Genomic DNA, 115,343 nt, shown 5'->3' with positions numbered 1-115,343 from the left:
TACACCCTGGCACTGTTCTAAGCTACCGCGCGCCTGCCGGAACCCTGGACAGGCGCGCCACACTCAGGGCTTGATCTGCTTGAGCTCTTCCAGCAAGCCAAGCAATTGCTGCAACTTCTCCTCGCCCATCTGCTGCTGAATCCGTCGATAGTTAGCCTCTACCTCGTCAATCATGGACACGAAGCACTGCTGACCCTTTGCCGTCAGATTGATCATGACCCGGCGCTGGTCGTGGACAAGTTTGCGGCGGCTGACGATGCCGTCACGCTCCAGGCGCCCCAACACCCCGGTCATGCTCGGCTTGAGGATGCAGGCCAGCTCCGCCAACTGATAATTTTCCATCTCGCCCTGCTGACGCAGGATGCGGATAACCCGCCATTGCTGCTCGGTGAAACCGTGCTGGTTGAGCAATGGCCGAAAGAACGCCATGGCTGCTTCGCGGGCCTGTAGCAGGGCGAGCGTAAGAGAGGGGCTGGTAGCGGGCATGAGGGGTATAGGGCTCCGACGTGTTATGAATTATTCAACGGCGCTGACACCAGACTGCCCAACAGATGGAGCAGCGTCAATTGAATAGCGGTCTGGCGCTACCGGCTCATCAGGTACTTGGCCACAGCATGGTAGGCCGGCAACGACGTCGCATCGTTGGCCGTGTTGGCGGCGACGGGATGGCTGGCAAACCGTGCGATCACCACCTCGGCCGTTGGGTCGACATACAACGCCTGACCGTAGACACCCCGGGCCATGAATGCACCATGCTCGTTATGGGTGTTCCACCACATGTCGTGGTAGCTCCAGCCGGTCAGTGTGGTGTAACCGGCCTTGGCAAAGGCCTCCTTGCTGGCACCGCGGCGAATGTCGTCGACAGCCGCTTTGGGTACGACCTGCTGCCCGTTGTACTGCCCTTCGTTGCGGATCATTTCACCGAACCGGGCCAAATCACGCAGCCCCGCATTGAGACCACCCCCCGCAAACGGCGTACCGGTAGAGTCCACCGTCATGTAGGCATCCTGCTCCGCCCCCAGCTTGCTCCAGATACGCTCTGAGAGTAGCTGCGCAACGGTTTTGCCACTCACCCGCGCCAACACCCAGCCCAAGGCGTCGGTATTGGCTGTGCGGTAATGAAACGCCTCACCGTGAACCCCTTCTGGCTGCACGGTTTGCAGGAATTCGTAGTACGAACGCGGGCCGGTGTAGTCTTTAGGCTTAGGCAGAGGGCTACCGGCGGCGGCATGTGCCCAGACTTCAGCCTTCGGATCGGCGTAGTTCTCGCTGAAGCGTATGCCCGTGGTCATGTCCATCAACTGACGCACAGTCGCACTGCCAAACGCCGATTTGCCCAGCTCCGGCACGTACTCAACCACCTTGCGTTCAGGATCAAGCGTGCCCTCGGCCACCATCATCGCCGCCAACGTGCCGATGAACGTCTTGGTCACCGACATCCCCGCATGCTGCCCTTCTGGCTTCAATACGCCGAAATAGCGCTCGTACACGACACGCCCTTTGTGCAGCACGACGATGCCATCGGTGTAGTTCGCCAACAACGAATCGCGCCAGGTCATCGGACGGTCGCCGCCCATCGGGACAAAACTCACCTCATCAATACCCGGCTGCAGCGCACGCTCAAGCGTGTTGGGTGCGCCTATGCCACGCGACACGTTAGTCGTCGGCATCAACTCCCTGAAGTGCGCGACGCTCCAGCGCATCTGCGGATACTGAAAGTAACTGCCATCCTCGAAGCGAATAATGCGTTCGGGCGGTGGTGGCGACCCGACCATCCAGCCCATTCTGGCCGGGTCACTTTCCAGTGCGTCGGGGACAGGCGGACTGCTGAATGCGGCACTCGGCATCATCCATGCCAGCACTGCACACACAAGGGGAACAGGGACAACGCGTTGCATCCGACCAAGCTTCATAGCTCAACTCCCTTTTGGCTTATCGCCACCATACCGATAACCACGTAAAGCCGTTCGCTTTAACGTGCAATCATACGGCGCGACTTCGATATCAAAACACGGCCGTTTGGATTAGGGATGCAGGCGCGCCTCGATGGCGTCAGTGCGGGTGTCAGGCACATGAGTTAACAGGGGGCAGTCAGAGCCCCTTGTGGGAGAGCGCTTGCTCGCGAAGGGCCGCAAAGCGGCCCAGAACCAGCGATCAACGATTCCAGTTGGCCTCGTTGTTCTGCAGTGCCGTGGCGATGGTCTGCAGGTTGTTGTCCGGCAGGGTGTCCGGCAGCGGGTCGCTACCTGAGCTGACATACAACTGGGCGTAGGCATTGCGCAGCTCGGCGTAGGACAGGTCGCGCTTGAGCTGGGTCTGCAGGTTGTTCAGTTCACCCTGGATCAGCTCCAGTTCCCCGATGTTCTGCGTCTGGTAACGGTTGCGCAGCTGTTCGGCGATCTGGCCATCGAGGCTGGCCAGTTCTTCGCTGGTATGGAACTGACGCACGGCTTCGTTGAAGTTGGCGTTGGCCACGTACAACTGTGCCAGCACCGCCATGGACATCGCCTGGCGACGGGCTGCGGCAACATCCTGGCCGGCCTCGGCCACCTTGATCGCCGTCGGTGCCGAGAGCACGTTGAACAGGTTCCAGGTGATCTTCACCCCGTAGTCGGCCCAGCTCTGGTTGGTCAGGAAGGAGTTGCTGTCGTAATGACCGCCAGCGGAGAACTCCAGGCCCGGCAGCATGCGCAGCATGGCCTTGCGGGTTTCCGCGGCGCTGATACGCGCCTGGTAGTCCTGCTCGCGCAGTTCCGGACGGCTGGCCAGGGCCTGCTGTTCGAGCGTCTGCAGGTCACCTTTGAACTGCGGCACCACGTAGCCTTCTTCCGGCGCCAGGGTGAAGTGGGTATTGAGCGGCAGGTTGATCAGCGCCGCCAGCTCGGTCTTGGCCAGTGACAGTGCGCGGCGCTGCTCTTCCAGCTGACGGGTGGCTTCGATCAGGGCGCGCTGGTAGCTCAGGGTCTGCACCGGATCACCGACGCGCTGGGCAGCCATATGCTGGCTGTTTTCGCGGGCCTGGTGGATGCGGCTCATCAGGCCGTCGATCTGGGTCAGCAGGCGCTGCGCCGCCACCGCACGCCAATACGCTGAACGTACGTCCTGGGTGATGGTGTGGATCACTTTGCGCCGGCGCTCTTCGAGGATCAGGCGCTGGTCGGCCTGCTGTTTGGCGCTGACGTAGCTGACACCGAAGTCGAGCACGTTCCAGACCATGGTCAGGTCCGCCACTTCGCGGTCACGGTCCTGAGAGGTCGAGGGTTCCAACGACTGGGTACCGGTCTGGACACTCTGGCTGCTCGACGCACTGGTGTTGTTGCGGCCTGCATAACCGGCCGCAAGGGCCATGCGTGGAAGCATATCAAAGCGGGCCAGGTCGACCTGGCGCCTGGACAGGGCTTCTTCCATCACTTTCAGGCGGGCTTCAAGGTTGTACTTCACCGCCCGAGCCATGGCTTGGTGCAACGTCAACGGACCGTTGATCGGCTCCTGATCCTTGAACATGGACACCAGGTCAGTGCGTGCACGTTCCTCGCTGGCGCTGCGCTCGATCGGCTGGCTGGTCACGGCGCAACCGCTGATGGCCAGCGCCAGCAAGCTGGCACCGAACAGTTTCTGGCTTTTCTTCATCCTTGGGCCGCCCCCTGGTACGGCTCTATTTTGTAAGTGTGTGCTGTACTTCATGCCCGCTTCCCGATCTGTGTCGGCTGAGCCAGGGCCATGGCCAACTCGCGCACGTGGCGCTGGTCGGCTTCGTTGATTTGATGCAGTTGCTGGCCGAAGGTCGGTGCCCCGAACACGCCGCGCAGCCCCTGATTGAGGTCGCTCTGTTTCCACTGGCTGCCGTTGAACACGTTCATCTCACTGACACCCGGTACATCGCGACTGAAGATGCCGGCGAAGGTGCTGCTACCGAACACGCTGCCCTCCCCGCCACCAAAGCCGCCCTGGCTGCCGCCGATGCCGCCGTCGCTGCTGCCGAAGACCTGCGCGATGAAGCTCGGCGCGCTGCTGCCGTTACCGAGGAAGATGGTGCCCAGCGGCTGCAGGCTGCCGCCCACGGTGCGGACATCGAACAAACCTGGAGCGACCAGTGGCGACACCGCGTCAGTGGCCACGAAGCCCGGCACCTGAGGCTGCACCAGCGCCGTTTGTGGCGTGTTGAGGGTGTCCGGTGGGTTGAGCCGAAAATTCAGATCACCCGCACCCTGCGACTGGACGGTCTGTGGCTGGAGCGTCTGCGGCTGGCCAACCAGCGACACCGTAAGGTCGTTGCCGACCTGGTCTTGGATGCCGCTGTTCAGCGCATTCAGGCTCAAGGCCAGTGTGCCCGCTCCACTCATGCTGCCGACGGTGATGCGATAGGTTTGGGCGTCGATTTGCTGGACCGACTGCACCGTGCCGCTGGCACTGCCGGTACTGATTACGCTGAAGTCGTTCAGGTCGACACCACTGACGGCCTCGTCGAAGGTCAAGGTGAAGTTCAGCGTGCGGTCGGTCGGTTGTACCGGGCCGTCGACAACGATGCTGGAAGGACGTGGTGCCTTGGCATCGACGAGGATTCCACGGGTGTCACCGACGTTGTTCAGACCGGCATTGGCGTCGTTGCCGCTGGCATCGCGGATGCTGCCGCCATTGAGGTCGATGGACTGCGCCACGGCGAAGGTGGTGTTACCGGACATACCGCTGGTGACGTTCAAGCGGAACACCAGGCCATTGCCGCCAGAACCCGACAGGTATTCGGCGTAGACCACGCGTCCGTTGTCCAGGGTGATGGCCAGGCGCGGGTTACCATTACCGTTGTCCACCAGCACCGCTTCATCGGTGCGTACGGTGAAGTCCAGGGTCTGGCCGGCGACATAGGTGCCGTTGGACGGGACATCGACGCCGGTGACACTCGGAGCCACACGGTCGATGGCGTACGTCGCTCCGGTCAGGCCGCCGGTAACCGAATTGTTCGCGGCATCGACGATGCCGGTTCCGCTGCCATTGAGGTTCAGCCCCAGGTTGCCGACACCGCTCAGGTTACCCACCACGACAGTCCAGGTACGACCGTCGATGCGAGTGGCGCTGGTGATCGTACCGTTGGCAGTGCCGCTGAGAGCCAGCACGAAATCGCCGGTGTCCACACCGCTGACATCTTCATCGAAGGTGATGGTGAAGCTGACCGAACCGCTATTGGTCGGCGAAGGATCGACAGTAACGATACCGGTGGGCGACGGTGCCACTGTATCCACCAACACGCCCGCTGTGCTGCCTACGCTGTTCAGCGTCAGGTTCATGTTGTTACCGGCAAGGTCAGTGAGCGGCTCGCCGCGCAGATCGATGGTATTGACCGCGATGCCGTTGTTGTCATTGTCGCCGGCCTGCACCACGTACTGGAACACCAGCGCCGAACTGCCGCTGCCGGAAACATAAGTGGCGTAGCGGGTCACGCCGCCCACATCCAGCGTCAGGCGGGGCGCCAGCGCGCCGGTCTGCAGCGCTTCGCTGGCGTTGACGGTGAACGTCAGCACATCGCCGGCCTTGTAGCTGCCATTGGCAGGCGTGGTGACGCTGACCACGGTCGGCGCCACCCCGTCGATATTGACATTGGCGGTGCTGGCGATGTTGTTCAGGGTGACCACGGTGTCATTGCCGGCGGTGTCGCGCAGCGTGCCGCCGTTGAGCTGTATCGCACCGCCCAGGGTGACGCCATTGCTGTCCAGCTGGCCGCTGGCAGCGGTCAGGCGGAACACCAGAGCACTGCCGCCGGAGCCGGACACATAGTCCGCGTAGACGGTGCCACCGGTATCCAGGGTCACGGCGATGCGCGGCACGCCACCGGTGGTGTCGACCACCATGTTCTCGCTGAAATTGACCGTGAAATCGAGGTTCTGCCCGGTGATGTACGTGCCGTCCGACGGCACGCTGACGCTCGCCACCACCGGTACCACAGCATCGACCACGATATTGCTGCGACCACCGAGGGAGTCCGCGCCGCCCACGGTTGGCAAGGTCAAAATGGCCAGGTCGCTGGTGGCGTTGGCCAATACTGCGCCGTTGAGCTGCAGTGCCGCCGTGCTCTGGAAGTCCAGGTCGGCGCTGACGTCACCGGCCTGCACGGTGTACTTGAAGACCAGGGTGTTGCTGCCCGAGCCGCTCTGGTAGACCGCGTTGCGATCGATCAGCCCGGTTTCCAGCAACAGGCTCGGGACACCGCCCGTGAGATCGACGTTGACCGCCTGATCGAAGACCACGTTGACCAGGACCTCGTCACCGATCTTCACGGTCCGGTCCAGGCCCTGTGCGGAAACGCTGGTGACCTTGGGATTGAGCGGAATCACGCTGATGGCGATGGTGTCGATATCACTCTTGGCTCCGCCGGAGCCGCTATTGCCCAGGTCGTTGCTCTGAATGGTCAGGTTGGCGTTGCCGAGGAAGCCGGTATTCGACTTGAAGGTCAGGGTTTGCAGCACGGCATTGATATTGGCCTGGGTGCCCTGGAGGCGAATAACGGTATTGTCGGTGCCGCTGCCGATCACCAGGGTCACACCGCTGGTGTTGCCCAGGGACATGGTGCCGTTGACCGAGCTTAGGGTCACGATCATGAGGCTGCTGCCGGCATCCACGTCGCTGATCGAGATGGCGTTGCCATTGGCATCGTTGAAGGCCAACGGAATGCCCTGCTGCGCAGTCTGCGACGCGGGGACACTATTGACCGGCGCATCGTTCACCGCCGTGACGTTGAGGGTCACGGTCTTGGTGTCGGTTTGCGGGCCGCCGCCGGTGTTGCCGTTGTCGTTGATGCTCACCGTCAGGGCCACGCTGCCGGTGGCGTCCTGGGCGGTCTTGTAGGTCAGGTTGCTGGCGGCGATGAAGACGTTGATATTGGCCAAGGCGCCGGAAAGCGTCAGTACGCCGGTGCCGGAGCCAGTGACGATGACACCACCGCCATCGGTAGCCAGCAAGGTGCCGCTGGGGACCGAAAAGCCCACAGTGACGCTGGCGCTGCCGGCATCGACATCGCTGAAGCTGATGCCACTGAGCACGCTGGCGACATCCTCGGTGACGGTGATGCTCCCCGGTACGGTAACCACCGGTGCATCGTTCACCGGGTTGACCCTGAGGGTCATGGTCTTGGTGTCGGCACTGATGCTGCCGGTGTCGACTGCAATCGTCAGCGTGACATCGGCCGTGGCATTGGCCGCAGTGGTGTAGGTCAGCCGGTTGCTGGCGATGAAGCTGTTGATGGCGGTCAGGGTGCCCGTCAGGGTCAGCGCGCTGGAAGTGCCGCCCACGGTCACGCCAGCAGCACTGGTGGCCGCGAGGCTGCCGGAGCCGACACTCAGCGTCACGGTGCCACTGGTGGAATCCGAGTCGCTGATGCTGATCAGGTTGATCACCGAGGCGACGTCCTCGACCACCACGGTGTTCGCCGGTGCAGTGATCACCGGCGAGTCGTCCACGGCGGTGACGGTGATGTTACGGCTGAACCCCGAAGAGTCCAGGTTGCCGTCGTTGACCTGGAATTGCACGGTGCGGGTCGAGGTCGAGGGCGCATCCGACAGGTTGGTGTAGGTCACCGCCCGCAGCGCCGCCTGGAACTGCGCCAGGCTCGCCTGGTTGCCAGCAGAGGTCAGGGTCAGGGTGCCGGTAGTGGCGTCCCACGACGCGGTGACATTACCCATGGTCGCCGGATTGGAAATGAGCTCCAGATAATCCTGGCCGTTGCTGTAGTTGCCCGAGACACGCACGGTGGCAGAGGCGATGACCGGGCCGTCCGCATCGGTAATGGTCAGGCCGCTATCAATGACCACCGGGATCGACGTGGTGTTGTTGCCCTCAGTCCAGGCCACGTTGCCACCCGTGCCGTTGAGGGTCGGTGCATCGTTAACCGCAGTGACCACCACGCTGGCGGTGTCGGTCGCGGTGGAGAAGGCCGAGGTGCCACCGGACGCGCTGGTGCTCAACTTGACGCCCTGGAGGCCGGCGGTGCCGCCGGTCTGATCCCAGGCCTTGTAGGTAATGGTCGCGGTTTCGCCATGGATGCCGTCCGGGACGAAGCGGACCCTGTCGCTCGGACGCAGGATCAGCGCGCTGGTGCTGGAGACGGTACCGATAGTGTTCCAGGTGGTACCCGCGTCGATGCTGTACTGCCAGGTACCATAGGTGGAGGTCAGGCCAGTAATGGCGATGCCCTTGACCGCACCGGTATCGACATCGGTGGTGCCACCGGTTAGGGAACCGACCAGATCGCCGAAGTTGGCGGTGGACGAATCGGTCAGCGGCGACAGGGTCGGCGATACCGGGGTCATGACCGGTGCGTCGTTGACCGAGCTCACCACCAAGGTGGCCTGGGCGGTGCCGGTGGAAAACGCGGTGCTGCCACCGTTGGTGGTGGTGTCGCCCAGGCTACGGCTGCCGGCGGTAGACGCGGTGCCGGTGGAGCGGTCCCACGCGCGGAAGGTGAAGTTGACGCTCTCGCCATTGGCGCCATCGGGGATGTAGCGCACCTGGGTGGTGGCGCTCAGCAGCAAGGCACTGCTGCTGGACACCGTACCGAAGTCGGTCCAGTTGCTGCCGTCGGTGGAGTACTGCCAGGTGCCGCGACCGGAGGTGGCGGTCACCGCGATGCCGGCCAACGCGCCCGGATCCACGTCGGTGTAGCTGACGTTGCCCAGCACGCTGCTGACCAGATGGCCGCTGGTGGCGGTGTCTTCGTTGATCCCGGTCATCACATAGGGGCCGCCGCTGAGGGTCGGCGCATCGTTGACCGCGACCAGGGTCACGGTGCTGGAAACACTGACCGTGCGGGCATCGACCCCGCCGTTGGCAGTGCCGCCGCTGTCGCGCACGGTCTCGACGGTCACTACGCGCGGCGAGCCGGAAGGCCCCTGGCTGTCGTTACGGTAGGCCATGCTGTTGAGGATACTCTGCGCGGTGGCTGCGCTAATCCCGGCGTGGGTCACGGTGACGGTGGCGGTGCTGCCGCTGACCGATACCTGAACGGTGGTGCCATTCCCACTGGTGGTCACGTTGGTGGCATCGGTCAATGTCACGTCTGTGCCATCGATGACCAGCTTCTCGAAGCTGCCGTTGCTCAGGTTGGTGATGGAGAAGACCATCTGGTTGATCGACTGCCCGGGTTCGACGGTATTGACCGAGGCGCCACTGAACAGCAGCACGGCGGAGCCGCCCTCCGTGTAGGTCGGGGCACTACCGGTGACGCTGACGACCGGCGCATCGTTGACCGCGGTGACGTTGACCTGCACAGACGCCACGCTGCTGGTACCGCCTGCGCCGTCGTTGACGGTGATCTGCACGGTGCGGGCCGCGGTGTTGGGGTTATCGAGGTCGGTATTGCGGTAGGACAGGTTGCGCAGCAGCCCGCTCACCGCTGCCGGGGTCGCGGCGCTGTTGAGGCTGATCACCAGAGGGTTGCCCAGAGTGCCACCCGCGTAGGTTCCAATCACTACGCCGCCATAGAGGACATCGTTGCCACTGGTGCTGATGCTGCCGGCGCCATTACCGTCGGTATTGATCCACAGCACGTCCTGGCTGGCCTGGCCGTTGCTGATGGTCACGGTGACGTTGCCACCATTGAAGTTGAGGCTGTCGGCGTCGGTGACACTGGCATTGCTGCCAGCGTCGAGCAGTGTACCGGGGGTGCCTTCGGTGAAGGTCACGCTGTCGCCGTTGAGGTTGCTGATCACCGGTGCCTGGACGCTCGACGTGTTGAAATTAAGCGCGGTGTTGTTAGCGATGCCCTCGTAGGCCTTGCCATCGGTGGAGACGAACGCCTTCGGCGAAATGCGCACCGCATAGGCGGCGCCCTGGTCGAGGTTGCTCGCCGGATTGATGGTCCAGGTAGTGCCGGAGCCGCTGACTTCCACGCTGGAAGCGGCGATGGTGGTGACCTGGCCGTCGCTGAGGCGCACCAGCTGGATAGAGCCGGAACCCGGGTTGACGCTGCGGTCGAAGGTCAGCACGATGTTGGCGCCCGGCGATACGTTCAGCGTGTCGTCCGCCGGCGTGGCACTGATCAGTTTCGGCGAGCTGCCGCTCTGCCAGTAGACACTGCCGGCGACATTGAGCGAGCTGGCGAACATGTCCAGGTCGCCATCGCCGTCGAAGTCGCCGACGCGATAGTTCTGGCTGCTCATGTTGACCATGTTCAACCCTTTGATCGGAGAATCCGCGTCCTCTTTATCGAGCAGGGTGAAGGTCGGGTTGCCAGTGCCGTCGGTACCGTCGTTGCGATAGAACTGCCAGTCGTTGGGGAAGCCGCTGAACTGGAAGAGGATATCGGCATCGCCGTCGCCATCGAAGTCGGCGACCACGTAGCGGGTCTGCGGCAGCGGGCTGTTGATGCCGACCAGGCTGCCGGTGGTGAACACCCCGTTGTCGTTGCGGAAATAGGTCATCGAAGTGTTGGCGTACAGGTGGATCAGGTCCACGTCGCCATCGCCGTCGACGTCGGCGATCCGGTACTGGTACAGGATGAAGTCAGGCAGGGCGACGTTCCTGAATGGTGAACTCGCATCGGTGATGGCGATGTCGGTCATGTTGCCGTTGCCGTCGTTCATCATTACCCGCCAAGGGGCGTTGGGGCTGCTGGTGGTCTGGTACAGCAGGTCGGCGGCGCCATCGCCATTGAAGTCGCCGACGATGGTGCGGTTGCCGTACAGCGGACCACCGCTGATGACCTCGGGGGAGAACACGCCATTGTTGTTGCGGAACAGGGTCAGTTGCGGTCCGCTGATGGCAGCGACCAGCAGGTCGGTGTCGCCGTCACCATCGAAGTCGGCGGCATGGTAGTTGACGCCATTGGTAGCCGCGCTCGGCAAGCTCATGCCGGAGAACGGCGAACCCGCCTGGTCGGCCAGGAACGTAAGGAAGGTACCGTCGGCCTGGCCCGCCGCGAAGCGCCACACGTTGGTGTTGTCCTGGTAGAGGATGTCGTCGCGACCGTCGTTGTTGAAATCCCCCACGACCATGCGCATCAGGGAAGCGGCGGTAGGGCCCAAGACCGGCGAGGAGGGCTCCTGACCGCCAGTGAAGGTAACCGCCATCAGGCTGTCGTAGGTGGTGAGATTCAGCGCACTGGTCTCGATGCTGCCGCTGCTGCGCTCCAGGGTCCAGTTGCCGCCCAGCGCCGCAGCGCCGGTATCATCCACCGAGGCGGCAACGTCGGCACCGGTGATCGACGCCAATTGATTGAGGAACGCCTGCCCCTTCTCGCCCTGCCCCACATCGCAGCCGTAGAGCATCAGGTCGCCGTCGGCCTTGAGCGCGGCGCCGATGCTTTCCAGGGCAGCGCGGTGCTCGGCGAGGTTGTTGCTGGCCAGCCAGACATTGCCCATCTGCACCGTGCCGTCCGCGCCGTGGGACAGCAGGTGGATGGCGTCCAGGCCCTCGCGGCCCTTGAGGTAGTCGGCCATCTGCTGCAGGCCGTCCTTGTTCGGGTCGAGGACCACGATTTCGGTATTGGCCGGCAGCCCCTCAAGCAGTTTCCCGGCATTGCTGACCTGGCTGTCGACGAACACCACTTCGTGGCGTTGCCCGCTCTGCCCGGTATCGGCCGCCGCAGCCTGCGCCGGGCTGGCCTCGTTGCTGGAGGTGCTGTCCTTGGCCGCGTCGACGGTAGTCTGGGCCGCGGCATCCTGGGCGACTACGCCCACGGACGCATCGAACATGATCCGCGGTTCCAGGGCCATCAACAACGGAGCCTGGCTGGCGTCGATGGACTGCGACTGGACAGGTTTGCGCGAGAAGCGTTCGATGAATTTCATGCTGCACCTCCTGGAGTGCTACCGCGTCGCCAACTCCGGCGCCGCGGACAAAAAAGTGGCGGTGCCCTGGGGCACCGCCGGTTGTCGCCGTTAGTTGCGGCTCGGGAAAATACCCTGCAACGCGATGATGAAGTTGACCGACAGGTACGGGTTGAGCAGCGAGTACGGGGTGCTCTGGCCGCTGATGGAGGTCTGCCCGGTACCGGCAGCGGTCACCGCTGGCGCCGTCAGGTTGACCTTCGGAGCCGGCTGGCCATTGGGTAGCACACCACTGTGGTACAGGTTGAAGGTACCGCCCTGGCCGTCGTCCGGGATCGCCAGGTAACCGTTGGCCAGCGGCGTCGAACTGGTGGCCGGAGCATTGACGGCCTGAAGGGCCGCCGCGCCATTGACCGTCAGCGAGACGGTGTGGGCATGCTGGGCCAGGGTCGAGGCCAGCTCGGTCATGGCGATCGCACCGCCTTGCTGCCCCATGGCGTAGGCCGGCAGACCGGCGCCCTGGCCGAAACCGACCGGGATACGGCTGCGGAAATCCGGCAAGGCAAAGGTGTTTACACCATCACCGCCATACGTCGTGCCCAGCACCGCGAACAGCGCAGTGTTCTGGCTCAGCGGCAGCAACTGCCCCTGGCACATTGCCCATCCATAGGGGTTGAAGTTGAACCCCACCATCCTGATTTCACCCAAAAACGGATCAGCCATCAGACTCTTCCTTACGTTGACTAGCGTGGTTTGGATTTCGGCAAATCAGGGAGCATCGCCTGCCTCGCGACGGCGATGGATAACGGCTTCGAGTACATGACGACCATCCGGCTCGGGTGCCATCGGCGTCATCAGCAATGTCCAGGGCTGCTCGCGCCCCGGACCGAAAAGGTTGAACACCTCTTGCGGCAGGCTCACCCCATGGGGCAATGCCAGCAACAGCGAATAGCATTCGTGGTCCTGGTTCATCGCCACGCCTTCGCGGACCTGCAGCAGGTTGACCTTCAGGCCCTGCTCGGGGGTGAGTTGCAGCACAAAACCGTCGGGATCGGCGTCGCGCAATTCCTGCAGGCCGGGGATGGCGGCAAAGGTCTGGTCGCTCATGACACTTTCCTGGAATCAAGGCGGGCGTCGCGGCGCAGTTTCAGATAAACGCCGGAGTCGCCGCAGACATAAAAGCCCAGTCGGCCATACAGCCGCTGTGCGGGGTTATAGGATTCGACGAAGAGTTCCACGTGCAGGCCCTGTTCATCGGCCCGGCGCAATTGCGCCTCGATCAAGGCGGAGCCAATGCCCTGACCTTGGAATTCGGGAAGCAGGGTTATATCGATCAGATTAAGGGTGGTCGGCCCCCAGAACAGGTAAAGACGGCCGATAGCCTGCCCATCAAGTTCGATGATCAATAATTCCCCATCGGAATAATGGGCTTGATAGTAAGCATGCTGAGCATGGAACTGCTGGCTGAGAAAAGACGCGATGTGCTCGGCGGGCCAGCCACTGCGGGACATCTCCTCGGCGCGTGAACCGGCATAAAGGCGCTCGATAAACGCCATATCGTCTGAATGCAGGGCACGGAGGGACACGGCTTCTTTCGGCATCGATACTGACTTCCCTGTCTGGATACGGCGGCGAGAAACGTTGCGAACTAACCGTTAGTGTGACGTGGGTCACGCTTCCTTGCATGGCTAATTGACAGCAGATTAACGCAATCTGCCCTACCATCGCACTACTAAAATCCACTTTCTCTCACACCGATTGCCGCCATACGTCGCCATGCCGCGGACAAGAGCGATTCGCGCTTTCCATCCAGCACCACGAGGCCACGCAAAGGGTGCGAAAGTTGCTCGGGTGCACCGTTTTCCAGCACGAATTGGGCACCATATTGCGCCTGCAATGGCTGCGCCCTCTTCTCTTCGTCACGCCGAATCGCAATAGGGCCGTGATGGTCCGAGACCAGCGCCTCCTGATCGATGTAGGCCACGCCATTGGCGTCCACCGAATCCAGGGTTACCGGCAGGGAATCGCGCAAGACATCGTCGGCGACGAAATGCCCGGCGGTACCCGGCGCTACCCGCCACAGATCGGCCTCGGCCAGGTACCCGCGCAGCCGCAAGCCACCCTCGGCGACCTGCGCCAGCGGCAGTTCTGTACTGACCCAGCGCCCGGAAGTCAGGTTGTTGGCCAGGTCGCGCACCGTTCCCGCATGGGGCGCGCGCAGCACCAGACGTTCACGCTGCGCGGCCAGACCACGGTACTCGGCCACGGCTTCAGCCAGGCGCTGCTCAAGGATGCCACTGTCGGCCGCGGTTTCGCTGCGACCGGACTGGCGGCGCAACTGCAATTGGAGAATCTCGATCTCGCGCCTGCAAATCGCCATGCGTGCGTCCAGGTCAGGTGACGCCAGAGTCACCAGCACCTGGTTGGCCTCGACCCGCTGGCCGTCCGCGACCAGCACCTGGTGAACCTGCGCCGCAGCCGGCGCATGCAGGGCACTGAAACGCGAGGCCTCGAGCATCGCCGGGACTTCCACACCACTACGCCATGGCAGCACCAGCACGGCCAGCAACAGCGCCAGGCCGGCGCCCAGGAACAGCACCTTGCGCGGCTGAGCCTTGTCCCGGTGCTGCCACCAATGCTGCCATTCGCGCCAGACCGGCAGGCCGATGAACCACACCAGTTCGACCAGCATCAGGAAGATGCCGAGCACCTTGAAGAACAGGTGATACACCGCCAGGGCGATACCGAAGAACAACGCTGCGCGCCAGATCCACGAGGCATAGCTCCAGCACAGCAGGCGCCGGCGCAGCGTCGGCGACCAGTGCTCGGGCATCGGCTCGCCATAACCGAACAGCTTCTCCCGCAGGTGCCAGCGGCCCAGAGCGAAGCCACGGCCTTGCAGGTTATCCACGCCCCACAGGTCGCTGAGCAGGAAGTAGCCGTCGAAGCGCATCAACGGGTTGACGTTGATCGCCAGGGTGGTGATCCAGGTCGCGCTGGCCAGCATGAAGGCCGCCGTGCGCCCTGCCCCGTCCGGCAACAGCGACCAGGCCAGCAGGGCGATGCAGGCCAGAATCAGCTCGGCGAGCACGCCGCCGGCACCGATCAGCAGGCGGGTACGCCGGTCCTGCACCCGCCAGGCGTCGCTGACATCCGTATAGAGCATCGGCAGCAGGACCATGAAGGCCACGCCCATGCTCGGCACCCGGCAGCCGGCGCGCTTGGCCATGTAGGCATGGCCGAACTCATGGCAGAGCTTGGCGAAGCCGAGGGCAATGGCGAAGGCCGCCATGCCGCCGAGGCTCAGCAGATGGGGGAAGGTCGCAAGAAAGCGCGCCCAGTCGCGCATCACCAGGAACAGACCGAGCAGCAGCACGCTGGGCAGGCCGTAGCGCAGCAGGTTGCGGCCGTTGCGCTCCAGCCAGGGCCAGGTGCGGTTGAGGAATGCGTCCGGACGCCACAGCGGAATGCGGAAAAACAGGTACTTGTGCAGGATCTGGGTCCAGATGCCCTGGCGCTGAGCGGCGGCCTTGGGCGCATAGCTGGCGCGCTGTTCCTCGTCCACGGCGCTGACCAGGTCATGACCCCGCAGGAATCGCAGCAGCTCTTCGACGTCTTGTCCGGTCAACGGCATGCCCGGGTCGGCATTGGCCGCGTTCAGCACCCGTTGCGGATCGCCCTGCGCCCAGTGGCGCAGCAGGCGCATGGCCGGCGCACCGAGCTTGAAATACTTGCCGCGCAACGGGTCGGCCAGGGTCCATTGCGGTGCCCCGTCGAGCCCCGGCGCACCCGCCGAAAGCTGCAGGTCGGCGCGCAGTGCTGGCAGCATCACAGGCCCACCGCCTGGCGCAGGGCCGCCAACGGCCGGCGCAGCACGTACAACGCCAGCGGTGCGCGGTCACCGAAGACCTTGGCCGTGCCGCGCAAGCCGATCCGGGGCGGCGCGGCATCGAAGGCTGCGTCGAGCCGGTAGGCCAGTTGTCCAGCTGCTGTGCTCTGGGCCTGGTAGGCGGCACGTTCCAGGGTTGCGCCGTGGCGGTTCAGCGGATCGCTGTCGAGAAACAGCGCCACTTCGGCGCCCTGTTCGAGGCCAATGGCGTCGGCCACCGGCAGTTCGATACGCAGTTCGGCCTGGGCCGGGTCGGCGATTTCAAGCAGGCGTTCGCCGGTGCGCACCGGCTTGCCGACCCAGCGCTGGGCATCGGCGAATACCGCGAGGCCGTCGCGCTCGGCACGGACTTCGCTGCGCGCCAGCAGCTCACGGGCGTAATCACGCTCTGCACGTTTTTGTTCGACGCGCGCGGCCAGCAGATCGAGCCGGGCACTGGAATCGGTATCGGAAAACGCCCGCTGGGTATTGGCCTTGAGTTCGGCCTCGGCAACCCCGAGGGTGCGCTCGGCAACATCGGCCTGGGCCTTGAGGCTGGTGGCGTCGAAGCGCACCAGCACGTCCCCGGTTTTCACTGGCTGGTTGGGCTTGACGAGGAATTCGGCGACCACGCCATCCAGCGGCGCGGCCACGACCTGACCATTACGCGGCACCACTTCGGCCGGCGCCAGCACCGACTGGCGTACCGGCACCAAGAGCACCAGCAACACGGCAGCGGCAATGGCCCAGCGTGTCCGCGCCGGCCAGCGCAGGCGCCACGGTTTGCCCGGTTGCAGAGCACGCCAGGCGTGGCTGTAGCAATCGCCCAACTGCGCCAGCAGGGCTTGTTCGGCGTCATTCCAGAGAGTGTCGCGGGCCAGCCAGAGACCGCCGAACACCTCGCCCTCGCGGTTTTTCAGCGGCAGCCAGAAGGCATGCGGCGCCGACAGTGCCTGCCAATCGTCGCGGCTGGCCTGGTCGAGGTCTTCTGGAGGCACAACGCCGGGCAAGGCAAAGCGCTCACCCGCGGCAAGGCGCGAGGCAATGCGCTCTATGAACACCACGAACGGGGCGTTCGGCTCGACCGCGCTGATACCGGTGAGCGCACGGACCTTGCCCGTAATCAGCAAGGCCGCATGACGGAAGCCGAACAGCGCCTGGCTGTCGTTGACCATACTGAACGACAACACCTCTACGGAAGCGGCAGACCGCGCCTGACGCTCCAGCTTCAGGTAATGCGCCAGCAGTTGTTCAAGAGCGCCGGGGACGGGAGCGTTCATTGTGGCTCCGCGAAATGCGCCGTGCCGCTCATACCGGCCAGCAGGCCCTGGGTATTCGCCGGGACACTGCCGATCAGCAGCAGCGTCTGGCTGCCCTCGTCGATCCGCGCACCGAGACGCTTGACCACCGCATTGATCGGCGTACCGGTTTCATCGGGAACAAAACTGAACGCCTGGTCGGGTTTGAGCTTGCCGAGCCAGCGCGACGGCACCAACAGATGAATTTCCAGCGAGCGGTTGTCGACGATTTCCAGCAGCGGCGTACCGCTAGCGACGCTTTCGTGGGCCTGGACGCGGCGCACCACGACCTGCCCATCGAACGGCGCCTTCACCTGGCAGCGCTGGACCTGCACCTGATACACCTGCGATTCGGCTTGGGCCTGGGCCTGGCGCGCCTCGGCCAAGGCCACTTCAAAGCGGCCAACCGAGTTGAGCGCCGCCAGTTGCTGCTTGTTGCGCAACTCTTCACGGGCGGCGCGGACCGCGGCACCAGAGGCATTCGCCTGCGCCTGGTAGGCACTGCAGTCGAAGCGCACAAGTACATCACCCTTGCTGAACGACTGGCCTTCAGCGAAGGGGATGTCGGTGACGCGGCCGGCTAGCTCGCTGGCCAACACGGCCTGGAAACGAGCCCGCAGCACGCCCCGGACCTCGCTGGCAGTGGACGTGGCGTCATTGAGCAACGGATCACTTTCGGTCGCAGCCAGCGCCACGCCACTGATCAGGGTAAATAACGCGCACCACGCAACCTGCTTCATCTCGCTACGTCCTTGTAAGATGTTGAATATTTCAGTTTGAGTATCGGCTGAGTTGCGCCGAACCCGACACCGCTGGTCAGCAGCGGTGATTTCCGGCCCAATTGGCAGCACGGGGCAACAGGAACAGTGTCTGGGCCAGGGAAAATACGAGAAGCACGTCACAAAACCGGCATTCACCAGAGTGGCCGGATGCTATCAACCTTTTCTCAAACGAGGAAGTAAGCCGACCATCGGCTCACGAAAATCAGCCCAGAACCCCGCATTCTCTGTAGCAGCAGGCTTGCCTGCGATAGCATCGGCGCGGTCTCAGCTCGTGCGCGGCGCCTGCATCGTTGGCAAGCCAACATCCCACAGGGTCGGCGCAGAGCCCTGCGAGGCAAACGCCGGGCGCTGTCTTTGGCTTAAGCCTCGTCGCAGCCCTCGATCAACGCATCAACAACCGCCTTTGCGCTGCTCAAGGTATGCCGAAGCAGCCAGGCGGCATTGCCCTGTAGCGGCACCTCTCCCATCGCCGCGTCATACAGCACGCCCTGCATCGTACCGAGCAATTCCGACACACTCTCCAGCGCATCGGGCATGGCGACACCGGGCACGACGGCGAACAACTTGCCCTGCTTCGCTGCGTCGCCAGTGCCATGAAACAACGCACCTGAGGCCGTAGTAATGACGAGCCTCTGCCGCTCGCCGGGCGTCATTGGGCACCGCCTTGCATGGCAGGCGGGCAAGCGTTGGGCATAGTGGTGCAGGGATGGGTTTTAGCTGGATTTGGAGTGGACACAGGTAAGGCTCCTTCTGCGGTAGAGGAGCTGCCACGATCCTTCCTACGGGATTGGGTGGCAGCTGTGCACGGGGTAGGAATACCGGGGCAAAAGGGACCCGGCCAGGCCGAAGCCTGCCCGCACACAGCCGCCATAGCACTGCGCTGCCGACGAAAACGCCTGCAGTCAGGTATGTGGACTGTTGCACCTTTTGCTCATCGGGTTCCTACGCCCGGCCACGGGATTGACCGTGACTTTCGCTGACTCGTCAGCGACGGGCGAACCATACCGAGCCTGACCGCAGGCTGCAACCCGGTTTACAGCACGGGTTCTGCACACCTCGCCATGACCGCACATGCTGCACAAGGGATGGTGCAGCGTGACAAAGAGCATTCAGGTCGCTACAGAAAAATACTACAAAGCATTAAGCAATAAACCTACAGCAGACTGTGAAATTCCTGACGCGAAGTGCGGAAACTGACGAATGCCGAGGTGAGTACACTGTGTAAAAATCGGAAACTTTCATACAAGCCAGAACCCCCAGCACTTGCTAGTAGTACCTCCAGACAACTCAATCACTCAACGACACACTAAAAACCAACCAACAATAAGACCAACACCGACTTGGGATATCACTTGAAAAACCACAACCTCCTATTGCTAATCACAGCAACGCTGCTCACAGGCTGCTCAACAGCACCAGATGAGCCCGACCTGAGCAGCACACTCCCCACTCTATCGCTACAAACATTACTCCCTACCGCAGCACCTAACGATTACTGCAACAGCACGATGGATAGCGACATCCTCTATGGAACCGGCCAATTCTTATACGACGCCAAAATATATGCACTAGCCGAAAGCTGCCTTATTATGGCCGCACCCAAACACAAAAGAGCACTTTGCTATTTATCTAGCATGGCCGAGCAAGACCAATCAAAACCCGAAAACGAAAGAAATACTAAAGCTTTCAACTACATGGCTTACTCCGCATCAAAAAATGATTCATGCGCAGCGTACGGCATGTACCAGACCTATCTATACGGCCAACGCGGCCAAGAGCGTGATGAAACACTAGCACTGCGATGGCTAGAACGTTCGGCCAAGCTTGGAGACCCCGAGGCACAAAGAACACTAGCCTTTCGTTACGAAGAAAAAGGTGATTTGGCCGCGAGTTACGCCTGGACAAAAATATTCAACAACAATGCAGACACTACAGACTTTCTAAAAAGCCTTATGACCCCCAAACAAATTTCAGCGGGCGAAAAACTATACAGCACACTCGAAAAAACGGTCACCAGCAAAAAATCTGTACTTGAACAAGGCCTGAAAAACGAAGCAATGATATTTTCGGCAGATATTTACAGAGCAGCTCCAAGCACATTCAATGGCGTGAACACTGAAGAACGCCAAAACTTTGTAAAAACAACAATCGCCACCGCGCGCGAACATGCAAAATTAAAATCACGGGGCAGCGTCGTCAACTACATTATCGTCGCCTGGCACGCCAAGCAAAAACTTCCAGCCACGAAAATTCTGGACAACGAAGAGGTAGTTAAAAAACTAAACAACATCGATCAAGGCATCGACGACACAGTATCTCAAGTACTGGATATTTTAGAAAAAGCCTAGCCACATGCTTACACACTGTGTGCTTTGTTATAAATGCAAGGCACACAGCGTAACGCGCCAACAACCGCCTTGGCGCTATTCAACGCATGCCGACGCAGCCAGGCAGCCAGGCCTAGCAGCTCAGAGCTTCCTGCTCAGACCGTCCTTGCGCAGCCGAAACCACCCTTTTCCTGATAAACTCCACGACAGCCGCAATCGCCCCAATCGTACCTCTGCAGACGCTCCCAATGCCCTCGAACACCGCCAAAACCATTACACCAGAGCCTTCTCGGCGCTTTTCTGTTGCGCCGATGATGGACTGGACTGACCGCCACTGCCGTTTCTTCCTCCGGCTGCTGTCCCAAAACGCCCTGCTCTACACCGAGATGGTCACCACCGGTGCATTGCTGCACGGTGATGCGGAACGTTTTCTGCGCCATGACGAGGCCGAGTACCCGCTGGCATTGCAACTCGGCGGCAGTGTTCCGGCTGACCTGGCGGCCTGTGCACGTCTGGCTCAGGGCGCGGGCTATGACGAGGTGAACCTGAACGTCGGCTGCCCGAGCGACCGGGTGCAGAACAATATGATCGGCGCCTGCCTGATGGGCCATCCGGCGTTGGTCGCCGATTGCGTGAAGGCGATGATCGATGCCGTGGATATTCCGGTGACGGTCAAACACCGGATTGGCATCAATGGCCGCGACAGTTATGCCGAGCTGTGCGATTTCGTCGGCCAGGTACGTGAGGCCGGCTGCCGCAGTTTCACGGTACATGCCCGCATCGCGATTCTCGAAGGCCTGTCGCCCAAGGAGAACCGCGAGATACCCCCCCTGCGCTATGACGTGGCTGCGCAATTGAAGCAGGACTTCCCAGACCTGGAGCTTATCCTCAACGGCGGCATCAAGACGCTGGAGGAGTGCAAGGCGCACTTGCAGACCTTCGACGGGGTGATGCTGGGCCGCGAGGCGTATCACAACCCTTACCTGTTGGCCGAAGTTGATCAACAGCTGTTCGGCAGTACGGCTGCAGTGATTTCGCGCAGTGAAGCGCTGGCCAAGCTGCGCCCGTACATCGCGGCACACCTTGCGTCGGGCGGGGCGATGCACCATGTCACCCGGCATGTTCTCGGCCTCGGCCAGGGCTTCCCGGGGGCGCGCAAGTTTCGTCAGTTGCTGTCGGTGGACATTCACAAGACGCAAGATCCACTGGGCTTGCTCGATCAGGCCAGCCAACTTTTGCAAGGACGTTAAGCCCGGAACCTGTGCGCGCTTTACGACTCGAAAGGTTATCGACCTCCTGCCTGCCAGCACGGCCCTTGAGCGGCTGGCGGGCCTCGGGTAATGTCGTATGAATCGCACAGGACAGAGCACGCTCATGACTTCCAAGCTGGACCAACTCAAGCAGTTCACTACCGTGGTTGCCGACACCGGCGATATTGATGCAATCAGCCGCCTCAAGCCCGTCGATGCCACCACCAACCCATCGCTGCTGCTCAAGGCCGCGGCGATGCCCGGTTACGCTGAACTGCTCGACCAGGCAGTGCGTAACAGCAAAGGGGACCTGGGGCTGGCCTGCGATGCCTTCGCGGTGGCCGTCGGCAGCGGTATCCTGAAAGTCATTCCGGGGCGTATTTCCACCGAAGTGGATGCACGCCTGTCATTCGATGAGCCAGCCCTGCTGAGCAAGGCGCGCCAACTGATCGAACTGTACGACAAGGCCGGCGTTGGCCGTGACCGCGTGCTGATCAAGCTGGCGTCGACCTGGGAAGGTATTCGCGCTGCCGAGAAGCTTGAGCGCGAAGGCATCCAGACCAACCTGACCCTGCTGTTCTCGTTCGCCCAGGCTGTGGCCTGTGCCGATGCCGGAGTGTTCCTGATCTCGCCATTCGTGGGCCGGATCTATGACTGGTACAAGAAGTCGACCGGCAAGGAATATGCTGGCGCGGAGGACCCGGGCGTGCAGTCGGTCACGCGCATTTACAACTACTACAAGGCCAACGGCTATGACACCGTGGTCATGGGCGCCAGCTTCCGCAACATCGGCCAGATCGAGCAACTGGCTGGTTGCGACCGCCTGACCATCAGCCCTGAGCTGCTGCAGCAACTGACCGACGACCAAGGCGCTCTGGTGCGCAAACTCAGCCCGGGCCAGGCTGGTGAGCCGCGCCAGCACCTGAGCGAGAGCCAGTACCGCTGGGCCATGAACGAAGATGCCATGGGTACCGAAAAGCTGGCCGAAGGTATCCGTCAGTTCGCCCGCGACCAGGAAAAGCTCGAAGCCCTGCTGGCTGCAAAAGCCTGAGGCAATGCCCCGTCGAAGCAGGCTCGCCTGCTTCGACACCTTCCCCGCGCATGCCTCCCCCCCTGAGCTGACCTGAGTTGACCTGAGTTTCCGATGCCCGAAAACCCTACCTTGCCGCTGGTACTGGCCGGCCCGCTGCTACGCCGCCTGGAACCTTCACGGTTGGTGATGTGGCTGGTCGCCTCACAGCCGCTACAGCCTGATCTGTTGCTGTACTACACGGGCACCATCCCGGTTGAGCTGCCCCTGGAGGGTCAACGCTGCCGCATTGTGCCGATTGGCCAGCATGCCTTTGTGCACTTGATCGACGTGAAGCTGGACACCCCGTTACCCGTCGATGAAACGATCGGCTATGACCTGATCATTCACAGCGCCAGCGAGCCGCAGCGTATCGCCGACTGGGCACCGCACCTGCTGTATGACGGCAAGCAACGGCCTGATTTCGTCGTGCGCGCACAACTGGATAACGTGCTGCATGGCTCTTGCCGCAAACCACACTTCGACGCAGCAGACGGCCTGCTCTGCGCCGACAGGCTGCTGGCCGCAACGCACAGTGCGCAGGCACGCCCGGCACTGCTGATGATGAGCGGCGATCAGATCTATGCCGACGATGTTGCCGGGCCCATGCTGCGTGCGATCCATGCCTTGATCACCCGCCTGGGCTTGTTCGAGGAGCGCCTGGAGGGCGCAGTGGTCGAGGACAGTACGGCACTGTATGAGCACCCCGCCAGTTACTACCATCGCGCCGACCTGCTGCCGGAAATCAAGAGCAACGAAACCCTGCGCGAGCGTTTTTTCGGCGGTGCCAGCAAACCTATTTTCACGAGCAGCAACGCCGACAATCACTTGGTCACCTTCGCCGAAGTCATGGCCATGTACCTGCTGGTGTGGTCACCCGTCTGCTGGACGCTGATCGACCCGCAACCGCCAGCACTGACACCTGAGCGCCAACAGCGCTACGACGATGAGCAGGCCCGGATCCGTGAGTTCGTCGCAGGCCTTGGCCAGGTTGCCCGCGTGCTGGCGCACCTGCCGAGCCTGATGATCTTCGACGACCATGACATCACCGACGACTGGAACCTGTCGGCGCAGTGGGAGGAAAGTGCCTATGGCCACCCCTTCTCCCGGCGCATCATCGGCAATGCGCTGATCGGCTATCTGCTGTGCCAGGGCTGGGGCAACAACCCGGATGCGTTCAATCAGATAATGGAAGGCTATCAGGGCCTGGCCAACAGCGCCGACAGCGACCGTTACCTGGCCAGCCCACAACAGGACGCACTGATCGGTGAGTTGCTGCGCTTCCAGAATTGGCACTATGCACTGCCCAGCACCCCTGCCCTGGTGGTACTCGACACCCGTACCCGCCGCTGGCGCAGCGAGCGCAACCTCAAGCGCCCATCAGGACTGCTTGACTGGGAAGCCCTGAGCGAACTGCAACAGGTCCTGCTCGACCACCCCTCGGTGATTATCGTCTCGCCGGCACCGATCTTCGGGGTCAAACTGATCGAGACGGTTCAGCGGGTGTTCAGTTGGTTGGGCTATCCACTGCTGGTGGATGCCGAGAACTGGATGGCTCATCGGGGTGCGGCGCAGGTGATCCTGAATATTTTCCGCCACTCGCGCACACCCGGGCATTACGTGATCCTGTCAGGCGATGTGCACTACTCATTTGTCTACGAAGTGCTGATTCGCCAGCGCCAGCGCAGCCCGCATCTCTGGCAGATCACCAGCAGCGGTATCAAAAACCAATTCCCACGACGCCTGCTGGAGATCTTCGATCGCCTCAATCGCTGGCTGTATTCGCCACGCTCACCCCTGAACTGGCTGACCAAGCGTCGACGCATGGAAGTCATTCCTCGCACGCCAGCCCACAGCAAGGCCGGCGAGCGACTGTGGAACAGCGCGGGCCTGGGTCAAGTGTTCTTCAATGCGCAGGGGCAACCGGAGCGGATTTTCCAGCTCAATGCCGACGGCTCGCCGCCCACCGAGTTTCCTCGCGGGCAACGCCATTAGTCAGGGAAGTTACCAGGGTGCGCAGAAACGCGCCCCTGGGCACGATCAGGTGCGCTCGAGGGCGTTGACCAGGTCGTGAAAGGCTTCGCGGTTGGAGTCGTTCAGGCCCATGAGGATCTTGTGCGCCTCAAGCACCTTGGCCCGTACCACGTCCTCGCTCTGATCCTGAGACGGCAGGTCGGTGAGGCATTCCGGGCACGGGATCGGCCGGTCGACGATGTTGAACACCTGATCGAAACCCATCGACTGCAACAGCCGGGTGATGTCGGCGTGGGTAGTGACCACGGTCGGCAACAGCCCAACCTTCTGCCGCGAGAGAATCGACAGCTTGGCCAGCAGGCCCAGCGTGGTGCTGTCGATGCTTTGGGTTTCGGTCAAATCGATCACGATCGCCGAGAAATTCAGCGCGGTGAAGATTTTTTCAATAGTCGCATCCAACGCCGAACACAGGGTAAGGCGTACTTCACCGACGAACTTCAGGACGAAGGTGCCATTCTGCTCGGCGAACTGGATTCTACCAGTACTCATTGAAGGTTCCTGCTCAACACCAATAGGGCGATATCATCCGGCATCTCCCCAAGCGTAGCCAATCCGAATCGTTGCCGCAGCCCATCCAGGCTGCCGCCTGCTGCCTTGACGATTTCCGGCAAGGCAGCTTCTTTATCTTTGAGTGTACTGCCAGGCAAAAGATCCAGAATGCCATCAGACAGCAGCGTAAGGCTGAATGCCGGTGGCAACTCCATGACCAGATCCTGGTAAGTGGCTTCCTCGAACAACCCCACTGGTAGCCCACGGCCTTCCAGGTAACGGCTTTGGCCAGGGGTATACAAGACTGGCAATGGCAAGTGCCCGCCAATGCTGTACGTCAAAAGACCGGTGTCTTCATCGATCACGCCACCTACCATAGTGACATGTTTACCCAGCTTGCAGTTGATCAAGCCTCGGTTGATGTGCCCTAGCACTTCCGATGGCTTGAAGTCACGCAGGGTGCCACTGCGCTTGAACTCGAACAACAGGCGCGTGGTCATGAACTTGAGCAGCACCGTGACGAAGGCGGACGACGCCCCATGGCCGGAAACATCCGCCAGGTAAAAGGCAATCCGACGCTCATCGACACGGAAGTAATCGGCAAAATCGCCCGAAAGGTAGAGCGACGGAATGATCTGGTGCTCGAATGAAAAGTCGCCAGCCACCCAAGGGCTTTCCGGCAGCATGTTCATCTGTACCTGACGACCCGCGGTCTGGTCTTCCTGCAACAAGTGCAGGCTGGCTTCCAGTTCACGGTTGGCCGCTTCAAGCTTCTCCCGGTAGCGCTGGTTTTCCAGTACCAACTGCGCACGGTCCAGCGCTCGACGCACCGAGTGCTCAAGTACTGCAAGGTCTTCCAGGGGCTTGATCAGGTAATCGGCAGCACCCAGTCGCAGCGCTTCGACGGCGTCATTCATGACCCCGGCGCCAGACACCACAATGACCGGCAGATCAGGCGTGCGCTCAGTGACCTGGCGAATCAACTCCAGGCCACCCATCTGCGGCATGCGCAGGTCGCAAATCACGAGATCGGGCTGGTTCTGCTCGAAGACTTGAAGGCCCTGCTGGCCATTACTCGCTTGCAGGACATTGAAACCGCTGTCTTCGAGGTAGGCGGCGAGACTGGCACGTACTACGTCGTCATCGTCGATTATCAGCAGCGTTGCACTGGTTTTCTGCATGTGGGCAAACGGCGCCAGAAATAGGTTGGGGTAGGCGGCTCGGTCGGGCCGGAGCGCACTTACTGGATTCACTTCTAGCCTCTCTTCTATGAGTTGTAGGACAAGATGACCTGCCCATCAAATTTCAGAGGTGCCCTGTAAGGCGCAGACGGTACTCCCATCTGCCGGGTGTTTCAAGCTCACGCCGATGGTCGCTGATGCTCTTTACAGCGCAAAGAGCCGGGAGTTATAAAAACGCCTTTGACCGCAACCCAATGGAAGGATGCAGGCATGAGTCGAATCCATGCAGACTACAGTGAAAAGCGCGATTTCATTCGAATGAGAGTGGACAAGGATGTCAGCATTATCCACGCCGATCAGGTCATTGCCGCTGTGTGTCTGGATCTTTCCAGCAGCGGCCTGCAGGTACAGGCACCTCGCTCGTTCAAGGTCGGTGACGCGCTTGAGGTGCGTATCGACTCTGACCACCCTGCCCTCAAGGGGCTGGAGGCCAGCACCCGGGTCGTGTGGATTGCCGACCAGGCCGAAGGCCAGCAGAAACTGGGCCTGCGCATCATCGAAATGCACTGAGCAACACCCATGAAACACGTCGGTGCCTGCTACTGAGCCCTGACCATACCCTCGCAGGCAAGCCAGCCCCCCACGGGAGCGGGTCTTGCCAGCGAAACCAGCGCCTGGGCCAGCTTCTCGCGGTTCTGTGGATCAGAAGTCGTCTTCGACCTGCCCATCCTTGACCTTGAACTCACGGTTTTGCAGGTAGGCGTTGCGGATGAAGGTGTACTTGTCGCCACGAATCATCTTCTCGGCCGACAACAGACTGGCACGGGTGTCCACTACATCGACGCCAATGCTGGAGTTACGGGTCGGGATATGGTCCATGTAACGGTAGGGGGCGGTGTAGGTGTCCGGGTACTTGGAAATGGCATCACGGACGTTGCTTGGGCCGAGGAACGGCAGCACGACGTAGGGCCCGCTGCTCACACCCCAGTAACCCAGGGTCTGGCCGAAGTCTTCGTCGTTACGCTCCAGGCCCATCTTGGTACCCACATCGAAGAAGCCGGCAATACCAAAGGTGGTGTTGACGATAAGCCGTGCTGTGTCCACGCCGGCAGCACGAGGCTTGAGCTGCAGGACATCGTTGGCCAGGTTGCCGACATCGCCGATGTTGCGAAACATGTTGTGGATGCCGTCTTCCAGGAACTGCGGAGTAACGGCCTGGTAGCCTTGCGCCAGAGGCTTGAGCGCATAGGTGTCGATCGTATCGTTGAAGCGGAAGATGGGACGGTTAATGCTCTCCCATGGGTCTTCCTCGGTTGCTGCCTGAGCCGCCAGAGGCCCCAGCAGTAGCCCGGCACAGACGCAGACACGGGTCATCCGATCAATCAAGCCTGTACCAATCCTGTGCATACACTCACTCCTCGACAATCACAAAGCGCCATAGCGCCTTAAACTCAAAAATGAGACCAGTATAAAGGGTCTACCTTAGATTAGTCAGCGCGACATGACAGGCATCCACAAAATGCAATCACTGCACCGTTTGATTGTCATCTGGCTGTCACCCACTGAGCGTAGCGTGCAAGGTTATTTCAGGGACGATGCCATGCCCCAATCACCTGCTTTAACCGCACTGTTGTTCGGTCTACGCGGCTGTCTGGTTGACTTTGGCGCGCGTAACAACAGCGTGGACCCTTCGCCGCAACTGACGCCAGGCGCGCACCAGGCATTGGAGCGTCTGCACAAACAGGCCGTGCCCTGCGGCTGGATCGACGAAACGCCCAGTACAGCGACCGAGCAATTGAGTCGCTCCCTGCCCGATTGGCTACGACCCTACACCAGCACCTACAGCACACCGTGGCCGGCACCGGACGCCTGCTGGCAAACGTTGATGGCGCTGAAGGTCAACCAGCTGGACGGCTGCGTACTGGTCAGCGGGGAGCCCAGGTTGCTGCAGTCAGGGCTCAACGCCGGCCTCTGGACCATCGGACTGGCCGCATGCGGCTCACTGTGCGGTTTGAGCAGCAGCCAGTGGCACGCCTTGGGCCCGCAAGAGCAGGCGCAAAAACGCGGCAAAGCGACACTGCAGCTCTATGCCCTGGGTGTGCATTCGGTCATCGACCATCTGGAAGCACTCGACGAGTGCCTGACCGATATAGGACAACGCCGACTCAAGGGTGAAAAACCCTGACACCCTACCGTTGATCCGGGTCATGCAAAGCAACGCCGGGTGGATTACCCTGTCAGACATGGCATGGACCTTCGCTGCCCGCGGTGGTTCATGGCTGTGCCTATTCATAAAGGGAGAACATCATGCCTGCCCGCGAACTGCAACAGCAAATCGATACCCTGCGCGAGCAACTGGAGCAAAATCCACCGCTCTCATTGGAAGAGCGTGAGAACCTGCAACAACTGATGCAGCAAATCGAAGCCGAGCTCAAACTGGAGGCCGCCTCCCCTGATAACAACCTGGTAGACGGCGTGAACCTGGCGGTCGAACGCTTCGAAGTCGACCACCCCGGCCTGACAGCCACCTTGCGCAACATCGTTCAGAGCCTGCAAAGCATGGGCATCTGAGTGCCGAAGCCAGCACCTGCAACCCCGCAGGCGCTGGCGCTTACTGGCGCACCAAGCGTGAATTGCCCAGGCTGACCGCTTCGGTACTGCGGTAGGGGTTGATGTCCAGCCCGCCACGGCGCACGTAACGTGCATACACCGTCAGCGTCTCAGGGTTGAGCAGGCGCTTGAGGTCGAGGTAGATCCGCTCTACACACTGCTCGTGGAAGTCTGCATGCTGACGGAAGCTGATCAGGTAGGCGAGCAGGCTGGCAGGATCCAGCACCGGGCCACGGTAATGCACGGTTACGCTGCCCCAGTCCGGCTGACCGGTGACCGGGCAGTTGGATTTGAGCAAATGGCTGTGCAGGGTTTCCTCGACCTGCCGCCCGGTATCGCAGCGCAGCAGTTCTGGCTGAGGATGCTCATACTGGCTGATGCTGACGTCCAGGTCATCGATGCAGACACCTGGCAGCGCCGCAACACCCTCCCCTTCGACCTCAGACAAGGTCCGAACGCGCACACCGACCGGCTTGCCGGCGGCTGCCGAAAGGTCTTTTTCCAGGCAAGCCTGCAGCGCCTGCACCGAGGCGAACACCGTCTGGTTCAGTGAGTTGAGGTAGAGCTTGAACGACTTCGACTCGATGATGTTCGGCGAATCAGCTGGAATCGCAAATTCACCGATGGCCACTACCGGCTTGCCTGAGGGCAGTAACCAAGACAGCTCGAAGCAGTTCCAGTAGTCGACACCCTGCCAAGGCAAGGTGTCGGCGCCGACCCCCAACTCAGCCCACTTCGCCGCACGCGGGATCGGGAACAACAGGGACGGGGTATAGGTTGCAATGTATTCGCTGGACTTGCCCAGCGGGGAATGTTCGGCGGCGGGGTGCATGGCTCAAACCTGAAGGACGAAATACGCCTAGTTTATCGGGTTTGTGCCATGCGTTGGGCAATCACCTGTCACTGCGCGATGGTTAGCTTGCCCACCATGCCAGCCTGGTAATGGCCCGGAACGTTGCAGGCAAACTCGATCGGGGTCGACTGGGTGAAGGTCCAGGTCAGCTCCGCAGTCTTGCCGGGTGCGACCATCACCACATTGGCGTCGTCATGCGACATGCCACCCCCGTGCATCATCCCGTCATGATTCATCCCCATGTGGCTCATGTTGCCATGGTCCATTTTTGCGTGGTCCATACCACCCGGCATGGCGAGCATTTCCTGTTGATGCCGCGCATGCATGGCCGCATCGCCGAGGTTGAACTCGTGCGGCAACTGGCCCTTGTTGGTCAGCACGAAACGTACAGTCTCGCCAGCTTTGACCTGCAGCGCACGCGGGGCAAAGTACATGTCGCCAAGCTCCACCTCAACGGTACGGGTCGCCTGGCCTGCGGTGGCGGGATGACCAAAGGCAAACGGTTGTGCCGGCGAAGCAAACAAGGGCAGGCTGAACAGCGCCAGGGCGCCAGCAAGGATAAAACGTGACATGGTCGGTTTACTCCGGGGTTGTCTCGATATGGCAGCCACTGTAACGAGGTGCCGCTGGCAACCAGCTGACGATAAGATTACAACTTTGTCAGCTTTGCCTTTTGCCATTCACACCACGGTATAACGCCCTGCCCACCTTTAACACGAGCGCCCCATGAAACTGCTGATCGTCGAAGACCAGGCCAAGACCGGCCAATACCTGTGCCAGGGCTTGAGTGAAGCCGGGTTCAGCGCAGAGCTGGCCACCGATGGCAATACGGGCCAGCACCTGGCGCTGACGGGCGATTACGCGCTGTTGATCCTCGATGTCATGCTGCCGGGCCGCGATGGCTGGCAGATCCTGCAGGCGGTGCGCGCTGCCGGGCTGGATACCCCGGTGCTGTTCCTGACAGCGCGCGATGCCGTGGAAGACCGCGTGCATGGCCTGGAACTGGGTGCCGACGACTATCTGGTCAAGCCGTTCGCCTTCTCCGAACTGCTGGCGCGGGTGCGCACGCTGCTGCGTCGCGGCGGCAGCCCAACACAAGAAACCCTGCTGGGCGTGGCAGACCTGAGCCTCGACCTGATCCGCCGCCGGGTGGAGCGCGCCGGGCAACGCATCGACCTGACCGCCAAGGAGTTCTCCCTGCTTGAACTGCTGCTGCGTCGCCAAGGCGAAGTACTGCCAAAATCACTGATCGCGTCGCAGGTGTGGGACATGAACTTTGAAAGTGACACCAACGTGATCGAGGTCGCTATCCGCCGCCTGCGCCTCAAAGTCGACGATGCACACGACAACAAGCTTATCCATACCGTGCGCGGCATGGGCTACGTCCTCGAAGAGCGGACAGCCTGATGCGCCGTCTTTCGCTCGGCAACCGCCTGGCGCTGCTGTTTGCGGCTTGCACGGCGGTGGTTTCGCTGTTGGCTGGCGTGCTGTTCAGCCGCGCCAGCGAATCCCATTTCATCGAACTGGACCAGCAATTGCTCAGCGGGCGCCTATCGCTGATGCGCCAGCTACTTGAGGGCGTGCATGACCGTACAAGCCTGAACACACGGCTGCCTGCGCTACAGGCGGAACTCAGCCATCAGGCCGACCTGGCCGTGCGCATCCGCGGCAACGACGGGCGCCTGTGGTTCGATAGCCAGCCCGGCCTGCCGGACTCACCGATGACTCCTGGCCTGAACACCCTGACGAGCGACGGCGCCGATTATCGCAGCCTGAGCGAAGCCCTCGGCGGCGAAGGCACGCCCAACCTGACACTGTTCCTCGACATCACCCATCACCAGCACTTCCTGCAACGCATGCAACGGCTGATCTGGCTGACCGTTGGCCTCTCGGCACTGGCCACCGCCCTGCTCGGCGCCTGGGCCGCACGCAGCGGGCTGCGCCCCCTACGGCAGATGGGTGAGGTGGCTGCCGGGGTCTCGGCACGTTCGCTGACCACCCGCCTGCCAGTGGCACAGATGCCGGTTGAACTTGCAGACCTGGCGAACACCGTCAACGCCATGCTTGAGCGGCTGGATGACGCTTTCCAGCGCCTCTCGGCATTCTCTTCCGACATCGCCCATGAGCTGCGTACGCCGCTGTCCAACCTGCTGACCCACACGCAGGTCACCCTGACCCGGCCGCGCAGCCTGGAGGAGTACCGCGAGGCCCTGCACGGCAACCTTGAAGAACTGCAATGGATGGCTCAGCTGGTCAACGACATGCTCTACCTGGCCAAAGCCGATAACGGCCTGCTAATGCCTAGCCGCCAGCCGCTGGCACTGGAAGACGAGGTTGGCGCACTGCTGGAGTACTACGCACCATTGGCCGAGGACGCTCAGGTACGTTTGAGCCATGCTGGCCAGGCGCAACTGGAAGGCGATCGCCACATGTTGCGTCGGGCACTGTCCAACCTGCTGGACAATGCCTTGCGGTTCACCCCGGCTGGCGGCGAGATCCGCCTGAAAATTGAACGACAGGATAGTGGCGTGAGACTGGAAGTGGCCAACAGCGGCGAGCCGATTGACCCAGCGCTCATACCGCGCCTGTTCGACCGTTTCTACCGCGCCGACCCGGCCCGCCACGAAGGAAACAGTGAGCATGCGGGACTGGGCCTGGCGATCACCCAGTCCATCATCAAGGCGCACGGCGGAACGATTCATGGCGAATCGGCGCAGGGCTGGACGCGTTTCGTGATTGAGCTGCCGACCGCATAGGCAAGCCTGCCGCCACAGGGCCACAGTTCAGCGTGTGGCAGGGCTTGCCCGCGACAGGCTTACTCGTAACGCAGGGCGTACGCCGGCTCTACCTGCGAGGCGCGCCACGCAGGATACAGCGTCGCCAGGAAGCTCATCACCAGCCCGGCACTGCAGATCAACGCCACGTCGCCCCACTGCAGCTCCGACGGCAAGGTACTGACGAAGTACACGTCGGAGGTGAAGATATGTTGCCCGCTGACACGCTCAAGCCACCCAACCAACTGGCTGACATTGATCGCGGCGATCACCCCGAGCACACCCCCGATCAACGTGCCGACAATACCGATCAATGTTCCCTGCACCATGAAGGCGCCCATGATCTGCGCGGGCGTGGCGCCAATGGTGCGCAGAATCGCGATGTCCGCGCCCTTGTCGTTCACCACCATGATCAAGGTTGCAATGATGTTGAACGCGGCGACCGCAATAATCATCATCAACAGCAGGCCGATCATGGTCTTTTCCATTTTCATGGCACTGAACAGACTGCCCTGGGTATGGGTCCAGTCATCGGCGCGGAACTGGTCGCCCAACTGACCGACAATCGCCGTCGACACCTGAGGTGCGCTGTACAGGTCCTGCACCTTGATGCGCACACCCTGCACCTGGTTCGGCGCCCAATGTTGCATCTGCGCTGCGTCAGCCATGTGGATCAGGCCCATGGAGCCATCGAGCTCAGCGCCGACCTTGAACACGCCCACTACGTTCAAACGCTGCATGCGCGGGGTAATACCGCCTGGCGCGGTGCTGACTTCCGGCACGATCAAGGTGAGCTTGTCGCCGACATTCAAATGGAAGCGCCGCGCGGTAATCTCACCGATCACCACGCCGAACTCATCCGGCTTCAGGTCATCCAGTCGCCCCTGAACGATGTGATTGGCAACGATCGACACCTTGGCTTCCTGTGCCGGGTCGATGCCGCTGATCTGGATCGGCTGCATCAGGCCCTTGTAGGACAACATGCCTTCAAGCTCTGTCAGCGGCGCAGCCGCAATCACCTGCGGGTTCTTCAGTGCGGTAGCGGCCACGGCTTGCCAGTCATCCACCGGCTTGACGCCGAGCAGGGCAGCGTGGGGCACCATGCCGAGAATCCGGGCGCTCATTTCGCGCTGGAAACCGTTCATCACCGACAGCACCACGATCATCGCCAGCACGCCCAGGGCCAGGCCGATCATCGAGGTCATGGAGATGAACGAGATAAAGTGGTTACGGCGCTTGGCGCGGGTGTAGCGTGCACCAATGAAAATAGACAAGGGTCTGAACATGAACGGAAGCACCCGGAAAAAGAGAAAGAACACGGTGCCGACCATTCACGACCGGCACCCTGTACGACCAGATCAGATCGGCACCAGACGCCCTTCTTCCAGGCGCAGTACACGGTCCATCTGCCGGGCCAGGCTGAGGTCGTGGGTCACCACCAGAAAGGCGGTCTGTGACGAACTGCTCAGTTCCTTCATCAGCTCCTGGATACCTTGGGCGGTGTGCTGGTCGAGGTTGCCGGTCGGCTCGTCGAGCATGACCAGGCCAGGACGATTGACCAGCGCGCGCGCAATAGCCACGCGCTGACGCTCACCACCGGACAGCTCAGACGGCTTGTGGCTCAGTCGATGTCCCAGCCCTACCCGCTTGAGCAGTGCTTCAGCGCGCTCGCGCGCCTCGGGAATGGCGGTACGGCCAATCAGCAGCGGCATGCAGACGTTCTCCAGCGCGGTGAACTCTGGCAACAGGTGGTGGAACTGGTAGACGAACCCCAGCGCACGGTTGCGCAACAGGCCTCGGGCCCGTTCACCCAGCGCCGAAAGCTCTTCGCCAGCCAGCCAGACACTGCCCTCGGTGGGCGTATCCAGGCCACCGAGCAGGTTGAGCAAGGTACTCTTGCCCGAGCCCGAACTGCCGACGATGGCAATCCGCTCACCCGGATGCAGTTCCAACTGCAGGCCCGAGAGCACCCGAACCGACTCCGGACCCTCTTCATAGGACTTGCCCAGGTTGCGGCAACTCAGCACAGCTTTATTACTCATGCCCAACTCACTCATAACGTAGCGCCTCCGCTGGCTGGGTGCGTGCCGCACGCCAGGCCGGATACAGGGTGGCGAGGAAACTCAGGACCAGTGCCGCGCCACAGACCATCCAGACATCCTCGGCCATCACCTGGGACGGCAGGTAGTCGATGAAATAGACGTCGGCATTGAGGAATTTGTGGCCGATCAACGACTCCAGGCCGGCGATCGCAGCACTGACATTCAGGGCAGCAGCAATGCCGACCACTGCACCAATGAACGTACCGACCACACCAATGACCGTACCCTGGACCATGAAGATCGCCATGATCTGGCCCGGGGTGGCCCCGAGGGTACGCAGAATGGCGATATCACCTTTCTTGTCGTTCACCACCATCACCAGGGTGGAAATGATGTTGAACGCCGCGACGGCGACAATCAGCAGCAGCAACAGGCCAATCATGGCTTTTTCCATGCGGATGGCCTGATACAGGTTGCCGTGGCTGCGGGTCCAGTCGCGGGCGTAGAACTCCTGGTCACCCAGCTTCTGGGCAATGCTCCAGGCCGTGCGCGGCGCCTGGAACAGGTCATCGAACTTCAGGCGCAAGCCTTGCACCTGATCGGCTTTCCAGCGGTGCAAGCGCGACAGGTCCGAGAGGTTGGTCAACCCGAGGTAACCGTCAATCTCGCCGGCGCCAACATGGAAGATGCCGACTACCGTGAAACGCTTCATGCGCGGGAACATGCCCGCAGGCGTCACGGTCACTTCAGGTGCGACGAAGGTCAGCTTGTCGCCAATGCCGACGCCCAGCTTGGTCGCGGCCTTGTCGCCGATCATGATGCCAAACGCTCCCGGCACCAGGTCATCAAGGCGCCCCTCGCGGATAAAGTCATCAATGATCGAGACCTTGCGCTCTTGACCAGGGTCAATGCCGTTGAGCAAGACTTTCTGCACCTTGCCATCGTGAGTCAGCAACCCTTGCATCTGGGTGAACGGTGCCACCGCCACCACCTGCGGGTTCTGCTTTACTGTATCGGCAAGTGCAGGCCAATTATTGATGGGCTGGCCGGTTTCAAGCGTGGCATGGGGCACCATGCCCAGTACGCGGGTACGCATCTCATGGTCGAAACCATTCATGACCGAAAGCACCACGATCATCACTACCACGCCCAGGGCGAGGCCGATCATCGAGGTCAGGGAAATGAACGAGACGAAGTGGTTGCGGCGCTTGGCACGGGTATAACGCGTACCGATGAATACGAAGAGAGGTCTGAACATGTCGGGGCTTGTTCGGATGAAAGAGGAACGTCCTTGTGGCGGGGCTTGGACAGCAGCTTTACACTCAGACCACCGCCGCTACCATGGGTTCGCCATGTCGACATTAGATGAAGAAGATCGCCGCGAATACTACCGTATCGAGGATAGGATCGCACTGGAAATTCGCCCACTGAACGCCGCCGATGCGTCTGGCACAGAGTTGTTGCAAGATGCGTCACCGCTGTTCAACCTGCTCAGCGAACTGCACCTGAGCGAATTCGAGTCACAGCACCTGTTACGCCAGCTCAGCGAAAAGGACCGCACCCTCGCAGCCTTTCTCAAAGCCCAGAACAAACGCATCGACTTGCTCAGCCAGGTGGTCGCCCAGAGCCTGCTCGGGCAGATCGGCGAACCGCTCTCAGTCAAGCTTTCCGAAGGCGGCATTGAGGCCCGCCAAGGCCAGGCGCTGGCAGTGGGCAGCCGAGTTGCCGTGAAAATGGTGCTGATGCCGCAAGCCCTGGGGCTGCTGCTACGCGCCAAGATCACGCATTGCGACAGCAAGCCTGACGGGCTGTTCGATATCGGCGCCGAGTTCGTCGATATCACCGACGCACAACGCCAGCTACTGGCGCGCTACATCCTGCAACGCCAAGCGCAACAACGGCGCCAGGCCCTGGAACAGAACAGCGCAACGCCTACCTGAGTTTCACTCTTTACCTTGAAGGAACAAACGTGACCCAGATCTACGGCCACCGTGGCGCCAAGGGCGAAGCCCCCGAGAATACCCTGACCAGCTTCCAGCAGTGCCTGAGTCATGGCGTGCGGCGTTGCGAACTCGACCTGCACCTGTCTGCCGACAACGAGCTGATGGTCATTCACGACCCGACACTCAAGCGCACCACCGGCCGACGCGGCAAGGTGGTCGAGCACAACGCCAGTGACCTGGTGACCTATGACGCACGCAAGGGCGGCCCCGGCTGGGTACACCCCTGCCCCATCCCGCGCCTGGATGAGCTGTTCGAGAAGTGCGATTTCGAGCACTGGCAACTTGAGGTCAAGAGCGCCTCACGCATGCGCGCCGCCACCACGGTACTGGCGATCCGCGAAATGGCACAACGCTTCGGCCTGCTCGACAAGATCACCATCACCTCCAGTTCACGGGAAGTGCTCGCTGCCGCCCTGGAATTGACCCCGGACGTCTCCCGCGGCCTGGTAGCCGAATACGCCTGGCTCGACCCACTGAAGGTCGCCCAGAACTATGGCTGTGAGATGCTTGCGCTGAACTGGACACTGTGCAGCCCGGAGCGCCTGGCAAAAGCTCAGCGCCAGGGCTTGCACGTGTCAGTGTGGACAGTCAACGAACCCGCGCTGATGCGCAGGCTCGCTGACTTCGGCGTAGACAGCCTGATTACAGACTTTCCCGGTTTGGCCACTGCCACCCTCGAGAGTTGCTGAAATCGGTCTCCCCGGCCGGCTCAGGCCACCGGCCGGAGCCGCTCAAAAAAGCCGGTTGAGGCCGTCGTAGGCCGCTACCCGATAGGCTTCGGCCATGGTCGGGTAGTTGAAGGTGGTGTTGACGAAGTACTTCAGGGTGTTGCACTCACCCGGCTGGTCCATGATGGCCTGGCCAATGTGAACGATCTCCGACGCCTGGTAACCGAAGCAATGTACACCGAGGATTTCCAGGGTCTCGCGGTGGAACAGGATCTTCAGCATGCCCTGAGGCTCACCAGCGATCTGCGCACGCGCCATGCTCTTGAAGAACGCCTTGCCGACTTCGTAAGGCACCTTGGCCTGAGTCAGTTCCTGCTCGTTCTTGCCGATCGAGCTGATCTCCGGAATGGTGTAGATACCGGTCGGCACGTCGTTGACGAAGCGCCAGCTACCATTATCAACGATGCTGCCCGCCGCAGAACGCCCCTGGTCGTGAGCAGCACTGGCCAGACTCGGCCAGCCGATTACATCGCCTGCGCCATAGATGTTCGGCACACAGGTGCGGTAGTTCTCGTCGACTTCGATCTGGCCACGGCTGTTGACCTTGATACCGATGTTTTCCAGGCCCAGCTTGTCGGTGTTGCCTGTACGGCCGTTGCACCAGAGCAAGGCGTCCGCCTTGATCTTCTTGCCCGACTTCAGGTGCAGGATCACGCCGTTATCCAGCCCTTCAACACGCTCGTAGTCTTCGTTGTGACGTACGGTGATGTTGTTGTTGCTGAAGTGGTAGCTCAACGCCTGGGAGATTTCCGAGTCAAGGAAGCTGAGCAACTGACCGCGGTTGTCCACCAGTTCAACCAGTACACCCAGGCCACTGAAGATCGAGGCGTATTCGCAGCCAATAACACCGGCACCGTAAACGATCAGCTTGCGCGGCGTATGGCCGAGGCTGAGGATGGTGTCGCTATCGTAGATACGCGGGTGGTGGAAATCGATGTCTGCCGGGCGATATGGACGCGAGCCGGTAGCGATGATGATGTGCTTGGCCACCAGCTTCTCGACCACGCCGTTGGCGCAGACCACTTCGACGGTCTGTTCGTCAGCGAAGCTGCCGGTACCGAAAAACACGTCAACACGGTTGCGTGCGTAGTAGCCGGTGCGCGAAGCCACCTGTTTGGCGATGACTTTCTCGGCACTCTTGAGTACATCCGGGAACGAGAACCAGCGCGGCTCACCAATGGCCCGGAACATCGGGTTGGTGTTGAACTGCATGATCTGGCGCACCGAGTGACGCAAGGCCTTGGACGGGATGGTGCCCAGATGGGTGCAGTTGCCGCCGACCTGACGACGGCTATCGACCATCGCCACCTTGCGCCCTGCTTTGGCAGCATTCATTGCCGCCCCTTCTCCTGCCGGGCCGGAACCCAGCACCACTACGTCGTAGTTGTAGACAGCCATGCGTACTCCTTCAGAACAGGCCCGGTCGCCACGCCGGCGATCGGGGCTAGATCATGCCGCCCAGAGCGTCATGAAAATATTCGGGTGCAGTCTAATCAAGCGTAAACGCCGCGCACATTAACCCTTGGTCGCGTCGTAGGCTATTTTTCTCTGCACTACATCTCACACTGCAACAGTCTGTTACTGCGCTTGCATCAGTCGCTCGAATGCAGGCGTCGCATGGGAGACGAAGCCTGTATCGGCACGGGTCACGAAAACTGCTGCTACATTGTATTTCAGGGCAAACGCCCAACCCTGTTCAGGGCCGAGGATCAGCAACACCGTGGACATGCCATCGGCCATCAGCGTTGAGGGGTCAAGCACCGTGACCGAAGCCAGACGATGGTTAACCGGTACCCCAAGCCGCGCATCGAAGACATGCGAAAAACGCTGGCCATTCTGCTCGAAAAAGTTGCGATAGTCTCCTGATGTGGAAACGCCGTAACCCTCAAGCGCCAGCACTTGCTCAACGACCTGCTGATCGGCACGCGGCCATTCCAGGGCAATACGCCAGCGACTACCATCCGGCTTGCGCCCTTGCGCCTTGAGTTCACCCGTCACTTCAACCAGATAGCTGCTCACACCCAGCGCACGCATTCGCTCGACCAGCAGGTCGACGGCATGCCCGGCAGCGATGCTGTTGAAGTCCAGCTCCAGCGGAGCATCCTTGCACAACTGCTCCCCGTCGACATGCAAATGGGCATGACCGACACGCCCACGGGCTGCAGCCAACGCCTGCGCACCCGGCACCTGCTCACCCCGGGACTGCGGGCCAAACCCCCACAAATCAAGCAATGGTTCCACGGTCAGATCAAAAGCGCCCTGGCTTTGCTGCGACAACTGTTCACCCAACTGCACCAGCTCCAGTACATCTGCCGGCATGACCTGACAACTGTCGGCCGGCAACCGGTTGAACTGCGCAATCAGCGAATCGCTGCGGTAGGTCGAGAACGTGAGGTCAACCTGCTGGAGGACCTCTTCCACAGCAAGTCGGACCTGCTCTGGCGCCGGGCCCTGAGCCGTACGCACATACTGCACCGTGTAGGTACTGCCCATGGTCGGACCACTGATGCGCTCCAGCGAAGGCGTGCGGTCGCAACCGCCCAGCCAAAGCGCCAGAATGACCAGCACCCCACCTGTCCACCTCGCCATCACGCCTCCGTGTTCCCAGACACAAAAAACGGGAACCCTGGGGTTCCCGTCTTGTGCAACCTAATGACCGCTTAGCGCGGGAATGCAGGTGGGTTGACCCCAGCCATGTCTTCCATCACGCGAACGACCTGGCAGCTGTAACCGAACTCGTTGTCGTACCAAACGTACAGAACAACGCGGTTATCGTTGCAGATGGTCGCTTCGGCATCGACGACACCGGCGTGACGCGAGCCAACGAAGTCGGTGGAAACCACTTCCTGGGAGCTCACGTAGTCGATCTGCTTGTGCAGGTCCGAGTGCATGGCCGTCTGGCGCAGGTACTCGTTGATCTCTTCGCGAGAAGTCGCCTTCTCCAGGTTCAGGTTCAGGATCGCCATCGAGACGTTAGGCGTCGGAACACGGATAGCGTTGCCGGTCAGCTTGCCCTTGAGCACTGGCAGTGCCTTGGCGGCAGCGGTGGCCGCACCGGTCTCGGTGATAACCATGTTCAACGGAGCGCTACGACCACGGCGGCTGCCTTTGTGGAAGTTGTCGATCAGGTTCTGGTCGTTGGTGTACGAGTGAACGGTTTCGACATGGCCGTTGACGATGCCGAACTTGTCATTCACAGCCTTGAGCACCGGCACGATGGCGTTGGTGGTGCAGGAGGCCGCCGAGATGATCTTGTCGTCCGGGCTGATTTCGCCGTGGTTGATACCGTGAACGATGTTCTTCAGGGCACCTTTGCCAGGCGCGGTGAGGATCACACGGGAAGCGCCCGGGCAGGCCAGGTGTTGGCCCAGGCCCTCGGCATCACGCCATACACCGGTGTTGTCGACGATCAGAGCGTCCTTGATGCCGTACTGGGTGTAGTCGACTTCGCTAGGGCTCTTCGCGTAGATCACCTGGATCAGGTTACCGTTGGCGGTGATGGTGTTGTTTTCTTCATCGATGGTGATGGTGCCATCGAATGGGCCATGAACCGAATCACGGCGCAGCAGGCTGGCGCGCTTGACCAGGTCGTTGGTCGCACCTTTACGCACGACAATGGCGCGCAGGCGCAGGCCGTCGCCACCACCGGTCTTCTCGATCAGGATACGGGCCAGCAGGCGACCGATACGACCGAAGCCGTACAGCACCACATCAGTACCCTTACGTGCCGAAGCGTTCTGCTTGCCAACCACGTCGGCCATTTCTTCGCGCACGAACTGCTCGGCGGTACGGCCGTTGCCTTGTTCCTTGAACTTGACAGCCAGCTTGCCCAGGTCAACCGAGGCGGCACCCAGCTTCAGCTCGCTCATGGCCTTGAGCAGCGGGAATGTCTCGTGGACAGACAGTTCGGTTTCGTCGGACTGGCGATGACGTGCAAAGCGGTGGGCCTTGAGGATCGCAATCACTGAACGGTTGATCAGGCTACGGCCATAGATCGAGCTCACCACGTTGTTATTGCGGTAGAGCTGACCGATAAGCGGGATCATCGCTTCTGCAAGCGCTTCACGATCAATCCACTCACCAAGACACTGGTCGGGCTTCTGAGTCACGGGAACCTTCCACATGTAGGGACAGAAAAAAGGGGCTACATTATGACGCCCCGCGCTGTTTCGAGCAATGCGCGCCTGTCGCTCCTCTCGCCCCCGCATGATATCCGTTGTTTTTTGCCCCCTTCGCGCCTGACAGGCCGGCCCCAGGCCCGGTACAATCGACCCTTTGTCGCAATGCTTGGAGCTCGACCGCCCGTGCCAGTTCTGCGTCTACCGCACCTGCCGGCCACCGCCGGCAAACACACCTGGGGCAACCTGCCGGGCGCCGCCCTGAGCCTGGCTATCGCCGAAGCCGCAAGCGCCGCCAAGCGCTTTACCTTGCTGCTGACTGCCGACAGCCAGACTGCCGACCGCCTGGAGCAGGAGCTACGTTTCTTCGCGCCGGAACTGCCCGTACTGCCATTCCCCGACTGGGAAACCCTGCCGTACGATCTGTTCTCGCCGCACCAGGACATCATCTCCCAGCGGGTGTCCAGCCTGTACCGGCTGCCGGAACTCGACCACGGCATTCTTGTGGTACCGATCACCACCGCCCTGCACCGCCTGGCACCGACCCGCTTCCTGCTGGGCAGCAGCCTGGTGCTGGATATCGGCCAGAAGCTTGACGTCGAGCAGATGCGCCTGCGCCTGGAAGCCAGTGGCTACCGCTGCGTCGATACTGTTTACGAGCATGGCGAGTTTGCCGTGCGTGGTGCGCTGATCGACCTGTTCCCGATGGGCAGCAAGCTGCCTTACCGGATCGACCTGTTCGACGATGAAATCGAAACCCTGCGCACCTTCGACCCGGAAACCCAGCGCTCGATCGACAAGGTCGATTCGGTGCGCCTGCTGCCTGCGCGTGAATTCCCCCTGCAGAAGGAGGCCGTCACCCAGTTCAAGGCACGCTTCCGCGAACGTTTCGACGTCGACTTCCGCCGCAGCCCGATCTTCCAGGACCTCACCAGTGGGATTATTCCCGCGGGCATCGAGTACTACCTGCCACTGTTTTTCGAGGAGACCTCGACACTGTTCGACTACCTGCCGCAAGACACCCAGGTGTTTTCGCTGCCCGGTGTCGAGCAGGCTGCCGAACACTTCTGGAGTGACGTGCGCAACCGTTACGACGAACGCCGCATCGACCCCAGCCGGCCACTGCTGCCACCGGTCGAGCTGTTCTTGCCGGTAGAAGACTGCTTCGCCCAGCTCAAGCGCTGGCCACGCATCGTGGTCAACCAGGATGACGTCGAGGGCGGCGTTGGTCGCGAGCGCTTTGCCGCGCAGACGCTACCGAACCTGGCCATCGAAGCCAAGGCCAACCAGCCACTGGCCGCACTGTCCAACTTCCTCGACCAGTTCCCGGGCCGCGTGCTGTTCACCGCCGAGTCGGCGGGCCGGCGCGAGGTGCTGCTGGAACTGCTCGAGCGCTTGAAGCTGCGCCCGCAGACACTCGATAGCTGGCACGACTTCGTCCAGAGCAAAGAGCGACTGGCGATCACCATTGCGCCGCTGGACGACGGCCTGTTGCTGGACGACCCGGCCCTGGCACTGATTGCCGAGAGCCCGCTGTTCGGCCAACGCGTGATGCAGCGCCGACGCCGCGAAAAGCGCAGCGATGGCACCAACGACGCCGTCATCAAGAACCTCACCGAGCTGCGCGAGGGTGCGCCGGTGGTACACATCGACCACGGCGTTGGCCGCTACCTCGGCCTGGCGACCCTGGAGATCGACAACCAGACCGCCGAGTTCCTGACCCTGGCCTACGCCGAGGGCGCCAAACTCTACGTGCCGGTCGCCAACCTGCACCTCATCGCCCGCTACACCGGCAGCGACGATGCCTTGGCACCCTTGCACCGCCTGGGCTCGGAAGTCTGGCAAAAGGCCAAGCGCAAAGCCGCCGAACAGGTCCGCGACGTAGCCGCCGAACTGCTCGACATTTATGCCCGCCGCGCAGCACGCAAGGGCTACGCCTTTGCCGACCCGGCCGCCGACTATGCCACCTTCAGCGCCGGCTTCCCGTTCGAGGAAACCCCGGACCAGCAGGCCGCCATCGAAGCCGTACGCGAGGACATGCTCGCCGCCAAGCCGATGGACCGCCTGGTCTGTGGCGACGTAGGCTTCGGCAAGACCGAAGTCGCCATGCGCGCGGCATTCATCGCCGTACATGGCGGGCGCCAGGTGGCCATCCTGGTCCCCACCACCCTGCTCGCCCAGCAGCACTACAACAGCTTCCGTGACCGCTTTGCCGACTGGCCGGTGACCGTGGAGGTGATGAGCCGCTTCAAGTCCGCCAAGGAAATCAACGCCGCGGTCCAGGACCTGGCCGAAGGCAAGATCGACATCGTCATCGGCACGCACAAGCTGCTGCAGGACGACGTCAAGATGAAAGACCTGGGTCTGGTGATCATCGACGAAGAACACCGTTTCGGCGTGCGCCAGAAAGAACAGCTCAAAGCGCTGCGCAGCGAAGTCGACATCCTCACCCTCACCGCCACGCCGATCCCACGGACACTGAACATGGCCGTGTCCGGCATGCGCGACCTGTCGATCATCGCGACTCCGCCCGCACGGCGGCTGTCGGTACGCACCTTCGTCATGGAGCAGAACAAAAGCACCATCAAGGAGGCGCTGCTGCGTGAGCTGCTGCGCGGCGGCCAGGTCTACTACCTGCACAACGATGTAAAGACCATCGAGAAATGCGCGGCCGACCTCGCCGAGCTGGTACCGGAAGCCCGCATCGGCATCGGCCACGGGCAGATGCGTGAGCGTGAACTCGAACAGGTGATGAGCGACTTCTACCACAAGCGCTTCAACGTGCTGATTGCCTCGACCATCATCGAGACCGGTATCGACGTGCCCAGCGCCAACACCATTATTATCGAGCGCGCCGACAAGTTCGGCCTGGCGCAGTTGCACCAGCTACGTGGACGGGTGGGTCGCAGCCACCACCAGGCCTACGCCTACCTGCTCACGCCGCCACGCCAGCAAATTACCGCCGACGCGGAAAAGCGCCTGGAAGCCATCGCGAACACCCAGGACCTGGGGGCAGGCTTCGTCCTGGCGACCAACGACCTGGAAATTCGCGGCGCTGGCGAACTGCTTGGCGAAGGCCAAAGCGGCCAGATCCAGGCCGTCGGCTTCACCCTGTACATGGAAATGCTCGAACGCGCGGTGAAAGCCATTCGCAAGGGCACGCAACCCAACCTCGATCAACCACTGGGCGGCGGCCCGGAAATCAACCTGCGCCTGCCGGCACTGATTCCCGAAGACTACCTGCCGGATGTGCATGCACGCCTGATTCTCTACAAGCGCATTGCCTCGGCCATCGATGAAGACGGCCTCAAGGATCTGCAGGTCGAGATGATCGATCGCTTCGGCCTGCTGCCGGAACCGACCAAGAACCTGGTACGCCTGACCCTGCTCAAACTGCAGGCCGAGAAACTGGGCATCAAGAAAGTCGATGCAGGCCCACAAGGCGGGAAGATCGAGTTCGCCGGGGAAACACCTGTCGATCCACTGGTGCTGATCAAACTGATCCAGAGCCAACCCAAACGTTACAAGTTCGAGGGCGCAACGCAGTTCAAGTTCATGGTCCCCATGGAACGCGCAGAAGAACGCTTCAATACCCTCGAGGCGCTGTTCGAGCGCCTGACTCCGACATCCGCTTAAGGAAACCCGATGCGCCTGATTCGCTCCCTGGCCCTGTTGGCCGCGCTCTGCACCTCCAGTGCCTTCGCTGACGGTCTGTATCAGATCGAGATGATTCTGGTTCGACAAAACAGCGTACCGGCCATTACCAGCCAGTACGCCCCGGAAGACTGGGCTGCCGGCGCAAAGACACTGACCAATGCGGACGAAAACAAACCCGCAATGAACGACGAAGCGGCAAAACTGCAGGCCGACAGCCAGTACACCATCCTGCTGCACAAAGCCTGGCAACAGAACCTGAGCGCCGAACCGAGCAAGGTCGCCATCAGTGATGGCAAGCAGCACTTCGGCCACTTCCCCGTGGAAGGCAACCTGAGCCTGAGCGACGGCCGTTTCATCAGCGCCGACACCAGTTTCTGGGTCAACCGCTTTGCGGCCGACGGCAGCATCACCCAGACCGAGCAGTTCAAGCAGAGCAACAGCAACATGCGCCTTGGCGACCTGAACTACCTTGACGGCGGCCATCTGGCACTGCTGCTCAAGGTCACGAAGCTTTGAAATGCCCGACCGCGTGATATCCCCCCTTCCACCCCAGCCGCGCCTGTGGCTGGGCAGCATTGAGTTCAGCGCCTTCGAACCCCGCAATGGGCGCATGCAGCGTTACACCCAACACCGTGCGGCCCTGGCGTTCGGTTATGCCGGCAACTACGTCAGTGGTGCCCCGCATGCTCGCCAGGCACCACCCCTTCAGCGGCATCCGAGCGCCGAGCAAGGCCTGCGCGAAACACTGCTGGAGCTGGGCTTCAAGGTCGCCACCCGCCAGAGCAAAGCCTTGCCGGAGAGTGCCGGCGAACCGTTCGAACTGCCCAGCGAGGCGGCCTGGCTACGTTTCGTGCTCAACGATCTGCCCCACTTGCGCGAGCAAGGCTGGCAGATCATCTGCGCCGACGATTTTGCCTTCGACCTCACCCCGGTCGACGACTGGTACGCCCAGGTCGTCGAGACCCCCGAACGCGACTGGTTCGACCTGGAACTGGGCATCGTGGTCAACGGCGAGCGCTTGAGCCTGTTGCCGATCCTGCTCAACCTGCTGCGCAGCCACCCGGAACTGCTCAACAGTGCACACCTGGCCAAACGCCGTGACGACGAGCAGATTCTGGTGCCCATCCCCCACCCCCAGGCACCGCGAAAGACGCTTCAGATTGCCCTGCCTTATGGTCGGCTAAAGCCGGTGCTGGCCACCTTGGGCGATTTCTACCTGCGCGAGCCAGGCGAGACCACCGTACGCCTGGCCAGCCCTGATGCGGCACGCCTGAACGCCTTGCTTGAACTGCCGCTGACCTGGGAAGGCGGTGACCGGGTTCGCGCACTGGGCGAACGCCTGCGTGATATCCGCACCCAGGCCGTCACCACCCCAGCAGGCCTGAAAGCCACCCTGCGCCCTTATCAGCTCGAAGGCCTGAGCTGGATGCAGGCACTGCGTGAACTGGAAGTCGGCGGCATCCTGGCTGACGACATGGGCCTGGGTAAAACACTACAGACCCTGGCCCACCTGCTCACCGAAAAGAACGCCGGCCGCCTCGACCGGCCGGCGATGGTGGTAATGCCCACCAGCCTGATTCCAAACTGGCAGGATGAAGCCGAACGTTTTGCACCGCAGTTAAGGGTACTGGCACTGCAAGGCATTGGTCGCCGGCAGTACTTCGACACGCTGGCGGACTACGACCTGCTGCTGACAACCTACGCGCTACTGCCCAAGGACCTGGAACACCTCAAGAGCCTGCCACTGCACGTACTGATCCTGGACGAGGCTCAGTACATCAAGAGCCCCACCAGCAAGGCCGCCCAGGCCGCACGACAGCTGGAGGCACGGCAACGCCTGTGCCTGAGCGGCACGCCGCTGGAAAACCATCTGGGCGAACTCTGGTCATTGTTCCACTTCCTGCTGCCGGGGTGGCTGGGCGACAACAAGGCGTTCAACCGCGACTACCGGGTGCCCATTGAGCGCCAGGGTGATGAAGAACGCCTGCAGCACCTGAATGCACGGATAAAGCCCTTCCTCCTGCGGCGAACCAAGGAGCAGGTGGCAACCGAACTGCCGGCCAAGACCGAAATGATCCACTGGGTCGACCTGACCGAGGCGCAGCGCGACGTCTATGAAACCATGCGCCTGGCCATGGACAAGAAAGTCCGCAACGAGATCAGCCGCAAGGGTGTTGCCCGCAGCCAGATCATCATTCTTGAAGCGCTGCTGAAGCTGCGCCAGGTCTGTTGCGACCTGCGCCTGGTCAAATCTGAAACAGCCGGCACGTCGCGCAGCGCGAACTCGGGCAAGCTCAACAGCCTGCTGGAAATGCTTGAGGAGTTGCTCGCCGAAGGGCGTCGAGTGCTGCTGTTTTCGCAATTCACCAGCATGCTTGCGCTGATTGGCGAGGAACTGCAACAACGCGGCATCGACTATGCGTTGCTGACAGGTGACACACGCGACCGACGCGCACCGGTTGCAGACTTCCAAAGCGGCCGGCTGCAGATTTTCCTGATCAGCCTCAAGGCGGGTGGGGTCGGCCTTAACCTCACGGCGGCCGACACCGTGATTCACTACGACCCGTGGTGGAACCCCGCAGCCGAACAGCAAGCGACCGACCGTGCATACCGCATTGGCCAGGAAAAACCGGTGTTCGTCTACAAGCTGATTACCCGCGGCACCGTGGAAGAGAAGATCCAGCAGTTGCAGCAGGAGAAATCTGCGTTGGCGGCCGGCGTGCTGGATGGGCGCCAGGCCGGAGACTGGAAACTGGCCGACGACGATATCGATGCACTACTGGCGCCCTTGCCGGGACGTCGTCACCCGCCTAAAAGCGGGTGACGGCTGTGTTGGCGAGGGTATCAGCGGGGTGCCGGTGCGTTCACAGCACCAGCAACAATCAACCTGCCAATACCCGCGCCAGAGTCGATTTCACCTTGCCCATGCCATCGTGCAGTGCCTGCTCGATTTCAGCCATGGTGATTACAGCTGTTGATTTACCCGCCGCCGGGTTCACCACCAAAGCCAGGCAGGCATAGTCCAGCTCCAACTCACGCGCCAATGCAGCCTCCGGCATGCCGGTCATGCCGACGATGTCGCAGCCATCACGCTCAAGACGGGCGATCTCGGCAACGGTCTCCAGGCGCGGCCCCTGGGTGCAGGCATAAACACCATGACTGCTGTAACCGACACCTTCGGCCGCCAGCGCGGCAATCAACCGGGCCCGCAGCGGCTCGCTGTAGGGGTAGCTGAAGTCGATGTGCGTGACCTGCTCCAGGTCATCGGCAAAATACGTATGCTCACGACCACTGGTGTAGTCGATCAGCTGATGTGGCACACAAAAGTGCCCGGTGCCCATGGCTGCGTGAATGCCACCCACGGCGTTCACTGCAAGGATGGCCTCGGCGCCTGCCTGCTTCAACGCCCACAGGTTGGCACGGTAGTTCACCTTATGCGGCGGAAAGCGGTGCGGATGACCATGCCGGGCCAGGAACAGCACTTCACGACCGGCATACTCACCCACCAATACGTCAGCCGAAGGCCGCCCATAGGGCGTATCCATCGGCAGTGCCTGACGAATGTTCAAGCCCTCGAGCTGAGTCAGGCCGGTACCGCCGATAATGGCGTAAACAGTCATTGTGTGTCCTTAATCGATCAACTGGGCTTCTTGCAAAGCCCCTAAAGCCGCAAGCCAGCGTGGCTGTTGGCGATACTCGGTAGTGGCAAAGCCTTGCCCGCGCATGCGCGCGATACGTGGCGACGGCTTTACCTTCATGCGCTGGGCTGCAGACAACGCGAGCTCTGCCGCCGCCCGATCATTGCACACCAGCCCCATGTCACAACCCGCGCTCAGGGCGGCCTCGATTCGACTGGCAGCGTCGCCAACGACGTGCGCACCCGCCATCGACAGGTCATCGCTGAAGATCACGCCATCAAAACCCAGTTCGCCACGCAGAATGTCCTGCAACCAGCGCCGCGAGAAACCGGCAGGCTGATTATCGACCTGCGGGTAAATCACGTGCGCCGGCATCACAGCGGCCAACTGCCCGCTCAACCGCGTGAATGGAACCAGGTCGGCAGCGCGGATCTGCGCAAGGCTGCGCTCATCGGTCGGGATCGCCACGTGCGAGTCCGCTTCAGCCCAGCCATGACCCGGGAAGTGCTTGCCACAGGCCGCCATACCCGCCGCGTTCATGCCACGAATAAACGCACCGGCCAATACCGTAGCGCGCTCAGGGTCGCCTTCGAACGCACGGCTGCCAACCACCGCACTGCGCTGATGATCAAGGTCCAGCACTGGCGCGAAGCTGAGATCCAGACCAACCGCCAGCACCTCGGTCGCCATCAGCCAGCCGCATTGTTCAGCCAGGTACTCGGCGTTGTCGTTATCGGCAATGGCGCGCATGGCCGGCAAACGCACAAAGCCCTGACGCAGGCGCTGAACCCGCCCACCCTCCTGGTCGACCGCCAGGATCAGGTCGGGACGAATGGCGCGAATGGAAGCGGTCAGCTCTCGCACCTGGCGCGGGCAGTCGATGTTGCGGGCAAAAATGATCAGGCCGGCCACTTCGGGCTGGCGCAGGAGTTGACGGTCTTCGGCGGTCAACCAGGTACCGGCGACGTCCACCATCAGGGAGCCTTGCAGGCTGGCGCTCATAAATGATCCTTCAGTTGAGGGAGGCCGTGGCCCACTCGGGGCACGCGGCTTCTTCGATCTGCACAGGGCAATGCACCGGCACCTGCTCGAACAGGCTCACCAGGTCGGCATTGCGCAGGCGTACACAACCATGGGACAGCGGGACGCCCATGGGTTCCGAGTCCGGCGTGCCATGCAGGTAGATATAACGGCGGAAGGTATCGACCGGCCCGAGGCGATTGCGCCCAGGCTCACAGCCACTGAGCCAGAGGATGCGCGAGAGAATCCAGTCTCGCCCGGGAAACTGCTCGTGCAGCGCCGGCGTCCAGGTTTCACCCGTCCAGCGTCGCCCCCTCAACACCGCGCCGCAGGGCAAGCCCGCGCCGATTTTTGCGCGAACCTGATGGCGACCGCGAGGGGTGCACCCGGAACCACTGGTTTCCCCCGCACCATTGAGCGCGGTGGATACCGGAACGCGCACGACAAGGCGCCCCTGGGCAAACCCATAGAGGCATTGATCGGCGATGGAAATATGCAGTAAATCGAGAGTAGGCATGGGGCGCTAGCTTAGCTGAAGCGCCCCGCCGTTGCATCAGGCCTTGGCAGGCAGTGGCGCACTGCCCGACTTGCTCCGCGGGCGCAACTGCGCAGCCGCCATGGCTTCATCGGTCACACCACTTTCGGCGCGCATACCGGCTGCCAGGAACGGCACCATCAGGCGCATGACCTGCTCGATGGAGGTGTTGACCCCAAAATCGGTTTCGGCAATCGCACGCAATGCCTTGATGCCAGACATGCTGAAGGCTGCAGCACCGAGCATGAAGTGCACACGCCAGAACAGTTCGATTGGCGGGATACGCGGTGCCGCTTCGTTGACCAGCAACATGTACCGGCGGAACACCTTGCCGTACATGTCTTCCAGATAGCGTCGCAAGTGCCCTTGGCTCTGGCTGAACGCCAGCCCCAGGAGGCGCATGAAGATGGACAGGTCGTTGCCGCTGCGCGGCTGCACCGCCAGCGCCTGCTCCACCAGCATTTCCAGCAGTTCTTCGAGGGTCGGTTTTTGTTCCGGGCGCGACTGGCGACGCTCCAGCTCACGCTCCAGGCTGGTGCAGAAAGGCCCGAGAAAACGCGAAAAGACCGCCTGGATCAGGGCCTTCTTGGAGCCAAAATGGTAGTTCACCGCCGCCAGGTTGACGCCGGCCTTGCTGGTGATCAGCCGCAACGAGGTTTCGGCAAAACCTTTTTCCGCGAACAACTGCTCTGCTGCATCGAGAATGCGTTCAACGGTTTCCGACTGGGCCATGACTACTCCGCCTGACAAACACTTGTTTGAAACATACGTTTCAACCCAGGGTTTTGTCAAGTCTGGGCAGCCGTTTTCTGGCTGGTGGGTCACGTATTTAATCACAGCTTCGAGCCGCTGGCCTCAGGCAACGAGCGCACACCCTTTGGCGCCTGTGAACCGCCTGCAGTCAGCCACATGAAGCTTATGTGTTGCCAACCCACCTCTACTGTATATAATCCCAGTCACTGTATAAAAAGACAGAGCGATCGACATGCTAAAACTGACGCCACGCCAAGCTGAGATTCTGGCTTTTATCAAACGCTGCCTGGAAGACAACGGCTTCCCGCCAACACGTGCGGAAATCGCCCAGGAGCTGGGGTTCAAGTCGCCCAACGCTGCCGAGGAACACCTCAAGGCGCTGGCCCGCAAGGGCGCTATCGAAATGACCCCGGGCGCCTCTCGCGGCATCCGCATCCCGGGTTTCGAGGCCAAGAGCGACGACAGCGGCCTGCCAATCATTGGCCGAGTTGCCGCGGGTGCGCCCATCCTCGCCCAGCAACACATTGAGCAATCCTGCAGCATCAACCCAAGCTTCTTCCACCCCAAGGCTGACTACTTGCTGCGCGTTCACGGCATGAGCATGAAGGATGTCGGCATTCTGGACGGCGACCTGCTGGCAGTTCACACCTGCCGCGAAGCCCGCAACGGCCAGATCGTCGTGGCGCGTATCGGCGACGAAGTCACGGTCAAACGCTTCAAACGCGAAGGCAACAAGGTCTGGCTGATGGCCGAAAACCCAGAGTTCGCCCCCATCGAGGTCGACCTCAAAGAGCAGGAACTGGTGATCGAAGGCTTGAGCGTCGGCGTTATTCGCCGTTAATTAGGAGGCGTTATGCAGTTCCCCCATGTACCTCAGCAAGCCCAACTGCCGTTGTTCGAGGCGTTCCTGGCCCAGCCGGTCCTGCCGCGCCTGAAGCCTGCAGAGCCTTCGCGACCGAACAACGATCCCGAGGTATTCAGTGAGCTTTCCTTCCGAGGCGCACTGGGGAACTGCCAAAGCCTGCTGGCCCCAATGCTTCGCGAGTTGAGCGAAGAGCAGGATGCCCGCTGGCTAACCCTGATCGCGCCACCTGTCAGCCTGACACAAGCCTGGCTACGCGATGCCGGCCTGAACCGCGAACGCATTCTGCTGCTGCAGCCACGGCACACCCAAAGCGCACTGCAGCTGGCCTGCGATGCCTTGCGCCTGGGCCGCAGTCACACCGTAGTGAGCTGGCTAAACCCGGTCAGTACTTCCGCACGCCAGCAACTGGTCAATGCAGCACGAGCCGGGCACGCGCAAAGCCTGAATATCCGCCTTGGCTGATATCCAGCAGGTCAATACACGGTAACAGACAAGGCTTCTCCAGAACGGAGAAGCCTCAAGGGCGATTAATGCAAGACCCGCGGGCCGTCTTCACGCTCGATCTCGCCTTCAACCAGCTTGCCAGCCATCTGCACGCCCACGCTGAGCATGGCCTTGGCCACTTCTACGTGCTGCCCTTGCAGAAAAGCCTTGGCGTCCTCAGAGAAGTCCAGGGTAACCAGCGACCCTTCGTCCTCGGCGCGGCGCAGTTCGATGCGACCGTCAGGTAACTCGACAATTTCTAGAAAGGACGTTGGCATAAAGGGCTGTTCTCCACGAAAGGCTGGCATTGTACCAGCCGCCGGTGAACTCAGCACTCACTCAAACCCTCGCGAAAACGAACGGTCAGGCTTTTGAGATTCTGCCGCCAAAGCTCCAATTCTTCCCGCGACAGCGGCTCAACCTCAGGCTCATCAAGGCTGACCGCCTGAATCAATGGCTGAGTAACGTCGGTTTTCGGTTTTTTTGCCGCGACAGGCGGTCGGAACAAATTGGCATAAGCACTGAGTAAATGTGACAGCCAGGTTTCCGGTTGACGCGCCAACTCGATCAGCTCAGCCATTTCAGGAATGGCCACCGCCTCAAGCACTTCAGCGGTCAGCAGCAGCTCGACACGTGGCGCACCGGCTTGCGGTAAACGGTAGAAGCCCGCGATTTCATGGCACAGCCCCAGTAACGCCCCATAGAGGTGAAAGAGTGCTGATTCACGCTCGGCCTGAGTCAGCGCCTGGGCATTCATCGCCCGACTCTCCTGCGCCTTGCCAAGCGCCTCAAGGGCCAGGCCAGCGAAATAGATCTTCTGGTTAGTGCGGGTATAGAGTTCCTGGGCCATCTGGATGCCCTCCGAAAGGCTGCAAGGCGGGCCTGCCAGTTTCAGGGATGCCCAGTCCGACCGCAAGCGGTGTCTAGCCCTGAAATGAAAAAGGCCGCATCCGACACAGGTCGGATGCGGCCTTCGACTGCGCCAGAACGATCAGCGCTTGTCTTCGACCTTCCAGGCGTTGCCATCGTAGAACGCACGCCACCCGGTAGGCTTGCCGTCTACCTCGGTCTGTACGTACTGCTCCTTGGTCTTGCGGCTGTAACGGATAACCGCCGGACGACCCTCAGGGTCTTTCTTGGGCGCTTCGCACAGGAAATGGTACTTAGGATCAATCTCGTCCTTGTGCGGAACGATCTCGATGACCAGCGGCGCACGGGTTTCACGGTTTTTCGGGAACTGGCTGGCCGCCAGGAACAAGCCCGAGGCGCCGTCACGCAGCACGTAGGTGTCATCGACCTTCTCGCACTTGAGCTCCGGCATTTTCACCGCATCCATCTTCGGCGGCGCCGCCTCACCGCTCTTGAGCAGCTTGCGGGTGTTCTTGCACTCGGTGTTGGTACAGCCGAAGAACTTGCCGAAACGCCCCGTCTTCAACTGCATTTCACTGCCGCATTTGTCGCACTCAAGGCTCGGGCCTTCATAGCCCTTGATGCGATAGTTGCCCTCTTCGATTTCGTAGCCGACGCAATCCGGGTTGTTACCGCAGATATGCAGCTTGCGCTTCTCATCGAGCAGGTAGGCATCCATCGCCGTGGCGCAGATCGGGCAGCGGTGCTTGTTGCGCAGTACCCGCGACTCGGACTCACCCTCGTCATCAGCGGCAATCTCGTCACCCGGCACCAGGTTGACCGTCGCCTTGCAGCGCTCTTTCGGCGGCAGGCTGTAACCGGAGCAACCGAGGAACACGCCGGTCGAGGCAGTACGGATCATCATCGGACGACCGCAATCACGGCACGGAATATCGGTCAGTGTCGGCTGGTTGGCACGCATGCCGTTTTCGCTCGACTCGGCCGCCTGCAGCTTGCTGCTGAAGTCACCGTAGAATTCATCGAGGACGCTCTTCCAATCACGCTCACCCTGGGCGACGTCATCGAGGTTCTCTTCCATGCCGGCGGTGAAGCCGTAGTCCATCAGGTTGGAGAAACTCTCGGACAGCCGCTCAGTGACGATATCGCCCATCTTCTCGGAGTAGAAACGGCGGTTGTGCAAGGTGACATAACCGCGGTCCTGGATGGTGGAAATAATCGCTGCGTAGGTCGACGGGCGACCGATACCGCGCTTTTCCATTTCCTTGACCAGGCTGGCTTCGGAGAAGCGCGCCGGCGGCTTGGTGAAATGCTGGCTTGGGTCGAGCTGGATCAGCTTCAGGCTTTCGCCCTGCTCCATTTCCGGCAGCACGTCGTCGTCGCCCGGCTTGCTCTGTTGCGGCATGACCCGGGTATAACCGTCGAACTTCAGGATACGGCCCTTGGCACGCAGCTCGAACTCCCCGGCTTTCACGCTGACGGTGGTCGACAGGTACTGTGCCGGTGGCATCTGGCAGGCGACGAACTGGCGCCAGATCAGCTCGTAGAGGCGTTCGGCGTCGCGCTCCATACCACTGAGCTTGCTCGGATGGGTATTGACGTCGGAAGGACGAATCGCTTCGTGAGCCTCCTGAGCGCCTTCCTTGCTGCCGTACACGATTGGCGCCTCAGGCAGGTACTTCTTGCCGAATTCGCTCTCGATATAGCTGCGAGCCATTTCCACGGCATCGACCGACAGGTTGGTCGAGTCGGTACGCATATAGGTGATGTAACCGGCCTCATACAGACGCTGGGCCATCATCATGGTTTTCTTCACACCGAAGCCCAGGCGGTTGCTGGCAGCCTGCTGCAGGGTCGAGGTGATGAACGGTGCCGACGGCTTGCTGCTGGTCGGGCGGTCTTCGCGCTTGACGATGCTATAGCTGGACGCCTTGAGCTTTTCCAGCGCAGCCATCGCCTGGGCTTCGTTGAGCGGCTTGAACGCTTCACCGTTCTCACGTGCCACTTCAAAGCGCACCTTGGCATTCTTGGCGGTGCCAAGGTCGGCGTGGATCTCCCAGTACTCTTCCGGGATGAAGGCGCGGATCTCGCGCTCGCGCTCGACCACCAGCTTGACTGCTACCGACTGCACACGACCGGCCGACAGGCCACGGGCAATTTTCTGCCACAACAGCGGCGACACCATGTAGCCCACTACACGATCGAGGAAGCGACGTGCTTGCTGGGCATTGACACGGTCGATATCCAGTTCGCCCGGCTGGGAGAACGCTTCCTGAATGGCTTTCTTGGTGATCTCGTTGAACACCACGCGCTTGTAACGATCATCATCACCACCGATGGCTTCGCGCAGGTGCCAGGCAATGGCTTCCCCCTCGCGATCCAAGTCGGTTGCGAGATAGATGGTGTCAGCATCCTTGGCCAGACGGCGCAGCTCTTCGATGACCTTTTCCTTGCCAGGAAGGATCTCGTACTTGGCTTTCCAGCCGTGGTCGGGATCTACGCCCATGCGAGCGACCAATTGCTTGCGCGCCTTTTCCTTGGGCGTGAGTACCGGCCCCTCCGCCGCGGCAGCCTTGCCGCGCTTGGCAGCAGGCTCCTTGCTGGCGCTGGCCGAACCGCTGGTGGGCAGGTCTCGGATATGGCCGATACTCGACTTCACCACGTACTGGTTGCCCAGGTACTTGTTGATGGTCTTGGCCTTAGCCGGGGATTCCACAATGACCAGCGATTTGCCCATGGATCGGAAAATTCCTGAATACTGAAAATAAAAACACGGCAGGTACCTGACGTGGCACCGCTATATATAGTGGCAACAGAGTGAGGTCAAGCGCAGTGAACTAGCCGGCTTCGGCATCGCCACAGGTAAACAACGTCTCTTCGGCCTTGACCAAAGCAAAGCGTGGCACCTGCTCGCCGTCAACCTCGACCGACTCGAGGAACATCGAAACTGGCCGCACCCACAGGCCAAACTCGCCATAGAGCGCTTGATAAAACACGACCCACTCCTCGGTTTCGGAGTGTTGGGCGACACTGAATACACGATACTCAGGCCCTTTGTAATGCCGGTATACGCCTGGTTGTATCTGCATGCTGCCTGCCCTCTTGAGAAAAATATCCTGCACAAACAAAAACCGGGGCACAAGGCCCCGGCTTCCTACCGCCAAACGCTTAGACGCGTTCGAAAACGGTGGTAATGCCCTGACCCAGGCCTACGCACATGGTCGAGACACCGAAGGTACCGCCATTCTGCTTCATGACATTGAGCAGGGTGCCGGAGATTCGAGCACCGGAGCAACCAAACGGGTGACCCAGTGCGATCGCGCCGCCGTGCAGGTTAACCTTCTCATCCATCTTGTCGAGCACTTTCAGATCCTTCAGTACTGGCAGTGCCTGTGCTGCAAAGGCTTCATTGAGCTCGAAGAAGTCGATATCAGCAATACCCAGACCGGCACGCTTGAGCGCTTTCTGCGTCGCCGGCACCGGGCCGTAGCCCATGATCGCCGGATCAACACCCGCCACTGCCATCGAGCGGATCACCGCCAATGGCTGAATGCCAAGGTCCTTGGCGCGCTGCGCCGACATCACGATCATGCACGAGGCACCGTCAGTGATCTGCGACGAGGTACCTGCCGTCACGGTGCCACCCTTCGGATTGAACGCCGGCTTCAGTGCCGCCAGGCTTTCCAGGGTGGTGTCCGGCCGGATGGTTTCATCGTAGTCGAAGACTTTGAGAAAACCATTCTCGTCATAGCCCTGCATCGGGATGATCTCGTCCTTGAACTTGCCTTCAACCGTCGCCTTGTGGGCGAGCTGGTGCGAACGCAGACCAAAGGCATCCTGCTGCTCACGGCTGATGCCGTGCATCTTGCCAAGCATTTCAGCCGTCAGGCCCATCATGCCCGAGGCCTTGGCCGCATGCAGTGACATGTGCGGGTTCGGATCGACCCCGTGCATCATGCTCACATGACCCATATGCTCGACGCCGCCGACGACGAAAACGTCACCATTGCCAGTCATGATTGCCTGGGCGGCGGTGTGCAGCGCGCTCATCGAGGAACCGCACAGACGGCTGACCGTCTGCCCGGCAGCGGTGTGCGGGATCTGGGTCATCAACGAAGCCATGCGGGCGATGTTCCAGCCCTGCTCCAGGGTCTGGTTGACGCAGCCCCAGATGACGTCCTCGACTTCGCCAGGATCGACCTTGGCGTTGCGCTCCAGCACTTTGCTGATCAGGTGCGCCGACATGTCTTCGGCGCGAGTATTGCGGTGCATGCCGCCCTTGGAGCGGCCCATCGGGGTGCGACCGAAGTCGACAATCACCACGTCTCTTGGATTCAGGCTCATAAATTCATTCTCGCTCTATATCGTTGGGCGCTTAACCGAAGAAGCTCTGGCCGTTCTTGGCCATTTCACGCAGCTTCGCGGTGGGGTGATACAGCGGCCCCAGATCGGCGTACTTATCGGCCAGGGCAACGAACTCAGCCACCCCGATCGAGTCGATGTAGCGCAGCGCACCGCCACGGAAGGGAGGGAAACCGATGCCGTAGACCAGGCCCATGTCTGCTTCGGCAGCGGTCTCGACGATGCCGTCTTCCAGGCAGCGCACGGTTTCCAGGCACAGCGGGATCATCATCCAGTTGATGATGTCTTCATCGCTCACTTCGCGCTGTTCGTAGACGATCGGCTTGAGCACTTCCAGCACCGACGCATCAGCGACTTTCTTCGGCTTGCCGCGCTTGTCGGTCTCGTAGGCGTAGAAGCCTTTGCCATTCTTCTGGCCCAGGCGCTTGGCCTCGTACAGCACGTCGACAGCCGAACGACGGTCGTCCTTCATGCGATCAGGGAAGCCTTCGGCCATCACGTCACGACCGTGGTGACCGGTGTCGATACCCACCACGTCCATGAGGTAGGCCGGCCCCATAGGCCAACCGAACTTCTCCATGATCTTGTCGATACGAACGAAATCGACACCGGCGCTGACCAGCTTGGCGAAACCACCGAAGTAAGGGAACAGTACGCGGTTGACCAGGAAACCCGGGCAGTCGTTGACCACGATCGGATTCTTGCCCATCTTCTTGGCGTAAGCCACGGTGGTGGCAACGGCAACATCACTGGACTTCTCGCCACGAATGACTTCGACCAGGGGCATCATGTGCACCGGGTTGAAGAAGTGCATGCCGACGAAATTTTCCGGACGCTTGAGCGCCTTGGCCAGCAGGTTGATGGAAATGGTCGATGTGTTGGAGGCCAGGATTGCGTCTTCCTTCACCTGACCTTCAACCTCGGCCAGTACCGCTTGCTTGACCTTGGGGTTCTCGACCACGGCTTCGACGATGATGTCGACGTTGGCAAAGTCGCCGTAGGACAGGGTCGGGCGAATCGCGTTCAGCGCTTCGGCCATTTTCGCCGGGGTCAGGCGACCTTTTTCAACGCGATTGCCAAGCAGTTTGGAGGCTTCGTTCAAGCCCAACTGGATGGCTTCCTCACGGATATCCTTCATCAGGATCGGCGTACCCTTGACCGCTGACTGGTAAGCGATACCGCCACCCATGATGCCGGCACCGAGTACGGCAGCCTGCTTCACATCACGCGCGATCTCGTCATGGGCCTTGGCCTTGCGCTTGAGCTCCTGATCGTTCAGGAACAAGCCGATCAGGCTTTGGGCGACCGAGGTCTTGGCCAGCTTGACGAAACCGGCAGCCTCGATTTCCAGGGCCTTGTCGCGCCCGAAGTTGGCCGCCTTCTGAATGGTCTTGATCGCTTCGACTGGCGCCGGGTAGTTCGGACCAGCCTGGCCCGCGACAAAACCCTTGGCCGTTTCAAACGACATCATCTGCTCAATGGCATTGAGCTTGAGCTTGTCCAGCTTCGGCTGACGCTTGGCCTTGTGATCGAACTCGCCACTGATGGCACGCTTGACCAGGTCCAATGCCGCTGCCTGCAGCAACTCAGGCGCAACCACGGCATCGACGGCGCCGACTTTCAGCGCGTCTTCAGCCCGGTTCTCCTTGCCGGCGGCAATCCATTCGATCGCGTTGTCGGCACCGATCAGGCGCGGCAGACGCACGGTACCGCCGAAGCCCGGGTAGATCCCCAGCTTGACTTCCGGCAAACCGATCTTGGCGCTGCTGGCCATGACGCGATAGTCCGCTGCCAGGCACATCTCCAGGCCGCCACCCAGGGCGATGCCGTTGATTGCTGCCACGGTCGGCACCGGCAGGTCTTCGAAATCGCTGAAAATGCGGTTGGCTTCCAGGTTGCCGGCGACCAGCTCGGCCTCGGGCAGCTTGAAGTTATCGACAAACTCGGTGATATCCGCGCCGACGATGAACACGTCCTTGCCACTGCTGACAATCACGCCCTTGATCGATGCATCGGCCTTGATAGTGTCCACGGCCTGACGCAGTTCGTTCAGGGTAAGACGGTTGAACTTGTTGACGGACTCACCCTTGAGGTCGAACTTCAGTTCGACGATGCCGCTTTCAAGAGCCTTAACCGTGATGGCTTTACCTTCGTAAATCATCAACTGATCTCCACGATATGGAAGCTGAACAGTACACGCCGATCGCTGGAGCAAGGTTCGCCAGGCCATGAGCCTGTGTTTGTCGAACCCTTGCACCAGGCACACCCGTCAGCGCGATAGTCGGGATTCTGGAAGCGCTTTCTTGTAATACAAACGCTCAATTCATACGCCCGTTTGATTGGGGTGTGCACACATTCTCCGAAATCCCTTCGGTTGTCAAATACACAAAAGTGTCGTGAAAACGCGACTTTCCGGTCACTTTCCCTGGGCAACAGGAAAATCACAGCCACGCTGATAGACCATCATTCATATAAACGATAGTCGTCGCGGCCTCACCACAATCGGTGAACCTTCAAGACATGGAGGAAAAGAAAAATCAGAATGTGCAGCCTGATACGGCAGCACAGCTACACTCGAAGCCATACGAATGATAGCCGGCCTGCCTGGCCCGTAGCCCGATCACGAATGGATCGGGCTTTTTTCTTGAATGGCCTGAAGGCTCAAGCCAGGTTGCGGAGCACTTCGGCAATATTTTGCAATACAGCCGATTCACCCTTCTCGCCCCAGTACAGCGCGATCATTTGGGGCCCCGCCTCGACCTTGTAAACGCTCTCGGGCAGCTTGGCAAACTGCTCCAGCAACCGAGGATCGGCACAGGGTTCACGCCACTGATTCTGCCACTGCCCGGTTTCGACCTGCCAATAGCACCAGTTGTCCTCCCGCCCTTTGCGCCGGGCACGATGGTACTGCGCACAGGTGCTGGGAGGCTCCTCTGGCAACCAGTGCGGCCAGGTTTGCGGCGACAATTGCATGGCCAGGCCCATACGCCGAGCCTCCATGCGCAGCGCCATGCGCCCACTCTGCCGACGGGACGGCAACAGCCACGCCATGGGGCTGAGAATCAGCGCAAGGATTGACACCACCAGCCAGACCGTCATATCTGTTGTTCCTAATTAAGCCTTAAAGACGAACTGATTGATCTCAGTCCAGAACAATCAGCCCGAAACCGACCATACTTTAACCATTGCGATTGCCAGGAGAGCCTCTCATGTCCTACGAACACATACTGGTTGCTGTAGACCTTACCGAAGAGTGCGATCCGGTCATAAAACGTGCCCGTGAACTCGCCAGCACTGGCGAAACCAAGGTATCGCTGGTGCATATCGTCGAGCCCATGGCCATGGCCTTTGGCGGCGATGTGCCGATGGACCTGTCACAACTGCAACAGCAACAATTCGATCAGGCCAAGGAACGCATGGATCGCGTCATCAACAAATACCCTGAACTGAACAAGAGCAACGTCCACCTGACCTACGGCCAACCACGCCAGGAGATCCATACGCTGGCCAAGGAACAGGGTTGCGACCTGATCGTGGTCGGTAGCCATGGTCGTCATGGGCTGGCCCTGCTACTGGGTTCCACCGCCAACGACGTACTGCATGGCGCTCCCTGCGACGTACTTGCCGTGCGCCTGGCAAAAAAACCCGAGTGACACGCAGGCCCGTCGCGCAACCGCGCGACGGGCCCAACTCGTCAACTGTCCAGTTCAGCCCAGCGCTCTACCAACACATCCAGCTCACCCTGCATCGACTCCAACTGCGCGAGCACCTTGGAGGTCTCGTCGATTGGGCGCTGATAGAAACTTGAGTCGGCGATTTGAGCCTGAACGGCGGCCATCTTCTGCTCAAGCTCGTCGATCTGCCCCGGCAAGGCGTCCAGTTCACGCTGCAGTTTGTAGCTGAGCTTCTTCTTCGCCTCTACCGGTTGAACAACCGCTGCGGGCTCTGGCTCAGGTGCGCTGACCACCGCACTGTTGAGCTCAGGCTTACCGGATTTGTTTTCGGTCACACCGAGCAACTTCGGCGAACCGCCTTGGCGGATCCAGTCCTGATACCCACCCACATACTCACGCACACGACCCTCACCCTCGAACACCAGGGTGCTGGTAACCACGTTGTCGAGGAATGCCCGGTCGTGGCTGACCATCAACACCGTACCCTTGAAGCTGGACAGCACCTCTTCAAGCAGTTCAAGCGTCTCTACATCGAGGTCGTTGGTCGGTTCGTCGAGCACCAGCAGGTTGGCAGGCTTGCTGAACAGCTTGGCGAGCAACAGGCGCGCACGCTCTCCTCCCGACAGCGCCTTGACCGGGGTCCGGGCGCGCTGCGGGCTGAAGAGGAAATCGCCGAGGTAGCTGAGCACATGACGGCTCTGGCCATCGATATCAATGAAATCGCGGCCTTCGGCCAGGTTATCGATAACGGTTTTTTCCAGGTCCAGCTGATGACGCAACTGGTCGAAATAGGCCACTTCCAACCGGGTACCGGACGAAACCGTACCGCTGACAGGTTGCAGGTCGCCAAGCATCAGCTTGAGCAGCGTAGTCTTGCCGGTACCGTTGGCACCGAGCAGGCCGATACGGTCCTCACGCTGCAGCACCATGGAAAAATCGTTCACCAGCTTCGGGCCACCTGGGTGAGCAAAGCTGACATTCTCCAGCACCATCACCTGCTTGCCGGATTTCTCGGCGGTGTCGAGCTGGATGTTGGCCTTGCCCTGGCGCTCGCGACGTTCACTGCGCTCGACGCGCAAGGCCTTCAGCGCACGTACACGGCCTTCGTTACGGGTACGTCGGGCCTTGATGCCCTGGCGGATCCAGACTTCTTCCTGGGCCAATCGCTTGTCAAACAGCGCATTGGCGGTTTCCTCGGCGGCCAGCATGGCCTCCTTGTGCACCAGGAAACTGGCATAGTCGCCGTTCCAGTCGATCAGGCCGCCACGGTCCAGTTCAAGGATCCGGGTCGCCAGGTTCTGCAGGAAGGAACGGTCGTGGGTAATGAACAGGACTGCGCCACCAAAACCGCTCAAGGCATCTTCAAGCCAGGCGATGGCGCCGATATCCAGGTGGTTGGTGGGTTCGTCAAGCAACAGCAGGTCCGGCTCGGACACCAGCGCCTGCGCCAGCAGGACACGACGACGCCAGCCGCCGGAAAGCTCGGCGAGGGTCTTGTCGGCGGGCAACTGCAGGCGGCTCAGGGTGCTGTCGACCAACTGCTGCAGGCGCCAGCCATCACGCGCCTCAAGGTCATGCTGAACATGCATGAGCTTTTCCAGGTCAGCATCGTTGGTGATGTTCTGACTCAGGTGGTGGTATTCGGCAAGCAGCGCTCCAACGCCGTCCAGGCCTTCGGCGACCACATCAAACACGGTCCGTTGGTCGGCCACCGGAAGCTCTTGCGGCAGCTCGCCGATCTTCAGCCCTGGCGCGCGCCATATTTCACCATCGTCGGGTTTCTGATCACCCTTGACCAGGCGCATCATGCTCGACTTGCCAGTACCGTTGCGGCCGATGATGCAGACCCGCTCGCCACGGGCGATTTGCCAGGACACTTTGTCCAGCAACGGCATCGCGCCGAAAGCCAGGGACACATCGCTGAATTTGAGCAGGGTCATGATCTTCTCCAAAAACCGGGCGCGTATTCTACCCGGTTTGCGACACACTCACATCAAGGAAGAACCTTCTATGCGCCATGCCCTTCATTACAACTCGATACAAGCACAGTGCTTTGATCAGCCCCCGGCAACCGGCTAAGCTTAACCAGGTAATCCCCATCAGTGCTGGCGACGCCGACACTTGTTTTGGTCAAACTGTTCGGAAGTATCATGCGCCGTCGCCTGTACACCCTCGTTTCATGCATTGTTCTTTCTGCCTCTGCGGTCAGCGCCGCACAGGCGACCGATATCACGCTGCAACGCCAGTATTACGATGAAGCCAAGCGCGCCCTGGCCAAGGGCGACAGCGGCCCGTACCGACGTTACGCCCAGGCACTGAGCGACTATCCTCTCGAACCTTACCTGGCGTATGACGAGCTGACCGCTCGCCTGAAAACGGCCAGCAATGCCGAAATCGAGAAGTTCCTCGCCGAACATGGCGACCTGCCACAAGCCAACTGGATGAAACTGCGCTGGTTGCGCTGGCTGGCTGATCGCGGCGAATGGGATACCTTTGCCCGCTACTACGACCCCAAGCTCAACTTCACCGAACTCGATTGCCTCAACGGCCAGCACCTGCTGATTCAGGGCAAGCGCGCCGAAGGCTATGCCAGTGCCGAAAAACTCTGGCTGGTGGGTAAATCACAACCCACAGCCTGCGATGCCTTGTTCGACCGCTGGGCCGCCGAAGGCCAGTTGACGGAGCAAAAGCGCTGGCAACGGCTGAAGCTGGCCGCCCAGGCGCGCAACTACGCCCTGGCGAACAACCTGGTCAAGACCTTGAGCGCCCTCGCCCCACAAGGCCGCCTGCTGATCGATGTCGCACAGAAACCCGAACTGCTGAATCAGCCGGGCCGCTTTGCCCCAGCCAACGAAGCCATGTCCGACGTGGTCAGCCTCGGCTTGCGGCGCCTGGCTCGCCAGGATCCAGATCGGGCCATGGCGCTGCTCGACGACTACGCCAATCGCATGCACTTCTCGCGTGACGAGAAAGTCGCAATTGCCAACGAGATCGGTCTGACCCTGGCGCGCCGCTACGATCCGCGCGCACTCGACCTGATGACCCGCTACGATCCAGAGTTGCGCGACAACACGGTCACCGAGTGGCGTCTGCGCCTGCTGCTGCGCCTGGGCCGCTGGGAGGATGCCTACGAGCTGACCAAGCGCTTGCCGCAAGACCTGGCCAGCAGCACCCGCTGGCGCTACTGGCAAGTCCGCAGCCTGGAACTGGCACAACCGAAGAACCCGCAAATTCCACTGATGTACAAGACCGTCGCCCGTGAACGCGATTTCTATGGGTTCCTTGCCGCCGACCGCGCACAAACGCCCTACCAGCTCAACAGCAAGCCGTTGGTGCTGAGCCAGCAGGTCATCAACAAGGTGCGCAACACTCCGGGCATACGCCGTGCCCTGGAGTTCCATGCCCGTGGACAGATCGTTGACGGACGCCGCGAGTGGTATCACGTCAGCCGCCACTTCAACCGCGACGAGATGGTTGCCCAAGCCAAGCTGGCGTACGACATGCGCTGGTACTTCCCGGCCATTCGCACCATCAGCCAGGCACAGTACTGGGATGATCTGGATATCCGCTTCCCGATGGCGCACCGCGACACCCTCGTGCGCGAAGCCCAAGCCCGCGGACTGCACTCAAGCTGGGTATTTGCCATTACCCGTCAGGAAAGTGCCTTCATGGATGATGCGCGCTCCAGCGTTGGCGCCAGCGGCCTGATGCAATTGATGCCTGCCACCGCCAAAGAGACCGCCCGCAAGTTCAGCATTCCGCTGGCATCCCCGGCACAGGTATTGAACCCGGAGAAGAACATCCAGCTGGGCGCCGCCTACCTGAGCCAGGTACACGGCCAGTTCAATGGCAACCGGGTGCTCGCCTCGGCCGCCTATAACGCCGGCCCCGGCCGTGTCAGACAATGGCTACGGGGCGCCAACCACCTGAGCTTCGACGTCTGGGTTGAATCGATCCCCTTCGACGAAACGCGCCAATATGTACAGAACGTGCTGTCCTACTCGGTGATCTATGGGCAAAAGCTCAACTCACCACAGCCACTGGTGGACTGGCACGAACGCTACTTTGACGATCAGTAAGCCCCCGCTGATGCAGCCATGGAGCCTTGACAGGCTCCATGGCTGCACACCGCTTCTCACTCCAGCACCGTTACCGGCATCCCTACCTCCAGCACACCCTCGCCATCGGCAACCAGGTTTTGCCCGAACATCACATCGCCCTCCTTCTGTCGAAACGTCTTCAACGTAGTCAACGGCTCACGGTCGGCGCTGCGCTCACCCGTCTGCGGGTCAATCGTGGTCAGGATGCAACGGGTACATGGCTTGAGCACGCGAAACGTCTGCGTGCCGATGCGGATGCGTTTCCAACCATCCTCGGCAAACGGAGCACTCCCTTCGACCACCAGGTTTGGTCGAAAGCGCTGCATCGTCAACGGCCGCCCCACACGTTGCACCAAGTCATCAAGCGATGCCTGGCCAATCAACAGCAAGGGAAAACCGTCAGCAAAAGCGACACGGTCGCTATTCTCGCCATACCCGGCAGGCAGGTAGCGGGTACGCTGTTCCGGTACGTGCACCAGGCGTACAGCGATGCCCATGAACACGCTCAACCAGTCCGCCGCCGCATCCCCGGCATCCGGGACACGCAGGGTATCGCGCCAGAGGGTGACACCGCGCAGGTCGTCATCGGGGCCCGGTATGGAAACGCGAAGTGTGTCTTGGCCTGGCGCACTGAGCAGCAGGCCGCCCTCTGCATCATAAAGGGCAGACAATTGACTCATCCGAGGGTGAGCACGCTGGGTCAGGAAGCGCCCGCTGTCGCGCTCCACCAACATCCAGCGTCGGTCTCCAGTCAGCCCCAGCAGCCCACAAGACGACTGCTGTAACACTTCTCCCTGGGCCGACTTGAGAGGGTAACGGTATAACGCGCTCAACTGCATGTGGCCTGCTCCCTGAGGTGTGTAAGGAAGCAAGCTTACACCGCAGACCCAGCTGGCGCTGCTCGAGATGCCCCGTCAGGCGTTGGCCTGGTCAAGCATCAGACGCTCACGCACCACATCAACCAGTTTGTCGGGCTGAAACTTGGAGAGGAAGTTGTCACAACCGACCTTCTTCACCATCGATTCGTTGAAGCTACCCGACAGCGAGGTGTGCAAGACCACGTACAACCCCCGCAAACGGGCATCGCTACGGATCTCGGTGGTCAAGCGGTAACCGTCCATCTCCGGCATTTCCGCATCAGTGAACACCATCAACAGCTTCTCACACACGTCTTCACCGGAATCGGCCCAGCCCTTGAGCATGCGCAATGCCTTCAGACCGTCACTGGCCACATGCATCTTCACCCCGAGTTGAGACAAGGTGTCACGCAACTGCGCCAGTGCCACCGTAGAGTCATCCACCAGCAACACCTCGCGCCCCAAGGCACGGGCCAGCACCGGGTCGTCGAGCTTGTCACGGGACACCTTGGCGCTGTATGGAACAATTTCCGCCAGTACCTTCTCAACGTCGATGACTTCAACCAGTTGATCGTCAACCTTACTGATGGCCGTGAGGTAATGCTGCCGACCCGCACTGCTCGGCGGCGGCATGATGGCCTCCCAGTTCATGTTGACGATCCGATCAACGCCTCCCACCAGGAAGGCCTGCACAGAGCGGTTGTACTCCGTGACGATGATGGTGCTGTCCGGCCCGGGTTGCAGCGGGCGCATGCCGATAGCCTGGGACAGGTCGATCACCGGCAATGTCTGCCCACGAAGATTGACGACACCGCAGACAAACGGATGACGCTGAGGCATCAGCGTCAACTTAGGCAGTTGCAGCACTTCCTGAACCTTGAACACGTTGATGGCAAACAACTGCCGACCAGCCAGACGGAACATGAGGATTTCCAGGCGGTTCTCGCCTACCAGCTGCGTCCGTTGGTCTACCGTATCGAGAATGCCAGCCATTAGAAAACCCCTGTTTCGCAAATTGAATGCTTCGACCCTGTATCGGCCGTTTTTCGCCCAGCTTGACCCCTCAAATAAAATGCCGAGCGCCCATTGATGTCAATTTAGCATCATGCTTTACTGCACTCATCCCCTTCACACCGCCCCATGGCACACCGCAGATAGCATCAGGGAAACCCCTAGCAGCAATCAGGCGAGACCTGATGTTCGCAATATCCATTAGCCATTAATGTGACGCCATTCTCATTGCATGAATGGAGTCAGGCTTTTGTTTGCTATCGCTTGGTTGTGGCCAGCTTCTGCCCCGGCACTGCAAAACGTCCGCCGCCAGGTAAATTATCGGCCCCTGGCCAACCTGCGCCCTGCGGGAGCCGCATAATGCAAGACGACTCACCGGATACGAGCGTGCTACAAGATTTTCTGATTGATGCCGAGGTTCTGCTGACCAAGACCCAGGAATGCCTGCTGCACCTGGAACTGATCGGCAACGATCCAGATGCGATCGACTGCATGGTAGACACACTGGGCTCCCTGGCCAATCGCGCACTGACACACGATCAACCCGAGATTGCCGATTTCTGTCTTCAACTGCGCCTGCTGCTTGAGCCAGAGCGAGACCGCAATCGTTTGCACGGTGAAGCGCTGGATGTGCTGTCTGATTGCCTGACATTGCTTTCCTGGCAACTGGAACTGATCGACCCGCAGACCGGCTTGCTCAGCCTGGATAATCAGGAACAACTTGAGCTCATTGGAAACCTGACTACCACCCTGGGGCCGGAAAAGGCTAGCCGCGCAGAATGAGCCAAGTCGGTTACCCACGACCAGCCGTCGCACGGCGGCCATACGCCTGAAAACAACCCGTAGACCCTTGCTTTTCAACGCCAACTAGACTGAACTAAGGGCAAACTAAGCACGTGATAACACAACTAACTGAACAGGGTAAAACCTACACTAAGTACTAACTTTCAGAAAAATCGACTAGTTCCAGGCAATGCGATCCAAGCCACCCCAGCCTGGATATAAGGCGTGGTATCTCAACGCCACCAGTGATAGCAAAGTGCTACAATCACGAAAAAGCGGAACGAACGTACTACCCAGCAAAATCTGACCATTCAGGCACCTTTGGTACCCGCGACCAAAGGTATGCAAAGTGATAATATGCGCGACTGCGGTCGACAAACAGAATCGCGTTGCTTAATTCATCGCGTTGCCTGTTCGTTGAAGCATGGTCAGCATGCCGAAGTAAAACCAACAATCAACAAGTTGTTTAAGGCAATACGACCAATACCTCTTGTTCGACATTTGACAGGTTTTCAACAGCGATATATTTAGTGGCTTCATTCCCTATGCTCCAACGCCTCATGACTTTCACACGCTGGTCACCCGGAGCCGCTCTATTACGCTGGTTGACGGCCGGGCTTTGCCTGGGTTCGATTACCGCAAACCTGTACCTGTACCTGCACTCGATACCCATGCCTGGCAGCGTTCTGGCATTGCAAGCCTTGGCCATGCTCTGTATTGCATGGCAAATGTTGCTCAGCGCGCGCTCGATAGCACTCCGCCCACAGGAACTCGCCGACCGTATGCTCAAAGTGCAGGAAAGCGAACGCCAGCACCTGAGTCGAGAATTGCACGACGACATTGGTCAATTGCTGACTGCGGCCAAACTACAAGCCGACTGGCTCTATCGTCGCTTGCCAGCAGACCTGCAAGAGCACTGCACGACCCTGCGCAAAACCTTGGACGACACGCTGGCCAATGTCCGCGATGTCTCAGCCATCCTCAATCCCCGGCAACTGACCAGCCTTGGCCTTGAAGCAAGCCTGCGCGCACACCTGCTGCGCACGCTGGAGAACACCGACGTGTTGTGGAGCCTGGATTGCAGGCAACGCATGGACGGCATTCCGCAAGAAACCGCAATCGCTGCCTTTCGGATTACCCAGGAAGCCGTCACAAACATTCTGCGACATGCACGCGCCAGCAATCTGATCGTCTGTATTCAGCGTTTGCCTGAAGGCCTGTCGCTCTCGATTACCGATGACGGCCAGGGTTTCCTGGCCACAGAAAACCTTGGCGATGGCGGCCAACGCGGCCTGACCGGCATGCTCGAACGCATGAACCTGCTGGGCGGCAGCCTTTCGGTAGATAGCCAGCCCGGCCACGGCACAAAGATCCAGGCATTGTTCCCATGGGCACCACGAGCCCTCGAACGCGCCAATGCAAGTAAGACCCCATGACCTGTAAATTACTGCTAGTAGATGACCACTCACTGATTCGTGCCGGCGTGCGCGCACTGGTGTCCGATATTCCGGGCTACACCGTGGTAGGCGAAGCCAATGACGGCAACCAGTTATCCGAACTGGTGCGGCGACTCGACCCCGATATCATCCTGCTGGATATCTCCATGCGTTCAACCAGCGGCCTTGACGCACTGGCACAACTGCGCGCGTCCAACAGCCGCTGCAAGGTCCTGATCCTGTCGATGCACACCGACCCGGAGCTGATCATGCGCTCCCTGGAAAGTGGTGCTCATGGCTACCTGCTCAAAGACACCACCGCCACCGAGCTGGAGCAAGCGCTTACCGCACTGCGTTGCGATGAGCGCTACCTGAGCCCGGCCATCGCCCACACGGTCATCAACCAGGCCCTGCTGAAAGCCAAGACGAACACGCCGGAAACGACTGAAAACCACAACCTCACGGCACGCCAACTGGAAATTCTGCGCCTGATCGTGCGCGGAAAGTCCACCCGGGAGATCGCCAACGGGCTGGGACTGAGCATCAAGACCGTAGAGACCCATCGCTCGCAGATCATGAAGCGCCTGCAAATATACGACGTCGCCGGCCTGGTCCTGTTTGCCGTCCGTGAGCAGATCATCAGTCTGGATGACTGAGCACTGAACACGCCCCAGGCAGATGCACCCACAGTCCTCTTCAGCACTACCTTCGGGCGCAGGCTTCCCCCAAAAACGCCCGTTCATCCAGATTGAGCACCAACCCCTGCACACGCCAGTTGCCTAAGGTGCTCGCGAGCCTGCTGCCCCCCTGCCCCGCAGTTTCTCAACCCGCCACACTCAAGGTCGGGCAACGTCAGTATCGGCTTCGACACCACCCAAACACCCACGATGCAGTGGTCGGAAAATTCCAGCATTCATGGAAATGCCATTGAAAGCGTATCCCCTAACGTGCATTATTCGACAAAATATTGGCAATCAAGGACGACGCCGGTGAAAAAAGTCGGTTTATTGACTCATTGCGCAAGCGCCTGCCAGGTACCTTTTTCTTCCTGTTGCGCTGCGCAATCGCAGCGCCCCTGCTTCGAGGCTATGTGAGATGAGTGTACTGATTCCCTGCATCATCGCCGGCGGCGCTGGCACAAGGCTTTGGCCCGTTTCCCGCGAAGCCATGCCCAAGCCGTTCATACGCATGCCTGACGGCCAGAGCCTGCTACAGAAGACCTTTGCCCGGGCCAGCAACCTCAAGGATGTCGAGCGGGTCCTGACCGTCACCAACCGCGACGTCTTTTTTCGCACCCAGGATGAGTACCGCGCGCTGAACCCGGCACGCGTCGCACTGGACTTTATTCTTGAGCCGTGCGGTCGCAACACCGCACCAGCGATTGCCGCTGCCGCACTGCACTGCGCACGTCATTACGGCGAGGACGCCCAACTGTTGGTACTGCCGGCCGACCACCTGATCAGTGACCTGCAAGCCTTTGAAACCGCCGTAGGGCATGCCAGGGAACTGGCCGGACAGCGTTGGCTGACCACCTTCGGCCTGGTTCCCGACCGCCCTGAGACCGGTTTCGGCTATATCGAAAAGGGCCAACCTCTTGGTGCACAGGGCTATCAGGTCGCGCGCTTCGTTGAAAAGCCTGACGCGACCACCGCACAACGCTACCTGGACGAAGGCCAGCACCTTTGGAACGCCGGCATGTTCTGCATGCGCGTGGATGCCATCCTGCATGAACTGGAAGTGCATGCGCCGCAATTGCTTGCTGACGTCAGTGCGTGCCTGGAAAAGAGCCAGAGCAAAACCGGTAACGGCGAGTTGCAACTGGAGCTTGATGCCTCCAGCTTTGCGCGCGTCCAGGATATTTCCATCGACTACGCAGTCATGGAACCCTCTAAACGGGTAGCCGTGCTGCCCAGCCAACTGGGCTGGAGCGATATTGGGTGCTGGCAAGCCATTCGCGAACTGAAGGATGCCGACCACAATGGCAACCAGTGCAACGGCCAGACCGTACTTCACGACGTGAGCAACTGTTACATCGATTCGCCGCGCCGCCTGGTTGGCGGCCTTGGCCTGGACAACCTGATCATCATTGATACGCCCGATGCGCTGCTGATTGCCGATGCGCAGCGCAGTCAGGAGGTCAAACTGATTGCACAGGAACTCAAACGCCAGGGCCATGACGCTTATCGCCTGCACCGCACCGTGACCCGCCCGTGGGGCACTTACACCGTGCTGGAGGAAGGCAAGCGCTTCAAGATCAAGCGCATCATGGTTCGCCCGGAAGCCTCGCTGTCACTGCAGATGCACCACCACCGCAGCGAACACTGGATCGTGGTCAGCGGAATGGCGATGGTGACCAACGGCGAAGAAGAATTTCTGCTCGACACCAATGAGTCCACCTTCATCAAACCCGGTTGCACCCATCGCCTGCGCAATCCGGGAGTCATCGACCTGGTGATGATCGAAGTACAAAGTGGCGAATACCTGGGCGAGGATGACATCGTACGCTTTACTGATATCTACGGACGCGCTCCAGAGCCGATCATCGGCTGACGTAGACCGGCGTGCCTTTCATATCAGCCAGCGTTGCCCGACCGACGATCGAGGAAAGGGTTCATGCGCGTACTCTGGACACTGCCTTACCTGCCTTGGCCGACGACCAGCGGCGGCAAAACCCGTCAGTACAACCTGATGCGCGGCCTGGCCCAACGCGGCCACCGCATCACGTTGCTGGTGCAATCGAAAGTCCCCCTCGGAGACGCAGCACGGCAAGCGCTCGAACCTTGGGTCGAGCGCTTGATCGCACTGCCCAGGCGCCCGCTGCACAGCCCGCTGAACCTTCTCGCAGCGTTCTATGTCAGCTACCCGATGCGGGCCAGCATCAACGGCCTGGCACCCCACCTGCGGCATTGCTTCGAGCATTTGCTGCAAGAACACTGGGACGTGATACAGATTGAGCACAGCTACAGTTTTCAGCCATTCGAGAAGGCCCTGCAGTCAAGCAGACTGCCGTTCATCATCAGTGAACACACCGTAGAGTCTATTGCAGGCGCTGCCCGCCAGGACCAACTGCCCTTGTGGCTGCGCCCTTTCAATACCTTCGACCGCTGGCGCTACCGGTACTGGGAAACTCGGGTATTGCGCCAAGCCAGCGAAGTGATCGCGGTGAGCGAAAACGACGCTCGGCAGATCAGCCGAATGACAGGTCGCCCCTGCCCCATCGTGATCAATGGCGTCGACTGCGAGCACTACCACTCCGTGAGCCCGGCACTGCATAGCCAGCGCCTGTTGTTTGTCGGTAATTTCGAGTACGGCGCCAACCTCAGTGCCATCGAGTGGGCCCTCGACGACATCATGCCTAAAGTCTGGCTGAGCAACCCGGCAGTCCGCGTGGCGATCGCCGGGCACGCGTTGCCAGAACAGTTGAAGTTGCACTGGAACGATCCGCGCATCGAATGGGTCGGCTACCTGCCAGACCTGCGCGACATACAACGTCACTCGGCGATTTTCCTCGCGCCGCTACGCCATAGAGGCGGCTGCAAGGTCAAGGTGCTGGAAGCCATGGCGGCCGGCCTGCCCGTGGTCACCACCAGCCAAGGCGTCTCAGGCCTGACAGTCAACAATGGCGAACACTACCTGGGCAGCGACGACAGCGACGGGCTGGCCTTGATGATCACCCAACTGCTCAACCAACCCTGGCGCATGCGGCAATTGTCAGAGGCTGCGCGCCAGTACGTCCGCACAACGCACGACTGGAGCGTTGCAGCAGCGCAACTTGAAGCGGTGCATGCCCGCGTCAGCATGCTGCCCAGGGCAAACAATACCCGCCTGGACAGCGACCTGCTGAGTCGTTCAGCCGAGTAGCTCGCTCAATGGAATGAACTGCAGCATATCGCCTGGTACGAGCGTTTGCCCTTCGCGAACCTCAACCAGACCCTCTGCCCATGCGGCACTGCGCAGCACGCCCGAGCTCTGGTTTTTATAGATCCGCGCTTGCCCTTGCTCGATGCGTCCGCGCAGGTACTCCCTGCGACCGCCGGCCTTGGGCCATTCAAAGCCAGCCGGCACGGCGAACTGCAGAGGCGTGACGTCCTGAACACCCTGGCGGCGCAACAGGTAGGGACGCGTCAACAGACCGAAGGTCACCAGTGTCGACGCAGGATTACCAGGCAGGCCAACCACCGGCACGCCCCGGTAATGCCCAAAGGTCAGCGGCTTGCCTGGTTTGATCCCCAGCTTCCAGAGCCCCAACTCGCCTTCCTCACGCAGGGCGATACCCAGGTAGTCAGCCTCACCGACCGAAACACCGCCAGTGGAGAGGATCAGGTCGACATCCACAAGGCGCCCCAGGCATTCGCGGGTTTTCTGCAGATCGTCCGCCAGAATACCCACATCAACCACGTCGCAACCCAAGCGCTGCAACCAGGCGGCCAGCAGCCGTCGATTGCTGTTGTAGATCTGCCCGGGCCCCAACGGCAAGCCGGGCTCAACCAGCTCATCACCGGTCGACAGCAACGCCACCCGCACCCGCCGAACCACGGTCAGCTCAGCACAGCCCAGTGATGCCGCCAGGCCCAACTCGATAGGCCCCAGACGCGTACCGGCAGCCAGTACGTGTTCACCGGCGCGCGTTTCCTGGCCTTGTGGGCGGATGTTCTGGCCAACGCGCAGCGGCTGAGTGAAGCGCACCCGCTGATCAGCCAGAACCTCGGTATTTTCCTGCATTTCCACGCAATCGGCGCCTGCCGGCATTGGTGCACCGGTGAAAATGCGCGCACAGGTACCCGGTTCCAGCGGTGTCGGCGCATGACCGGCAAATATCCGCTGGCTCACCACCAGCGGCTCATTCTGCCAATCGGCCAAGCGCAAGGCATAACCGTCCATGGCACTGTTAGGCCAAGGCGGCAGGTCAAGGGTGGCAACCAGTTCGCGGGCCAGTACACGGCCTTCGGCGTCAGCCAGACAGACCTGTTCATGCTCACGAATAGGCGCACTGTCAGCCAACGCCAGCAAACGCTCAAGGGCCTGCTCGACCGACATCAGCGGCTTCACCGCCGCAGACTCAGCCACGGCTCTGGCAGGGTTCGGCCTGCTTGAGATGGGTCACGAAATTGCACGGACGATGACGGGCATCCAACTGCTCGGCCAGGATGCCGTCCCAGCCGGTACGGCACGCGCTGGTCGAACCCGGCAGGCAACACACCAGCGTGCCATTGGCCAGGCCGGCGAGTGCGCGCGACTGTATGGTAGAGGTGCCAATATCGGCCAAAGAGATATGCCGGAACAGCTCACCAAAACCATCAACCTGCTTGTCCAGCAGGCACGTCACCGCTTCGGGCGTGCTGTCACGCCCGGTGAACCCCGTGCCACCGGTAATCAGCACCACTTGAACCTGTTCATCTGCAATCCAGGTGGCGACCTGAGCCCTGATTTTGTAGAGATCATCCTTGAGCAGTACACGCGCTGCGAGGGCATGCCCGGCCGTCGTAAGACGTTCGACAAAGACCTCACCCGAGGTGTCGGTTTCAAGCGTACGGGTATCACTGACGGTCAACACCGCGATGTTGAGCGGCACAAAAGGTACTTCAGCCTTGGCTTTCATGGGACCTTGAATCCATTGGTAGGAACACATGCCGGCTGTTATATCACAGGCCATCCCAACCCGAGCCCGGCAGTGCCCCGACCATGAGCAGTGCTTCCCAGCTATGCTGCATTGAACAAGGAATTCGCTGTAATGACATCCGCCTGAAGGACACTACTGCGTTCTACCCACGACTGGAGATGCACGATGATCCAACGAACCTTGCCCGCATTCCTCCTTGCACTGGGCCTGGGCACCCTGGCGGGCTGCTCATCGCCAGCCGTGATCACCCTGAACGATGGGCGCGAAATCCAGACCATCGACACGCCCACGTACAATGACGACTCCGGCTTCTACGAGTTCGAGCAACTGGACGGCAAGCGCAACCGCGTCAACAAAGACCAGGTCCGTACGGTCAAAGACCTTTGAAACAGGCATGCTGCCATACAGCACCAATGGTCAGCACAGATTGCCGGCATCGACGAACGCCCTCAGAATACGCGCCCTTTTCTCCTGTTCTGAGGTTGTTTCACATGCGTAAGACTCTTGCCGCCATTACTCTGGGCCTGCTGTGCGCACAAGGCGCATGGGCTGGCGATGGCACGACGGCAATCGGCGGTGGCCTGGGCGGCGTACTGGGCAACGTTGTCGGTCAGAAACTGGGCGGTAGCACGGGTGCGGCGGTCGGCGCTGGCGTCGGCGGTGCGGCGGGCAGTGCAATGACTGCGAAGAAGGGCAACAAAGTCAAGGCGGCCATTGGTGGTGGCCTGGGATCGGCAGGCGGCTCCCTGATTGGCGGCAAGCTCGGTGGCAGCACCGGTTCGGCCATCGGCGCAGGCCTGGGTGGTGCTGCCGGTGGCGCACTGGGCAATAACCTGGCCGACGGCAGCAAGAAACGTCGTCACTGATTCAACGCCTGCGCCCTGCAGGTCGTAGCCTCTGCATCGCTGGCAAGCCCAACTCCAACAGCCTCATGCTGCCTTTGTTGGAGTCGGCTTGCCAACGATGTGTCCTGGCGATACTGACGATAACGCCCGCTGTACCTACATCGCGGCCTGGGCAGCCGTTTCCTCAGGCAATACCGGTGCGAAGTTCAGTTGCAGGCGCTCGCTGCTCCAGGCACGGGTCGTGTTGGTCAGCTCAAGGTTGTTGTTGAGCTTCTGGCCATAGGTTGGAATGATCTGCTTCAGCTTGGCCTGCCATTCAGGGGTCTTGATGCGATCCTTGAAGGTCTTTTCCAACACGCTCAGCATGATCGGTGCAGCGGTGGAAGCACCTGGCGACGCCCCCAACAATGCAGCGATGGTGCCGTCCTCGGACGCCACGACCTCAGTGCCGAACTGCAAGATGCCACCGTGCACAGGGTCTTTCTTGATCACCTGAACGCGCTGGCCGGCCTGAAGCAGTGTCCAGTCTTCGTTCCGAGCATTCGGGAAGTACTCGCGCAGGGCCGCCATGCGGTCGTCGAAGCTCAACATCAACTGCCCCATCAGGTAGGTGCTCAGGTCAATGTTATCGATACCCGCGTGGGTCATTGGCATGATGTTGTGGCGGGTCAGCGCAGCGAACATGTCCAGCAACGAGCCGTTCTTCAGGAACTTGGTCGAGAAGGTGGCAAACGGACCAAACAGCAGCACTTCCTTGCCATCGATCATCCGGGTGTCCAGGTGCGGAACCGACATGGGTGGCGCACCGACCGAAGCCTTGCCATACAACTTGGCCTTGTGGCGCGCAACGATGTCCTGGTTGTCCGTCATCAGGAACTGACCGCCAACCGGGAAGCCGGCATAACCGTCTGCCTCTGGAATACCCGACTTCTGCAACAGCTTGAGCGCACCACCACCGGCACCAATGAAGACGAACCTGGCCTTGACGCTGGTTTCGACCCCTTTATTGGCCAGGTCGGCAACGACCACGGTCCAGGTGTTGTCGGTGTTGCGAACAATGTCACGGACTTCATGCTGAACGTGCAACGTGACGTTGTCGTGCTGGGTCATCGACGCAAACAGCTGGCGGGTAATCTCCCCGAAGTTGACGTCGGTGCCGATCGGCATGCGTGTGGCAGCGATCTTCTGGTCGGCAGCACGGCCTTCCATGACCAGCGGTACCCACTGCGCGATCTGCTTGTGGTCTTCGCTGTACTCCATGCCGCGGAACAACGAGCTGTGTTGCAGTGCAGCATGACGCTTCTTGAGGAATTCGACGTTCTTGTCCCCCCAGACGAAGCTCATGTGCGGCACATTGTTGATGAACGACTTCGGGTTGCTCAACACATTGTGCTCAACCTGATAGGCCCAGAATTGCTTGGAAATTTCGAACTGCTCGTTGACCCCCACAGCCTTGCTGATGTCGATCGAGCCATCAGCAGCTTCGCTGGTGTAGTTCAGTTCGCAGAACGCGGAGTGACCGGTACCGGCGTTGTTCCAGGCGTTGGAGCTTTCTTCGGCAACCTTGTCCATGCGCTCATAGATGTCGATGGACCATTCAGGCTCCAGCTCGTTGAGGTAGGTACCAAGGCTTGCGCTCATGATGCCGCCGCCGATCAGCAGCACGTCTACGGTTTTCTCGGGCTCGCTGGGCTTGGAGCAACCGATGACGCTCAGGCACAGGAGCGTCAGCAGAATTTTTTTCATGGTTCAATCCAATTGAAGTGAAGTAATTGGCAATGACTGCTCGCCCCGTTATGCACGCCCGGTTTTTTATTCTTGCTCGCGCAGGCCAACGCACCGGGCGACCGGGTATTCAGGCAGCAGAGCCTGGACACCGGCGCGATGGCTGGCGGCTGGGGTTGTTCGATGGATCGGGGAACAGTGGTCACGCCGTGCGGTTATCTGAAACAGCAACCGCGGGGGTGCTTGCATGGCCGAAGCCAGCGTCGCCTTAAAGCAGGAAGCGGGCCAACCACTCTAAAACCAACGACCAATGGCTAAACCGTGTCAGCACGGGCATAGTGAGTGGTTTTCGTGGCGACAATCCGCCACATTGCCACGCCGCAATGGCAGGCAAGTGGCGGATTCCCCCCTCCGCAGGAGGGTCAGGCGCTAAGGTTGGCCGTGACTGCGCCCAGTTGCCCGGACAGCTCGTGCAGGCGGCCACCGGCCTGCTCGGTATGTTGCACCGCTTCCTGGTTGGCGGTCGCAATCCGCGTGATTTCCACCAGGTTGCGCGAGATATCATCCGCCACGCTGGTCTGTTCTTCCGCAGCAGTGGCAATCTGCCGGTTCATGTCACGAATCGCTTCCACCGCCAAGGTGATGCGCTGGAGCATTTGCCCCGCGCGCTGGACTTGCTCAGCCCCCTCCTCACTGCGCACCTGACCACTCTCGATGGCCTTGACCGCCTCCATGGCTCCCGACTGTACCGCGCTGATGATCTGATTGATCTCGGCAATCGACGCCCCGGTGCGCTGAGCCAGACTACGCACCTCATCAGCGACGACCGCAAAACCACGGCCAGCCTCACCAGCACGCGCCGCTTCAATGGCTGCGTTGAGTGCCAGCAGGTTGGTCTGCTCGGCGATGCCGTGAATAACCTCCAGCACTTTGCCAATCCGTGCGCTGTCGTGCTCCAGGTTGCGAATCACTCCCGCCGTACCGACGATCTCCTGATTGACTGCCGCAATCGTATCGATGGTGGCCTGCATCACCTGCTCGCCCGCCTGGGCATTGTGGTCTGCCTCGTCGGCGGCACGCGCCGCTTCGGCGGCATGGCGCGCGACCTCCTGCGCGGTGGCAGACATCTCGTGCATGGCAGTAGCCACCTGATCGGTACGCTGGAACTGGTCCTCCGTGCCACGGGCCATGCCGCCGGCGATGGTTCGTAACTCGCCACTGGCCGATTCAAGGTCTACCGCGTTGCCCTGCAGACGCCGAAAGGTGTCTGCAAGGAAGTCGCGCAAGGTATTGGCCGCCAACGCCAGGCGCCCAAGCTCATCCTGACGATCACTGGCAACCCGGGCATCAAAACGGCCTTGGCTGAGGTGCGCGACATACTCAATCAGCTTGCGGATCGGCTCGACAATGTTGCGATTGACCAGCGAAACGCTAAGCAACCCCACGAGCACAGCCGAGCCGAACATGATCAGCAACCCCAGCCACACCGTACGCTGCGCCGCTTCACTGATGCTGGCAGCACGCCCCTTGGCATCCGCGCGCAACTGGCCGACCAGCTCGCTCATCTGCTCACTGGTCGCACGGTCTACGCCCTTGACGGCCTGATCGCCAGCAAAGGGGTCGCCGCCTGCGGCCAAAAAGGCTTCACGCCCTTTGGCATAGGCCGCCCCCAACTGACGATGGCTGTCCTTGAGCTGCACAAGGCGCGCCTTGAGCGCAGGCTCCAGCGCGTTACCATTGATCAGTTGCGCCAGAATATCCTGCACTTGCTGCTCGCGCGCCTGGAACTGCTGCCAGTACTTATCCAGTTCCGCTGGTTGCTTGCCCCGCAGCAGTACGTTTTTCCACTCCTGAACCTGGACCTTGAATTGCAGGTTGGCCTCATCAATCAGTTGTGACGCCTGTAGCGGCCCATCCACCAACTCACCGTATCCACGCACGCTGGCAGAAAGAAACTGGAAGCAAACCAGGGCAATCAGCAACATTGCCAACACACTGCCGCCAAGCAGGGCAAGAATTTGCATCCGTAGGGATTTACGCAGGAACATCGGGCAGGGTCTCACAACAAGGTAGGGGTCTGTGTTCCGATGCAAGACGCACCGGACACCTGGAGACATCCTTGTCTCCCTTGGCAAGCAGCCAACATCAGCACTAGACAGCCATCAGAGATGGCAGCCCATCACTCAAGCGCTATGTAACAGCGGGTTACGATAGTCTCAGGGGATTACTACAGAAATGTGACAGACGGTATGAGGGCTGTCATGAAAATGTAAAGCGCTTGCTTACACCTTGCTATCGGCCTCATGTGGCGAATCTGCAGCGCCAAACTGCAACGCCGCCAGCCGGGCATACAGCGGACTTTCGGCAATCAACTGTCGATGCGTCCCGACCGCCACCAGCCGACCCCGATCGATCACAGCGATCCTGTCGGCATGCTGCACGGTTGCCAGGCGGTGAGCGATCACCAGCGTGGTTCGTCCGGCCATCAACCCAGGCAAGGCCTGCTGGATCAAATGCTCGCTCTGCGCATCCAGCGCACTGGTCGCTTCGTCGAGCAAGAGGATCGGCGCATCCACCAGCAGCGCCCGGGCAATGGCCAGGCGCTGGCGTTGACCACCGGAAAGCCCGAGCCCTGACTCACCCAAATGCGTTTGATAGCCCTGAGGCAGTTGCAGGATGAACTCATGGGCATGAGCACTGCGCGCAGCCGCCTCAACCTCGGCACTGCTGGCATCGGCACGGCCGTAGCGGATGTTGTCCTCGACCGAGCCGTAGAACAACGCGGGGTTCTGTGCGACCAGCGCAAAGTTTCGCCGCAGATCCTGCGGATCGAGCCGATCGACCGGCAGGCCGTCCAGCAGGATCTGCCCGGCCTGTGGATCATAAAAACGCAGCAGCAGATCAAACAGCGTTGATTTACCGGCGCCAGACGGTCCGACCAACGCCAGGGTCTCACCCGGCGCCACCACCAGGCTCAAGCCATCAATAGCGGCCGGGTTCGGTCGCGATGGATAGGCAAAGCGCACTTCACGCAGCTCCAATTGACCGCTGACATGCTCCGGCAGGCGCATCAAGCCTTGCGCTGGCGAAACGATCTCGCTCCGCGCAGCCAGCAGTTCAGCAATCCGCTCCGCAGCGCCCGCCGCACGCTGAAGCTCGCCGATCACCTCGCTCAAGGTGCCAAACGCACTGCCGACGATCAGGCTGTAGAACACGAACGCGGCCAGCTCACCGCCGGAAATACGCCCCGCGATTACGTCCATACCCCCGACCCAGAGCATTACCCCCACCGCCCCCAGTACCAGGACGATGACCAAGGTGATCAGCCAGGCCCGCTGCAGAATACGTTGACGCGCTGTATCAAACGCTGCTTCGACGGTCACACTGAAACGGCGCTGATCGCTGCCCTGGTGGTTGTAGGCCTGCACGGTCTTGATTTGCCCCAGGGTTTCGGCCACATAACTGCCGACATCCGCGACCCGATCCTGACTCTGACGTGACAGGCTACGCACCCGTCGACCGAAAACCAGTATCGGTACCAGGACCAAGGGCAACGCCAGCACCACAATGCTGGTCAGCTTCGGGTTGGTCACGAACAACAGCACGATGCCACCCACCACCATCAAAGCGTTGCGCAAAAACAACGAGAGCGAAGAGCCGATCACGGACTGCAGCAATGTCGTATCAGCGGTCAGGCGCGACTGTATTTCTGAGCTGCGGTTGCTCTCGAAGAAGCCGGGATGCAGGTAGATCAAGTGATCAAACACCTGCTGGCGGATATCAGCAACAACGCGCTCGCCAATCCATGACACCAGATAGAAGCGGGTAAAGGTGCCTACCGCGAGGGCCAGCACCAGCAACAAGAACAGGCCGATAGACTGATTCAACAGCGTTGGCGACTGGGTCATGAAGCCCTGGTCAACCATCAAGCGAATCCCCTGCCCCATCGACAAGGTAATCGCCGCCGTCAGTACCAGCGCGACCAGCGCGGCGATGGCCTGTTTTCGATACGGGCGGATAAAGCGCCAGGCCAGTTGAATGGCCTGACGTTGTCGAGAAGACAGACGGAAGATCATGAGAATGCCATTTTCAGTCGATTTGCAGCAGCCTACACCCGAGCGCCGGAATGAGCACATGACTTAAGCCGCGCCCTCACAGTCCCTAGTACATTTCGTTCTAAAGTGCCACTGGCAGTTTGCATGGCTTTCTGGTGGACTTGGCACATGCGCGACGACGAGCGAGGGAGCCTTGTCACAGGGCGGTCATCGTGCAGATCTAGGCTGAGCTTGCAACCTGATGAGGAGACAGGATATGAGCTTGCAGAACAGTGGCACATCGCAACAAGCGTCGACACACGCCCACCCGGCCTGTGGCTCGATCATTGATGCCCAGGGTCGTGAGATCCCGATCACTGAGCAAATGATCCAGAAAGCGTGCCAGGACCTGGAAAAGAGTCGGGAAAAAACCGCCAAGAAGGCCTGATCACTACAGACTTCCTGAACCCGGCGCCAGCGCCGGGTTTTTACTGCCTGCCGTTCAGACCTCTACCGCCCCTAGCGCAGCGATCATCCGCCGCAAGGCCGGCGATTCACCGTTGACCCGCACGGCAAGGCCTTCAATTTCGCGCCGTGCCGGATACTGCTTGCGCAAGAGGTCGAACGCCGCTCGCTGCCTGAGCGGATCAGGACTAAGGCTACGACGGAAATCCGCATCATCACGGCGCGGGTCATAGACCGCACGGCACAACGTGGCCAAGGCCCAGGCCGGATCGGTTTCAGCCTCAAGGCTCAGTTGGGCCAGCCACGGTCGCGGTAACAGATCGGCCAGTTTCACCTGCTCGGGTTCACCACGCCAGGCGCAGAACGCCTGATAGATTTGTGCGGTACCGCGTTGCTTGCCGTCCAGGCTGTAACCGGCAATATGCGGCGTGGCCAGCACACACAGGTCGGCAAGTGCCAAATCGACCTGCGGCTCACCTTCCCAGACATCCAGGACCGCCTGAACATCTTCACGGGCAAGCAGCAGCTCACGCAGCGCCGCATTATCCACCACCGGTCCACGGCTGGCATTGATCAGCCATGCACCAGGTCGCAGACGTGCCAGCCGCTCGCTGTCCAGCAGATGCCAGGTGGCATGTTCACCGGCGCGGGTCAGTGGCGTGTGCAGGCTGATTACGTCGCACTCGGCGAGAATACGCTCCAGGCCAACGTAATCCCCGCCTTCACGGGCCTGACGCGGTGGGTCGCAGACCAACACCGACCAACCCAACCCGCGCAGCACATCGACCAACCGCCGCCCCACTTCACCAGCACCGACCACGCCATACGTACGCTCAGCCAGATTCAGGCCATCGAGTTCACCCAGCGTCAGCAGGCTCCCCAGTACATAGTCCACGACACCGCGGGCGTTGCAGCCCGGCGCACTGGACCAGCGAATCCCCACCTGCTCGAAATAATCCAGGTCGAGGTGGTCTGTACCAATGGTGCAGGTGCCGACAAAACGCACCTTGCTGCCTTCCAGCAAGGCCCGATCGACCTGAGTCACCGAGCGCACCAGCAGCACGTCAGCGTCCCGCACACAGGCGCTGTCAATGGCGCGCCCCGGATAACGGCGAATTTCGCCGAAGCCGGCAAAAAACGCATCGAGCAGCGGAATATTCTCGTCGGCAACAATCAGCATGGTGATCTCCTGTCGGGGTGCGCAGTTTAGGCGCATCGCCCCCCGCCAATCCAGTCACAGGTTGTTTCCTGACCGATCCGTCAACGGTTAGACTAGGCAGTTTTCCGCACCTTTACTGTGGACACCTGCCTTGTGACACTCATGAACACCGACACCGCCACGCGCTCTCGACCCGCGCGCATTCGCGCCGAGCTGAGCACCCTGATGCGCCTGGCCACCCCCATCATCATCGCGCAACTGGCGACCACGGCCATGGGTTTCGTCGATGCGGTAATGGCCGGACGGGTCGGCCCCCGTGACCTTGCCGCCGTAGCGCTTGGCAACTCCATCTGGATACCCGTCTTTCTACTGATGACCGGCATCCTGCTGGCAACCACCCCCAAGGTTGCCCAGCGCTTCGGCGCTGGCCAGCATGCCGAAATCGGTCCACTGGTACGCCAGGCGCTATGGCTGGCGCTGGCAGTCGGGATCGGCGCCAGCCTGTTGCTCATCAGTGCCGAGCCGATCCTGCACCTGATGAAGGTCGATGCCGAGTTGATCGCACCCTGCATGGGTTACCTGAAAGGGATCGCCTTCGGCCTGCCAGCCGTCGCCCTTTACTATGTCCTGCGCTGTAGCAGCGACGGCCTGGGTCGCACGCGTCCAAGCATGGTGGTGGGGCTCGCGGGACTGATGCTGAACATCCCACTGAACTACATCTTCATCTATGGCCACCTGGGCCTGCCTGCGATGGGCGGCGTCGGCTGTGGCTGGGCCAGCGGCATCGTCATGTGGTTCATGGCCGTGTGCATGGCGGCCTGGATCGCCCGGGCACCGGTCTATCGTCCGACCCAGGTATTTGCCCGCTTCGACTGGCCCCAATGGGCACTGATCAAGCGCCTGCTGAACATCGGCCTGCCCATTGGTATTGCGGTGTTTGCAGAGTCGAGCATCTTTGCCGTGATCGCCCTGTTGATCGGTAGCCTCGGCTCAACCGTTGTGGCGGGGCATCAGATCGCCCTCAACGTCAGCTCCCTGGTGTTCATGATCCCGTATTCGCTGGGCATGGCTGTCACCGTGCGGGTTGGCCAGGCCATCGGTGCCGGCGAGCCGCGCGAGGCGCGTTTTGCTGCGGGCGTCGGCATGGCCACGGCGCTTGCCTACGCCTGCTTTTCAGCAAGCCTGATGCTGCTGATGCGCGAACCCATCGCCTCGATCTACACCACAGACAACACCGTGATCCAGATTGCCTCGATGCTGATCGTCTATTCGGCGCTGTTCCAGTTCTCCGACGCTATCCAGGTCACCGCGGCTGGCGCGCTGCGCGGCTATCAGGACACACGGGTGACCATGATCCTGACCCTGTTCGCGTACTGGGGTATCGGCCTGCCGGTGGGCTACCTGCTTGGCATGACCAACTGGCAGGGCGACGCCAGCGGGCCGAGCGGCCTCTGGGAAGGCCTGATTGTCGGCCTGACCTGCGCCGCATTGATGCTGTCGGTGCGCCTGGTGCGCAGTGCGCGCAAGCGCATCCGGCAGGCAGCGGCGGCTTAATCGAGCTTCTTGCGGATCCAGTACAGATAAGTGCCTGACTGCTCCTGCTGCTCGACCAGTTCATGGCCTAGGAACACGCAGAACTTGGGAATGTCGCGACGAGTCGAAGGGTCGGTCGCGATGACCTTGAGCAGGCCGCCAGCGCTCAGATCTCGCACATACTGATGCAGCATCATCACCGGCTCGGGGCAGTTCAGACCACTGGCATCAAGGACTGCATCGGCTGTCAGGGTGGAATCGGTATCCGTCATGTATTTCTCCGAATGCTAGGTAACTACTGTCGTGCACGGGCTCGTTGAACCGCTGTTGCCAGCGACAGCCTCAACGCGGTTTCATGTCCAGTCGACGCAAGTGGCAAGTGACCTCTTCACGGTCGTGATACAACTGCTTGCAGCCAATCGATACCTTGACCTTGCGCGCCTTGAAGCCCTCTTCGATGCGCTCCAGCAAGCGCCGAACCTCGGCATAGCGCTGCTTCATCGGCAACTTCAGGTTGACCACCGCCTCACGGCACAGGCCCTCACCCAGCCAGGTTTCCAGCAGCGCCGCACTGCGCGCCGGCTTCTCGACGATGTCACAGACCATCCAGTCTACGGTCTGCTTGGGCTTGTAGGTAAAACCATCGGCCATCAAGTGCTGGACCAACCCTGTGTCCATCAGGCTTTCAGCCATGGGGCCGTTGTCGATAGCCGTCACCAGCATACCGCGCTTGACCAGTTGATAGGTCCAGCCACCTGGCGCAGCGCCAAGGTCGACACCGGTCATGTCATCCGACAAGCGCTGTGGCCATTGATCGCGTGGAATAAAGTGATGCCAGGCTTCTTCCAGCTTAAGGGTTGAACGGCTTGGGGCTTCACGAGGGAATTTCAGTCGCGGGATCCCCATCGGCCACATGGCCGAATTGTCAGCCGCTGCCAGCCCGACAAAGACACGTCGGCCACTGACAAAGGTCAGCAGCAAGCGCGGCTTGGCAGCGTCTTCCACCAGCCGGCCCGCGTTGAGCAACGCCTTGCGCAGCGGCCCCTCGAACTTGCGGCAGAACGTCGACAGCTCCTTGCCGTCATTACTGTCCATGACCTCCAGCCAGAGGCTGCCGCACACCGGGTACTCGACCAAAGCCTCCAGCAGTACGCTGATCCGGTCGGTTTCGGGCAACTCGACAAAACTGCCACGGGCCCATTGCCGAGGAAAAATCAGCTGCGAGAAGCGCAGTTCGCGCATCAGCCGCTCGGCACCTTCGGCGTCGTTGCAGATGAACTCGGCGCACGCGCTTTGCGGTTTGGCCTTGGCATAACCGGCCACATTCAATCGCGCGGCATGCTCGGCGATTTCAGAACAGACTTCGCCCTCGAAACCGGGCCGACAGTGCATAAACAGGGTATTCATCAATCACTCCAGGACGGTCGGCAGCACACGCAGCAGACCCTGACCGAGCGCACGGCGCAACGGCGGCAAATCGACGAATGATAAAGGAAGTCAGGAACCAGTGACATGCTCCGCCGGTCCAGTATTTAACCAGGCCTGACAATCCGGTCTAACCTGACCCTTCAGCCAGGTCCGTGCGTTGCGGACCGTCACCTCGACGGTGAAATCGGCGACAGCAGGGAGATTGCCGACCACCGGCCCAGAAGGAGTTGACCCATGCCTTCGCTCGACAGCCTGAACACCCTCAAAACCCTTGCGGTAGGTGACCGCCTTTATCACTACTACAGCCTCCCCGACGCCGCACGCAGCCTGGGCGACCTGAGCTCACTGCCCATGTCGCTGAAGGTGCTGTTGGAGAACCTGTTGCGCTGGGAGGATGGCAAGACTGTGACCAGCAGCGACCTGTCGGCCCTCGCCGAGTGGCTGAACAACCGCTGCTCCGACCGCGAGATCCAATACCGTCCAGCACGGGTGCTGATGCAGGACTTCACCGGGGTGCCGGCGGTGGTCGATCTGGCCGCCATGCGCGCCGCCATGGCCAAGGCCGGTGGAAACCCTCAGCGCATCAACCCGCTGTCACCGGTCGACCTGGTGATCGACCACTCGGTGATGGTCGACCACTACGCCAGTCAACAGGCCTTCAGCGAGAACGTCGACATCGAAATGCAGCGCAATGGCGAGCGCTACGCCTTTCTGCGCTGGGGGCAGAACGCATTCGATAATTTCCGCGTGGTACCACCGGGTACCGGCATTTGCCATCAGGTGAACCTTGAGTACCTGGGGCAGACCGTCTGGACACGCGAGGAAGGCGGTCGCACCTATGCCTTCCCCGACACACTGGTTGGCACAGACTCGCACACCACCATGATCAACGGCCTGGGCATACTGGGCTGGGGGGTGGGCGGCATCGAAGCGGAGGCCGCAATGCTCGGCCAGCCAGTCTCCATGCTGATCCCCGAAGTCATCGGCTTCCAGTTGACCGGCAAACTGCGCGAAGGCATCACGGCCACCGACCTGGTGTTGACCGTCACCCAGATGCTGCGCAAAAAAGGCGTGGTCGGCAAATTCGTCGAGTTCTATGGCGATGGCCTGGCAGACCTGCCCCTGGCCGACCGCGCCACGATCGCCAACATGGCCCCGGAGTATGGCGCCACGTGCGGTTTCTTCCCGGTCGACGACGTGACCCTGGACTACCTGCGCCTGTCGGGCCGGCCCGAGGCAACGGTGAAACTGGTCGAAACCTACAGCAAGGTGCAAGGCCTGTGGCGGCTCCCCGGCCATGCCCCCGCCTTCACCAGTACCCTGGCGCTGGACCTGAGCGGCGTCGAAGCCAGCCTGGCTGGCCCTAAACGCCCTCAGGACCGTGTGGCACTGTCGCAGGTCCGCCAGGCCTTCGATGACTTCATGGGTTTGCAACCGAAGCAAAACGAGCAGGTCAGCCGCGTGACAACCGGCCACCATGACCCGGCCCTGCAAGATGGCGCGGTGGTGATCGCCGCCATTACGTCCTGCACCAACACGTCCAACCCCAGCGTGATGATGGCCGCCGGGCTGGTGGCCAAGAAAGCCGTGGAAAAAGGCCTGCAACGCAAACCCTGGGTAAAGAGTTCACTGGCCCCCGGCTCAAAAGTGGTAACCGACTATTATCAGGCGGCAGGTCTGACCCCCTACCTGAATGACCTGGGTTTCAACCTGGTGGGCTATGGCTGTACCACATGCATCGGTAACTCCGGCCCTCTGGATGAGGCCATCGAAAAAGCCATCACCCACGATGACCTGACCGTCGCTTCGGTGCTCTCCGGCAACCGCAACTTCGAAGGCCGCGTGCATCCACTGGTGAAAACCAACTGGCTGGCTTCGCCGCCACTGGTCGTGGCCTATGCCTTGGCTGGCAGCGTGCGTATCGACCTGAGTAAAAATCCACTGGGCGTCGGCCGGGACGGCCAGCCCGTCTACCTGCGCGACATCTGGCCTAGCCAACAGGAAATTGCCGCCGCCGTGGCCAGCGTCGATACGGCGATGTTCCATAAAGAATATGCCGAAGTCTTTGCCGGTGATGCGCAATGGCAAGCCATCGAGGTGCCGCAGGCTGCCACCTATGCCTGGCAGAGTGGCTCGACCTATATTCAACACCCACCGTTCTTCGACGACATCACCGGCCCGCTGCCACTGATCCAGGACATTCGCGGCGCACGCATTCTGGCACTGCTGGGTGACTCGGTGACCACCGACCATATTTCTCCAGCCGGCAACATCAAGGCTGACAGCCCGGCCGGACGCTACTTGCGCGACAAGGGTGTAGCCCAGCATGACTTCAACTCCTACGGCTCGCGCCGGGGCAACCATGAGGTCATGATGCGCGGCACGTTCGCCAATATCCGTATCCGCAACGAAATGCTCGGCGGCGAAGAAGGTGGCAACACCCTGCATATCCCCAGCGGCGAGAAACTGTCGATCTACGATGCGGCCATGCGCTACCGCACCGATGGCACACCACTGGTAGTGGTTGCCGGCCAGGAATACGGCACCGGGTCCAGCCGTGACTGGGCTGCCAAGGGCACCAACCTGCTGGGAGTGAAAGCCGTACTGGCCGAGAGCTTCGAGCGTATTCACCGCTCCAACCTGGTTGGCATGGGGGTCCTGCCCCTGCAATTCAAACCTGGGCAGAGTCGCAGGACCCTGGCGCTCAAGGGTGATGAACGTATTGATATCCTTGGCTTGAGCGGAGCTGTGCTTTCTCCGGGCATGGCGCTGAGGCTGGGGATTACCCGCGAAGACGGTCGCGAGGAAAGCCTTGAGGTCTTGTGCCGAATCGACACCCTCAATGAAGTGGAGTACTTCAAGGCAGGCGGCATCCTGCACTACGTGTTGCGGCATCTGATCGCCGACAAACGTGCCTGATACCCGATGGCATGACCGCCATCATCACTGACCGGTGAAAAGGCGTGTCTTTTACCCTGTGGTTCGAGTCCAACCCCTCATGGATGGACTTCATCGCACGGTAATCGACATGCCATCTCCTCGGGGGATCACCCTTGCCCTGCTCTGCCTCGGCTACGCCTTCGCGCTCTACCAGGGCCAACTGACGCTTGTCGCGCTGCCTGGCGTCATCTTGCTGCTGTGCGCGGCAGCGCTTGTGCAACGACCTCGCAACGTCTGGCTCAAGGTTTGCGGCCATGGTCTGTTTGTCCTGCTGGCCGTAGGACTGGCCCTGCACTGGCTTCCCGGCTTCAACAGCGCCAAGGTCATTGACGCGCAACACTTCAGTGCCGACGCAGCCGCCTACTCCATGTACCTGAACCTGGATAAGCCACTTATCGCGTTCTGGGTACTGCTGGCTTGTCCATGGATACTGTGGGCACATCCGCGACACGCCTCCGCCAGCGTGGTGGTGATCACCACCCTCACGGCCACGGCCAGCCTGGGCAGCGCACAGTGGCTCGACGTTGTTGCCTGGTCACCGAAATGGCCAGCAGAGGGCTGGCTGTGGGCAGCCAACAACCTGCTGCTGGTGAGCCTGACTGAAGAAGTGCTGTTTCGCGGATACATTCAGGGTGGCCTGCAACAGCTGTTCAAGCACCATGGCCAAGGCCAGCGCCTGGCGCTGTTGATCGCCGCAGGCGTGTTCGGCCTGGCCCACCTCGGCGGAGGTTGGCAATGGGTGGTTCTGGCGAGTCTTGCGGGCGTCGGTTATGGTCTGGTTTACCGCCATGGCGGACTGCTGGCTGCGATCATCAGCCACTTTACCTTGAACCTGTTGCATTTCAGCCTGTTCACCTACCCGATGCTGAGCAGATGAGCCCGAGCGTGAACCATCAGTCAGTAGCTGACTTTGATGTCAAAAACATGAAAGAATGCGGGCAATTTGCTGAAAATTGCAGCGTTTCATTTAGCCCAGGTTTTCGCCTAGCCCAGGTCGGAAATAAAAACCCTGCGCTCGATCAATGGCTGCAAAAATCGACTCAATAAAAACAACTCGCTGCCGATACCCCTCGAAAGCCTTCCGGATTGAACAGCCAATGCGTAATAACCAGCCGATTACCCAGCGCGAACGGACTTTTCCTGATCAGCAACGTTTGATTTCGACCACCGATGCCAAAGGTCTGATTACCTACTGCAACGATGCCTTCGTCGAAATCAGCGGCTTCTCGCGAGAGGAGCTGTTGCGCGCCCCGCACAACCTGGTTCGCCATCCGGACGTGCCGCCAGCGGTGTTTGCTCACATGTGGGGTACCCTGAAACAGGGTCTGCCATGGATGGGCATCGTCAAGAACCGCTGCAAGAACGGCGACCATTACTGGGTCAACGCCTATGTAACGCCGGTTTTTGAAAACAATCAGGTAGTCGGCTATGAGTCCGTGCGGGTAAAGCCGACGGCTGAACAGATACGCCGCGCCCAAGGGTTGTACGAGCGAATCAACCAAGGCAAATCGGCCATTCCAAGGCGCGACATGTGGCTGCCGGTACTGCAGGATTGGCTACCGTTCATCCTGATCAGCCAGATTGGTTTCCTGATCGGTAACTGGCTCGGTCATTCGTGGGGCTTTGCATTGGCCGCCGGCTTGTCCGTACCGCTGGGCCTGATGGGCCTGACCTGGCAGCAACGAGGCCTCAAGCGCCTGCTACGCCTGGCGGAGCAGACCACCTCTGACCCACTGATCGCACAGATGTACAGCGACAGCCGCGGTGTTCAGGGTCGCCTGGAAATGGCCATGCTCAGCCAGGACGCACGCCTGAAGACCTGCCTGACCCGTCTGCAGGACACTGCTGAACACCTGAACGAGCAGGCGCGTCAGTCCGACACCCTCGCGCATAACAGCTCCACCGGGCTGGAACGCCAGCGCGTAGAAACCGAACAGGTCGCAGCCGCCGTCAACCAGATGGCTGCCACGACTCAAGAGGTGGCCAACCACGTTCAACGCACGGCCGATGCAACCCAGGAAGCCAATCGCCTCACCGGGCGTGGCCGGGATATCGCCGGGGAAACCCGCGAGGCCATCCAGCGCCTGTCCCAGGCCGTCGGCGAAACCGGGCAGACCGTGACGCAACTGGCACGCGACAGCGACGAGATCGGCGGCGTGGTCGATGTGATCAAAGGCATTGCCGACCAAACCAACCTGCTGGCACTGAACGCTGCAATCGAGGCCGCTCGCGCTGGCGAAATGGGTCGTGGCTTCGCGGTCGTTGCCGATGAAGTTCGTCAACTGGCACAGCGCACCAGTGAGTCGACCGGCCAGATCCACGGACTGATCGCCAAGCTACAACAGACTGCCAGCAACGCCGTACAAACCATGGAAGCGGGCCATCGTCAGGCCGAAGAAGGTGTGGCTCGGGTCATGGAAGCCGACCAGGCGCTGCTCGGCATCAGCGAAGCAGTGGCCAACATCACGGACATGACCACCCAGATCGCGGCAGCTACCGAAGAGCAGACTGCCGTGGCCGATGAGATCAGCCGTAATATCAGCACCATCGCTCAGCTGGCCGATCAGACCTCTGAGCAGGCCCAGCACTCGGCCCTGCTTAGCGAAGAACTGACTCGTACCGCCACCAGCCAGTACTCGCTGGTCGAGCGTTTCAACCGCTGAACCCGTCAGGCGCACAGCCGCAAGGCTGTGCGCCGCACACCTACCAGTCGAGCGTCAGCTCGCTCTCGAAGTACCGCGCCTCACCACTCAACGGGTCCTTGAAACGCAGGCTGTGCGCCAGCAATTTCAGTGGCTTGCTGTAGTCGTCCTCCTCGTGACGCACCTCCGGATAAAAGGGATCGTTACAGATACTCGCCCCCAAGGCCGTCATGTGCACCCGCAACTGATGCGTCTTGCCAGTCACTGGCGACAAGCCATACCGCCAGAACTCGCCATTTTTCTCCAGCACTTCGGCCAGGGTCTCACTGTTGCTGAGCCCTTCGACCTCCTGCATCCGGAAAAACGGCTCGCCACTGACCATGCGGCTTTTATGCACCAAGGGGAACGCCAGTCTCGGCAAGGCAGGCGCGATGGCCTGGTAGCGCTTGTCGATCTGTCGGTTGGGGAACAGCGACTGATAGGCTGAACGGCTCTGAGGATTGGCAGAAAACAACACCAGGCCTGCCGTGTGCCGATCAATGCGATGCAACGGCACCAGGTTCGGGTTATCGAGACGGCGAATCAGTCGGCGCAGCAAGGTCTGCTCGACATACTCCCCCGTAGGCGTGACCGGCAAGAAATGCGGTTTGTCAGCCACCACCAGGTGCTCATCCACATGCACCAGGGTTTCCTGCACGAGAATCGGCTTTTCGTTAGGGACTTCACGGAAGTAATGAATGCGCAGCCCCTGCCGATAGGGCAGATCAGCCGAAATGGGTGCCCCTTGGGCATCCAGTACACGGCCACGGGCAATACGATCCAGCCATTGCTCTCGCCCGATGGCCTTGAAGTGATCACACAGGCAATCCAGTACCGTTAGCCAGGCACCTGGAGGGAGACAGACCGTACTGGCTTGATGCTGTGCCGGATCGAAGTAGGCGAAGGCCATGGGAACACTCAACGGAAAATGACCCGCCATTATCCCGCATGGCACCCACCTCAGCCAGCCTGAACCGCTGCGGCCTCGGTGAACTCCTTGAGCCAGCGCAATACATCGACCGCGTCCCAGCGCGTGGGGTCATACAACGCATACAGCAACCCCTGATAACCGACCACATCCAATGGACGGTGATAGCCGGCACGCTGAAACAAGGCTTCTATCTCAGCGAAGCAGGTGTTGAAGTGCAGTTTGTTGAAGGGTGTCTTGCCCTCAAGAACAAGCCCGTCTAGGCGCAGTTCAAGCACCGCCTCACTGACCATCTCGACCGACATGCGATTGACGGTGTATTTCAGTTGTTCGACGTTGACCATGATTCAAGTCCCTGGACGTAATCGCCCGCAAATACTGTATCTATATACAGCATATTGAGTACCCTGCACGCCGTCAATAACGGCCCCCACTTACTGCAGGCCTGGCAGGTACCCGGTGCCCTTGCGAATGGTCAGGATCTGCCGGCGCTCGGCAGAGGTCGACAAGCCCAGATGCACCCAGCTATCGAACTCCAGTATCAACTGATCGAACGCCAGCGTGCTTTGCGCAATCAGACACGCCAGCTCCATCGGTGCCATGCCCGCGACGCTGATGTCCGCCGCCAATCCCAGCCTGTGCGCACTCTTCGACGAGCCACCCACTGCGCGATTGAGTGACGGTGAGCGGTAGCCACTGCTGACCATAATCGGGCGTCCCACCAGGCTGCGCACTTGCTCCAGCGTGGCGCAGAGGCGCTTGAGGTTGAGCAGCGCCTCTTCGTTTGGGGTGTTATCAATGCCCAGGCGACTGGCAGTCCGGGATAGGGTCATCTCGGACAAGGTAAAGTGTTTGGAAAGGTTCATGGAGGCCACTCCTTTGGCTGAATAGGTCACACGCGCTGCCGCTCCCGTGGCAACGGCGTAGAGTGTGATCCTGCACAGGCCCGATGTGCGCCAGGAAAAAGCCACCGGGCAGAAGCGGCATCAACGCAGAAAGGCGACGACCTGCTCGGCATCGAAAGGCCAGTTCAGCTCGGCACCGCTGTCGCAACGACGCAGAACCGGAATCCGCAGCCCATACCGCTCGACCTGCAGCTCATCGTCGGCAATATCCACCAGTTCGACCAACAGACCATGCTCGACAAACGGCATCAACAGGGCTTCTGCCACTTCGCACAAGTGACATCCCAGGGTGCCGAACAACTGGCATTCAGGAAGCATCGATAGGTACCGATAAAAAAGAGTGAATGAGTATTCTAGGTCGAGGGTACGGGGCCGTCGAGACACCTGCCACGTAACGCCTCCGCGCCTGCGATACTGATTCGAATCAAGGAGCCACTCAGCACCTGGCGCTATGGTTATGTGTTTTTTTGCTGTTTTCGTACATGGAGTATGTTGTGTTTGCAAACCTGTTGATCATTCTGGCGTCGTCGCTGGTTGTCATTGCTGTCTTCCGCCGCGTACAGCTACCGCCTGTGCTCGGTTACCTCTGCGTTGGCCTGTTCGTTGGCCCAACCGCGCTGGACTGGGTCAATGAAAGTGAAGAACTGCCGGACCTCGCCGAAATGGGCGTGGTGTTCCTGCTGTTCTCCCTGGGCCTGGAATTTTCCCTGTCGAAGATGATGGCGCTACGCAAAGTGGTGTTCGGCCTTGGCAGCCTGCAGGTCCTTTGCTCCACGTTTGTCCTGGCCGGGCTCCTCTCATTGCTCGGCATGCCGACCAACGCCGCGTTGCTTCTGGGCGGTGGCCTGGCGCTCTCCTCCACGGCAATCGTCAGCAAGGAGTTGACCAGCCTCGGCGAGATTTTCAGCAGCCATGGGCAAAATGCGATCGGTGTATTGCTGTTCCAGGATGTCGTGGCAGTTCTCCTGTTGACCCTGGTCCCGGTATTTGCCGGACAAGGTGGCCAAGCCTGGTACCTGGCGTTGCCAATCACCCTGGGCAAGACAGTCCTCCTCTTCGTTGGCCTACTGATGGCCAGCCGCTGGCTACTGCCCCGTTTGTTCCACGAAGTGGCCAGTTCTCACTCGGCAGAACTGTTCGTCCTGCTGGCCCTGGTCATCGTTCTACTGACGGCCTGGCTGACGCACCTGCTGGGCCTGTCACCGGCACTGGGGGCGTTCCTGGCCGGCATGCTGCTGGGCGAGAGCCATTACCGACATCAGATCGAGGCAGATATCCGCCCGTTCCGCGACATCCTGCTGGGGCTGTTTTTCGTCAGTATCGGCATGCTGATCGACCTGCAATTGTTCGCCAGCCACGGCCTGGAAATCCTTGCACTGACCCTGGCATTGATGCTGATCAAAGGTGCGATAGTTGCAGCACTCGTGCGCATTCGGGGCACTAACAGCGACAGCGAAACCGCATGGCGCAGCGGCCTTGCCCTGGCCCAGGGCGGCGAGTTCTGCTTCGCCCTGATGGCACAGATGCAGCACAACAAACTGCTACCCGAGTCGCTTGGCGATCTACTGCTGGCGGCAACGTTCTGTTCAATGCTGGTCACACCGCTGTTGCTACGCGCAGCACCGTCTATCGCTGCACGCCTGCACCGCAAGCCCAACCAGGAAGTTCAACTGGAAGAAATTGGCGCACACAGCGCAACCATGAATGGCCACGTAGTGATTTGTGGCTATGGTCGGGTCGGCCAGTCAATCGGCCGCTTCCTGCGCCAGGAGCAGCTTGCCTTCATCGCCCTGGATGACGATCCGGTGCGGGTTCTGGAAGCCGCTGCGGGCGAGCACAACGTACATTACGGGGACTCACGCCGCGGCGAACTGCTGGCAGCCGTTGGCCTGGACCGGGCGCGCCTGCTGGTCATTGCCGTGGACAAGACCGAGGTCGCGCTGAATGTGCTCAAGGCGGCACGCCAACTGAACCGCGAAGTACAGATTCTGGTACGCACCCGCGATGACAGTCAGCGCGAAGAGCTGCGCGCCGCCGGTGCCAACGCGGTGGTACCGGAACTGCTGGAGTCCAGCCTGATGCTGGCCTCCCATGCACTGGTCATGCTCGGCCTGCCGCAGAACCAGGTGCAAAAGCGTGTCGACGAAGTGCGCAAGACCCGCTATCGCCTGCTCCATGGGTTCTATCACGGTGCACAGAACAACCTGATCGACAGTGAAGGACAACCCAAAGTACTGCTTCATGCTGTTAGCCTGGGTGCCGACGCCTACGCCTGCGGCCGCCCGCTGAGTGAACTGGGCCTTGAGGGGCTGGGCGTGGAGCTGCAATCCGTGCAGCGCCAGGGTAACGACTTGAAACTCGATGCCAGTACCTGCCTGCATGCGGGCGACGCCGTGGTGCTCAGCGGCCCGCTGGAGGCAATAGAAGCCTGCGAGTCACGCCTGCTGGGCGGTCGCTAGTCGGCTTCAATCCTGGCTGGTGGCGCCGATTTTGTGGATCGACAAGTCGGCGCCGTAATACTCCTGCTCCTGACTCAGGCGCAAACCATGCACACGCTTGATCATGCCGTACACGCTGAAGCCACCGGCAAGCGCCACCAGCACGCCCGCCAGGCTGCCGATCAACTGGCTGATCAGGCTCACGCCACCCAATCCCCCCAAGACCTCCTGGCCAAAGATGCCACAGGCAATCCCGCCCCAGACACCGCAGACGCCGTGCAACGGCCAGACACCCAATACATCATCAAGCTTCCAGCGGTTCTGCGCTGCCGTAAAGCACCAGACAAACAGCGCACCGGCAATGGCACCGGTTGCCAGCGCACCAACGGGGTGCATGAGGTCCGAGCCGGCACAGACCGCCACCAACCCGGCAAGCGGTCCGTTGTGCAGGAAACCCGGGTCGTTACGCCCTACCAAGAGCGCTGCCAAGGTTCCGCCGACCATCGCCATCAACGAGTTGACTGCCACCAGGCCACTGACGGCCTGCAAGGTCTGCGCACTCATGACGTTGAAGCCAAACCATCCAACGATCAGAATCCAGGAGCCCAGGGCCAGAAACGGGATGTTCGAGGGTGCAAAAGCCACCAGGCGTCCCTCCCGGTAACGACCATTGCGCGGCCCCAGCAACAACACAGCGGCCAACGCCAGCCAACCGCCCATCGCATGCACCACCACAGAGCCGGCAAAGTCATGGAAGCCAGCGCCGAAACGCGCTTGCAGCCAGGCCTGGGCACCGAAATTGCCGTTCCAGACAACCCCCTCGAAAAAGGGATAGACAAAGGCAACGATCAGCGCGGTGGCACACAACTGCGGCACAAAGCGTGCACGCTCAGCGATACCGCCGGAAATGATCGCCGGGATCGCTGCCGCGAAGGTCAGCAGAAAGAAGAATTTGACCAATCCATAGCCATGATCGGCACCCAGCGTGGCCGCGGGATGCATGAAACTGACACCATAGGAAATCCAGTAGCCAACAAAGAAGTAGGCCAGGGTCGAGATGGCGAAGTCACTGAGAATCTTCGACAAGGCATTGACCTGGTTCTTATGCCGCACGGTCCCCACTTCGAGGAACGCGAAACCGGCGTGCATGGCCAGGACCATAACGGCCCCCAGCAGGATGAACAAGGTGTTGGAGCCGTGAACCAGGGTGTCTACGGCGCTTTGCAAGTTTTCCATGTAAAGGCAGGCCTGCAAGGGGAGAAAAAGCACCAAAGCAGTTCGCACACACCTTGCACTGCCCCGATTTGGCGCACCCACAAGGCCGAACACACTACCTGCTTGAGTTTTTTCTGGGGTTTGTCTTGGATTGGGTTAAGGTTTATCCACCAGCCTGAGGCTTTGCGCCCACATTCAGCGCAAAAGCGAGCCCGGATGCACCACAGCACAGCAAAAGCTGTACCAGTGAACCATTGGCAGCGCTGCACACTCGAATTATTCACATGCCTCTGAGGGAAATGCCCATGACCAGCAAAACGGCACAGAATGCTCAAGAAACCCTGATGGCCGATTTCCAAACCTTGGTGCGTGACACCGAAAAGTTGCTGGAACACACCGCATCACTGGCCGGCGACCAGGCCGATGAACTGCGCAGCAAAATCCACGACAGCCTGCTGCGCGCCCGGGAAACCCTGAAATTGACCGAAGACTCGCTACGCGAGCGCGGCCAGGCAGCTTTGGGCGTGACCGAGGAGTATGTGCAGAGCAACCCATGGCGCTCGGTGGGTATCGCAGCCGGTGTCGGCCTGTTGATTGGCCTGCTGGCTGGCCGTCGCTGAGGCACTAAGGTATGGAAACCGAAACACCCCATAGCGGGCCGTCTTCCCGGCGGCTCGGTGCCGCCGTCCTGGGCCTGCTGCACGGCCATGTGGAACTGTTCGGTATCGAACTGCAGGAACAGAAAACCCGGAGCCTAGGCCTGCTGCTGCTGGCGGGGCTGGCCCTGGTGTTCACACTGTTGCTGCTGGGCGCATTGTCCGTGCTGGTACTGATCCTGCTCTGGGACAGCTACCGGCTTGCCGGAATCATTGGCCTGTGCGTGTTCCATGGCTTGGCGGCGCTGTTTTGCGGCTTGCGCCTCAAGTCGTTGATATCCGACGAGACCTCCCCCTTCAGTGCAACCCTTGAAGAACTGGCCAAAGACCGGGAGCGCCTGTTGCCATGAGCCTGTCCCAACTACCCCATAAGCCCAACCGCCAGGACCTGCGCAAGGCGCTGGTGCGTTTGCAAATGGAAATGCACCGCCAGGAAATCCGCCAGGAATCCAGCCAGCTTCTTGCCCCACTCACTCGCCTGAAGACCATGACGGGCAACCTGCAGAACGGCCTGGGCATCAAGCACGCACCGCTCTGGGGGCTTGGAGCGATCGTCGCCTTGGGCTTCCTCACCGGCAAGGGCGCCAGAAGTGGCAATCTCGCGCGCCTGATTCGCCTGGGCAGCAGCCTGGTTCCCTTGGTCAAGGTGTTCATGCAGAACAGCTCCGGCAAACCCTGAGCAAACTGGCTGCATTCTTGCAACGTCGGTCAGCGGGCCTTGCACTGGCAAGGCCTCGTTGCCAACCCACTTCACCTGAGGAGCCGCCGTGTTCGACGGGCAACCGCTCGCCTGCTTTCAGCCCTTCATCGATACTGCCACCGGCCGTATCGCTGGCGTGGAAGCCCTTGGACGCTTGCGCCAATCCGACGGATCGCTGCAGAGCGTCGGCGCGCTGTTCAACGATCCGTCACTGCCCATAGACAGCCTGCGCGAGCTTGATCGACACCTGCGTCAACATGCCCTGCAACAGTTCCACCTTGCCCCTGAGGACTGGTTTCTCAGCCTGAACATTTCCCCTCGCTGGGTCAGTGAGCTGGCAACCGGGCAACCACTGCCAAGCTTGATGCAGCTGGAAAAAGAGGGGATCGACCCACAGCGGGTAGTCTTTGAAATCACCGAACTCAGTGGAGACCCGCAACGCCTGGCCGAAGTGGTCAAACGCTATCGCCAGGCCGGTGCACGGATCGCCATTGATGATTTTGGAGCTGGCTACTCGCAACTGGACCGGGTGCTGGCACTGCAGCCCGACATCCTCAAACTGGACATGCGCCTGTTTCAGGCCGCCGCTCGAGGCGGGCCGAGCAGTGAAGTGGTAAAAGCCCTGGCACAGATGGCGGAAAAGACCGGCTGCTGGATCATTGCCGAAGGGGTCGAGACGGAAGCGGAGCTGAACTTCGCGCTCGAGTGCGGTGCACGCTTCGTCCAGGGGTTTCTGTTTGCACAGGCCGAACTCGAGTTCTTTCCGGCCGAGGCCTTTGTCGATCGTTTTGCTCAGCTGCGCCAACAGTACGTCCATGGCAAGCTCGACGAGCGCAAACGCTTGATGGACATGCGCCGCGAGTTGAGCACCTTGATGCCACAACTGCACGCCTGGGCCATGGCAAAAGCACCGCTCAAGCACCTGCCACAGCTGGACGCTTACCCGTGGGTATTGCGCTTTTTTCAATGCGACCGCCATGGTACTCAACTGACCCCGAATCTGGAGTGGCGGGAGCGTCGCTGGCATAGCGACGCCAGCTATCTGGGGCATAACTGGTCATGGCGCCCCTACTTCTATCAGTTGCTGGCCGAAGGCTGGGAAGAGCGGCGGTTGATTCTCTCCACCACCTACCGCGATGCCACCAGCAACCAGTACTGCCTGACAGCCGGGCAATTTTTCGATGAAGGCCGCCGCTTGCTGTTGATCGATGTCGACGCAGCCGGGCTGTAACGCTTGCAGCCGAGCGTCTGACACAGGAAGCTAGGGCATGACTGCCTTGCACCTGACCTGGAGAAATGGCCTTGGATTGGCACACCCTGCTTACCCGCGAACGCCTTGGCAAGCCCCTGCACAGCCCCGAAGAGCTCGGGCGCAGCCCGTTCCACAAAGACCATGACCGGATCATCTTCTCCGGCGCTTTCCGTCGCCTGGGGCGCAAGACCCAGGTCCACCCGGTGTCGAGCAACGACCACATTCACACCCGTCTGACCCATTCCCTGGAGGTCAGCTGCGTGGGCCGCTCACTAGGCATGCGCGTTGGCGAAACCCTGCGCGATAGCCTGCCCCAATGGTGTGAACCCAGTGACCTGGGCATGGTGGTTCAGTCGGCCTGCCTGGCCCATGACATCGGCAATCCCCCGTTCGGCCATTCTGGCGAAGATGCGATCCGCCATTGGTTTCAGCAGGCGGCGGGGCGCGGCTGGCTGGATGCGATGAGCGACGCCGAGCGCGCCGACTTCCTCAACTTCGAAGGCAATGCCCAGGGCTTTCGCGTGTTGACTCAACTGGAGTACCACCAGTTCGACGGCGGCACCCGTTTGACCTACGCCACCCTGGGCACCTACCTGAAATATCCCTGGACCGCACGCCATGCCGACGCACTCGGCTACAAGAAGCACAAGTTCGGCTGCTATCAGAGCGAACTGCCACTGATTGAACAAATCGCCCGGAAACTGGGCCTGCCCCAACTGGAAGAACAGCGCTGGGCACGCCATCCCCTGGTCTATCTGATGGAAGCGGCAGACGACATCTGCTACGCCCTTATCGACCTTGAAGACGGCCTGGAAATGGAGCTGTTGGACTATGCCGAAGTCGAGTCGCTGTTGCTCGGCCTGGTCGGCGACGACCTACCGGAAACCTACCGTCAGCTCGGACCAGGCGATTCGCGTCGACGCAAACTGGCCATTCTGCGCGGCAAGGCCATCGAGCATCTGACCAACGCCGCGGCCCGCGCCTTTGTCGAGCAGCAAGCTGCGCTGCTTGCCGGGACCTTGCAAGGTGATCTGGTCGAACACATGCACGGCCCGGCGAAGCGGTGCGTACTGCAGGCCAAGGACATGGCACGCAAGAAAATCTTCCAGGACAAACGCAAGACGCTGCACGAAATCGGCGCCTACACCACACTGGAAATTCTCCTCAATTCGTTCTGCGGTGCCGCGCTGGAACAGCATGGTGGACGCACCCCTTCGTTCAAGCACCAACGCATTCTCGACCTCCTCGGCAACAATGCGCCAGACCCGGCAGGCTCGCTGCACAACTCATTCCTGCGCATGATCGACTTCATCGCAGGCATGACCGACAGCTATGCCAGCGAAATGGCCCGAGAAATGACCGGGCGTTCCAGCCCTGTCTGAGCCAGTGACCGTCCACAAGAGCCCTGCCGGGGCTCTTGTGCCGCAGAGGATGACAAACTAAGTTAACGCGATATGCAGGAAATATCTTACAGACACACAAACAACTTATACACTTCGCAAAACATGCAATAATTTGATAATAAAACAGCATTGACACGATAAATATCGAGTTGAGTGCGTAGTCCTGCACTATTTACTTTGTAGGAATTATCCCATATTGATCCCTTCCACCCCTATATGCCTGCGCATCAGTCTACATCTGAGCTAAGGTGCGCCCTCCTATTGGTTAGCACTGGAAGAGGCCTATGTATTCTGTTTTTATTGTTGACGATCACCCGGTCATACGTTTGGCTGTGCGCATGCTGCTGGAGAATGAAGGCTACCGGGTCGCCGGCGAGTCGGACAACGGCGTAGACGCCATGCAAATGGTTCGAGAATGTCAGCCAGACCTGATTATCCTGGACATCAGCATCCCGAAACTCGACGGCCTTGAAGTACTTTCACGCTTTCACGCCATGTCGCTCCCGTTCAAGATACTGGTACTGACTGCACAATCGCCGACACTGTTCGCCATGCGCTGCATGCAGTCCGGCGCCAGCGGCTATGTGTGCAAGCAAGAAGACCTCAGCGAATTACTCAGTGCCATAAAAGCGGTACTTTCGGGATACAACTATTTCCCCAGCCAAGCCATCCTTCATTCAAGGGACGCGGAAAATACAAACAACGAAATTGATCTGTTCAAACAGGTCAATGACCGTGAACTGATGGTACTGCAACTCTTCGCCCAAGGCAGGAGCAACAAGGAAATTGCCAAAGGCATGTTCCTGAGTAACAAAACCGTGAGTACTTACAAAAAACGCCTGATGCAAAAGCTCAAGGCAAACTCACTGGTCGAATTGATTGAAATGGCAAAACGCAATGCACTGGTATGAAGACAGCCATCGTGAAGCACTTCATTGCCACATGCCTGCTGGTGGTATCCGCCTGTACCTGGCAGGCGGCGCTGGCCGAGGTCGAACAACCGGGTCAGTATGCCCTGCTTAGCCGCTCGGGCCCGGTTCGGATCAACATCACCCTGACACCAGAGCAGACAGAATGGCTCAATAAAAAACATGAGCTGGTGCTGGGCACCTCGGCGCCGGATTACCCGCCGTTCGACATGACTGCAAGCGGTCGTGACTACGAAGGCCTGACGGCGGACTACGCCGGTTTGCTGAGTAATACACTCGATATCCCGATCCGCGTCGAACGTTTTGCCAACCGTGAAGATGCCATCCGCGCACTGACGGAGGGACGCATCGATTTGCTGGGCAGTGCGAATGGCTACGAAGCCGGTGCGCAGGGCGTCGCACTCTCACATCCCTATGCAATCGATCAACCCGTACTGGTTACCCGCGAAGACGAGAGCAGGCCGCTGAACACCGGCCTGGCCGGTCTGCGCCTGAGCATGGCTTACCACTACCTGCCGCTGGACGAAGTGCGAACGACCTACCCCAAAGCCACCACCCACACCTACGTGTCCTACCAGCACGCACTCAACGCCGTAGCCTTCGATCAGGCCGATGTCTTTCTCGGCGATACCATCTCGACACACTACATGATCAACCAGGGCTACTTGCAGAACGTCAAGATGGCCAACTTCGGCAAACACGAGCCCGTCGGGTTCAGCTTTGCCCTGCACAACGACAACCAGATACTGCTGGAGATGGTCAACGCAACACTCAGTGCGGTATCCAGTGCCACCCGAGAGCGCATCTTCCAACGCTGGAGCGCCGGCAGCGGCGTCTTGCTGAGCGACCGCAAGCTGCAGCTGTCCAAGCGTGAAGAGCAGTGGCTGGGTGAGCACCCCGTGGTGCGTGTCGTAGTGAACGAGAACGCTGCGCCGCTGACGTTCTTCGACAGCTCGGGCAACTTTCGCGGCATCGCCGCCGACCTGCTCGAACTGATTCGCCTGCGCACGGGGCTTCGCTTCGAGGTGCAACGCACCACAGGCATCAGCGACATGATCCACCGCATCGACAACAACATTGCCGATGTGATCGCCGCGATTTCGCCCAGTGCCGAGCGCGATGCCACACTCGCTATCAGTCGCCCCTACCTGGAAAACGCCTACGTTCTGGTGACTCGAAAGGGCGCGGAACAGCCAGGCTCTCTAGAGCACCTGCAAGGCAAGCGGGTTGCACTGACCCGAGGCAGCCCGGTGATCAACCTGCTGCGACAACGTTTTCCAACGATTCAGCTGGTCGAAACTGAAAGCACCTCCACCTCCACCTCACTGTTGGCCCAAGGTCAGGTGGACGGTGCAATCACCGCGTTGATCAACGCCAATTTCAGCCTGGCCTCCGAACCGGATCTGATCATTCGAGCCACGGTCGGCTCCGACCCGTCAAACTTCTCGATGGCCACCGCCAAAGGTGCCCAGGAACTCAGTTCAATCCTCGACAAGGCCTTGCTGAGCATCACCCCCGAAGAGTTGGGTGTCATCAACAGCCGCTGGCGCGGCTACAGCGCATCTGGTGACTCCTATTGGCGCAATCATCAGCGCCTGATCGTGCAGATCATTCTCGCCACCGCCGCGTTACTGCTGCTATCGCTGGCCTGGAACGCCTGGATGCGCAGACAGATCAAACAGCGTGAAGCGGCCGAGCGCGCCCTCAATGACCAGTTGGCATTCATGCGCGCACTGGTCAATGGCACCCCACATCCGATCTATGTCCGGGATCGCGAGGGGCTGTTGCAAACCTGCAATGAAAGCTACCTCGAGGCGCTTGAGGCCAAAGCAGAAGCGGTACTCGGCAAACCGGTGCCGTCAGGCGGAAAAGGCGGCAAGCGACAGGCGCGAAAGATCCGCGCGGATTACGAGATGGTCATGAAGCAGGGCACGCCCCTGATCGGTGATCGCCCCCTGCTGCTCAAGGACAGGCAGTTGACCATCTATCACTGGATCCTGCCCTACCGCGATTCGCTGGGCGAGGTTCAGGGCATCATTGGCGGCTGGATCGACATCAGCGAACGCCGCCAGTTGATCGAAGACCTGCGCCAGGCAAAGAAGCAGGCCGATGAAGCCAACCGCGCCAAGAGCACCTTCCTGGCAACCATGAGCCATGAAATCCGCACCCCCATGAATGCAGTGATCGGCATGCTCGAGTTGGCGCTCAAACGCGCCGACAAAGGTCAGCTCGATCAACTGGCCATCGAAGTCGCACACAACTCGGCAACGGACCTGCTGGCATTGATTGGCGACATCCTGGATATCGCCAGAATTGAATCCGGCCACCTGAGCCTGGCTCCAGAGCGGGTCAACCTGGCCGATCTGGTCGAGTCGGTGGGCCGGGTATTCGACGGGCTGGCCCGCCAGAAAGGCCTGCGCCTGACCATGGACATCGCCGTCAATGCCCAACGCGATGTGTTGCTCGACCCGCTTCGCTTCAAGCAGATCCTGTCGAACCTGGTCAGCAACGCCATCAAGTTTACCGAGCGCGGCCATGTCACAGTACATGCGTCCTTGTACCCAAACCCGGGCAGCAGCGGACTGACCCTGGAAATGTCCGTACAGGACACCGGCATCGGCATCAGCCAGAGCGACCAGCAACGCCTGTTCCAGCCTTTTGCACAAGTGTCCCCCGACAGCCAGTTGGCACGCAGCGGCACAGGCCTGGGCCTGGTGATCAGCCGCAACCTGTGTGAAATGATGGGGGGCCGGCTGGTCCTGCACAGTCAACCTGGCCACGGTACCGATGTCCAGGTCACCATGCCGCTGACCGGGCTTGCAGCCTGCAGCGAAACCCAGGCTCCAGAGCCGGCAGCGCCCCTGCTACCGCCCGAACTGAGCGTGCTGGTGGTCGATGATCATCCTGCCAACCTGCTGTTGATGGCCCAGCAACTGGATTACCTGGGCGTACGCCATACCAGCGCCGAGGACGGCCTGAGCGGGCTGCAGGCCTGGAAGCAGGGGCATTTCGATGTGCTGATCGTCGATTGCAACATGCCGAAAATGAACGGCTACCAACTGGCCCAAGCCATTCGAGAACATGAGCAGCAGCACGGGCTGCCCCGCTGTACCCTCTGGGGCTACACCGCCAACGCCCAGCCTGAAGCGCGTGGGCAATGCCTGCAGGCCGGCATGGATGACTGCCTGCTAAAACCGATCAGCCTCAATGCCCTCGGCCGGCGCCTGGCACAAGCACCGCTGCTGTCCCACGCGCCGCCCAAGACAAGTACCACTGCACTGGACCTTGAGCGCCTTGAACCCGTGGTGGGTAACTCCCGCAGTGATCTATGCCGCCTGCTCGAGCAACTGCTGCAAAGCAATCAACGCGACCGGCAGGCATTGCTGGAACTCGACACACAGGGGTCACCTGAAGCGTTGATGAACCATGCCCACAAAGTGCTTGGGGCAGCGCGCATCGTTCAGGCAACAGCCTTGATGGAAGCCTGCGAACAGCTGGAGAAGGCCTGCAGCAAAAATGCCCAGGAACCGGTTATCCGGCGTCGGCGCCAACGGCTATTGCGGGAAATGCAGAGATTTGAACAGGCCTTGCAGGAAAAGATTACAGAACTGACCGCTGTAACAAACCTGCAGGAGGAATGACGACGAGGAAAAACGAGGTACGCAAAATGAAAACGGCAGCCCTGAGGCTGCCGTTTCACTGGATATCAAGCAACCGGATTGATTTCGTTTTCCGGATACCAGGCATCGAGCAGCGGGCTGAGTTCGATCTTGGTCAGCTCGTTGCGAGCCTTCAGCCAAGCTTCGACAGCAGCGCGTTGTGCTTCAGTCACCGAGCCACGCTTGGCCGAGCAGACCAGACCGAAGTCATCGCCGCCGACGTAGTCCAGGCCGTTAGCATCCATCGCTTCTACAAGGAAAGCATCGAGGAAGGCATCGACAGCTTCTTCGGTCAGATCTTCCTTGAACTCCAGGTTCAGTTCGAAGCCCAGCTCCTGGAATTCACCCACGCAGAGCTTTTTACGCAAACGGCGGGAACGGTTGGTCGCCATGAAACAATCCTCTTAAGTAATAACGCGCCGCACTCTATCAGTTTTGCCTCCCGGCTGCCCGACTAAAACGCCGCGGCAGAAAAACCAAGCCGTACAAAAGCTCGCGTCTCACCTGACGACCAAGGTAGATGAAGCGCCCCATCGCTGCGCCGCTTGGGGCATAATGGGCGCTATATTTTTGTCATACCGGGGCGTCCATCTTATATCGCCTCGTTTTTTTCACCCCTCGCTCGCAGGGTTCTACCTCAGATGATCAAATCACTACGCCCTCTTCTTGTTGCTGGCCTGTTGCTGCCGCTGGCATTGCCCGCCCATGCGGCTGCCGTAAACACGACCCTGCCTCCAAAAGTCGAACAGGCACTGAAGACCAACAAGCTACAGGACTCCGCGCTGTCGCTGGTGATGTTGCCGTTGAATGGCCCCGGAACGCCCACCGTGTTCAATGCCGATGTCTCGGTCAACCCGGCCTCGACCATGAAACTGGTCACTACCTATGCGGCACTGGAAATGCTCGGCCCTACCCATCAGTGGAAAACCGAGTTCTACAGTGACGGCCCGCTAAGCAACGGCGTGCTGCAAGGCAACCTGTACCTCAAGGGGGGTGGCGACCCCAAGCTGAACATGGAAAAACTCTGGTTGCTGATGCGTGACCTGCGCGCCAATGGCGTGCAACGCATTACCGGCGATCTGGTGCTCGACCGCAGCCATTTCGTCCAGCCCCAGCTACCCCAGTTCAATGACGACGGCGGCGACGAAAACAAGCCGTTTCTGGTCAAGCCCGACTCGCTGATGATCAACCTCAAGGCCCTGCGTTTCGTTGCACGCAACGACGGCGGCAAGGTGCTGGTGTCGGTCGAACCACCGATCGCCAGTATCCACATCGACAATCAGGTCAAGGCCGTAGCCGGCAAGCAATGCACGGGCGATGTACGCTACAACCCGATAACGCAGGCCGATGGCGTCACCGTGGTTGTCAGCGGCCAACTGGCTGAAGGCTGCAACTCCCAAACCTATCTCTCCCTGCTTGATCATCCTACCTATGCGGCCGGTGCCGTACGGGCAATCTGGAATGAGCTGGGCGGCAGCATCGACGGTCGCGATCGGGTAGACGCCCTGCCCAAGAGCGCCCGCCTTCTGGCTCGGGCATTCTCCCCGGACCTGGTCGAGATCATTCGCGACATCAACAAGTACAGCAACAACACCATGGCTCAGCAGTTGTTCCTCAGCCTGGGCGCGCAATACCGCACCGACGCCGATGGCGATGATGCGCGCGCAGCGCAACGCGTGGTCCGTCAGTGGCTGGCGAAAAAGGGCATTACCGCACCGCACCTGATCATGGAAAACGGCTCAGGCCTGTCCCGTGCCGAACGGGTCAGCGCACGCGAAATGGCCACGCTGCTGCAGGCTGCCTGGAAGAGTCCTTATGCCGCCGAGTTCATCAGCTCGATGCCTTTGACCGGCATGGACGGCACCATGCGTAAACGCCTCAAGCGTACCGCCATGGCCGGTGAGGCCCATATCAAGACGGGCACCTTGAATACCGTGCGGGCCATTGCCGGCTATAGCCGCGACAGCAACGGTAATACCTGGGCCGTGGTGGCGATCATCAACGACCCAAAACCTTGGGGCGCCTCGTCAATCCTTGACCAGGTGCTGCTCGACCTGTACCGCCAGCCCAAGCTGGTGAACAGCACAGCCGCCGCACAACCCTGAGGCTAATGCCTCTGGGGCTAATACCATAACCGAAGGCTGTCCAGGCATTGCACCTGAACAGCCTTCGGCGGCTCCAGAGGCACCCTTTACCGATGGTTGATAACCACGGTTTGAGCACCCCACCATCTCCCTGACTCAGCGTGCCTGAATCTTCCAGGCACGGTGGATCTTGCTGTTGCGTGCGAAGTCCGGGTCCAGTGTCTGGGCGCTGATTTCCTCTACCGCATAACGCTCGCTCAGACGCTCATCCAGCTGGAACTTGCGGAAGTTGTTCGAGAAGTACAACACACCGCCCGGTGCCAACCGTGCCACTGCCAGGTCCAACAACTCGACATGGTCACGCTGAACGTCAAACACACCTTCCATGCGCTTGGAGTTGGAGAACGTCGGCGGGTCGATGAAAATCAGGTCGTACTCGTCACGGCAGGCCTGTAGCCAGGCCATCACATCACCCTGCTCCAGGCGGTTTTTATCCGAGAAGCCGTTGAGCGAGAAGTTGCGCCGCGCCCAATCCAGGTACGTACGTGACAAGTCGACACTCATGGTGCTGCGTGCGCCGCCTTTGGCCGCATGTACGCTGGCCGTCGCGGTGTAGCAGAACAGGTTGAGGAAGCGCTTGCCGGCCGCTTCACGCTGGATACGCATCCGCATCGGGCGATGGTCGAGGAACAGGCCGGTGTCCAGGTAGTCAGTCAGGTTGACCAACAGCTTGACCCCGCCTTCATTGACCTCAGTAAATTGCCCCTGGGTGTTCTGCCGCTCGTACTGACGCGTGCCGGACTGCCGCTCGCGGCGCTTGACCACCACACGACTCTGGTCGATACCCAAGGCCTGAGGGATTGCGGCCAAGGCGTCGAACAAGCGCGCCTGCGCCTTTTCCGGATCAATCGAACGCGGTGCCGCGTACTCCTGCACATGCACCCAATCCTGATAGAGATCGATGGCCAGGGCGTACTCCGGCATATCGGCATCATAGAGGCGGTAGCAACTGATGTTCTCGCGCTTGGCCCACTTGCCCAATTGCTTGAGGTTCTTTTGCAGGCGGTTGGCGAACATCTGCCCGCCTTCACTCAGGCGTGCTGGTTCGCTGGCCGATGCAACGGTCGGCTGCGTGGCGTCATTGCCATCGCGCTCAGGCTGACGGCGCTCGCCGGTGACGAACTGATCCGGTTGTACCTTGATCAACAGCAGCTTGCACGGCAATGCCCCGTTCCAGAAGGCATACTGCTTGTGACTGCGGATACCCATGCGCTTGCCCAGATCCGGTGCACCGGTAAATACCGCCGCCTCCCAGTTCAGGCAGGCCTGGCGCAGCCGCTCGCCGAGGTTCTGGTAGAGGTACAGCAGGCTGGCTTCATCACCCAGACGCTCACCATAAGGGGGGTTACAGATGACCAGGCCTTTCTGGTTCTGGTCTGGACGCGGCTCGAACGAGCCTACCTCACCCTGGTAAATCTTCACCCAGTCGCTCAGACCTGCACGCTCGACGTTGTTGCGCCCCGGCTGAATCAGTCGCGGGTCGGCCTCATAGCCACGGATCCACAGCGGTGGTCGCGCCAGGCCAGCCTCGGCACGCGCCAGGGCTTCGTCATGCAGCTTGCGCCACAAGGCCGGGACATGGCCCAGCCAGGCGCTGAAACCCCAGCGTTCGCGCTTGAGGTTCGGGGCGATGTCGGCGGCGATCATCGCCGCTTCGACCAGGAACGTACCGACACCGCACATGGGGTCAGCCAGCGCGCCACCCTCGGCAGCGATACGCGGCCAACCGGCACGGATCAGCACCGCCGCCGCAAGGTTTTCCTTCAATGGGGCAGCACCCTGCTGCAAACGATAGCCACGTTGGTGCAGGCTGTGCCCGGACAGGTCCAGCGACAGAATCGCTTCCCCGCGATCCAGGCGCAGGTGAACGCGCAGGTCCGGGTTGAGCTTGTCGACCGATGGTCGCTCGCCACTTGGCGTGCGCAGCTTGTCGACAATGGCATCCTTGACCTTCAGGGCGCCGAAGTGCGTGTTATCGATGCCCGAACCATGACCGCTGAACTCAACGGCCAGTGTACCGGCAGCATCCAGATGATCAGCCCACTCGACGTCATGTACGCCGTAGTACAGGTCATCGGCATTCTTCATCGAGAAGCGCTTGAGCACCAGCAACACGCGGTTGCCCAGACGCGACCAGAGGCACAGGCGATAGGCGGTTTCCATGTCGGCCGTGCCGCGAATGGCTGAAGTGTGCTCGCGCACTTCTTCAAGGCCAAGCCCACGCGCCTCCTCGGCTAGCAGGCTTTCCAGGCCCTTGGGGCAGGTTAAGTAAAGTTCGAAACGGTCCGACATGAGTTTTCCAAGCCTTGAGCAATAAGTGAAAGGGCAAGCGCATCGCCCTTTCGATGTTTGATCGAACACCCTTCCATCAAGTATTCGAATGGTACCCGAGCAGGGTACCGGGCCACCCGGAAGAACAGGCCGCTGCACAGGGCAACACCGCACTGTTCACCGCGCAGAGTGAAAATATCCGTTACAAAAGAATCGTGATGACCCTTCGTCGTTTTCTTCGCCTGGCTGAAGGTCACTTCCAGCACTGGCCAACTGACTACATCTACGGGCAAAGCCTGATGATAGCGGCCTTTTCCGAGATTCCATCGCTGTAGCAAATTTTTACTTATCCTTGTGACCCTATGAAAGGTTACGTCCTTATGACAAATCGGTCATTCACAGTGTGTCGTGCATTGGTTAGAAATCAAACTATGTTGTCACCGCAACGGGGCAACACTTATTGCTCGCGACGCCGGCAGCGAGCACATACCGGCAGAACGATTCTGCCCGGCCTCAGACGAGGCCGACGGGACATTACAGTCAACAAGTGAGGGCAACACCCTATGAGAAGACTTAAGCGTGATCCGTTGGAACGAGCTTTTTCACGTGGCTACCAATATGGGGTCACCGGCAAATCCCGCGAGCTTTGCCCTTTCACTCTACCGTCGGTACGCCAAGCCTGGATTAACGGCTGGCGTGAGGGACGTGGCGACAACTGGGACGGTATGACCGGCACTGCGGGTATCCATAGACTCAACGAACTTCACGCCGTTGGCTGAACGAGGATCGAATTCGATTAACCATGCCAGCCCTATCCGGGCGGCGGGCTAAGGCCCAGGGGCCCCTGACGGGGCCCTTTTTTATGCCTGCGGTTCAGCGACCCGGCAACGCGGCGATAGCGTCTACCGCTTCGCGAATCAGCGCAGGCCCCTTGTAGATGAAGCCCGAGTAGATCTGTACCAGGCTGGCGCCTGCAGCGATTTTTTCTGCCGCATGCCGCCCCTCGGTAATGCCACCCGCGGCGATAATGGGCATTTTCCCGGCCAGCTCACCTGCAAGAATCTTCACGGTGTGGGTGCTCTTCGCCAGCACCGGCGCGCCCGAAAGGCCACCCGCCTCATCAGCATGCGGCAAGCCTTCAACCCCTTCACGACTGAGGGTGGTATTGGTTGCGATCACCGCGTCCATACCCGATTCCAGCAATGTTGCGGCCACCAGCGCGGTCTCTTCGTCGCTCATGTCCGGGGCAATCTTGATGGCCAGCGGTACACGCTTACCGTACTCATTCACCAACTGCTCTCGACGCTCGGCCAAGGCTTCAAGCAATTGCTTGAGCGAATCGCCAAACTGCAGGGTACGAAGCCCGGGGGTATTCGGCGAGCTGACGTTGACCGTAACATAGCTGGCATGGTTGTAGACCTTGCCCAGGCAGATCAGGTAGTCATCCACAGCCCGCTCGACCGGCGTATCGAAATTCTTGCCGATATTGATGCCGAGCACGCCACGGTACTTGGCGGCCTGCACGCGAGCAAGCAGGTGGTCGACACCCAGGTTGTTGAAGCCCATGCGGTTGATGATCGCTTCAGCTTCAGGCAAACGGAACAGGCGCGGCTTGGGGTTGCCCGGCTGCGGTCGCGGGGTGACGGTGCCGATCTCGACGAAACCAAACCCCAACTGAGCGAAGCCGTCGATGGCCGCGCCATTCTTGTCCAGGCCCGCAGCAAGGCCGACCGGATTGTCGAACGACAGCCCCATCACGGTCACCGGCAAACGGGCCGGGGCCTTGGTCAGCAAACCGTTGATACCCAGACGACCACCGGCACCGATCAGGTCCAAGGACAGGTCGTGGGAGGTTTCCGGGGAAAGCTTGAACAGCAGCTGGCGGGCCAGGTTATACATGGGCGGGCTTAGCTCGACGGAAATAAAACCGCGATTATAGCGGCGGCACCGGCTAGAGGACAGCACCACGACCCTGGTCTGGCATATGGGTTGCTTTGTCACCTCTACCCAACCTGTCTCCATTCGAGCAGGCAAGAACGACAGAGCGGTAGACATCACGTGAACACTACATTCCCGGCACACCCACTGGCCTGGGTCAATGGCAGCGACGCGCCAGAAAAGCACAGCCTGGATATCGGCTTCATGGCCCTGACTGACTGCGCCCCGCTGGTCGTGGCCGCCACCCAGGGGTTTGCCCAGCCCTATGGCCTGACCCTGAACCTCAAACGCCAAAGCTCATGGGCCAACCTGCGCGACAAGCTGGTCAATGGTGAGCTGGATGCCGCTCACAGCCTGTACGGCCTGATCTATGCCGTACACCTGGGCATCGGAGGCGGCACCACCACCGACATGGCAGTGCTGATGGGGCTTAATCAGAACGGGCAAAGCATCAACCTCTCCACGTCACTCCAACACCTGGGCGTGACCGATCCTGAAGCGCTGGAGCGCCACGCGCACCAAAACCGGACAAAACTGACCTTCGCCCAGACCTTCCCGACCGGCACCCACGCCATGTGGCTGTACTACTGGCTCGCCAGCCAGGGCATTCACCCCCTGGAGGACGTCAACAGTGTGGTCATCCCGCCGATGCAGATGCCGGCGCACCTGCAGGCCGGGCGGATAGACGGCTTCTGTGTGGGCGAGCCTTGGGCAGCCAGTGCTGTCGAGCAGGGGCTGGGGTTTACCCTGGCGACCAGCCAGTCGATCTGGCCAGACCACCCGGAGAAAGTGCTCGGCTGCACACGGGCCTTTGTCGAACGCTACCCGAATACCGCCCGGGCACTGGTAATGTCGGTGTTGGCAGCCAGTCGCTTCATCGAGCAGAGCCCCGAAAACCGCCGCAGCACCGCGCAACTGCTCAGCGGCCAGAGCTACCTGGACACGCCGGTCAATCACATTGAACCGCGCCTGTTGGGTGACTATCACGATGGCCTCGGCAACCAGTGGCACGACCCGCATGCCTTGCGCCTTTACGATAACGGCCGCGTCAACCTGCCCTACCTGTCAGACGGCATGTGGTTCATGACCCAGTTCCGCCGCTGGGGATTACTGCGTGACGACCCGGACTACCTGGCAGTTGCCCAGCGCATTCATCAGTTGCCACTGTACCGTGAAGCCGCCAGCGCCTTGGGCGTCCCGTGTCCGGAATCGGCCATGCGCAGCAGCCAACTGATCGACGGAACACTCTGGGACGGCACCGACCCTTATGGATACGCCCGCAGCTTTCGCCTGCATGCCCTGGCCGCCGCGCCAGCAATGCACGCCCAGCACTGAGAGGAAAGGCGACCATGCTGCGTATCCTGCTGATCGACGATACCGAGAAAAAAGTCGGCCGACTCAAGGCCGCGCTGATCGAAGGCGGGTTCGAGGTCATTGAAGAATCCGGGCTGACCATCGACCTGCCCGCGCGCGTCGACAGGGTGCGCCCGGACGTCATCCTGATCGATACCGAGTCACCTGGACGCGATGTGATGGAACACGTAGTCCTGGTCAATCGGGATCTTGCCCGACCGATCGTCCTGTTTACCGACGAACACGACCCCAAAATCATGCGCCAGGCCATCCATGCCGGGGTTAGCGCGTACATCGTCGAAGGCATTCAGGCCAGCCGCCTGCAACCGATTCTCGAGGTAGCCATGGCGCGCTTCGAGAGCGATCAGGCCCTGCGCGCACAACTGCAGGCGCGCGACCAGCAACTGGCCGAACGCAAGCGAATTGAGCTGGCCAAGGGCTTGTTAATGAAAATGAAGCAGTGCAACGAGGACGAGGCCTACACCTTGATGCGGCGCCAGGCCATGAGCAAACAGCAGAAACTGATTCAAGTGGCCGAGCAGGTCATCGCCATGAGCGACTTGCTTGGCTGATCGCCATTCTGGCCCGGCTCTTGCTAATTCGTAGTCACAGGTAGCCAACGGCGGTTGCCATACATTTCCGACAAAGACGTCGCTCGCCCTCCGGTCCAGGCCGGTCGGGCAGCGGCGTTTTTTTCGTTTCGCCCTCCGGGGTACGACGTCCGTTGCAATGCTGACCGAGGTGTTCGATGAATACGAGCTTCTGGAAATCCGGCCATATCCCAACCCTGTTTGCCGCCTTCCTGTATTTCGACCTGAGTTTCATGGTCTGGTACCTGTTGGGCCCGCTGGCGGTGCAAATCGCCAGTGACTTGCAATTGACCACCCAACAACGCGGCCTGATGGTCGCAACCCCTATCCTGGCAGGTGCCATCCTGCGCTTTATCATGGGCATTCTGGTCGACCGGCTGTCCCCGAAAACCGCCGGGCTGATCGGGCAGGTGATTGTCATTGCGGCGCTGTTCTGTGCCTGGCGCCTGGGGATTCACAGCTATGAACACGCGCTGCTGCTGGGGGTGTTCCTCGGTGTGGCCGGTGCCTCCTTCGCCGTGTCCCTGCCGTTAGCTTCACAGTGGTACCCCGCCCAACATCAGGGCAAGGCCATGGGCATTGCCGGTGCGGGGAACTCCGGCACCGTATTTGCCGCCCTTCTGGCACCGGTACTGGCCGCAGCCTTTGGCTGGAACAATGTCTTTGGCTTCGCCTTGGCACCCCTGATCCTGACCCTGGCACTGTTCGCCCTGCTGGCGCGCAACGCGCCACAGCGCGCCAAGCCCAAAGCGGTGGCTGACTACCTCAAAGCCCTGGGCGACCGCGACAGCTGGTGGTTCATGTTCTTCTACAGCGTCACCTTTGGTGGCTTTATCGGCCTGGCCAGCGCCCTGCCCGGCTACTTCAACGACCAGTACCATCTGGACCCCGTCACTGCGGGCTACTACACCGCAGCCTGCGTCTTCGGCGGCAGTCTGATGCGCCCGCTCGGCGGCGCACTGGCTGACCGTTTCGGCGGTATCCGCACACTGCTGGCGATGTACAGCCTGGCAGCCATCTGCATCGCAGCCGTGGGGTTCAACGTACCCAGCGCCGTGGCCGCACTGGCGCTGTTCGTCAGTGCCATGCTGGGCCTGGGCGCAGGCAACGGTGCGGTGTTCCAGTTGGTTCCGCAGCGTTTTCGCCAGGAAATCGGCGTCATGACCGGGCTGATCGGTATGGCCGGAGGCATCGGCGGTTTCCTTCTGGCCGCCGGCCTGGGCGCAATCAAGCAACACAGCGGCGACTATCAACTGGGCCTATGGTTCTTCGCCAGCCTCGGCGTCTTGGCCTGGTTTGGCCTGCATGGTGT

At 60.7% G+C, this 115,343-nt stretch carries 96 protein-coding genes and 3 pseudogenes (2 of these 99 cut by a window edge); 45 read left to right on the top strand and 54 right to left on the bottom strand.

The annotated features are described in order from the left end of the window. On the top strand, window positions 1-21 hold the 3' end of the coding sequence (locus IE038_RS06135) for an OprD family porin (protein WP_189395317.1). It extends 1,239 nt beyond the left edge of the window; only the last 21 of its 1,260 coding nucleotides appear in the window; its start codon lies off the left edge, out of view; it ends in the stop codon at window positions 19-21. A 42-nt stretch (window positions 22-63) separates the two neighbouring features. On the opposite strand, the gene hpaR is transcribed toward IE038_RS06135, so the two are convergent. The 12 genes and pseudogenes from hpaR to IE038_RS06080 all read right to left on the bottom strand — a co-directional run bounded on the left by hpaR (window position 64) and on the right by IE038_RS06080 (window position 18,354). Continuing rightward, window positions 64-486 (bottom strand): homoprotocatechuate degradation operon regulator HpaR, encoded by a 423-nt coding sequence (gene hpaR, locus IE038_RS06130; RefSeq protein ID WP_163938348.1) that lies wholly within the window; start codon window positions 484-486, stop codon window positions 64-66. A gap of 98 nt (window positions 487-584) precedes the next feature. Then, a complete protein-coding gene (locus tag IE038_RS06125) occupies window positions 585-1,850 on the bottom strand; it encodes a serine hydrolase domain-containing protein (protein ID WP_229775632.1) in 1,266 nt (421 codons plus the stop codon). A gap of 304 nt (window positions 1,851-2,154) precedes the next feature. After that, window positions 2,155-3,630 (bottom strand): TolC family protein, encoded by a 1,476-nt coding sequence (locus IE038_RS06120; protein ID WP_163939782.1) that lies wholly within the window; start codon window positions 3,628-3,630, stop codon window positions 2,155-2,157. 50 nt (window positions 3,631-3,680) lie between these two features. Beyond that, window positions 3,681-11,774, bottom strand: coding sequence for a DUF4347 domain-containing protein (locus IE038_RS06115; RefSeq protein ID WP_189395316.1), 8,094 nt, complete (start codon window positions 11,772-11,774; stop codon window positions 3,681-3,683). Between the two features lie 90 nt (window positions 11,775-11,864). After that, entirely contained in the window at window positions 11,865-12,476 is a 612-nt protein-coding gene (locus IE038_RS06110; RefSeq protein ID WP_189395315.1) for a phage tail protein, read from the bottom strand. A gap of 45 nt (window positions 12,477-12,521) precedes the next feature. Next, complete coding sequence (locus IE038_RS06105; RefSeq protein WP_163939657.1) at window positions 12,522-12,860, bottom strand: DUF6916 family protein; 339 nt, start codon at window positions 12,858-12,860, stop codon at window positions 12,522-12,524. After that, on the bottom strand, window positions 12,857-13,354 hold the full coding sequence (locus IE038_RS06100; RefSeq protein ID WP_163939655.1) for a GNAT family N-acetyltransferase: 498 nt from the start codon (window positions 13,352-13,354) through the stop codon (window positions 12,857-12,859). Before IE038_RS06100 ends, IE038_RS06105 begins: the two co-directional genes overlap by 4 nt. Before the next feature lie 131 nt (window positions 13,355-13,485). Continuing rightward, window positions 13,486-15,585, bottom strand: coding sequence for a site-2 protease family protein (locus IE038_RS06095; protein WP_189395314.1), 2,100 nt, complete (start codon window positions 15,583-15,585; stop codon window positions 13,486-13,488). Next, window positions 15,582-16,586: pseudogene (locus IE038_RS06090) on the bottom strand (efflux RND transporter periplasmic adaptor subunit); the annotation flags it as partial. The pseudogene IE038_RS06090 and the gene IE038_RS06095, both read right to left, overlap by 4 nt. Window positions 16,587-16,669: 83 nt before the next feature. Next, window positions 16,670-16,901, bottom strand: a pseudogene (locus tag IE038_RS25215) (HlyD family secretion protein); the annotation flags it as partial. Then, window positions 16,898-17,659, bottom strand: a complete 762-nt coding sequence (locus tag IE038_RS06085) for an efflux RND transporter periplasmic adaptor subunit (protein ID WP_163938510.1) — start codon at window positions 17,657-17,659, stop codon at window positions 16,898-16,900. The pseudogene IE038_RS25215 and the gene IE038_RS06085, both read right to left, overlap by 4 nt. Before the next feature lie 401 nt (window positions 17,660-18,060). Continuing rightward, entirely contained in the window at window positions 18,061-18,354 is a 294-nt protein-coding gene (locus IE038_RS06080; protein WP_163938507.1) for a DUF3077 domain-containing protein, read from the bottom strand. A 699-nt stretch (window positions 18,355-19,053) separates the two neighbouring features. Here IE038_RS06080 and IE038_RS06075 point away from each other — a divergent pair. From IE038_RS06075 to IE038_RS06060, 4 genes are all read left to right on the top strand, one after another. Further along, complete coding sequence (locus tag IE038_RS06075) at window positions 19,054-20,049, top strand: tetratricopeptide repeat protein (protein WP_189395312.1); 996 nt, start codon at window positions 19,054-19,056, stop codon at window positions 20,047-20,049. Between the two features lie 227 nt (window positions 20,050-20,276). Then, window positions 20,277-21,278 carry a tRNA dihydrouridine(20/20a) synthase DusA gene (dusA, locus tag IE038_RS06070; RefSeq protein ID WP_189395311.1) on the top strand — a complete coding sequence of 334 codons (1,002 nt, stop codon included), beginning with the start codon at window positions 20,277-20,279 and terminating at the stop codon, window positions 21,276-21,278. Window positions 21,279-21,402: 124 nt separating this feature from the next. Continuing rightward, entirely contained in the window at window positions 21,403-22,329 is a 927-nt protein-coding gene (tal, locus tag IE038_RS06065; RefSeq protein ID WP_189395310.1) for a transaldolase, read from the top strand. A gap of 93 nt (window positions 22,330-22,422) precedes the next feature. Beyond that, window positions 22,423-24,342 (top strand): alkaline phosphatase D family protein, encoded by a 1,920-nt coding sequence (locus tag IE038_RS06060; protein ID WP_163938432.1) that lies wholly within the window; start codon window positions 22,423-22,425, stop codon window positions 24,340-24,342. 45 nt (window positions 24,343-24,387) lie between these two features. Here the strand turns inward: IE038_RS06060 and rssC are convergent, their stop codons facing one another. Beyond that, window positions 24,388-24,870 (bottom strand): anti-sigma factor antagonist RssC, encoded by a 483-nt coding sequence (gene rssC, locus IE038_RS06055; RefSeq protein ID WP_065758484.1) that lies wholly within the window; start codon window positions 24,868-24,870, stop codon window positions 24,388-24,390. Then, window positions 24,867-26,051, bottom strand: a complete 1,185-nt coding sequence (gene rssB / locus IE038_RS06050; protein ID WP_189395349.1) for a two-component system response regulator RssB — start codon at window positions 26,049-26,051, stop codon at window positions 24,867-24,869. The genes rssC and rssB overlap by 4 nt, the downstream gene beginning before the upstream one ends. Before the next feature lie 270 nt (window positions 26,052-26,321). Here rssB and IE038_RS06045 point away from each other — a divergent pair, with 270 nt between their 5' ends. Next, window positions 26,322-26,621, top strand: coding sequence for a PilZ domain-containing protein (locus IE038_RS06045; protein WP_163938435.1), 300 nt, complete (start codon window positions 26,322-26,324; stop codon window positions 26,619-26,621). 132 nt (window positions 26,622-26,753) lie between these two features. Here IE038_RS06045 and IE038_RS06040 read toward each other — a convergent pair whose 3' ends face one another. After that, window positions 26,754-27,458, bottom strand: coding sequence for an MlaA family lipoprotein (locus IE038_RS06040; RefSeq protein WP_163938438.1), 705 nt, complete (start codon window positions 27,456-27,458; stop codon window positions 26,754-26,756). Between the two features lie 193 nt (window positions 27,459-27,651). Between IE038_RS06040 and pcrP the strand changes: the two genes are divergently transcribed. Both pcrP and IE038_RS06030 read left to right on the top strand, forming a co-directional pair. Further along, window positions 27,652-28,236 (top strand): HAD superfamily inactivated hydrolase PcrP, encoded by a 585-nt coding sequence (gene pcrP / locus IE038_RS06035; protein WP_163938445.1) that lies wholly within the window; start codon window positions 27,652-27,654, stop codon window positions 28,234-28,236. 122 nt (window positions 28,237-28,358) lie between these two features. Then, on the top strand, window positions 28,359-28,622 hold the full coding sequence (locus tag IE038_RS06030) for a DUF4404 family protein (RefSeq protein WP_163938441.1): 264 nt from the start codon (window positions 28,359-28,361) through the stop codon (window positions 28,620-28,622). 40 nt (window positions 28,623-28,662) lie between these two features. Here IE038_RS06030 and queF read toward each other — a convergent pair whose 3' ends face one another. Together queF and IE038_RS06020 are read right to left on the bottom strand one after the other, a co-directional pair. Further along, entirely contained in the window at window positions 28,663-29,493 is an 831-nt protein-coding gene (gene queF, locus IE038_RS06025) for an NADPH-dependent 7-cyano-7-deazaguanine reductase QueF (protein WP_189395309.1), read from the bottom strand. A gap of 68 nt (window positions 29,494-29,561) precedes the next feature. Continuing rightward, window positions 29,562-30,086, bottom strand: coding sequence for a cupredoxin domain-containing protein (locus tag IE038_RS06020; RefSeq protein WP_163939062.1), 525 nt, complete (start codon window positions 30,084-30,086; stop codon window positions 29,562-29,564). A 154-nt stretch (window positions 30,087-30,240) separates the two neighbouring features. Here IE038_RS06020 and IE038_RS06015 point away from each other — a divergent pair, with 154 nt between their 5' ends. Then, on the top strand, window positions 30,241-30,921 hold the full coding sequence (locus IE038_RS06015) for a heavy metal response regulator transcription factor (protein ID WP_163939064.1): 681 nt from the start codon (window positions 30,241-30,243) through the stop codon (window positions 30,919-30,921). Beyond that, complete coding sequence (locus tag IE038_RS06010; RefSeq protein ID WP_189395308.1) at window positions 30,921-32,270, top strand: heavy metal sensor histidine kinase; 1,350 nt, start codon at window positions 30,921-30,923, stop codon at window positions 32,268-32,270. Before IE038_RS06015 ends, IE038_RS06010 begins: the two co-directional genes overlap by 1 nt. Window positions 32,271-32,329: 59 nt before the next feature. Here the strand turns inward: IE038_RS06010 and IE038_RS06005 are convergent, their stop codons facing one another. From IE038_RS06005 to IE038_RS05995, 3 genes are all read right to left on the bottom strand, one after another. Continuing rightward, window positions 32,330-33,574 (bottom strand): lipoprotein-releasing ABC transporter permease subunit, encoded by a 1,245-nt coding sequence (locus IE038_RS06005; protein ID WP_163939066.1) that lies wholly within the window; start codon window positions 33,572-33,574, stop codon window positions 32,330-32,332. A gap of 72 nt (window positions 33,575-33,646) precedes the next feature. Then, a complete protein-coding gene (lolD, locus tag IE038_RS06000; RefSeq protein WP_176717400.1) occupies window positions 33,647-34,330 on the bottom strand; it encodes a lipoprotein-releasing ABC transporter ATP-binding protein LolD in 684 nt (227 codons plus the stop codon). Between the two features lie 7 nt (window positions 34,331-34,337). Next, entirely contained in the window at window positions 34,338-35,588 is a 1,251-nt protein-coding gene (locus IE038_RS05995) for a lipoprotein-releasing ABC transporter permease subunit (protein WP_163939068.1), read from the bottom strand. 94 nt (window positions 35,589-35,682) lie between these two features. On the opposite strand from IE038_RS05995, the gene IE038_RS05990 reads away from it, so the two are divergent. Together IE038_RS05990 and IE038_RS05985 are read left to right on the top strand one after the other, a co-directional pair. Next, the gene (locus IE038_RS05990; protein ID WP_189395307.1) at window positions 35,683-36,270 is read left to right on the top strand and encodes a PilZ domain-containing protein; all 588 of its coding nucleotides are present in this window, start codon (window positions 35,683-35,685) and stop codon (window positions 36,268-36,270) included. 29 nt (window positions 36,271-36,299) lie between these two features. Then, window positions 36,300-37,022 carry a glycerophosphodiester phosphodiesterase gene (locus IE038_RS05985; protein WP_163939070.1) on the top strand — a complete coding sequence of 241 codons (723 nt, stop codon included), beginning with the start codon at window positions 36,300-36,302 and terminating at the stop codon, window positions 37,020-37,022. Window positions 37,023-37,064: 42 nt separating this feature from the next. On the opposite strand, the gene sthA is transcribed toward IE038_RS05985, so the two are convergent. From sthA to IE038_RS05970, 3 genes are all read right to left on the bottom strand, one after another. Beyond that, window positions 37,065-38,459: a Si-specific NAD(P)(+) transhydrogenase gene (gene sthA / locus IE038_RS05980; RefSeq protein WP_065758470.1), complete on the bottom strand. Its 1,395-nt coding sequence runs from the start codon at window positions 38,457-38,459 to the stop codon at window positions 37,065-37,067. Between the two features lie 180 nt (window positions 38,460-38,639). Continuing rightward, on the bottom strand, window positions 38,640-39,650 hold the full coding sequence (locus tag IE038_RS05975; protein WP_189395306.1) for an FAD:protein FMN transferase: 1,011 nt from the start codon (window positions 39,648-39,650) through the stop codon (window positions 38,640-38,642). Window positions 39,651-39,721: 71 nt separating this feature from the next. Continuing rightward, a complete protein-coding gene (locus IE038_RS05970) occupies window positions 39,722-41,185 on the bottom strand; it encodes a glyceraldehyde-3-phosphate dehydrogenase (RefSeq protein WP_163939072.1) in 1,464 nt (487 codons plus the stop codon). Window positions 41,186-41,365: 180 nt separating this feature from the next. Between IE038_RS05970 and mfd the strand changes: the two genes are divergently transcribed. From mfd to IE038_RS05955, 3 genes are read left to right on the top strand one after another with little or no spacing between them, the layout of a single operon-like run. Next, a complete protein-coding gene (mfd, locus tag IE038_RS05965) occupies window positions 41,366-44,815 on the top strand; it encodes a transcription-repair coupling factor (protein WP_189395305.1) in 3,450 nt (1,149 codons plus the stop codon). Between the two features lie 9 nt (window positions 44,816-44,824). Further along, on the top strand, window positions 44,825-45,352 hold the full coding sequence (locus tag IE038_RS05960; protein ID WP_163939074.1) for a CsiV family protein: 528 nt from the start codon (window positions 44,825-44,827) through the stop codon (window positions 45,350-45,352). 1 nt (window position 45,353) lies between these two features. Next, window positions 45,354-47,660, top strand: coding sequence for a DEAD/DEAH box helicase (locus IE038_RS05955; protein ID WP_189395304.1), 2,307 nt, complete (start codon window positions 45,354-45,356; stop codon window positions 47,658-47,660). A gap of 58 nt (window positions 47,661-47,718) precedes the next feature. Here IE038_RS05955 and IE038_RS05950 read toward each other — a convergent pair whose 3' ends face one another. The 4 genes from IE038_RS05950 to IE038_RS05935 are packed head-to-tail and all read right to left on the bottom strand — an operon-like array spanning window position 47,719 to window position 50,761. Then, window positions 47,719-48,456, bottom strand: coding sequence for an S-methyl-5'-thioinosine phosphorylase (locus tag IE038_RS05950; protein WP_065758464.1), 738 nt, complete (start codon window positions 48,454-48,456; stop codon window positions 47,719-47,721). 9 nt (window positions 48,457-48,465) lie between these two features. Beyond that, on the bottom strand, window positions 48,466-49,464 hold the full coding sequence (gene nagZ, locus IE038_RS05945; protein WP_189395348.1) for a beta-N-acetylhexosaminidase: 999 nt from the start codon (window positions 49,462-49,464) through the stop codon (window positions 48,466-48,468). Between the two features lie 22 nt (window positions 49,465-49,486). Further along, entirely contained in the window at window positions 49,487-50,011 is a 525-nt protein-coding gene (locus IE038_RS05940) for a L,D-transpeptidase (protein WP_163939076.1), read from the bottom strand. 36 nt (window positions 50,012-50,047) lie between these two features. Further along, window positions 50,048-50,761, bottom strand: a complete 714-nt coding sequence (locus IE038_RS05935; RefSeq protein ID WP_189395303.1) for a TetR/AcrR family transcriptional regulator — start codon at window positions 50,759-50,761, stop codon at window positions 50,048-50,050. 253 nt (window positions 50,762-51,014) lie between these two features. Here IE038_RS05935 and lexA point away from each other — a divergent pair, with 253 nt between their 5' ends. Then, the gene (gene lexA / locus IE038_RS05930) at window positions 51,015-51,623 is read left to right on the top strand and encodes a transcriptional repressor LexA (protein WP_189395302.1); all 609 of its coding nucleotides are present in this window, start codon (window positions 51,015-51,017) and stop codon (window positions 51,621-51,623) included. 12 nt (window positions 51,624-51,635) lie between these two features. Continuing rightward, complete coding sequence (sulA, locus tag IE038_RS05925; RefSeq protein WP_189395301.1) at window positions 51,636-52,109, top strand: SOS-induced cell division inhibitor SulA; 474 nt, start codon at window positions 51,636-51,638, stop codon at window positions 52,107-52,109. 65 nt (window positions 52,110-52,174) lie between these two features. On the opposite strand, the gene IE038_RS05920 is transcribed toward sulA, so the two are convergent. From IE038_RS05920 to IE038_RS05890, 7 genes are all read right to left on the bottom strand, one after another. Continuing rightward, the gene (locus IE038_RS05920; RefSeq protein WP_065758458.1) at window positions 52,175-52,408 is read right to left on the bottom strand and encodes a hypothetical protein; all 234 of its coding nucleotides are present in this window, start codon (window positions 52,406-52,408) and stop codon (window positions 52,175-52,177) included. A 50-nt stretch (window positions 52,409-52,458) separates the two neighbouring features. After that, window positions 52,459-52,980: a DUF6586 family protein gene (locus IE038_RS05915; RefSeq protein ID WP_163938526.1), complete on the bottom strand. Its 522-nt coding sequence runs from the start codon at window positions 52,978-52,980 to the stop codon at window positions 52,459-52,461. 141 nt (window positions 52,981-53,121) lie between these two features. Next, entirely contained in the window at window positions 53,122-55,734 is a 2,613-nt protein-coding gene (gene topA, locus IE038_RS05910; RefSeq protein ID WP_189395300.1) for a type I DNA topoisomerase, read from the bottom strand. Between the two features lie 100 nt (window positions 55,735-55,834). Next, window positions 55,835-56,086 (bottom strand): DUF1653 domain-containing protein, encoded by a 252-nt coding sequence (locus IE038_RS05905; RefSeq protein ID WP_163938524.1) that lies wholly within the window; start codon window positions 56,084-56,086, stop codon window positions 55,835-55,837. 79 nt (window positions 56,087-56,165) lie between these two features. After that, window positions 56,166-57,341, bottom strand: a complete 1,176-nt coding sequence (fadA, locus tag IE038_RS05900; RefSeq protein WP_163938520.1) for an acetyl-CoA C-acyltransferase FadA — start codon at window positions 57,339-57,341, stop codon at window positions 56,166-56,168. A gap of 31 nt (window positions 57,342-57,372) precedes the next feature. After that, window positions 57,373-59,520 carry a fatty acid oxidation complex subunit alpha FadB gene (gene fadB / locus IE038_RS05895; protein ID WP_163938516.1) on the bottom strand — a complete coding sequence of 716 codons (2,148 nt, stop codon included), beginning with the start codon at window positions 59,518-59,520 and terminating at the stop codon, window positions 57,373-57,375. 500 nt (window positions 59,521-60,020) lie between these two features. Then, window positions 60,021-60,458, bottom strand: a complete 438-nt coding sequence (locus tag IE038_RS05890; RefSeq protein ID WP_163938514.1) for a hypothetical protein — start codon at window positions 60,456-60,458, stop codon at window positions 60,021-60,023. Window positions 60,459-60,568: 110 nt separating this feature from the next. On the opposite strand from IE038_RS05890, the gene IE038_RS05885 reads away from it, so the two are divergent. After that, on the top strand, window positions 60,569-61,012 hold the full coding sequence (locus tag IE038_RS05885; protein ID WP_189395299.1) for a universal stress protein: 444 nt from the start codon (window positions 60,569-60,571) through the stop codon (window positions 61,010-61,012). Between the two features lie 41 nt (window positions 61,013-61,053). Here the strand turns inward: IE038_RS05885 and IE038_RS05880 are convergent, their stop codons facing one another. Next, the gene (locus IE038_RS05880; protein ID WP_189395298.1) at window positions 61,054-62,973 is read right to left on the bottom strand and encodes an ATP-binding cassette domain-containing protein; all 1,920 of its coding nucleotides are present in this window, start codon (window positions 62,971-62,973) and stop codon (window positions 61,054-61,056) included. 210 nt (window positions 62,974-63,183) lie between these two features. Between IE038_RS05880 and IE038_RS05875 the strand changes: the two genes are divergently transcribed. Beyond that, window positions 63,184-65,112: a transglycosylase SLT domain-containing protein gene (locus IE038_RS05875; RefSeq protein WP_163939443.1), complete on the top strand. Its 1,929-nt coding sequence runs from the start codon at window positions 63,184-63,186 to the stop codon at window positions 65,110-65,112. A 56-nt stretch (window positions 65,113-65,168) separates the two neighbouring features. On the opposite strand, the gene IE038_RS05870 is transcribed toward IE038_RS05875, so the two are convergent. Next, on the bottom strand, window positions 65,169-65,972 hold the full coding sequence (locus IE038_RS05870; protein WP_163939441.1) for an MOSC domain-containing protein: 804 nt from the start codon (window positions 65,970-65,972) through the stop codon (window positions 65,169-65,171). A 75-nt stretch (window positions 65,973-66,047) separates the two neighbouring features. Beyond that, a complete protein-coding gene (locus IE038_RS05865) occupies window positions 66,048-66,983 on the bottom strand; it encodes a chemotaxis protein CheV (RefSeq protein WP_163939439.1) in 936 nt (311 codons plus the stop codon). Between the two features lie 378 nt (window positions 66,984-67,361). Between IE038_RS05865 and IE038_RS05860 the strand changes: the two genes are divergently transcribed. The 5 genes from IE038_RS05860 to IE038_RS05840 all read left to right on the top strand — a co-directional run bounded on the left by IE038_RS05860 (window position 67,362) and on the right by IE038_RS05840 (window position 73,081). Then, window positions 67,362-67,784 carry a histidine kinase gene (locus tag IE038_RS05860; protein WP_163939438.1) on the top strand — a complete coding sequence of 141 codons (423 nt, stop codon included), beginning with the start codon at window positions 67,362-67,364 and terminating at the stop codon, window positions 67,782-67,784. Between the two features lie 545 nt (window positions 67,785-68,329). Then, complete coding sequence (locus IE038_RS05855; protein ID WP_163939436.1) at window positions 68,330-69,220, top strand: sensor histidine kinase; 891 nt, start codon at window positions 68,330-68,332, stop codon at window positions 69,218-69,220. Continuing rightward, window positions 69,217-69,876 carry a response regulator transcription factor gene (locus IE038_RS05850; RefSeq protein ID WP_163939434.1) on the top strand — a complete coding sequence of 220 codons (660 nt, stop codon included), beginning with the start codon at window positions 69,217-69,219 and terminating at the stop codon, window positions 69,874-69,876. The genes IE038_RS05855 and IE038_RS05850 overlap by 4 nt, the downstream gene beginning before the upstream one ends. A gap of 439 nt (window positions 69,877-70,315) precedes the next feature. Then, window positions 70,316-71,770 (top strand): mannose-1-phosphate guanylyltransferase/mannose-6-phosphate isomerase, encoded by a 1,455-nt coding sequence (locus IE038_RS05845; RefSeq protein WP_163939432.1) that lies wholly within the window; start codon window positions 70,316-70,318, stop codon window positions 71,768-71,770. Between the two features lie 63 nt (window positions 71,771-71,833). After that, window positions 71,834-73,081 (top strand): glycosyltransferase family 4 protein, encoded by a 1,248-nt coding sequence (locus IE038_RS05840; protein ID WP_189395297.1) that lies wholly within the window; start codon window positions 71,834-71,836, stop codon window positions 73,079-73,081. On the opposite strand, the gene IE038_RS05835 is transcribed toward IE038_RS05840, so the two are convergent. Both IE038_RS05835 and moaB read right to left on the bottom strand, forming a co-directional pair. Next, complete coding sequence (locus IE038_RS05835) at window positions 73,070-74,257, bottom strand: molybdopterin molybdotransferase MoeA (protein ID WP_163935342.1); 1,188 nt, start codon at window positions 74,255-74,257, stop codon at window positions 73,070-73,072. The two genes, IE038_RS05840 and IE038_RS05835, sit on opposite strands and share 12 nt — an antisense overlap. A 22-nt stretch (window positions 74,258-74,279) precedes the next feature. Further along, on the bottom strand, window positions 74,280-74,819 hold the full coding sequence (gene moaB / locus IE038_RS05830; protein ID WP_163935261.1) for a molybdenum cofactor biosynthesis protein B: 540 nt from the start codon (window positions 74,817-74,819) through the stop codon (window positions 74,280-74,282). 186 nt (window positions 74,820-75,005) lie between these two features. Between moaB and IE038_RS05825 the strand changes: the two genes are divergently transcribed. Then, window positions 75,006-75,227: a YgdI/YgdR family lipoprotein gene (locus tag IE038_RS05825; protein WP_163935265.1), complete on the top strand. Its 222-nt coding sequence runs from the start codon at window positions 75,006-75,008 to the stop codon at window positions 75,225-75,227. Window positions 75,228-75,331: 104 nt separating this feature from the next. Then, window positions 75,332-75,706 carry a bacteriocin gene (locus IE038_RS05820; RefSeq protein ID WP_163935268.1) on the top strand — a complete coding sequence of 125 codons (375 nt, stop codon included), beginning with the start codon at window positions 75,332-75,334 and terminating at the stop codon, window positions 75,704-75,706. 135 nt (window positions 75,707-75,841) lie between these two features. Here the strand turns inward: IE038_RS05820 and IE038_RS05815 are convergent, their stop codons facing one another. The 4 genes and pseudogenes from IE038_RS05815 to IE038_RS05805 all read right to left on the bottom strand — a co-directional run bounded on the left by IE038_RS05815 (window position 75,842) and on the right by IE038_RS05805 (window position 81,486). After that, window positions 75,842-77,431 (bottom strand): malate:quinone oxidoreductase, encoded by a 1,590-nt coding sequence (locus tag IE038_RS05815; protein WP_163935271.1) that lies wholly within the window; start codon window positions 77,429-77,431, stop codon window positions 75,842-75,844. A 401-nt stretch (window positions 77,432-77,832) separates the two neighbouring features. Then, complete coding sequence (locus IE038_RS25210; protein WP_438810751.1) at window positions 77,833-78,546, bottom strand: methyl-accepting chemotaxis protein; 714 nt, start codon at window positions 78,544-78,546, stop codon at window positions 77,833-77,835. Between the two features lie 171 nt (window positions 78,547-78,717). Then, window positions 78,718-78,876 (bottom strand): annotated as a pseudogene (locus IE038_RS25205) (HAMP domain-containing protein); the annotation flags it as partial. A gap of 816 nt (window positions 78,877-79,692) precedes the next feature. Then, complete coding sequence (locus IE038_RS05805; protein WP_163935274.1) at window positions 79,693-81,486, bottom strand: ABC transporter transmembrane domain-containing protein; 1,794 nt, start codon at window positions 81,484-81,486, stop codon at window positions 79,693-79,695. Window positions 81,487-81,721: 235 nt separating this feature from the next. Between IE038_RS05805 and IE038_RS05800 the strand changes: the two genes are divergently transcribed. Continuing rightward, a complete protein-coding gene (locus tag IE038_RS05800; protein ID WP_167524027.1) occupies window positions 81,722-81,892 on the top strand; it encodes a PA1571 family protein in 171 nt (56 codons plus the stop codon). Window positions 81,893-81,946: 54 nt separating this feature from the next. On the opposite strand, the gene pdxB is transcribed toward IE038_RS05800, so the two are convergent. Beyond that, window positions 81,947-83,089 (bottom strand): 4-phosphoerythronate dehydrogenase PdxB, encoded by a 1,143-nt coding sequence (gene pdxB / locus IE038_RS05795; protein WP_163935276.1) that lies wholly within the window; start codon window positions 83,087-83,089, stop codon window positions 81,947-81,949. A 141-nt stretch (window positions 83,090-83,230) separates the two neighbouring features. Here pdxB and IE038_RS05790 point away from each other — a divergent pair, with 141 nt between their 5' ends. After that, window positions 83,231-84,622, top strand: coding sequence for an MATE family efflux transporter (locus IE038_RS05790; protein ID WP_163935279.1), 1,392 nt, complete (start codon window positions 83,231-83,233; stop codon window positions 84,620-84,622). On the opposite strand, the gene tusA is transcribed toward IE038_RS05790, so the two are convergent. Beyond that, window positions 84,619-84,873 carry a sulfurtransferase TusA gene (gene tusA / locus IE038_RS05785; protein ID WP_163935282.1) on the bottom strand — a complete coding sequence of 85 codons (255 nt, stop codon included), beginning with the start codon at window positions 84,871-84,873 and terminating at the stop codon, window positions 84,619-84,621. The two genes, IE038_RS05790 and tusA, sit on opposite strands and share 4 nt — an antisense overlap. A 70-nt stretch (window positions 84,874-84,943) precedes the next feature. Further along, window positions 84,944-86,008: a 23S rRNA (cytidine(2498)-2'-O)-methyltransferase RlmM gene (gene rlmM, locus IE038_RS05780; RefSeq protein ID WP_163935285.1), complete on the bottom strand. Its 1,065-nt coding sequence runs from the start codon at window positions 86,006-86,008 to the stop codon at window positions 84,944-84,946. 255 nt (window positions 86,009-86,263) lie between these two features. On the opposite strand from rlmM, the gene acnA reads away from it, so the two are divergent. The 3 genes from acnA to IE038_RS05765 all read left to right on the top strand — a co-directional run bounded on the left by acnA (window position 86,264) and on the right by IE038_RS05765 (window position 91,632). After that, a complete protein-coding gene (gene acnA, locus IE038_RS05775; protein ID WP_189395296.1) occupies window positions 86,264-88,948 on the top strand; it encodes an aconitate hydratase AcnA in 2,685 nt (894 codons plus the stop codon). Window positions 88,949-89,057: 109 nt separating this feature from the next. Then, entirely contained in the window at window positions 89,058-89,846 is a 789-nt protein-coding gene (locus IE038_RS05770) for a CPBP family intramembrane glutamic endopeptidase (RefSeq protein ID WP_163935288.1), read from the top strand. Window positions 89,847-90,066: 220 nt separating this feature from the next. Further along, window positions 90,067-91,632, top strand: a complete 1,566-nt coding sequence (locus IE038_RS05765; RefSeq protein WP_189395295.1) for a methyl-accepting chemotaxis protein — start codon at window positions 90,067-90,069, stop codon at window positions 91,630-91,632. A 40-nt stretch (window positions 91,633-91,672) separates the two neighbouring features. Here IE038_RS05765 and IE038_RS05760 read toward each other — a convergent pair whose 3' ends face one another. From IE038_RS05760 to IE038_RS05745, 4 genes are all read right to left on the bottom strand, one after another. Beyond that, a complete protein-coding gene (locus IE038_RS05760; protein WP_163935291.1) occupies window positions 91,673-92,560 on the bottom strand; it encodes a pseudouridine synthase in 888 nt (295 codons plus the stop codon). Between the two features lie 50 nt (window positions 92,561-92,610). Then, window positions 92,611-92,922 (bottom strand): transcriptional regulator, encoded by a 312-nt coding sequence (locus tag IE038_RS05755; protein ID WP_065761171.1) that lies wholly within the window; start codon window positions 92,920-92,922, stop codon window positions 92,611-92,613. A gap of 90 nt (window positions 92,923-93,012) precedes the next feature. Continuing rightward, the gene (locus tag IE038_RS05750) at window positions 93,013-93,444 is read right to left on the bottom strand and encodes a D-Ala-D-Ala carboxypeptidase family metallohydrolase (protein WP_163935294.1); all 432 of its coding nucleotides are present in this window, start codon (window positions 93,442-93,444) and stop codon (window positions 93,013-93,015) included. 120 nt (window positions 93,445-93,564) lie between these two features. Continuing rightward, complete coding sequence (locus IE038_RS05745; protein ID WP_163935297.1) at window positions 93,565-93,801, bottom strand: glutaredoxin family protein; 237 nt, start codon at window positions 93,799-93,801, stop codon at window positions 93,565-93,567. Between the two features lie 176 nt (window positions 93,802-93,977). Here IE038_RS05745 and IE038_RS05740 point away from each other — a divergent pair, with 176 nt between their 5' ends. After that, window positions 93,978-95,942, top strand: coding sequence for a monovalent cation:proton antiporter family protein (locus tag IE038_RS05740; RefSeq protein ID WP_189395294.1), 1,965 nt, complete (start codon window positions 93,978-93,980; stop codon window positions 95,940-95,942). A 6-nt stretch (window positions 95,943-95,948) separates the two neighbouring features. On the opposite strand, the gene IE038_RS05735 is transcribed toward IE038_RS05740, so the two are convergent. Beyond that, window positions 95,949-97,157 (bottom strand): ammonium transporter, encoded by a 1,209-nt coding sequence (locus IE038_RS05735; protein ID WP_163935300.1) that lies wholly within the window; start codon window positions 97,155-97,157, stop codon window positions 95,949-95,951. Window positions 97,158-97,441: 284 nt separating this feature from the next. On the opposite strand from IE038_RS05735, the gene IE038_RS05730 reads away from it, so the two are divergent. From IE038_RS05730 to IE038_RS05700, 7 genes are all read left to right on the top strand, one after another. Continuing rightward, window positions 97,442-97,756 carry an ElaB/YgaM/YqjD family protein gene (locus IE038_RS05730; protein WP_163935304.1) on the top strand — a complete coding sequence of 105 codons (315 nt, stop codon included), beginning with the start codon at window positions 97,442-97,444 and terminating at the stop codon, window positions 97,754-97,756. An 11-nt stretch (window positions 97,757-97,767) separates the two neighbouring features. After that, complete coding sequence (locus tag IE038_RS05725) at window positions 97,768-98,142, top strand: phage holin family protein (protein WP_163935307.1); 375 nt, start codon at window positions 97,768-97,770, stop codon at window positions 98,140-98,142. Continuing rightward, complete coding sequence (locus IE038_RS05720; RefSeq protein ID WP_163935310.1) at window positions 98,139-98,471, top strand: hypothetical protein; 333 nt, start codon at window positions 98,139-98,141, stop codon at window positions 98,469-98,471. Before IE038_RS05725 ends, IE038_RS05720 begins: the two co-directional genes overlap by 4 nt. An 88-nt stretch (window positions 98,472-98,559) precedes the next feature. Further along, entirely contained in the window at window positions 98,560-99,723 is a 1,164-nt protein-coding gene (locus IE038_RS05715; protein WP_163935313.1) for an EAL domain-containing protein, read from the top strand. Between the two features lie 71 nt (window positions 99,724-99,794). Next, on the top strand, window positions 99,795-101,126 hold the full coding sequence (locus tag IE038_RS05710) for a deoxyguanosinetriphosphate triphosphohydrolase (protein WP_163935316.1): 1,332 nt from the start codon (window positions 99,795-99,797) through the stop codon (window positions 101,124-101,126). Window positions 101,127-101,431: 305 nt separating this feature from the next. After that, on the top strand, window positions 101,432-102,058 hold the full coding sequence (locus tag IE038_RS05705) for a response regulator transcription factor (protein WP_189395293.1): 627 nt from the start codon (window positions 101,432-101,434) through the stop codon (window positions 102,056-102,058). Next, window positions 102,055-105,717, top strand: coding sequence for a transporter substrate-binding domain-containing protein (locus tag IE038_RS05700; RefSeq protein WP_189395292.1), 3,663 nt, complete (start codon window positions 102,055-102,057; stop codon window positions 105,715-105,717). The genes IE038_RS05705 and IE038_RS05700 overlap by 4 nt, the downstream gene beginning before the upstream one ends. Window positions 105,718-105,782: 65 nt before the next feature. On the opposite strand, the gene IE038_RS05695 is transcribed toward IE038_RS05700, so the two are convergent. Continuing rightward, window positions 105,783-106,127 (bottom strand): YggL 50S ribosome-binding family protein, encoded by a 345-nt coding sequence (locus tag IE038_RS05695; RefSeq protein ID WP_065761161.1) that lies wholly within the window; start codon window positions 106,125-106,127, stop codon window positions 105,783-105,785. Between the two features lie 249 nt (window positions 106,128-106,376). Between IE038_RS05695 and dacB the strand changes: the two genes are divergently transcribed. Next, the gene (gene dacB, locus IE038_RS05690) at window positions 106,377-107,840 is read left to right on the top strand and encodes a D-alanyl-D-alanine carboxypeptidase/D-alanyl-D-alanine endopeptidase (protein WP_163935319.1); all 1,464 of its coding nucleotides are present in this window, start codon (window positions 106,377-106,379) and stop codon (window positions 107,838-107,840) included. A 135-nt stretch (window positions 107,841-107,975) separates the two neighbouring features. On the opposite strand, the gene rlmKL is transcribed toward dacB, so the two are convergent. Then, window positions 107,976-110,171 (bottom strand): bifunctional 23S rRNA (guanine(2069)-N(7))-methyltransferase RlmK/23S rRNA (guanine(2445)-N(2))-methyltransferase RlmL, encoded by a 2,196-nt coding sequence (gene rlmKL, locus IE038_RS05685; RefSeq protein ID WP_163935322.1) that lies wholly within the window; start codon window positions 110,169-110,171, stop codon window positions 107,976-107,978. Between the two features lie 53 nt (window positions 110,172-110,224). Between rlmKL and IE038_RS05680 the strand changes: the two genes are divergently transcribed. Together IE038_RS05680 and rmf are read left to right on the top strand one after the other, a co-directional pair. Continuing rightward, complete coding sequence (locus IE038_RS05680) at window positions 110,225-110,485, top strand: hypothetical protein (RefSeq protein WP_163935324.1); 261 nt, start codon at window positions 110,225-110,227, stop codon at window positions 110,483-110,485. 228 nt (window positions 110,486-110,713) lie between these two features. After that, window positions 110,714-110,929: a ribosome modulation factor gene (gene rmf / locus IE038_RS05675; RefSeq protein ID WP_010223328.1), complete on the top strand. Its 216-nt coding sequence runs from the start codon at window positions 110,714-110,716 to the stop codon at window positions 110,927-110,929. A 94-nt stretch (window positions 110,930-111,023) separates the two neighbouring features. On the opposite strand, the gene IE038_RS05670 is transcribed toward rmf, so the two are convergent. Further along, window positions 111,024-112,049 (bottom strand): quinone-dependent dihydroorotate dehydrogenase, encoded by a 1,026-nt coding sequence (locus IE038_RS05670; RefSeq protein WP_189395291.1) that lies wholly within the window; start codon window positions 112,047-112,049, stop codon window positions 111,024-111,026. A 159-nt stretch (window positions 112,050-112,208) separates the two neighbouring features. Here IE038_RS05670 and IE038_RS05665 point away from each other — a divergent pair, with 159 nt between their 5' ends. From IE038_RS05665 to IE038_RS05655, 3 genes are all read left to right on the top strand, one after another. After that, on the top strand, window positions 112,209-113,423 hold the full coding sequence (locus IE038_RS05665) for a CmpA/NrtA family ABC transporter substrate-binding protein (RefSeq protein WP_163935327.1): 1,215 nt from the start codon (window positions 112,209-112,211) through the stop codon (window positions 113,421-113,423). 14 nt (window positions 113,424-113,437) lie between these two features. Further along, window positions 113,438-114,013, top strand: coding sequence for an ANTAR domain-containing response regulator (locus IE038_RS05660; RefSeq protein ID WP_163935330.1), 576 nt, complete (start codon window positions 113,438-113,440; stop codon window positions 114,011-114,013). Window positions 114,014-114,189: 176 nt separating this feature from the next. Then, window positions 114,190-115,343, top strand: partial view of a nitrate/nitrite transporter gene (locus IE038_RS05655; RefSeq protein ID WP_163935334.1) — the 5' portion only. Its footprint extends 58 nt past the window's final position; 1,154 of the gene's 1,212 nt are visible here — the first part of the coding sequence; its start codon is at window positions 114,190-114,192; its stop codon lies off the right edge, out of view.

The organism is Pseudomonas laurentiana, assembly GCF_014648275.1.
In the GTDB taxonomy this organism is placed as follows: Bacteria; Pseudomonadota; Gammaproteobacteria; order Pseudomonadales; family Pseudomonadaceae; genus Aquipseudomonas; species Aquipseudomonas laurentiana.
This window is presented reverse-complemented; position numbering and strand designations above follow the sequence as displayed.

Coding starts and splice junctions, on each gene's coding strand:
- hpaR (WP_163938348.1), bottom strand. CDS start 486: ATGCCCGCTACCAGCCCCTCTCTTACGCTCGCCCTGCTACAGGCCCGC.
- IE038_RS06125 (WP_229775632.1), bottom strand. CDS start 1,850: ATGATGCCGAGTGCCGCATTCAGCAGTCCGCCTGTCCCCGACGCACTG.
- IE038_RS06120 (WP_163939782.1), bottom strand. CDS start 3,630: ATGAAGAAAAGCCAGAAACTGTTCGGTGCCAGCTTGCTGGCGCTGGCC.
- IE038_RS06115 (WP_189395316.1), bottom strand. CDS start 11,774: ATGAAATTCATCGAACGCTTCTCGCGCAAACCTGTCCAGTCGCAGTCC.
- IE038_RS06110 (WP_189395315.1), bottom strand. CDS start 12,476: ATGGCTGATCCGTTTTTGGGTGAAATCAGGATGGTGGGGTTCAACTTC.
- IE038_RS06105 (WP_163939657.1), bottom strand. CDS start 12,860: ATGAGCGACCAGACCTTTGCCGCCATCCCCGGCCTGCAGGAATTGCGC.
- IE038_RS06100 (WP_163939655.1), bottom strand. CDS start 13,354: ATGCCGAAAGAAGCCGTGTCCCTCCGTGCCCTGCATTCAGACGATATG.
- IE038_RS06085 (WP_163938510.1), bottom strand. CDS start 17,659: ATGAAGCAGGTTGCGTGGTGCGCGTTATTTACCCTGATCAGTGGCGTG.
- IE038_RS06080 (WP_163938507.1), bottom strand. CDS start 18,354: ATGACGCCCGGCGAGCGGCAGAGGCTCGTCATTACTACGGCCTCAGGT.
- dusA (WP_189395311.1), top strand. CDS start 20,277: ATGCCCTCGAACACCGCCAAAACCATTACACCAGAGCCTTCTCGGCGC.
- tal (WP_189395310.1), top strand. CDS start 21,403: ATGACTTCCAAGCTGGACCAACTCAAGCAGTTCACTACCGTGGTTGCC.
- IE038_RS06060 (WP_163938432.1), top strand. CDS start 22,423: ATGCCCGAAAACCCTACCTTGCCGCTGGTACTGGCCGGCCCGCTGCTA.
- rssC (WP_065758484.1), bottom strand. CDS start 24,870: ATGAGTACTGGTAGAATCCAGTTCGCCGAGCAGAATGGCACCTTCGTC.
- rssB (WP_189395349.1), bottom strand. CDS start 26,051: ATGCAGAAAACCAGTGCAACGCTGCTGATAATCGACGATGACGACGTA.
- IE038_RS06045 (WP_163938435.1), top strand. CDS start 26,322: ATGAGTCGAATCCATGCAGACTACAGTGAAAAGCGCGATTTCATTCGA.
- IE038_RS06040 (WP_163938438.1), bottom strand. CDS start 27,458: ATGCACAGGATTGGTACAGGCTTGATTGATCGGATGACCCGTGTCTGC.
- pcrP (WP_163938445.1), top strand. CDS start 27,652: ATGCCCCAATCACCTGCTTTAACCGCACTGTTGTTCGGTCTACGCGGC.
- IE038_RS06030 (WP_163938441.1), top strand. CDS start 28,359: ATGCCTGCCCGCGAACTGCAACAGCAAATCGATACCCTGCGCGAGCAA.
- queF (WP_189395309.1), bottom strand. CDS start 29,493: ATGCACCCCGCCGCCGAACATTCCCCGCTGGGCAAGTCCAGCGAATAC.
- IE038_RS06020 (WP_163939062.1), bottom strand. CDS start 30,086: ATGTCACGTTTTATCCTTGCTGGCGCCCTGGCGCTGTTCAGCCTGCCC.
- IE038_RS06015 (WP_163939064.1), top strand. CDS start 30,241: ATGAAACTGCTGATCGTCGAAGACCAGGCCAAGACCGGCCAATACCTG.
- IE038_RS06010 (WP_189395308.1), top strand. CDS start 30,921: ATGCGCCGTCTTTCGCTCGGCAACCGCCTGGCGCTGCTGTTTGCGGCT.
- IE038_RS06005 (WP_163939066.1), bottom strand. CDS start 33,574: ATGTTCAGACCCTTGTCTATTTTCATTGGTGCACGCTACACCCGCGCC.
- lolD (WP_176717400.1), bottom strand. CDS start 34,330: ATGAGTAATAAAGCTGTGCTGAGTTGCCGCAACCTGGGCAAGTCCTAT.
- IE038_RS05995 (WP_163939068.1), bottom strand. CDS start 35,588: ATGTTCAGACCTCTCTTCGTATTCATCGGTACGCGTTATACCCGTGCC.
- IE038_RS05990 (WP_189395307.1), top strand. CDS start 35,683: ATGTCGACATTAGATGAAGAAGATCGCCGCGAATACTACCGTATCGAG.
- sthA (WP_065758470.1), bottom strand. CDS start 38,459: ATGGCTGTCTACAACTACGACGTAGTGGTGCTGGGTTCCGGCCCGGCA.
- IE038_RS05975 (WP_189395306.1), bottom strand. CDS start 39,650: ATGGCGAGGTGGACAGGTGGGGTGCTGGTCATTCTGGCGCTTTGGCTG.
- IE038_RS05970 (WP_163939072.1), bottom strand. CDS start 41,185: ATGTGGAAGGTTCCCGTGACTCAGAAGCCCGACCAGTGTCTTGGTGAG.
- IE038_RS05960 (WP_163939074.1), top strand. CDS start 44,825: ATGCGCCTGATTCGCTCCCTGGCCCTGTTGGCCGCGCTCTGCACCTCC.
- IE038_RS05955 (WP_189395304.1), top strand. CDS start 45,354: ATGCCCGACCGCGTGATATCCCCCCTTCCACCCCAGCCGCGCCTGTGG.
- IE038_RS05950 (WP_065758464.1), bottom strand. CDS start 48,456: ATGACTGTTTACGCCATTATCGGCGGTACCGGCCTGACTCAGCTCGAG.
- IE038_RS05940 (WP_163939076.1), bottom strand. CDS start 50,011: ATGCCTACTCTCGATTTACTGCATATTTCCATCGCCGATCAATGCCTC.
- IE038_RS05935 (WP_189395303.1), bottom strand. CDS start 50,761: ATGGCCCAGTCGGAAACCGTTGAACGCATTCTCGATGCAGCAGAGCAG.
- lexA (WP_189395302.1), top strand. CDS start 51,015: ATGCTAAAACTGACGCCACGCCAAGCTGAGATTCTGGCTTTTATCAAA.
- sulA (WP_189395301.1), top strand. CDS start 51,636: ATGCAGTTCCCCCATGTACCTCAGCAAGCCCAACTGCCGTTGTTCGAG.
- IE038_RS05920 (WP_065758458.1), bottom strand. CDS start 52,408: ATGCCAACGTCCTTTCTAGAAATTGTCGAGTTACCTGACGGTCGCATC.
- IE038_RS05915 (WP_163938526.1), bottom strand. CDS start 52,980: ATGGCCCAGGAACTCTATACCCGCACTAACCAGAAGATCTATTTCGCT.
- topA (WP_189395300.1), bottom strand. CDS start 55,734: ATGGGCAAATCGCTGGTCATTGTGGAATCCCCGGCTAAGGCCAAGACC.
- IE038_RS05905 (WP_163938524.1), bottom strand. CDS start 56,086: ATGCAGATACAACCAGGCGTATACCGGCATTACAAAGGGCCTGAGTAT.
- fadA (WP_163938520.1), bottom strand. CDS start 57,341: ATGAGCCTGAATCCAAGAGACGTGGTGATTGTCGACTTCGGTCGCACC.
- fadB (WP_163938516.1), bottom strand. CDS start 59,520: ATGATTTACGAAGGTAAAGCCATCACGGTTAAGGCTCTTGAAAGCGGC.
- IE038_RS05890 (WP_163938514.1), bottom strand. CDS start 60,458: ATGACGGTCTGGCTGGTGGTGTCAATCCTTGCGCTGATTCTCAGCCCC.
- IE038_RS05885 (WP_189395299.1), top strand. CDS start 60,569: ATGTCCTACGAACACATACTGGTTGCTGTAGACCTTACCGAAGAGTGC.
- IE038_RS05880 (WP_189395298.1), bottom strand. CDS start 62,973: ATGACCCTGCTCAAATTCAGCGATGTGTCCCTGGCTTTCGGCGCGATG.
- IE038_RS05875 (WP_163939443.1), top strand. CDS start 63,184: ATGCGCCGTCGCCTGTACACCCTCGTTTCATGCATTGTTCTTTCTGCC.
- IE038_RS05870 (WP_163939441.1), bottom strand. CDS start 65,972: ATGCAGTTGAGCGCGTTATACCGTTACCCTCTCAAGTCGGCCCAGGGA.
- IE038_RS05865 (WP_163939439.1), bottom strand. CDS start 66,983: ATGGCTGGCATTCTCGATACGGTAGACCAACGGACGCAGCTGGTAGGC.
- IE038_RS05860 (WP_163939438.1), top strand. CDS start 67,362: ATGCAAGACGACTCACCGGATACGAGCGTGCTACAAGATTTTCTGATT.
- IE038_RS05855 (WP_163939436.1), top strand. CDS start 68,330: ATGCTCCAACGCCTCATGACTTTCACACGCTGGTCACCCGGAGCCGCT.
- IE038_RS05850 (WP_163939434.1), top strand. CDS start 69,217: ATGACCTGTAAATTACTGCTAGTAGATGACCACTCACTGATTCGTGCC.
- IE038_RS05845 (WP_163939432.1), top strand. CDS start 70,316: ATGAGTGTACTGATTCCCTGCATCATCGCCGGCGGCGCTGGCACAAGG.
- IE038_RS05840 (WP_189395297.1), top strand. CDS start 71,834: ATGCGCGTACTCTGGACACTGCCTTACCTGCCTTGGCCGACGACCAGC.
- IE038_RS05835 (WP_163935342.1), bottom strand. CDS start 74,257: ATGTCGGTCGAGCAGGCCCTTGAGCGTTTGCTGGCGTTGGCTGACAGT.
- moaB (WP_163935261.1), bottom strand. CDS start 74,819: ATGAAAGCCAAGGCTGAAGTACCTTTTGTGCCGCTCAACATCGCGGTG.
- IE038_RS05825 (WP_163935265.1), top strand. CDS start 75,006: ATGATCCAACGAACCTTGCCCGCATTCCTCCTTGCACTGGGCCTGGGC.
- IE038_RS05820 (WP_163935268.1), top strand. CDS start 75,332: ATGCGTAAGACTCTTGCCGCCATTACTCTGGGCCTGCTGTGCGCACAA.
- IE038_RS05815 (WP_163935271.1), bottom strand. CDS start 77,431: ATGAAAAAAATTCTGCTGACGCTCCTGTGCCTGAGCGTCATCGGTTGC.
- IE038_RS25210 (WP_438810751.1), bottom strand. CDS start 78,546: ATGCACGAGATGTCTGCCACCGCGCAGGAGGTCGCGCGCCATGCCGCC.
- IE038_RS05805 (WP_163935274.1), bottom strand. CDS start 81,486: ATGATCTTCCGTCTGTCTTCTCGACAACGTCAGGCCATTCAACTGGCC.
- IE038_RS05800 (WP_167524027.1), top strand. CDS start 81,722: ATGAGCTTGCAGAACAGTGGCACATCGCAACAAGCGTCGACACACGCC.
- pdxB (WP_163935276.1), bottom strand. CDS start 83,089: ATGCTGATTGTTGCCGACGAGAATATTCCGCTGCTCGATGCGTTTTTT.
- IE038_RS05790 (WP_163935279.1), top strand. CDS start 83,231: ATGAACACCGACACCGCCACGCGCTCTCGACCCGCGCGCATTCGCGCC.
- tusA (WP_163935282.1), bottom strand. CDS start 84,873: ATGACGGATACCGATTCCACCCTGACAGCCGATGCAGTCCTTGATGCC.
- rlmM (WP_163935285.1), bottom strand. CDS start 86,008: ATGAATACCCTGTTTATGCACTGTCGGCCCGGTTTCGAGGGCGAAGTC.
- acnA (WP_189395296.1), top strand. CDS start 86,264: ATGCCTTCGCTCGACAGCCTGAACACCCTCAAAACCCTTGCGGTAGGT.
- IE038_RS05770 (WP_163935288.1), top strand. CDS start 89,058: ATGCCATCTCCTCGGGGGATCACCCTTGCCCTGCTCTGCCTCGGCTAC.
- IE038_RS05765 (WP_189395295.1), top strand. CDS start 90,067: ATGCGTAATAACCAGCCGATTACCCAGCGCGAACGGACTTTTCCTGAT.
- IE038_RS05760 (WP_163935291.1), bottom strand. CDS start 92,560: ATGGCCTTCGCCTACTTCGATCCGGCACAGCATCAAGCCAGTACGGTC.
- IE038_RS05755 (WP_065761171.1), bottom strand. CDS start 92,922: ATGGTCAACGTCGAACAACTGAAATACACCGTCAATCGCATGTCGGTC.
- IE038_RS05750 (WP_163935294.1), bottom strand. CDS start 93,444: ATGAACCTTTCCAAACACTTTACCTTGTCCGAGATGACCCTATCCCGG.
- IE038_RS05745 (WP_163935297.1), bottom strand. CDS start 93,801: ATGCTTCCTGAATGCCAGTTGTTCGGCACCCTGGGATGTCACTTGTGC.
- IE038_RS05735 (WP_163935300.1), bottom strand. CDS start 97,157: ATGGAAAACTTGCAAAGCGCCGTAGACACCCTGGTTCACGGCTCCAAC.
- IE038_RS05730 (WP_163935304.1), top strand. CDS start 97,442: ATGACCAGCAAAACGGCACAGAATGCTCAAGAAACCCTGATGGCCGAT.
- IE038_RS05725 (WP_163935307.1), top strand. CDS start 97,768: ATGGAAACCGAAACACCCCATAGCGGGCCGTCTTCCCGGCGGCTCGGT.
- IE038_RS05720 (WP_163935310.1), top strand. CDS start 98,139: ATGAGCCTGTCCCAACTACCCCATAAGCCCAACCGCCAGGACCTGCGC.
- IE038_RS05705 (WP_189395293.1), top strand. CDS start 101,432: ATGTATTCTGTTTTTATTGTTGACGATCACCCGGTCATACGTTTGGCT.
- IE038_RS05700 (WP_189395292.1), top strand. CDS start 102,055: ATGAAGACAGCCATCGTGAAGCACTTCATTGCCACATGCCTGCTGGTG.
- IE038_RS05695 (WP_065761161.1), bottom strand. CDS start 106,127: ATGGCGACCAACCGTTCCCGCCGTTTGCGTAAAAAGCTCTGCGTGGGT.
- dacB (WP_163935319.1), top strand. CDS start 106,377: ATGATCAAATCACTACGCCCTCTTCTTGTTGCTGGCCTGTTGCTGCCG.
- rlmKL (WP_163935322.1), bottom strand. CDS start 110,171: ATGTCGGACCGTTTCGAACTTTACTTAACCTGCCCCAAGGGCCTGGAA.
- IE038_RS05680 (WP_163935324.1), top strand. CDS start 110,225: ATGTTTGATCGAACACCCTTCCATCAAGTATTCGAATGGTACCCGAGC.
- rmf (WP_010223328.1), top strand. CDS start 110,714: ATGAGAAGACTTAAGCGTGATCCGTTGGAACGAGCTTTTTCACGTGGC.
- IE038_RS05670 (WP_189395291.1), bottom strand. CDS start 112,049: ATGTATAACCTGGCCCGCCAGCTGCTGTTCAAGCTTTCCCCGGAAACC.
- IE038_RS05660 (WP_163935330.1), top strand. CDS start 113,438: ATGCTGCGTATCCTGCTGATCGACGATACCGAGAAAAAAGTCGGCCGA.